The organism is Lysinibacillus sp. 10T31 (assembly GCF_056394365.1).
Genome location: NZ_JBFTHS010000015.1, coordinates 1 through 97,137, shown reverse-complemented (window position 1 = coordinate 97,137; position 97,137 = coordinate 1). Strand labels below are relative to the sequence as shown.

The window sequence follows — 97,137 nt, the reverse complement described above, 5'->3', positions numbered from 1 at the left end:
TGGATTATTCCCTGAACGTACTTCTTCAAAAAATTTTTTAACAATTTGCTCTGGTTTCATTTGAACCCTCCGCTATATACATTTTGGCAAGGAAAACTATATCTCCTTCACTTAATAATAGTCCTATAGGAAACAAATAGGAACAATTTACTGCAAATCCCACTATCAAAACCACACCAAGCTCTGCCCTTTAATCACAAAGTGTTTTGGCTGTTTGATGCAGTTTTCAAAGCAAAATAAAAAGCCTTACCGTGCTAGGTGTAAGGCTCGTCTACTGCAGTAATATAATTAATTACGGATTGCTCTTTTTCCAACAAAATAGAACTATTCCGAACTATTCTTTTGTAAAATACTTTGGATCAATTTGATCAATAAGTGAAGAACTTAAAACAGAATAATTCATCATTTTTATTTTCTCTTTATTTGTTGGTTCCTGACTACTTTTTATAAAACTTACCCAATCATTTTCTATCTCACTAATATTTTTCCCGTATACTTCCTCTATTTTTTTTGCTACATTCTTTTTGTTGTATATCTTTTCAAACTTTTCTAATCCATAAGTGTCAATTAAATATTTAATAAATGAAGCTGATGAGATTCTCTAACTTGCTGTAGCGTCTACAAACGCTACGGCTTTTTTATGATATAATTTACAAAAATTACATAACGAGGTAATTCAATGGACATATTTTCAGGATTATCAATTGGCGGAAGTCTACTATATTTCATTCCACCAATGCTATTACTACCTGTTGTAATGGTGGTTTGTGTAAGAATTTATAAAACCTTATTCGGAAAAATATTACCAACTAAGGTTTATAATTTATTACTTGGCCCGATTGCCCTCCTTGGATTCTTTATTTGGGCTATTCCGATGGACATGGGATTTTATGAGTTATTTAGAGCGATATTATAATCGCTCTATTTTCGTTTAATCTTCAAATTGTTCAGTTAATGATTTCAATTCCGCTTGCATCTACATAAAATGAAACTTTTATAACTCTTTTTCGTAAATACATATATAACCAATTCAATGGAGGTGCCTAAATGAAAGATATTTTTAAAGGGATTCTAGCAGTAATCTTAGCCTTAGCTATATGGGATGGAATTAAATACATATGGAATCTTTTTATTTAAACACTGAGAAAACAGCCAATATAGTCCCTCGAAAGACTACATCAAAGATTTCTACATATGAATTGGGATTACCACACTTATCTTTCTAAATATTTTTAGAAATTGCAGAACGATAAAGTTTTTTATTAGCTTCTATATCTCTCCCCTCTTTTATGAATATCATGAACATAAAGACAATAATTTTATGTATCACTAATTAATAACGTCCCCCTTTTTTTCTTGAATGAAAAAAGAGTCACTCATTTTTTTATTTTTCGAATGAGTGACTTTTTATTATTTCAATATTAAAAATCAATAAAGGTAAAAGAAAATCTTTAATAATCTTTCTTCGATCGGTTTTTGTCGGTTAAGTCGGTCTCTTTTTTAACAAAAAGACCCCCATTTCGGATTGGTCTTCATTGTTATTTAATTAGTTTCTGTATATAAATTTAATTGTCTACTCCTTTTACTTCAGAATGACATAATAGAACCGACTTTTATCATCGGCTGAGCCATTAATCCCTTCACCGTTTACATCTGTTACATTTGCTCTTTTTGTTCCTTTTGTTGTAATCACGTATTCACCTTATTCACATTTTCAAATTCTTTATACTTGTCCTGTAGTGTTGTTTTGACAAAAGATAAAATGATCATTAGGGTTCCAAACGTGTAGATAATCAGCACAGTAACCACGAAGCCATAAATCACCGTTAATTCGTCTAAGGTAGAAGCCTTTCGGAAACTCATCATCTTCAGTTAGTATCTCCGATGCTATTGTGATGGAACCTGCTGGAGCTTGTTGTTGCTGTAAAGGATTGTTTGAATTACCCTCAAGCTGATCAAGGTACTCCAGTCTTATGTGAGGCCCTAACTCAAGCGGGCACAATTCCAAACCAAGTTCCCCAGCTCTTTTATAGATTTGAGTCATATTAGCTCCTTCGGGAAAACCAAGGTCTTCAACAGTTAGTTCAACGGTCTGTATGCTGTACTTCGTATCAGAAGTCATAAATTTATCGTCTGCAAATAGCCTCTCTCCATACTCATTCATTAAGATAGAGTGTTGTTGCAATTTCTGGATAAGCTGCGATTTAGTAAGTCCACCAACTTCCACCGTTCTACTTATAAATGTGCAATTAGGATATATTTCATCATTTTCAAAACGCAATTATAGTCACTCCTATCAAATTTTTGTACATAGAAATATTCTACAATTGCCTATAAATTTCCTTGGTCACTAAAAATGAAGAAGCCTTCCGACTACTTCGTCATCTGTCTCAAAATACTATTTCTTACTCTGAAAATTGTCGTACTAGATAGTTTCATTTGCTTGCCAATCGCTCGCATACTATTTCCATTAAGTAATGAAGCACTTCGATTTCCCTGTCTCCTTGTACTAACGAAATACGTTTTTGCACCTCAATAAATACTGGATCACTTGTCCCACCACTTGCTTTTGGTAGTGTTGCCTCAATGCCGTACATAGCAGTTTTTGCACCTATAAAGCTGTTGTTATCAACTTTTGCTACTGGCTATCTAGCTTCTTCAATTGACTCGATTATCCAGCTATAATCCTCAATTCACTTCAATAAATTTTCTTTCATTACCTTATTCTGCACTTGTTTCAAGGTTTGCCCTCCTACGGTGTGATATAATACTTTTGAAAAACCTCAAAGGGCATAAACCAATTCTTAGCTGTAGCGTCTGCAATCGCTGCGGCTTTTTTATGTTATAATTTGGTTAAAAAGGAGCTGTTTCTAATGTACGAATATAAGTTTGTTAAAATTGAGTTTAAAAAAATATCAGGTAGACCTACCGAAGATTATCGAGAAGTAATTAAAAATCACGCAAAAGAAGGTTGGAGATTTATCCAAATCTTAACTCCTGACTTTACTACTGCACCTGGGATGGGTACTTACTATGAACTAATTTTCGAGAGACCACAAAATACATAAAATCTATTTTTCAGGCTATAAACTATACAAACATAGCTACCACGTCATATAAATAGTAATGTAAAGCTAATTTAGCCTTACACCTCCGAATTTTGTTACTAAGGGTCACTCCTATCCCAAGTGACCCTTTTTTGTCTTATTTCACAAAAATATATTTTTTAATGCCTATAGCTGAATGGTTTAACACCTCACTTCTTCTCTAAAGATTATTTCAAAAAATATACATAAAAAGGACAGAAGAGTGTCAAAAATTCCGATTACTTTAAAGTGGATGATTGCTATCGGAATTATTATTATCCTTACTTCATGTTACTTTTTAAAAGACCACCAATAATATAGATGGATAAAATGGACAGTTTACATTTTGTTTGTTGCAGGGATTACATTAACACCATTTGCTAAAGAATCTACTGAAATAAATGTAAAAAACTGGATAAATTTATTGAACAGGCTATCTATGGACAGTCTGTTTTTATCCTGTTTCCCACTTACTGCACATTTACTTTCTATTAACCTTTACAAAATTTTTCACAAAATCCTCAAGAAGGTCTGACCGGGACTTCCATTCTCGAGGATTTTTATTTTTTCTTACTTCCTCCACCTACACAAACGACTAATATGCTCAAGCTCTTGCCCGATGCTTCTTAACTTCCTATAAGTCGTTCATATTCTGCATTTTTGGGTTGGATCATAAGCTCTTCGTTTCGGACATCCTCGGCACTCAAGAAAAGCTATGTGGTCCTGTTGATTGATCAGCCTTGCTCTACGCTGTTTTTCCTTACGAACCGTTAAGCACCCCATTCAACCGTCACCTCCGCACTTGGCTGCTCTGAGTAGAATTTCCGAACATTCATCTCAACTATCTGATAGTCATCATGCCAAATAATTTTGTTGCAAACATCCTTAATGCCCTTAATCAAGTTATCCAAATCAGTCTTTGTTATTGGACGTATTTCACCATTCGCTATAAGCTTCCTCTTAGGTCCTGTACGTAAATTATCAATATCTTCCAAACATCATAGACTGGTAATAATACCAATCGGAAGGAGATTTACAGTGGATAACAATGTTTTTGTCCCAATTTTTACGGCATTCCTCGGTGCCATGGTCTGCTGGATTTCAGTTTTAATTCAAGTAAGAAAAAAGGTTAATAGTGAGTTGCTTATGATAGCAACTCATTTTGTTTTATTGAACATTTTCTTTTCAAAAGCTCTTTACCTATACTCCAAAGTTCCCTATAAACCTTTCAGCATGATGTAACCATTCCAATTTGCATTATTAGCTGGGCCAATAATTTCCCAAATAACGATGATTGCATCTTTATCCGGCAATGCTTCAATTAGTTTAATTTTGCCGTTATCGAACATGTCAGTTTTGGGCTTTATCCAAGTGATTTCGTCCATTTGCCCTCGCCTTTCGTTGTGTCGAACATTTAAATTTTTAATCACAGGCTTAATTAACAAAAAACATATTGTGAAGCATTATCCACTGCATTATTTTTTATCAGACTCAGGTTAGGAAATAAGAAATAATTTCCCGGGTAAGCGCAAGAAATGACAAGTTTAGTCTTACATTCCAGCACCAAGCGACTGATTTCATCGTTATCCTTCATCTGCTCAAAAATCCAAGCAAGCAATAAAACTTTAGTCTGTACATCATTCATCCAATTGCACCACCTATTCTAGTAGATACTCAATTTCAACTGTACCTTCTAACTTCTTTGTAACCCTGCAATATTCGCACTTATCACATCTATGTGGTTTTTTACGTCCTAATTTCACTTCTGTGATGCTCAGTAGCATAATTTGGAAATATTCCTTTTCAAAGTCAAAACGTCCAGAATCGAAGTGTAAAACTGCTTTATCTGGTGTCGATTCTTTTATAACTGCCAGTAATGCCTTTATTTAGAAAGATGATTTCTCGATACACCCACATCTGCAGAACATAATCGAAGGCTTATACGAATGAAACCCAATTGGTTCGATTTTACCGTCATTCGGAAATTTGGTTGCCCCCAAACTCAATCCCGCTAATAACTAATCCCTGTAAGCTCTTTGAGTATCGTGATCTTCCTAACAATACTTAGCAGCCCTTGAACTAGCCTCCCATTATTCAAATGGCTATTTGATGCAGTTTTCATAGCAAAAGAAAAAGCCTCCATCCTAAGATGAAAGCTTTGAAAATTCATAATACTTAAAATACTAACTATAGATATGGAAAATCAAGATATATATGAAAAGCACTTTATATATTTTCCTGTTGATGGTAAATTTATATTAATTGAAACAACTGAAGATATTAAATCAAGTAAAGAAGCACTACTAATTAATTTGAATAAATTTATTTCATGTAAGCAAATTAAAACTTTTTAGAAAATATTTTTTTTACTATTTTTATAGTTATATTTACGCAAGTCAAATGTACTCATGATTACAAGGGGGGTTACATAAATGGGATTTCGTTTCAGAAAAAGCGTTAAAATTGCTCCAGGAGTTAAACTAAATTTAGGTAAGAGAGGCGCTAGTGTCACCGTTGGCAATAAATATGCTAGAACAACATTTGGAAAAAACAGAACTACCCTTTCCAGTTCAATCCCTGGCACTGGTATTTCCTATTCTAAACAAATTACAAAAAGAAACAAACGACCACAACGGATCGCATATGAAAATACCAATAATGCATTGCCTGACATAACCCCAAATATACAAGAAGTTGAAAAATACAATGCTTACATTAATATGTTAACTTCTGTCCATTTAGAAGCTGAAAATGATGTTAATTGGCGTTTAGTTGCTGAGGAAGACATAAAATATTTGTTAAATGAAGGCCCTAATGTAACATCTATTATGAATGAAATTGCTAACTATAAACCTACTTTTCGTGACAAACTTTTTAATCGAATTACTGCCAAGAAAATGATTATTGAAGAAAAGTTACCAGAAGCTAAGAAGCTAGATTTCGAAATCTATCAAAGAAAACAAAGACTAAAAGATGCAGCTTCAAGAATTATAAATGGTGATAGTGATGCATGGATTGTTGCATTGACGGATTATGCACCATTTGATGATATTGAGGGTTTTGGAAGCGACTTAAACTTTGCTATTAATAACAATGAACTTATAGTGAATTTTACTGTTGGGAATGAGGAGGTCGTTCCAACAGATGTTTTAACTCTAACGACAACGAATAAACTCTCACGAAAAAAAATGGGGAAAACAAATTATTTAGCACTTTATCAAGATTACGTTTGTAGTTGTGTTATTCGAATTGCTAGAGAGGTTTTTGCTATCCTCCCTATCGATACAGTACTTATCCATGTTTACGATTTTGCTCAAGCTGACTTACCTCCAAAGAAAGGCTGCATACTTTCAACACGAATAAATAGAGATAATCTAGAAAACTTAGATTTTGAAAACATAGACTGTTCTGATACCATTGAAACATTTGAACATAATATGAAACACCTCAAAACTAAAGGATTTAGATTGGTGGAGGAATTGTAATGAATGGTTGCTTAACTTTAATTATTGTAATAATTGCACTAGCAATAATAATAAATTTCCCTTTATTTACAATAGGAATTGTTTTAATCTGCTGGGGAATATACGAATACAAAATTAATAAAAATCTTAAAGCTAAATCTAAATTAATACCGACTATTATTACACTCGGATGTATATTATCTTTTTCAGGGTGTGCATTAACTTTGACTACTGACACTAAAACAGAGAATGTGGAAAGTTCAAAAAAAGACAAAGAGGATGTAGGCGAAAACAAGGCAAAGCAAGTAGAGACAGCTTCTGTTGAAAATACAACTGACTCACCTACTGCAACATCAGATACAAAGCAAGAATCGGACCAAGCACCACAAATTAAGAAGGAAGAAGAAAAGCAAGAAGTCAAAGAAGAGCCAGTAGTAAATAATGAACAAAATCAGGAAGTAAATAATTCATCTAACACTACTTCCAATCCAGGGGCATCAGGTACTCAGCCTAGTGGTAATTCTCAAGAAACTGTTAATACAGTTACAACACCTAGTACTCCTCAAAAAGAGTACTTTAAAAATTGTACTGAGCTCAGAAAAGTTTATCCAAGTGGAGTCCCTGCTAACCACCCCGCATATGCATCAAAGCATGATCGTGATAAAGATGGTTGGGCTTGTGAACGATAATTATATCAAATTTCTCAATCTAACAATCCAACTTATTACTAAGAGTAATATATTAATAATTAATTAAGGTTTCTCTATTTTGACATATATTCACTATAATTATATTATTGGTTGGAAACTTTCCACCTTACATCTATTATGTTAACTTCTTTAGGAACTTTAATAATTGCAACTATCACTAAAATTGTTTTAACTGTACTAACAAGAATGTTAGTGGACTATAAAAAAGCCCAGGCTCAAATTAATTGAGTTTCTGGGTTTTTTAGTAGAATAATATTAATTTTGTTCATAATTTGTTTCAACATAATCGATTCCTTTAGCAGTAATCATCGTTACTGCAAAATAATCATTTCCCATGTCTACAATATAAATATATTCAAATGTAACAAGATAATTATAAGCTATTCTTCACCATTTCTTTTCCCGCATAGTTCATTTGTTTTACAGATTAAACTGTTATTCGGACTAGTTGAAAAATAATTACTATATAGTTGTTCTTAGATTTCTTATATTCTTTCGTTGCTTCTATATCTCATATTTCTACTACTGATTTTCTATTTGTATGATTACATACACTAACTGGCTTAGTTGCATGTCCTTGGTCGTCTGTACACCAAGACTGTGATTGGAATGCAAGGAATATACCAACCCATCTATTTTCTTCCTCAAAATGAATGAATACACCACCATCTTGCCATATCCCGTCGTCTTGCCTAAAATCCCTACTATTTCCTTGATTCATATGAATATCATGAATGCCTCTGCCTGGAGAAAAACCAAAATATTTATCTCTTTCGTTTTCATTTTTAAATTTTTCTCCGTAAGCGTAAACTGTAGCTTTTTTAGTCATTGCCTCTTGCATATATTTATTGACTTTCTCATTTAAGTCATTGTCTGGACCATTTTTTGTAGCAGGTAGAGGAATCATTTTTTGTGGATCAAATAAGCCACCACGAATATAATCTAATGCAATTTCGCGATTTTCATTTGTAACTTCTGTGAAACCTTCTTCGTAATTTGGAATAATTGTTATTTGATTCGAGTTAAAATCTTCGCTAACAAAATATAGGACTTCTGAAGGCTTTACCTTTGAGGCAACATTAATTGCAATCCTATAATTCTCCTCGCTTTTATCCTTCTTTGTTGCTCGGATATGCACTTCGTAATGAGGGGTCTTGTCAAATGAATCCACAGGTCTCACGTCAACAACTTTACCTTTTAGCACTCCATATTTGAATAATGGCATAGAACTATAACCTCCAATTTAATAGATTTTCTCCATCCTTATCTCACCTTAACTAGATTAATTTTTGTTTGATAATCGTCAGAATGAAATCATCTTGGTATACTTTGAAGTTAGTCTAAATGAAATGAACTCTAATTATCATTATTACTCAAATAAGCGATACTATCTTCATCTTGCTTGATTAGCCCTAGTTTCCTCAGACTTTTTTACGGTTACCTTACTAAAATACTCACTTGTTTTAACTCACTTTATAATATTTATTCTATCATTCCTAAAAATGGAACTTCAATCATTTATTCACGCCAAATTTCGACGTCCGTAACGACACTTTAATAGTTTAAATTGTTCTTGAGATTGTTGACGCAGTGTGACCTTTTTATTGGTGAGAATATTCAATTCCAGTTAAGCTTTGCAAAACATTTAACAAGAGCAAATAAAAGTTAAAAAATTTGTTGATTTTTCCTGTTTTTTGTTTTATATTTACATTATCCATGTGCTGTTTAACAGGTAACTGTTAGGCAGCTTTTTATTTAATCCAAGGATCTGCCAAGCTATTATTAATTAGGATAAGTAATCTGCTGTTTAATCCCGCTAAAGATTAGGCAACTTTTTTATTGCCAGCATGTAATAATTATTGGTACACCAATGCTATAATGATTAACCTACATATCACTTTATGTTTTTGATCTAGGCAAGGATCTTTCACTAACTATTTCAGCCTCTGCTACACCACTTATACCAAGCGTTCTCAACAATCTATTTTTTTATTTTGAACATTTGGCACCTCTACCTGTTCCAGTCCATTAATGACCCTATCCACTTCCATGTAATCAATTTTCTGATTAACACGCTTCTAAACTACGAATAATGTCATATGCTCGTTAATCGCAACACTACAATCTTCCATGTTCACTTTAACTTTCACTACACCGATAGTTTCTTGATTATTTTCATGAAAACCACCATATTAAGTCTCCATTCCATACATTACGCTAGCAGTGTTTAGCTTAGCTATGCTCCTTTTTCAGTCCAGGGATATAAAGAAATGCATATTTTAGGCTTTCATCATTTTGATGAATGGCTTTGAATTGTTTTTTAACTTTCGCCAGTTAAGTGCATAAAATTTTTACCTCTCAGCTAATTGAGATGATGTTAAAACTTCATGATTTTTATCAGGGTATCTTCTTTTTTGTCGAGTATTTATCAATAAAGGAGTTGTTTTGAATGTCTTCAGAAAAAGTATCTATCGGTCTTACACAATTTACAGACTTTACTTTCAAAGGCGTTACTGGTAAAACCTCAATGGTTAGACAAATAAAATATCAAGATGAATACAATCCTGCTTTTGATTACTGGAAACCTTTACGGGATGGTATCCGAAAATTTCATGAGAAAGAATTTAGTAACGATTACCTACTTTCTCTTGCTAACAAGGCTTCTCAAGCTAAACAAAAGAATTACTTGGAAGCAGTCAAAGCGCATTTAAAATTTATTAAAAATAAAGAAATTGAATGGTTTGAACCAGGCAAATCCAATTGGAATAGCGAATTTTTAACTGTACGTTCATCACCAGAACTTGGATTAAAGATTGATGGTGTTCCACACTTAATCAAGTTATATTTCAAAGGCAAGGACGAACGAATTGATAAAAATAAATGCCGCTCCTGTTTGACACTCTTAAATCAATCTGATTTCACCATTGAGCATTCTCCTGATATAAAACCGGCAATTTTAAACGTCCAAAAAGGTAAATTGATTTCAGATGAAGCCTTAACCGAAGATCATCTAATTGCGCTTGAGTCTGAAGCAGCACAATTTATGGTCATCTGGAACAAAATTTAATGAGGCTTTAATTTACTTTGGTTAATTTCTCGTACAGAACAAAGAGAGTATAAATTCTAATTTATAATTATTTAGTACCGAAAAAGTTACTAGGGATACCACAATAAAAGGCCACTTTTAAACGAGTGGCCTTTTTTGTATCTTCTTTTCGATTCATATTAATTCATAATATAGAAATAACAAGCCTCATACTAGTTAATGAAGGCTTTGTTCCCCCGATATATCTATTTATAAGTTAGCTCACTTTTACACACACAGCACACTTAGCTAGACGTGTACATAAAACTTTGAATTGTCACAAATGCCGAAAATAAAAATACCCCGATTAATAACCAACCATAAACTTTTCTCTCACTCTGAAATTCTTTAATTGCTAAAGTTAACATAAATAATCCTAAGAAAAATATCATTAAAAAATTCAGTTGATAATCGCGTGTGATAAGTCCATACGCTGAGAGAGATATTGTTATGATTGAAAAAACAATTTGTGAAATTTTTAGCAAACTTCCCACTCCCCTTTAAACTGCCTTTTCATTAATAGAATTTTGAAATATTCTTATTTTATCATACAACAAAAACTAGGTTTTAGAAATAAATGACAATAACTTGCGAGTTTATGGATGAAGGTTAGTCGTCTGTCTGTCCTGTGATGAAACTTACCGTGTAGCACTACCACCGTTGTACAATACAAATCACAAACTATCATACATGTTTTACATACTTGCAGTGTTAAAAAGAAAGAGACTCACATATTTCTTGATCTTTTGCATATCATTAAAATGGGTTATAGAGGTAAAAGTGATGACAGAAATTGAAACTCTTGGTGAATCGAATCATAGTATAATTACAGTTACAGTAATTCACATAATGAGGTGATATTATGGAAAAGGATGAATTGATCTGCAAGACTTGTGGTTACAACTCTTTTGCAACTGGTCAACTTGGTCATGGTCGTTTTACGACAGACGGTAATATTAGACCTATAGGATCTTTAATCGCTTCTGGTTCTCCACTCATTTTTTCATTTTGTAAAAATTGTGGTGAGGTGACATCGATTAAAGTAGCTAAACCGGAAAAATTCAATTAATCCCTCGCACCAGGGCCACTTCCAATCGAGTGAGCCTTTATCAAGTTTCTTTCTGCATACTGTTCAATAAATCATCAAACTTCTTTATAAGAATCAAAAAGTTTAATGAACGCCGGAATGGCTCCTTCATTCAAAGAATACATCTCGTTTAAATAAAACCTACCTGTATTTGTGCTAGCGTAAATCCATAAATCAATCTTATCTTTTGAGCCATTCTCGTATATTACTTCAAGCTCATATAATGGACCTTCATCTGTATGACGTCCTGATAAAATAATGGCATTGTGCATTGCATCTTTAATAACGTTGATTTCAACAGCATTTTCAATTTCTCGTCTATTGAACTCAATGTTTGCACCTCGTCCACTGACAATTATTTTTCGAATTTCACCCACAAATTCAAAAGTTTTGACTTCAGTTTTTACTCCTTCACTGCACCCTACGAGAAGCAACAAAACCATTAACATAACCATTCTTTTCACTAAATCTCAAACCTCCTAGACTTGAAATTTAAAGCATATTTACCAACCGCTAGAATTCCCACTATTTATGGTCTTTCTGATACGCTCCTCCTATTGTCAGCAATGGAATATATCCATAGTTTCTATAATATCCTAATTATGTTATCTTATCACTAATCGACATCCAAATATCAGGAGCTGCGATGCCATGAAAACTTCTTCTTCAATCGGGAAATTCATTTTTTGGATAGGCTTCTTTTTATGTATAAGTGGACTTGAAACGTCGCTCGGTACATTTGAATACAATTCATTCATTCCGAATAAATCTGTAGTACTACTATACATTTTTATTGGAATTGCTTTAATGATATCTTCTAACTTTATAAAAAGTAGAATTAATCAATAAGTTTACCCTTAGTGCATATTATCTTTCAGTCATGATCTATGTTTGCATTCAAGAAAAGTAGTAAATGAAAAATTATTTATCGGAGGAATTATCATGTTAATTAGAAGTGCAAAAGTTCAAGATTGTCATCTATTAAGCAATTTAGCCTATAAGTCAAAAGCCTACTGGGGATATACAGAAGATTTTCTACAACAATGTAAAGATGATATAACTGTAACAAAAGAGTACATAGAAGAAAATTCAGTTTACGTATTGGAGCGTGACAACAAGATAATAGCATTTTATAGCTTTACTATATATGAAATGAAATTAGATGCATTATTCATAGACCCTGATTATATCGGTAAAGGATTTGGGAGAATACTATGGGATCATTTATTAAATAAAGCAATTGATTTAGGAATAAGCGAGTTTACTCTTGATAGTGAACCGAACGCAGAAGGTTTTTATTTAAAAATGGGAGCAAAAAATATTGGCTCTACACCATCTACTGTGTTTCCTAACCGTCATCTTCCTTTAATGAAAGTTAATGTTTTTAATTTATTGAATGTTAAGTAAAGACCAAGACAGCAATTAAGCTATCTTGCTTTTTATGCGTACAATAAAAGAAAGCGTATTCGACCTTTCCGAATACGCTTCTATTTTCTAAAATCGCCCCATTATTTAATTTACCTCCACTAATTCAGACTTCCTTTTATGTAAATAATTCGAATAAAATAATATGATTAATACTAGACCTACTATAAATGAGAAATTCCCTATTTTCAGAAAAACGATCTTTGTATAATTGTCTAACGGAGTCAATTGGAAAATAAAATATAACGTCAAAGGTATACCCACTAGAGAAACGAATAATATATTTTTATTTTTCCAGAAACCAAATAAGGTTTTTATGAAATAAGTGAAAAAAATCCAAAGACTAAAAACTATTAAAGCATGAGATATTCTATCAGCTAATTGTCCCTTCAGTACAGTTAAAAAAAGAATAGAAAACACGACTAACGAAATAAATGGAGCAATCACAATTAACATATCCATTCTTTTAATTGGTAAATGTAACTTTGAATCAGCCACCAATGACAATGATGCTCTTTGTAAATATAAAAATAAGCAAGCAATCAAAATCAATCCTACATATAACATGATAATACCTTCCTTCATCCCTTTATCCTAATAAAGGAAACTTGTTTTTGTTAAAAATATAGAATGTTATCCTATATTTATTGCTACAATACACTATCATTTTTCTTATTCGAGTATTGGGTTTTGTTGCATTTAAAGCAAATTCCCACCAAAAAGAGCGAATTCTAAGCTCAATAGTATCTAATGCAAGTTATCCTCCACGAAATTACACCACGCCAATTTTTTAATACTCCTGTAACTCTTACTGTTGTCTACATTTATAGCTCGTTCAACGCATAAAAAAGCCCTCCACTGATATGTGAAATGCTCGATCTTTATAGTTCACTTAATAGTTTTTATAAATATAATCAATTCCGGACTTACATTTTTCAACAGGAGGGGAACCAGCTCCCCCCTTTCTTTTATTAGTGAACAACCTTTTTATTGACTAGCTTGGTACTACCAAAAGCAATTACTAACGCTATTAAAGAAATAACAAGTGGCGGAATAAAGCTTGTATTTCCAAACACTACTTGTGATGATAAAGTCGAAGCCTCTTCCCATCGTATGCTTGGCGTATAGAACATTGTTAATAGCATACCTGATAGCACTTGCAATACTACAAATGCTAACGTGAAACTCCCTGCAAATAATAAGTATTTTTTCAAGTTAATCCTTCCCCACCCGTATGTTACTACATCTTATGTTTAAATAAGTTGCGCAATATTCTATTTATCGTCAAAAAATATGCCCTAATTCTTTGTTTTTTAATCAACTTCTTTTTAATTTTTTCAATGTCACTTAGTCGATTATTCATTTCATCCATACGTTTCTGTAATAGAACGGCATTTTGTTTTCCGATTTCAACATTTCTTCTTTTCGCTTTTCCTTTTAAAAGCGTAATAAATTATTATAATAATGATAAATGGTAATATATAGAACGATATTACTTAGAAGAAACCAACGATATTACTAAAAATATGGCTAATCATTTTCAATCTCCCTAAGGGTAGCACAAAAAAAGAATTATCTATTATCATTCTTTACGACAATACTTAAAATATCTCTTATTATATCAATAACAACTTCTGGCTTATCAAAATGTATCGCATGCCCAGCATCTTCAACGACAATATGTTGCTTATTTATTGACAAGTTTGCAAGCTCTTCCTGAAGTCTCATCCAAGCAGCCATTGATTCCTTTGTGTGAATAGGCTGCAAACCTCCTGTAACGACAATCAATGGAATATTCCCAAAAGATTTAGAAGTACGAACTTGCTCAAAACTTTCTTCAATCTCATTAAGAGATCCTTCTATAGTAAATTGATTATAATACGCATCCTGAACTTCTTTTGTAAATAAGGGAGGCAATATAATATTTTGATCCTCATGAGATGAATCTAAGAGAACTACTCCTGCTACTTCCTCTGGATAGTTACTTGCAAATAATCTTACATTTAATCCTCCTATTGAGTGACCTACTAATATATATGGAGGCTTTACACCTGCTTTTTTAAGTAATATACGCAAGTTATCGACACTTTGTCTACTATGTCGAGGTCTGTCATCCATTTCACTTTTTCCGATTCCTGCTCTGTCATAAATAAACATTCTTGAGAACTTTGATACTTCATCTTTAATCGAATTCCAGTTTTCTAAAGTAACTCCATACCCAGATTCGAAAACTACAGTTGGACCTTCGTTATGCTCCCCTAACAATTCATAGTATAGTTCAATGCCACCTATATCTAATTTTCCCCCTGTTTTATTTTCAATAAATTCACTCATATTTAATCCCCCTTTTTATCAAAATTTTAATTTAAAAACCATAGAGTTTAAAACTTTTTCTAATTAAAAAACGGTGAAAATTAAGCGTTTATTTGTTCTTTTCACAGAAGAAAATGTTTATAAAGGATAGATCGTTCAAGTTTCTCTATAAGATAAAGTTCATGGAAGAGTTACATTCAGCAATTTCAGTACTAGTATCCTTAATCGCTATAATTAGCACTTTTAATTAACTCATCTAAATTAGTCCAATTTTGCCCTTTAATACTGTCAAATATATTTCTTCATTTCATCATTAAATATACCATATTTCCAGAATGATATAACTCTTGCTATTATTCAGATAAAAAATCCACCTTTTCCCTATCACTAAAAATTCCTACCTAAGATAGATTGAGTAGCAATTTACATTTCAAGAGCGATGTTATCATCGCTCTTGAAATCTTCGCTTTTCCGCTAAAGAGGCTCTGAAATTCTCTAGGAATCATATTGACCATAAAAACTTCGATACGACAAACTCAGATTAATCTCAAGGGAAAAAGCCAAGCCCAATACTATCGTTTAACCTTTAAACCAAGTAATTCAGCAAAGCCAATTGCTTGTTCAGTGGAAACTACACAACCACTTAAATTCTTTATTGTTACATTTAAACGTTCAAAAGTGCATGTACTGATATCTACATTATTTAGAGGCGTATCGCTAAAATCAACTTCATCAATATTACAGCGTTCAAATTTCACTTTTTTAAATTGGCAATCGTAATAGCTTGTCCCACGTAATGATGACTGATCAAAACAAATCTGTTTTAATCTTGCTACTCCAAAGTTACACAAATTCATTACACAACCTTCAAAAGAGACGTTTCCTAAATTAGCATCTGAGAAATCAACACCTAACAACTTACAGTTTCTAAATGTAACCCGATGTATAATACCTTCGTTGAATTTTGAGTTAGATAAATCGCAGTTTTCAAAGATTACATCAGTCATATCAATTTTATTGAAGTGCCAGTTAGTCAAAGATACTTTTTGAAACATAACTTTAGATACAATTAAACGTTCTATACTATCATTCTCTCTATTTATATTCGTAATCAGTTGATTCGATAGATAAGGTTCTTCATCGTAAAAAATGTCTTCAAAAGTTCCTTGAGCCAAATCATTTGGAATTAGTGGAAGTTCAATTTTAAATTTTGTAGTCATTCTATTTGTCCTTTCTCACTTTTATTGCGCTACATAATATATTTTACATGAAAATCCTATTATCTTTCATATGTATATAAATAAATTCAAAGTACCACAACCGAAAGATTGTGGCAGGAAATTTTATACGTCTTCCTTTTTATTTATTACGTTTTGAGGAAGTGTTTTCGTTGTGTTGTTTTTCATTATTTGCATTGTTCATTTGTTCTTTAGTTAGATCATTTTCTTCTCGCACATCTAAATCATCTGGACTCAAATCTGCTCCAATTTCTACTTGGTCTTCTTCACTTTTATTGCGCTTTTCTTTTGTCAAAATTATCACCTCCGATATATAAATTATCCATTTTGGCGTAAATTATACTTGTCAGAATGTAACCTTAATGTTACTTTATTTCCTCGATGATAAACTATTCTGGTCTCATTTAGGAAGTACCATTTCAACGAAGTTCATTGTAATATGAGAATTGATTAAATATAAGGAGAAATAACTTATGGCTGAAAAATATGTACACCACATTTGCATACAAACGAATACATATGATGAATCTTTAAATTTTTACATCGAAGTATTAGGATTTGAACTAGCACAGGAGTCACCAAATTTCCACGATAGACATTTTAATACTTGGTTAAAGCTCGGAGCCTTTTATATCGAACTCCAAACTGGGAAGTATAATGAAGACCTTGATACATGCAATTCAAATGCTCAAGGCATTGTACATATCTGTTTATGGGTTGACAATCTTAGTCAAGAAGTAGAACGATTGAAGGATATGGATGTTCATTTTATTCGAAAAAATGATGAAATTATAAGGTTGAAAATGGCCAGCTTTGTAAGTTACTAGCGCCTGAAGGAACTATTATAGAAATTCGCGATAATAAAGGAATTTAACGTGATCAGGGGATTTTCTTCATCCCTCTTCGTTTTTTTCTGAAATACGCCAGGTCTCATTATAAAAATGAGTCCTGGCCTTTTGTTTGGATAGCTAAATGTAGCTACCCTAAGTTCTTCACTGCTTATAATCCTCTCATTTTTTGTCCAAGCTATAAACAAAACCCTTTACTCCGCAAAATTACACAGAATTTCTAAAAGTAGGGATCAAAAAATGAAGAAAAAATTTATGTTAATAGTAAGTTTAACAGCTGTACTATTACTCTCTGGATGTTGGGATGTTACTGAACCACAAAGAATGTACTATATTGACGGAATTGGTATCGATTATAAAGATGGCCAATATGAAATATATATGCAAATCATTAATTTTGCGAATGTAGCTAAATCTGAAGGGCCTACTCCTCAAGCAGCACCATCAGAAATTGGATATGCTAAAGGGAAAACGATGGAAGAAGCCTTTTTTAAATTATATCGCTCCATCGACCAAAAAGTATTCTGGGGACATATGACTTTTATTCTTTTCTCTGAGGATGCCTTGAAAAATAAGAATTCCATTCCTGTTGTTGACAGTTTTTTACGTCATCGGGCAACGAGATATCAAATATTAACTTTTGTTACAAAAGACCCTATTAAAGATGTTCTTTTAGTTACACCGTTATTAAATAAATCATTAACAGCTTCAAAACTAAGCAATCCATTGCATACGAAAGAGCTACAAACATATGTAGAGCCCGTTGATTTAAGAAAACTTATCATCTTCTTAGATGAGCCGAGTCATGAAGTGAATGTTCCACTTGTAACAATTAACAAAAACTGGGAAACGACTGATAAACCAACAACGGAAACTGCATTAACAGGTTTCGGAGTAGTTTCAAAGGATGGATTTAAAGGCTTTTTAAATGATGGGGATGCAAGAGGAATCCAATGGATGTATCATAAAAAAACTCGAGGAGACGTAACCATTAAATTAGACAATAAAGAAAAAGAATACCTAACAGTTGATTTAGAAAAATTAAGTACAAAAATTAAACCAATTGTAAAAAACAATGAAGTAACATTTGAAGCTGAAATAAAATTAAATGCAATCATCAATGGTTTCAAAGGAAAAGTAAACACTGACGAAATAAGAGAAGGTATTATTAAGGCGGTTAAAAAAGATATAAAATCATCATATGAAGAAGGACTAAAACTGGATGTTGATGTTTTCCGCTTATCAGAGCAGCTATATCGAAAAAACGTAAAGGCATGGAAAAAAGTACAGAAGGATGGCAAAATACCATTGACAGCAGACTCACTTAGTAAAATAAGTATTACCGTAAATAAAGTTAATCCTGGTCGAAAAACATTTGCTGAAACAATTAATGAATAGCTATAACAATTAGGCCTAGGCATAATTGTAGCTGTCGCACAGATAAATTGCCACAGGATGACTGAGTTTCTCTATTTCAGTGGATATTTGGACACCCGCTGAAAAAGCGTAAAGCACATTTGTGTCAGCTATCTAACGATATATTTAATTCACTGAAATAAACTCTCATTCGAACTGTGATTTTAGGTTCTATGTGTTATAATTCTGTTGATGGCTAAGCCATTATAAGGGCAAGACCAATTCTGAGCTGTAGCGTTGTCATACGCTACAGCTTTTTATATTGTTATTTTATAAAATATCGGGGTGCTCTTAATCGGACGACGAACCACTATCACCGCAACTAGATGTATCACTATAACTAGACACACTTTCCACGCAATTGTGTGTATTTGAATCTTCAATTGATACAAATGTATTTGTTGAACTATAATCAATATGAGTACTCGAATGATTGGAATGACTTCTTTTTGAACTATCATGATTAGAGAATTCCTTTTTTATTAAGCTAATCACACCTACTAAAATAATGATTCCGATAATTACAGTAGAATCCCATTCTTCTCTCCCCCTTTCAGATAATAATTCAATTTTCATCAAGCGAGTTAATAAACCATTTTTATACATTTCCGCAAATTAAAAGAAGTTACTCACTTTCCTGATGGCGAACGTCCTTAAAATTCGTTCGTTACAACGTTGAACCCTAATGTTTCGGCTTCTAGACGGTCAAAGCCTTCATCTAAATGCATACACCAAAATTTCGAACGTACATCAGAACTCACTAACTCACTCAGTTTTCGTAATGATAAGTGCACATTGCCTTCATAATCAGCTTTACAAGTATCTACATAAACATAATCGAAGACCATTGGATTTCGTAAAGATTCTTTTAGGTTATTTGTATCTCCTGTATAATAAATAAGTTTGTCATCTATAGATAATTCAATTGAATAAGAAGGTATCTCTTTGACATGACTAGTTCTCTCGAATAGTACTTCACAAAAATTAAGTGTGTACTGTGTATCCGATTGAAATTTTTTTGTTAAGCAATGAACTTCTGGAATAATGCCATTAATGGCCAACATTTCTTCAACTTTCACATCATAAGCGGAATAAATAGAAACATTAGGTTTTGCCATTTCACCATGGCTATAATAGCTATAAAAAATAAAATCAGCAAGGCTTCCTACATGATCTGCATGCGTATGAGTAATCAACACATGGATATGCTCGATACCTTCTAATAAATTATTTTGCTTAATGCGGTGAAAAATATTGCTACCACAATCAATAAGCAACATCAGATGTCCTACTTTATAATACGCTGAATTATTACCTAATTTCGTATTGAACGCACTTCCAGAGCCAATGAATTTCAACATAAAGTAGCCTCCCTTCTCCATTTACTTTATTTTACAATCATTATATTAGGTTCTTTAATGCTACTCCCTAATTTCCATCTGTTCAAGAACTATCTACTTAAGGCATTCTCCTAATGATTTCTATGTTAGTTGAGACCTCTCAACTAACATAGAAATCATTTTCCACTATTTATTTAATTTGATCGGATCGGAGGATATTTCATACCTTCTTCGATACTTCTTCCATCATCAAATACAATTAAATCAATCTCTTTAGTTTTTGCGTGATAAAAATATTCGTATACATATGAAGACGGTTCATCTTTAAATGTCACTGTTATATCATATCCTCCATATTTATAATTTTTGTTTACTTCTTTAGTTTTAATATTACTTTTATCAACACCTTGAGCAGCAATATAATTTTCAATTGCATTTTCGGCTTCCTCAACACTTCCCGTCACTTTACTAAAATACGTATATAAAGTTACAACGAAAAAAAGAGTAAAAATCAATAAAATTAATAATATCTTTTTCATCTAATGACCCTTTCTTTTTATCCAAATATTTCATTTGGAAAAATTTTATAAATTTATCCCCTTTCAAATTCTTTATTTGATAATATTGGAATAAGAACAAAAAAATGAAGGGATGGGTGTTATGAAAGCTATTATTTTTGACTTTGATGGAACTTTAGCAAACACATTACCAATTTGTTATTACGCCTTTCAGAATGTCTTCAAAGAATTTGACAATAAAGACCTTTCTTCAGAAGAAATTAAAGCAATGTTCGGTCCATCAGAAACAGGAATTATTAGAGCAAATCTAATAAATTCAAATAAAGAGCAAGCTATTGAATTGTATTATAAAAAGTATTTAGAGAACCATTCAAACTTAGTTAAACATAATGCGGAAATTGATGAAATGATCAAACATTTAAAAGGCAATGGTATTAAATTAGGCATTGTTACTGGAAAAGCAAGAAGAAGTTTAGACATTTCATTAAAAGCACTTCAAATGGACCAACTTTTTGATGCCATAATAACTGGCGATGATGTTATTCATCCAAAACCTCATCCAGAAGGAATAATCCAGGCATTATCATTATTGAATGTGCAAAATATTGAGGCTATGTATGTTGGAGATAGTGATGCCGATATACAAGCAGGAAGTGAAGCAAATGTACATACAGTAGGAGTTCGGTGGTTGCAGGATTATCAAACTTCAGAATTTAAAATAGAACCTAATTCTTTCTTTAACAACGTGAATCATTTTGTTGATTTTCTTAATATAGGTAGTCGTCATGAGTTATAAATGGTTAGAATGGGCGAAGAAGATACAATCAATATCCCAAGCAGGATTAACTTTTTCAAAAGATGTCTATGATATTGAACGATATGAAGAATTAAGAAATTTAAGTGCCCAAATAATGCGAGAATACACAGGATTAGAAATGAAAAAAATCAATGATTTATTTACGAATGAAACGGGTTATCAAACACCAAAAATTGATGTACGAGGAGCAGTTTTTAATGACAATAAAATACTATTGGTAAGAGAAAAAATTGATGATAGATGGTCTTTGCCAGGTGGTTTCTGTGATATTGGTTTGTCGCCTAGCGAAAACATTGTCAAAGAAATTAAAGAAGAAGCAGGCTACGATGTAGTTCCTACAAGATTACTTGCTTTATTGGATATGAATAAGCACCCTCATCCACCTCAACCATATCATTATTATAAATTATTTATTCAATGTGAGATTATTGGTGGGCAAGCAAGAAATGGTTTGGAAACTAAAGGAGTACATTTTTATCATGAAAATAATTTACCATTGCTTTCTAGAGGGAGAAATACAGATTCTCAAATTAAAATGCTTTTCGAGTCCTTAAGAAATCCTCATAAAGATACGATATTTGATTAATAATTATGTAGTTAATGGAACCATTGGCTAAGAAAGATTGGATTTATCAATCGGTAGCTATTCCTGAGAAAAGTCCAATTTCTTAATTTTAATGTTAAGAAATTGGGCTTTTATATTTATAGCGACTTGGATCTAGCTCTTAAATTTCCCCTTAATATTTTTTGGTATGTCATCCACATTAATTACTTTGGAATCACCAGTATATCCTTCTAAGCTTCTAGGAACACAGACAATTGTTCCTTCTTTAAAAGGTTTTTCTGCAAAGAAACTTACAACCTTTTCATTTCCATCTTTATCATAGCCCACTAGTGCATATACGTAATGACCATTGCTATTCGGCGTTTGTAGTTCCTCGTTAATTTGAACATAGTAGTCTTTTTCTATCAAAGCACCCTTGTCACCACAACCAACTAAGAAAGTAGTGAATAACATAGTAAATGCTAAGAATTTCATAATCTTCATTTCTTATGCCCCCTCTTTTATAACGAAAAAAATATCGTTACTTAAGAGTATAGATAAACTCTTAACTACCTTAAATTTCGGAACATGACAGTTAGCTGACAAAATTGTCATCTTCAAAACTTCTATGAACTTGGTTAATATCATTCACTTCGCACTTTCAGTTACCTCCCTCAATGTATCCAAGATTTTTTGACGTTCAGCTTCAAAGTCAATTGAATGTTCAACATTTTCATGGCGCTGATGGAACCAATCAGGGACAACCTCTTTACGCACTTGTAAATTGGATCGATGAGTACGCTGTTGTCGTTGTTGCTTTTGAGCTATAAATCGAAGTTTATCCGCTTCTACCTCTTCAATTGTTTTAAACTTTTTATTAGTCCAAACATGAAGAATCTTTTCAACGTAATTCCAACGAAGCACATTGTTTTCTATCGCTTGCTTCATCGCATGAATAACAAGGTCTTCTGACAGATCATCAATCCAATGTTCGATTTTGTACTTGACATGAGCAACTAGAGAACCAAATCCATTATGCTCATAAAATTGGAATACAGTTTGTAATTTTGAATGATTCTCTCCTGAGGAATGGCTCCTATAATTATAATTATTATTATTTATTAAATTATTATTTAGTGATTTATTATTAATTAGTAGTGACGGTTTTTCCGTTAACGGGTTTTCCGTCAATGGATTAACCGTAAACGGATTTTCACTATACGGGACAGCTTGTAGTGTTTCGAACACTAAGAGTTCCGTTTTTTCAAATCTCCCTAGGTTTGTTCTGCCCTGCATTTTGTGAATATAACCAGCCTTCGTTAGCTCCTTCATAATGTTAGCGGTAGATTCACGACTGCATTTACTACGAGTAGCTAAATCAGAAATACAAAACGACCAATCATCTGGCATTGACAACATATAAGCAAGCAAACCTTTTGCTTTCCAGCTTAGATGAGTGTCATTTAAAAATCCTTTGTCTAAGACAACAAAATTCTCCTTTTTATGAGCCCTAAATATTACCATGATGCCCCTCCTATTGTTTTGTAATTTTTTGGTTATTCCTTATTCATTAACTTATATACAGATTTAGCACAAAATAAGGGACAAATATTTTGATAAAAAGAGGAATTTCCGGCTTTTGAGGGCAAAAAAAATAGGACATGCTATAATTGCAAGTCCTGTTTTTTTCCTTTTTATGGTCCGTCAACACTTTATTTATATAACTCTTTATAAACGATTACTTTTAGTGCCATAATTTCTTCGTCTGTTAATTTACCTTCCATTTCCTGAATGACCTGTTCTTTCGTCATCGAACCATCTTGTACTTTTACTCTTATATTATTAAGTTCCGAGATACCAACTTTTTGAATTAATACTTTTGTAGCCTCTTCTTTTGTTGTAAACGGCAACTTGCTGTTGTCTGCAGTTTTAGCCTCTTCCATAAATGATTTTAATTGAGGGTCACTTTCAATCGTATTTTTAATTTCATCCATTTGGCCACTTTGCTCTAATTCTGTTGAAATAGTATCAACTACCTTATCCGATGCATACTTCATACCAAAATGATAAACCCCATAACCAATAATACCTAGGAAAATTACAATGATCAGAAGGAATTTAATAAATCTCATACTCTCACACTCCTTAATTCTAAACATAATAATACTATATAGTGTGGAAAGATGAGAAATGATAACCTTGCAAACAAGGTCTTTTTTTCAATATCATCCCTACTTTTACAAATACAAGTAACGAATGAAAAAGGATTAAGTCGCAAAGGGACTGAAACACAATCGGCTACATATGACAGACATTCCTACATTCCAATAGAATCAATAAACTACATAATGAAATTTGATCTGGCGTTCAGGGTATTAGAATTAACATTAAATAATAATCTCCCGGTTGAAAATTTTAACCGGGAGATTAGATTTATTTAACATACTTCATATACTTTTTCACAAAATCTACAATGTAAAGTACTTCTTCTTCTGAAATATTGAATAGACTACTAACTTTTCGTAGTTTGGCAGGCGATTTTAATTGTTCACGCACTTGATCAATTCTCATGTATTTACATTTCCGAGGATTTACACAATCTCTAATCTGCTTGTAACGAAGGTAAGCATACCGGGCAAAGGCATTTAACATCTCCCTCTCTTGCTCATCTCGTTGTAATTTTATTGCAGCTTCATCGATCGTTTCCGAATCAAATGTCCATGTACCATCTGTTATTTGCATAGTACCACCTCTTTCGTTGCGTAAAGTTGATGACAAACATGGCTGTACCTTAATTTAATGGCATTAAGGTTTGCCTCCAACAGTTCTATTCATAGCTAGTAGATGCATAAGAAAAAGCCACACCTAGTTAAATGTGACTCTTTTTGTATTTTTGTTCATTTATCCCTAGAACGACAACCCTTCCGCTAATCGTGAATCCCTAAGTAATATTCTTTTTCTATCTTTCCTGCATAATAAGACAGCGTATTTATAGCTACTTTAAAAATCAATATACATATATCTTTTAATTAACTAAAATGGAAATATAATAATTTCTATTATTAGTTAAAAGGGTGGATGCAGATGAACAACCAAACTTATGTGAACTGGAGCGGGCATCATCTTAAACTGACGTGGTTACAAAATCATAGAATTGACGATTTCAGCAAAGTAACAAGTGTTCATGGAGTTTGTTTTTATAAAGGCAACGTTTTATTAGTCCATGTAGACGGGAGAGGTTTTAATTTTCCTGGCGGTCATATAGAAAAAGGAGAAACACCTGAAGAGGCATTTCACAGAGAGGCATTGGAAGAAGGCTATGTAAAGGGACAGATCCACTATATTGGAGCAATTGAAGTCAGTCACGAAGAGAACCCTTTATTCAATGCTGATAGTAAGTACCCTTTAATCGGATATCAAATGTTTTATAGTATGGAAATCCAAGAGTGTCTCCCATTTCTTCGAGAACATGAAACGATTTCGCGTATTTGGGTTGAGCCGGAAGAAATACCTTATGTAATTAATGACCATGAGTTTGCCCACATAGTATTACAAGCAGCTTTAAATAACATACCTTCTAATTTGTAAGTTTCATTTGACTTTAGTTTCATGCATAAGCAATTTTATGTTAGGAGGTTTTTAGTCTACTAGCACTTTATTATACCTGCTATGCTTATTACTTATATTTCCTTAATAAGGCAAGTATGTAGCAAAAGTGATTCAGAATTTTGAAAACTCATCTTTAGATTTATTTTTTTCATTTAAATCAAAGGCATTTCACTATACAAACATAGCTATCAAATCATATTAATAGTAGTGTAAAGCTAACCTAGCTTTGCACCTCCTAGTTTGTGGTTTAGGGTCACTTTGGTTCGAGTGACCCTTATTTATTTGTCTTTCATTGTTATCTGAGTTCCCTCATTTTTTTTCATACCTATACTGATAAAGATATAAGCATTTTTCGATGAGTTATCTCAAATATCGTGTGATGGGATTTTCTCACATTCCTCAGTTCTCATCTCCATAAGTTCCACCAACAATAACTCTTGGCTTTTATATCCATACCTTCCCCCTAAAATCTTTATTAAATTAATGTCACTCTTATATTATTTTAGTAGTTCCATCGTTTAATTTGACTGTAGCTATCTAAAAAATCAATAAGTAATAATTTGGAAAACCTCTTCTTGTTATATTCGTATATATACTAGAACTAACATATGTGAGGTGACGTAAAATGATTGGTGGGTATATTACTTGTATTGTTCTTGCTTTTATCATTATTTTAATGGGTTATCTAATTCATATAAAAAAGAAACTGTGGCTCATTGCTGGTTACCAAGAGGAAGGTTTTATTGGCGATAAAGATAAACTAGCTAAGCTATTTGGAGTTTTCTCATACATAGTAGGTATCGCTACTTTTCTATTACCTTTTGGACTAGAATTTTGGGGTCTCACTAGTGGCATTATATATGCGGTTTGTATATGTCTAGGTACAGTAGCCACTTTGGTCTGGAAACAAATAATTAATAAGCCACTTTAAAAAGAGTCTTTAAATTCCCGATTATAATTTTTAATACGTAAACAGAGATTGAGTCAAAAAAAATTTATAGAAATTTAAATTATCCCCTTGAATTTAGACACGGATCACATTGTCTTCTTCAAGGGGAACATTTTTACGCACATTGTGTCATTTTAGAACTTTTCGTTAGTCATTCCACCACTTTTATCTAAACGATACTTTTTCCTTTATCTTTCCGAACAACGAAAAACATGTAAAGGCTAAATAATAAAATGATGATGACTGTTACTGCTAAAAAATATGTATCTTGAATCTTAAACAAGAAAGTATTCAAAGAATTTAATAATCCAGCTAACATCAACAATAACCAATAGTTATTCTTTCTTTTTGATTGATTACCGTTATTTAGATAATTAGCGGAAAGCCAAATAAAGAAAGGTAAATAACATACAATTGAAAAAGTTAGAATAGCCCATCCAATAAACGACATAGTACAAACACCTCCTAGAACCGTCCTTTTTTTATACGGTTGACATCTATAATAGTTTCAAATTTATTATCCTATAAAAATGTTGCTATCACCTTTTATTTCCTAAGAAACCCGGTGGGAGACTTCGGTAGCTGACGCTTTGCTTTCGCTACCGAAAATAATTGCTGAAAGAAGTTAAAATTGAGTAATTCCTTTATCATTAATTTTGGGGATTTTTATTTCGAACTGAGTAAAACCAAGATGAATACCTCCCCTCCTTTCTACACGTAAACATATTATAGACTGTAGAAGGGAGGGATATTTTATGGGATATTTCGGTGGAAATTATGGTAACTGTTGTTACGGAGGCTATGGCGGTGGCTACGGTGGTGGCTACGGTGGTGGCTACGGCAGTGGCGGCTACGGCGGTGGCTGCGGTGGCGGTTACTATGGCCATGGCGGAGGCCATGGTTCAGCATTCGCATTGATTGTAGTTCTATTCATTCTTTTAATTATTGTTGGTACAACATTCATGTATTAATTTTTCTAATATTTTAGTTTCTATTCAGACCTATAATGAAAAAAGTTAATGCTATTTATCATTGTCACAATTAATCGTTTCCATAACCTCTGTTGCTAAATATCATATGCCTAGTAATAGTAGGATATCTAACCAGCCTAACATATTACAGTAAAATCGAAAAAGGTCACTTTTGTCCAAGTGACCTTTTATTTATCATTTTCTTAAATAATATAATAAAACCGCTACAATAATATTTGGTAAAGCAATGTATATGGAATTTAAAGTAATTTTATTACGTTCGTCCCGATGTTCTGTTGTTTCGGTAGCAAAATTTGCCCTCATCCTATCCCCACTAACCATGGACCCTGAAAAAATTATTGAAATTACAATGAAGATACAGCCTACCGTGCCTGAAACTAAATAAATCTTTTCCATTCCCCACAAAATCATCGAAATTAAAACACCGCAAAGTGATAAGAGAACACCAATTAAAAAGTATTTCACCTCAGATCCCCCTTTCCTTATTTTACGTTTGATTACCATATTTTGTTTCATTTTTTATCGGTGTAAATATTTAATGATGACTCGCTAGCAGCTGGATTCTTCGAGTGATCTTTCTGTAAAAACTAAATATGGAATGCAAAAGCGCATTTGATAGTAATTATCAGCCGATCTTTTCCGGAATCAAACTTTAAATATTCATTTTCTATAGTGCTCATACTTAAAATGTAAATAAGCCTATTCAAGTAAGAATCCTGAATAGACTTATTTTTTGAAGTTGTTATATACTTCCTAAAAATTTTACAGATAACTCATGCTCATTAATATCATTATCCAAGGAGACCTTATAAGCTTTACCATTAGGTTTTGAACTAACGATTTTATGGATTTCTTGATCGATAAAATGAACGGCTACTCCATCATCAGCGGCAATTCCAGATGAGAGTTTGTTTGTTTTAACCAAGTTATGATAAGCTGGTCTTCGAATGATTTCTCCATCATAATGAGGGCAATTACTTCCTGGGAGAAATCCTAAACATGTTATCGGCTCTAATTCTCCTCCAAATGAATCTGTTATTCCTTCCTCGAACCAACAAATTGAGCCAGCACTTATGCCTGTTAAAAGGATTCCCTCATGCCAAGCAATCTTAAAAATGCTATCTAACGACCATTCTTTCCACAATGCTAAAAGGTTTTTAGTATTTCCTCCGCCAACATAAATAATATCTTTCTCCATAATAAAACTTTCTAGATCTCGAGTTGGAGGTGAAAAAAGTGATAAGTGAGACGGAATGCATTGTTGTGAGTTAAAAAAAGAATAAAATTTTGCAATATAATTTTCTGAGTCTCCGCTTGCAGTAGGAATAAAGCAGATCTTAGGATTGACTTTGTTAGACTGCTGTAAAATATATGTATCTAATAATGGATTATGAGGCTCCATAGAAAAGCCTCCCCCTCCTAATGCAATAATTTGTTTCATCTTTTTCCACTTCCATTCTATAGTTTTTTGAATATACTGAATTTAATTATATACAAAGCTAGATATTTATTCCATTTAAAAAAATTCAAAAAGCAAGGCTCAGCTTACTTTAGCAACTGAGCCCAGCATATCATTTTCTATCCTTATTACTTAATTTTTGAATCTCTAGTAACTCAGAAATCGTGACAAATTGATATCCCTGCTCTTCAAGCTCTGGTAAGATTTTTTTCAAGGCCCTTACAGTTTGCTCACGATTTCCACCACCGTCATGAAATAACACGACACTTCCAGGCTTAGCACCCTTTAAGACAGTGTTGACAATTTTCTTTTCTCCAGGACTTTTCCAATCAAATGTATCTAAATGCCATGACCACATGACAACTTTATACCCTTCTTTTGCTATTGCATCAATCATGGAATCCGTGTATTGGCCTTTAACTGGTCTAAATAACACAGGCACATACCCAGTAATACCAAAAATTGTTGCATGTGTTTGTTTTATTTCTTTCATCAAATTGGAAACGTTCGTTCTAAAAGGATGCGTATATGTCTGACTACTCCCACAGCTAAAGCAGTGGGGTTCTTATATACTTAAGAGAAGCGTTACAAAGCTCTCCACAGATGGTGTTGCCATGTCCTGTGTACAACATCTTTGATTTATCTTCTGTTCCATAAGACTTTCTTATTTACACAACCGATGTTGTGTTGGCAATAAGTTTTAACGAAGGCAGGTAGCTCTACCTACGGAGGAATACCCCTCACTTGATTTGTTTGATACCCATGCTAAGAGGGAATGTTTTCTTTACTTGTTTCAAGTCTTCTATATGTTGATTGTGTAACTCTAAAAAGGTAGTAAACGTTTTATTGCATAAGTCTTGATTAGTTTGTTGTAAATTTGGATCACTATTCATCAGTAAAAACGCACTATATAAATCTCGTTGTACGAGATGACTTCCAATTTGACTCCAACGTTGATGCAGTTTTTTCTTTTCATAACGATCCGTCACATGGTTATACTGACTGGCTCTAAAGGTGATCGTATTTACTTTCTGTATCGTTTGCTTTGTGTAACCTAATTTTTGATGGATGATTTCCACTAGCATAGCAGGGGCATGATTCCCAATGCTTTTTCCAAAACGCTTTTTGGATTGGATTTTGCCTTGTATATTTGTTTTGGTTTCTTTTGTACGTTTTGCCAACCCTTTGAAATGCATGGTTTCGATGTACACCTCATCGCCAAGAGACAAAATTTTATTTGCTAACGCACCATGTTTTTCTTTGATGTAGCAAGCTTTCTTTCTATATAATTCTTTTACTTGTTTTTTTGTTTTTTGATAGTTTTTACTATATGTCCAACGGAGTTTGACGCCATGTTTTATAGTACCATCCTTTTTGAAATTGTTAGAATTGGTACTTCTACGACTTCTATCTAACTTGCGTAATAAACGTCTTTTTTGTTTCTCCAATAAAGGTACTTCTGGAGCAAGTTGTTGGATGAAAACTGTTTCTTCTGAAACAATCGCAATGGTAGAAGGACCAATGTCAATACCTACTCGCTTTTGTTTTTGATAGGCATGCCGAAAGGCTCCTGTTGATGGAATTCTCTTTGCAGGAGGAATCCCATCCATCACAAATTGTACGTAAAAAGTGTGTTTTCCACGAATCACTTTTTTGACTAGACGACAATATTTAATGGTATGAAGAGCAAGGGATTCTTTTACAAACAAATCTTGTTTGCGAATACGAACAGGAAGGGTTAATCCATTCCAATAGATAATATTCTCTTTAAATCGAATGCCTGCTTTATTAGATTTCCCTTCTACAGAATGAAGCATTCCGTAACGTTTAAAGTGTGCTTTGCTCCCTTTAAATAGAACATCTTGAACCGCTTTCCAGACAGTAGAGGCGATTTTCTGAGAAGTATTGCTATCTATATGTTTTTTATAGTTATGTTGATGCTTTTTAATATACGCATGCAGTTGATATTCACTTAATCCAAAAGATTGACGAATGGTATCTAATTCTTTTGCGGTCTGCTTCAATTCTTTTGAATCATTCGATTTTTTCGCTTTTTGGTAGCAACGTAATTGTTTTCGATAGTGTTTTGATTCTTGCATTAAAGTATATTGTTTTACTGCATAAGACAAAGTTGTATTATAGAGTGTACGGGCAATTTCAAAACGTTTTAATAGAATATCTTTTTGCCATGTATCTATAAGTAACTTGAGTTCTATAACAAAACAATCTTTCTTCCCTTTCGTCATTACCCGTCACTCCTTTCTTTTTTTGATTATTCACAATATACAACATAAACATATGTTCTATAAAGAAAAAAGCACTTCATTCCTCCCACCTCTGAAGAAGTGGGCTTCCTGAAGCTCAATTCTGTGAATGGCTAGTTCGTGACCTTCTTCATGTATACGTAAAGCAAGCTCGGGGTTTTTTTCTGCATTTTCACCGACAATAAAGAATGTGGCCTTTGCATTGTACTTGTCTAATATATCTAAAATGTCAGGTGTGTACTTTTTATGAGGACCATCATCAAAGGTTAAGGCGATAACTTTTTCATCCGTATTAATATCCCACAAAATTTGCCCTGCTTGTTCGTAATATCTCCTTCCCTTGTCTGCAAAGGATTTCTCATTTACAAAGAAGAAAAATACCCCCAATATGCATATAGCAATCAGCAGATAATATTTCCTCAAGTTTTCACCTCCTGCAAATAATTATTTCTAATCATTAGTATTTGAGGTTTAAACTAAAAAATGCTTTAATTTTTGTTCTTTTAATTGTATATAAAACCAATAACAATCCAAAATGAATATAAATAACGCTGCACATTCTATTTCCAAAATGTTATATTAATGGGAAGGAGTGTGATTGTTCTGATAATAAAGGTAAGAGAAGAAGATTTTGATTTTAATGGATCCAGTTTAAGTCAAAGATGTTTCGAACCACTCATTAAGATTTATAAGGTAAGAATGTCCGAAGAAACTAATGTCGGTGTGAAAGAACGTTTTTATGAGGAACTTACGGAAGGCCAAAAAGCATTATTTATGTTTAATGTTTATTATAACCATATTAGTAAATCTCTTATCGAATTTTATTGGTGGAGTGCGTATTTCATGGCTCAGCCTAAAAATTGGGCAGCTATCAAAGCATGTTTTAAGTATTTTCATGATGAACCTTTTCTTTTACTCCTAGAGAAAATTGAACAGGAACTAACACAACATAATCACCCTACTACATTAGAGAATTTTTCAATCACTCGAGATGAATTAAATCAAAATAAAGAGCTCCATACATCATTTGAATCGCTTTATGTAATATTTGAAAATATTCATCCAATGACTATTGAAAAAATAAATAATTTCATCGCAAAAAATTTACAAGAATTTATACAAATTGAAAATTAAGGGGTATTTTTTATGGCAACTATAGAAGACTTTATAAACCTTGATATTAGAATTGGGACAGTTATCCAAGCTGAGGAACTTCCGAAAGCAAGGGTTCCTGCCATTAAAATGAAAATTGATTTTGGAGAAGATATGGGAATCAAGCAATCCTCTGCTCAAATTACTAAACGCTATATGCCAGAAGAAATAATTAATAAGCAAGTAGTAGCGATTGTTAATTTCCCTCCCCGTCGTGTAGCAGGTTTTAAATCTGAAGTTTTAGTGATTGGCGGAGTTCCTGTAGAAGGAGATGTGATTTTATTATCTCCTGATCAGCCTGTACCAAACGGAACTAAAATTAGTTAAAGTTAGTTATTTTGTGATTGTTGATTTATATTTATTAGAAATTATTTTATTAAATCTATTTCACAGGCACAAAACTAACTTAAATTTCTTCTACATCATATAAATAGTAGTGTAAAGCTAATTTAGCCGCTAATTTAGCCTTACACCTCCTGACTTGATACTAAGGGTCACTAATGTGGCCCTTTTATTATTTTGTTTCATCTAGTTCCATATGTTACATGAAAATTATAAGAACAAATCCCCTAAATCGAGAGGGTCATAGAAAATGAAAATTTATTTTGATTGGTGCTACATCATTAAGATCTTCAAATAAAAAATAGAAAGGAGCGTGATAACGAAGAGAAAAAGGAGAGAACATTTTGAAAAACAGACAAGCAACAACTAATGACTATGAAACTATTATAAATCTTTGGGATAGATCCGTTACCAAAACCCATGATTTTTTAAGTTTAAAAGATAAGGAAGACATTAGACTGGAAATTCCTATGTATTTCCCACATCTTGATGTGAGACTTTGGTTTGTGGAAAATGAATTGATAGGTTTTTCAGGTACCAATAATCAGCACTTAGAAATGCTATTTTTAGAACCCGCTGAAATAGGAAAAGGTTATGGAAAACAAATCATTCAACAACTCATTAAAGATTTTCATATAAGGTCTGTTGATGTTAATAAAGACAATGAAAATGCAAAGATATTTTATTTAAAAAATGGTTTCACAATTGTCAGTGAAGAACCAAAAGATAGTTCAGGTCGCCCTTATCCTATATTACATCTAGGGTTGAAGTAACGAGAAAAATTGCTATCCCCCTCTGCAGGAGCAAAAGAGTATATCAGATAAGTTAAATTGAAATAGTAAAATGTGAAATTAGACTGAAATCAAGCTTATGACCACAAGTTTGACTTCAGTCTTTTTTGTAATTGAGGATGAAACTTATCTTAGCTCCCCTATTTTACACTACTAATAATATCCAAATTATATGATGTACTCTAATCACATTTTCCAATAAAATGGTATATGCATAACCATGAAAAGAGGAATGTATATGAAAAATGAAAAAAGCTGTAAATCCTTACTCATGATGCTGGGTTGGATAAATGCTTTGTTTGCCTTTGTCTTTTTCCAATTGTTTTGTGGTATTATCGCTATTTGTATAGGTATCGTTTTAAGAAGTGATTATCATGCGAAAAAGCATGGACTTGTCTTAATTATTGTAGGAATCATAACTGGAATTACCGGATGGATACTCAATTATTTATACTTGTAGGATAAGAAGTATAAAGCACTAACATGTAGTCCGTCAGTGCCTCTCGTATTTAATATAGTGCTTATTTCTTCACTTTTGAAAGTGTCATACCATCACCAATTGGAATAATAATCGACTCTAATTGAGGGTGGTTCGCTACTGCTTCATTGAATTTCTTCATGATTTCCGTATATCGTTTTGGTTTGGCATTTGGATCTGCCACACTTCCTGCAGCAAGCACATTGTCAGTAACTATGATTGCATCGGGATTTGCTAGCTGTACACAGTAATTTAAATAGCTTTCATAATTATCCTTATCAGCATCGATAAAGAAAAAATCGAAACGTTCATTACTTTGTACTAGCTCTTCAAGACTTTGCAATGCAGGGCCTGTTATATATGAAACTTGTTCACCAAAACCCGCCTTTGATAAATTACCATAAGCTAACTGCGCGTATTTTTCCTCTAATTCAAGAGAAGTTAATTTTCCATCACTGTCGAATCCTCTTGCTAAACAAATTCCACTATATCCACCGAGAGCCCCTACTTCAAGAATGTTTTTAGCTCCTGTCATCGAAACAAGCATTGTTAAAAGTTTTCCAGAGGAAGCAGAAACAGAAATGGCTGGCATTCCGTTTTCTTCAATGGATGTAATGACCCCCTCTAAAATTGAGTCTTCGCTATGAAACACAGTATCAATGTAATGATTAATTATTTTCATTCAGGTTATTCCCTTCCTCATCATGATTTAAAGATTTTTCATCATCTTCTTCACTGTCAGATGTAGCCATCGTTTCACTTTCATGTATTTCAAATAATTGTATGAATTCATTGATGATCATATCAATGGCTTTTAATTCACCCACAAGTATTGGCTGAATAGATTGAAACTCCGGTTGCTCTAATTGTTGCTTAATCGTTGCACGCTTTAGATTCATCATCTCTAAAAAAGCAATGGCTCTTCCACGTCGGAAAGTTTTAGCTCCACGTTGATAAGATCCGTCTCTTCCTCTATGACGCCCCCCACGATGATGTCCCTCTTCTGTAAATTCCTTAAATTTTTCGCTTCTCATTTTTATCCTCCTCACAATGTATACATATGCATACACTTCGTTTCAATTTGAGTGTATACAAATGTATACATCTTGTCAATCATCCTTCTTTATTTATTCCACCTTACATTAGGATCTAGAGAATTTGTAATATGTACCTCATTCAGTTCGTACATGGTAAACGTAAATTTTTAAGATAATAATTATTTCAATTAACCGAAAATACCCAAGAAAATTATAAGATTTCAATCTATAAATGGCTTTAAATCGTTAATGATAAAAAACGTTCTCGTTTAGTTTTCCACTCCAAAGACGAATAGCTCTATTACTTTTATTCCAATTAAGGGATACCTAAACAATTCATACAACTTTTAACACAGCTTCCTATTGTGATTACGAGTATGCACATCATTGGATAAAAGTCAAATTTATGTTTTATCAATTTTTGTTAAATTATCTGAATAAACTGATTTTTAAAATTTAATAGCAAATGGTAAGGTATTAACATATCAAGGTTATTCTTTTGAGGAAAATAGCATTGAAGTAAAAAGGATTTTTCCTAAAGATCAAGAATCTCAAGTAAATGTAGCTTTTATGCTGAGTAAATCTCAAGATAACTATCCAATTGTCCTCTATAACTCTCAAGGATTAACTAATGTAATTGATGTTAATGACGGAGAAGTAAACATGAATTATTCTTTACAAGGAGAACCTACTCCTCGAATTTTATGTATTACATGTTCAACAGTTTGTGTTGGATTAATTGGTAATCCACCTGCATTTCTGTCGTGTCTAGCTTTATGAGTTATAGCCTGTGGTGCCGAAAATAATCTCAATTTGATTTTATAACTGAAAGGAGAAATGATTTAATTGAAAAATAAAAAATTTATTAATATTTTATTATCAACATTTCTTCTTTCATGTTTATTAGCATTTATTTATTTACTTCTGCTTCTGGAGCTAGTTGGTGGATTATTATCATAATACTAATCCTAGTATTTTTTATATTTCATTTGATATAAAGCATGTGGGATTTAGCGAAGGAAAATTAGGATTGGTTATAGCGTTTTATTCCGTTAACAAAAAAAAGCGTTAACCCTTTTCGATTAACGCTTTCTTAAGCTGAACAAAGTTCTACCAAACTTTAAACATGGTTTTTTCAGTTTCCTTTTTGTTCTCTTCTTATATTTAATTACGCAATTGATTGAAATCTAATACGCAATACCTACACGCGATTTCAGAAATTCCTTGCTCTGAATTTGTTGATAAACAAACTCTGCGGTATCGGCTACAGATATTTCTACTCCATCTTCCGGTAAAAAGTCCCGTTCGATACGATAAGTGCCCGTATATTCACCATCAGGTAAGTATGTAGGACAGACGATTGTCCAATCAGTATCAGAGTTCTTCAAGAAATTATAAACTTTATGGTGCTCCTCTGCAGCAAAGGTTGATTTTCTTTTTGATTCGCTCGATTGATAACGTAAAATACTTGGTGTCAGTCGACTTTGTAAAATACCAGCTGTTCCGACAGTTATAATTCTTTTCACATGCTCTTTATCCATTGCATCAAGAATTAGCGGCATACTTTCAGTTAATGTATTTGTGCCATCTGTATTTAATGTACTTATCACAATATCTACATTCGCCATGACATTTCCTATATCTTGTTTTTCAAAGACATTTCCTAGTACAATATGTAAATTTTCATCATTTATTTGTAGCTTATTTGGGTGACGAACTAAAGCTGTAACACTATGTTCATCTCGTAATGCTAGGGAAACAATGTGGCTACCAACGCGGCCAGTCGCACCTAAAACTAAAATTTTCAGAATGATCACCTCTTACTTGATTATAGCATACAAATTTTTTGTAACTATTTAGAGAGTTCTCTTTCCATCCTTAAGCATGGTTAATGAACATCAGTAAGTCTGATATTAACGATAAACTGCTGCAGATCATTAGTATCCGCAATACTGTTGACGATATTTTGGATTTCGCTTTCTGTACTCTTTTCAAGTTTATCTAAATTATGTAATTGTATAGTCATTACTTGATTGTTTGGAGATTCAATTAAATAGCTTATCATACTATCTGGAAAATACCCTGCTGCTCGTAAAGCTACTATAATTTTTTGTGTAAAATTCGTGTTTTGTAATTTTTCACCAATTTCTTCACTATAATTTGTATCGGGATTTTTTTGAATGGGTCTTTCATATGAAGGTTGATTATACTTTAGCAACGCTGCAGTTACTAACATCAAGGAAAATAAAATAAAAAGGCCTTTTATTAATCCTCTCATATATTCTCTCCATTTCATCTTTTTAATAGAATACGCTTATCTTATTAAATAATGAATCCCACTGGCCAAGTATGAACTATTTGTATAATATTCCTTATATTAATTGCCAGGCTAACATTTAAATAGCCTGGCAAAGGGACAACATTCACCTTAATCGTTTACAATGACTTTCACAACAGGTTCTAATTTTCCTACATATGCATCCCCAACATAATCAACATCTATTACTATAGCTCGTGGTACGAAACGTTGAATGCTTTCCAAAAGACGTGCGGTATTACGTCTTTTGACAAGCTGGAAAGGTGGAAGAGTGTCTAGTTTTAAACCAAAATCTCTGTAAAAAGGGCAAGATATTACGAAAGTAGATAATATAAAAGCTACATTTTGTAATATTTCATCAACACCTGTAGCATTAAAATCAATATTGCTTGTGGCGGTCACTTGATGTGTCATCCTATCAACCTTTCTTCTACGATACATGGAAAGATGTCAGCAATCTTTCTTAATATGAGCTTTTCATCGAAAAAAGAGCACTTAGTTATTTATGCTAAATGCTCAAAAGTTATGAACAAAGCACACATTCACTATTGTATGTATACGATGCAATGTATCGCTAAACAATTGCACAGCGTCAGGTTCCACTTCATTCCGCTTGGATTTCACAAGCTAATCATTATTTATCTTATTAGTGCGTAATAAATTACATACAACCAACTTAAACAACCATGTATGATTGCCCATATTATTGAATGATTTACACTCCAAGAAATAGTAATGGCCAATACCGAGCCAAAACTAATACCGCTCTTAATAACTGTTTTGTTTTCCATTTTCTTCACCTTCTTTACTCTTCTAATTTCGGAAGTCTGCCTCCTCATCATTATTCCTCCTAATCATGTCATCAATAGACGTATGACTGTAACATCTATCTTAGGTATGCAATTTTTGCTTCTTTTATTCCATATAGATTTATGATTTCACCGCTAATAAAAATCACAATGCACACGCCACTCATTTAGCTCGGGATTAAAAAAGAAATAGAAATTTCCATTATCGACGATATTGAAATGTGCCTTCTCGTCTGAGGCAATCTGAAATTCAAAGGGAAAGTCCTCACCGTAATCATGACCACTTTGACAGAAAGCTGGATAGCCACCTATTTTATGAATAGCGTATATTTCCTCTACGATATCATCGAAGTATTCAAAATCCTCCTCGTGCTCTAACCTCAAAATTTCATCCTCCACATCAGATGGAATCCCTCCTCCATCCCAAGTCGGATAATCATTTTCAATAAGTTTTGGAATAAGAGGGAAAGCACGAATACGGTCATGCTGCCAATTTTGTTGGATTAAACCTTCTAGTGATGTATATAATCTTATTTCAAAAAAACGGCTCAGATTATCTTCTATGAGGTGATCAAATATTTCTTCATTGATAGATAATGTTAGCAGCTCAATATGCTGCAGAGATGTGGGTACAAAAGGAAGGTCCCTTAAAAATAATGTAGCAAGAGGCTGAAACCCTTGTGGCAACTGTTCTGCTGGTAAGGACCATCCTACATAGCCAATCCAGCTTTCTAGCAGGTCATGTGTAGGTCTAACTCCACCTGTTTTAAAGATAGTTGCCTGTCTAACTAGCTGTGCCTTAATTTCATTAATTTTCATTAACTGAACCCTCAATGCGACAAATACAATCTAAGACATGATCATTAACCATCCCAGTTGCCTGCATAAATGAATAGCAAATCGTACTTCCAACAAATTTAAAGCCGTCTTTTTTTAATTGCTTGCTCATTCGTTCACTAATTTCTGTTGTAGCAGGTACATCTGCTATGGACGGCCATTCATTGATGATCGGCTGATGATTCACAAAGCCCCACATATATTCAGAGAAGGAGCCATACTTCTCCTGTATACGAAGAAAGGCTTGAGCATTCGTCACAACACTAGCAATTTTAAGCTTATTACGAACGATGCGAGAATCCTGACGAAGCTCCTGTAGCTTGTCATCCGTATAGAGTATGATTTTCGAAGCATCAAATTGATCGAAAGCTGCACGGTAACCCTCTCTTTTTTGTAGTATTGTCCACCAGCTAAGTCCAGCTTGTGCCCCTTCTAGACAGAGCATCTCAAATAAATGCTGATCATCATAGACGGGAATACCCCATTCCTTGTCATGATACTCAACATACAAAGGTTCATCTAGCTTGACCCATTCACATCTTTTCATTTATATATCCTCCATTTTATGTATCATTTAATCCCTGTTATACAAAGCCATCTTTTTTGTGTGTTTTCCCGCATGGTAACGGTTTGAAACCCAACACTTTCAAACAACTGCTTGATTTCAGATTTAGTTTTATAGGCTTCCATATGATAATTAATTTTATAGAGCTCCGAAATTATGATAAATTTCCCATCGTCCTTCAATACTCTAAATACTTCCTTCACATCATTTGCTAAATCTGGCCAAAAATAATGCGTTTGGAACGCTGTAATCGTATCGAAAGACTTATCCTTGTATGGAATGCTTGAAACACTTGCTTGCGTCACAATCACTTTGCCATTTGCTACATCCACTTGATTTGTTTTTATGGAATCTTTGACAGATTGCTCAGAAAAGTCTATACCATAGATTTTACCACTTGGATTAATTTTCGATAAGGATTGAAGTGTTTTTCCACCCCCACATCCAATATCTAACACAATATCGCCATCATTTATAGCTTCCTGTTTCATTAGCCAAGTATTCATACCACTATGTGCCTTATTCATAATTCGTAACATCAATGAGCCTACGAATCCTCTTGATTTTTAGCTTGCTCAATTAATCGTTGTAAAAGCGTCATTTCAAATTCCCCCTTTGTCATTTTCACTTATCAATTATGCCTCTGCATAATTGCGTCCGGAGGCTTTAGGCCAACAAATGTTTTCTGTGCGAAAGCGTAGTGCAACGTAGCGACAGCAGCAACATGATGTTGGTCACTCAGTCGTTGCCACAGGACGTGGCGTTCTTAGACTGAGTTCCTCTATTTCAGCGGATGTTTGGACACCCGAAGAAATGTAACCTAAACCCGCATTCATCCACATATATAGGTGGGAGACTTTCTGTAACTGCCGTTTCACTTACGGTACAAAAAATTATTTGCTGAAAGAAGTTAAAATTTGCTCCGAACTAAGGATTAAAATGTCTTGTGAAACTAACTTTATTAAGGCTGCTTCCTTACTTTGGTCAGTAGCACCTGCAACTGCGTCCTCCACAACTGTTACAGTAAAATTTCTAGCCAGAGCCCCTTCCACTGTTGCAGTGACACAGCCTTCTATAAATATTCCTGTTATGATTAAGTCGTTTATACCATTATTATTTAAATACGTTATTAAGCTGGGATTACTAAATGCATCCGCTTTATTTTTTGAAAAATACACCCCCTCAGCTTTTAATAGTCGTTTATCCAATTCCGCACCTTTACTGCCTTTTATCGCAGTGAATTTTCGTAAAAGGTTGGAAAATAATTGCGTTCGCTCAAATTCATTCCTAATATAGAGTATAGGGACATTTGATTTTTCAGCTCTTTTTATCAGGTCATTAATGCCATTTAAAGTTGACTCGATTTGATGCTTGGCGATAGGCATTCGAGCTTGATCACTAAAGTAATCATTTTGAATATCAAGTATCATTAACGCTTGCTTCAAAATAGTAACCTCCCTGTATTTTTATAATCTCATATTTTTACGTTCTAAAAAAACAAAAAGTTTCAATTTTTACCATTTTATCAAAAGGAGACTCGATATGATTAAACAAGCCGTCATGGAAGATGCTCAAACAGCTGCATTATTAGCACTACAACTTTGGCCAAATCATACGTTAGAAGAATTTGGCAAGGAGATGACGCAACTAATTAATGCTGAAAACGCTACGATTTTCCTTGCCTATGAGGGTGAGGAACCAGTTGGTTTTGCACAATGTCAACTCCGAACAGATTATGTTGAAGGTACCCACTCAAGCCCAGTCGGCTATTTAGAAGGACTTTTCGTAAAAGAACAATATCGACAGAAAGGCTTTGCAAAACTTCTTATTGAGAGTTGTGAGCATTGGGCTAAACATAAGGGGTGTATAGAATTCGCGAGTGATTGTGAAATGCAAAATCTCGAAAGTTTAGTAGTCCATCTTAAATTAGGTTTCACAGAGGCAAACCGCATTATTTGTTTTACGAAGGAATTATAAAAATGAGGTCATCCCCCTAAGGAATGACCTTCTGCAGATGTCTATGCTTATCTGTTATAGCTCAGCTTGAGGATGCATTTATAAAATCAAGGTTCTGTAAACTTGCGAGTGTATACGGGTAAGTAAAAAAATATAAATCACAAGTGCTTTACTGTACACACTTGTGATTTATATTTTTTCAACATATGAAGGATCTATAAAATAATAAATATTAGGAATCCAAACTTTATAAAGTCCATTTATTTTGGAAACTAAAAGAATATGTAATGTGTCAAAAAGTTAAACTTCTTATCCTTCGTCATTATTAATTTAAATATGTATTGGCTGAAATGTTTCTTTCACGCTCGTCCATTACTAAGTGGATAATAAATGCAAGTTGCTGCTCAATACGCTCATTGTTAAGATGTAGGATGTTCGCAATTGCATTTTTTTGTTTTTCTTCTAATCCTACCTTCTCAAGCATTGACATAATTTCTTCTTTCGAAAGCCCAAACATACTTTTTTTCACCTCCGATTAAACAATTATTATTTCATAATCATTATTCACTTTTCACAAACAGTGGACTAATACAACATTCTATGTCCTATTTTCACTAATTATAGGATAACACAAGGAACTTAATTAATCCAAAATCTACTTTATTTTGATAAAATTATAATCTTTATAGAAAATCATTATTATTGTTTAATAATAATTTTTAGTGAAGTAGCTGTAACGATAACGATTCTTAACATTCATTAATACTATTATAAAAATAACAATCCCTTTTGTCGAATCTTAACATTCTTCGTAACGGCTTTATAGTAAAAACACGAAAGCGTTTACATTAAAATCCCCTAGAAAATTAAATGAATAAGGACAAAAAACAAAAAAACTCATTTTTTATTATGTATTTATCTTATTTATACATTCTTGGTCAGTAATATAGTGCTTATAACTCATAAAAAAAGTAATTTCAAAATAATTGAAACTACTTCTCCTAATTCTTTATTTGGTTAATTACACTGTTTTGTTAATATTATTCTCCGGAGGATATATGTTAAATTTTTGTAAATTTTCAACTGGTATTTGTAATTTCACATCTAATTTTTGGATATCAACTGTTTCTTTTTGATTTAATATAACCTTTGACTTGTCATTAGTATTGACTGGCAAATTAACTATTCTCGACGTTGTATCAGTCTTCCATATTGTCTTATTAGAATACCCTGCGATGAATAATTGACTCTTCCCCTGTACAATTGCAGGTATTTTTACAGCAGTTAGATCTGTATACACCATCTCAAGTAAAGATTGATTGGACATCGCTAAAAATGGACGATCTGCTTTATCAATCGTACAATGTTCAATACGCCCCATTGACTTATCAGACCAAACTATTGCATATTGGCCTTCATAACAGTTGTTAAATTCACTATTCGCAACTTCAAAAATAGCATCAATACAAGTAATCGCATTCCCGCTTATGTGATCAAACGTACAATTATCAGTAAAAAGTCGAGCATTATTTATATAAATGTGATGACTTTTGAGCTCTCGAATTGTTGTGTTCTGCAGCGTAATTTTAGCGTGATCATTACCATAAATACCACCTGCCTGCCCAAATTGAATCATGCACTGATTGAGCTTTAACCCGCTTGAATCAACAATAAAGTGAAATTGCGGGTGTTCTTGGAGATCACACTCTGTCATTGATACATCGGCTTCGTTGACAATGGTAACTCCGGTTACCTCTCCCTTATATATCTCACATGTACGCAATTCCGCTTTACTATTTTCAATTAATAACTGCGATTTTACATGTCGATGGATCTTACAATCATACAATATCGCCTTAGATTTCTCACCAAGATAAATTCCATTCCCCACACCATCAGACAAGATAGAATCTGTCATCAACAACTCACTTTGATGAACAACCAATTGAGTATCTTGATGTTGCTTAATTTCACAGCCATCTATTGTAAGTTTCGAGCAATCAAAAACTTGCAACCCTACATCTTGCCCTTGGTGAATAAGTGTATTGGTCATTGAAATTGAACTAGAGCCTGCTACAATTTGAGCCTTTTTATGTCCATGAAATTCGCAATCTACAAGCTCCATTTTTACATCACGTATTGCAAAAATACCATTCTTACGCCCTTCCAACAGCATGCAATTCGTCAATGCGATTTCACTATTTTGCACATTAATTTGAGCTTTAACATGATGCTGGATCGTTGAATCCACTAGAATAACGCTTGAGCCATTATCAATATTTAGGCCAATATGATTGATTGGGCTCGCTAAAATATCAACATTTTTCATCATTAGACTACCGAAGCTTACGGTCACTTGTGCCTGCACCATTTGCTGCTCAATGACACAGTTTTCTAGCTGTAAATCTCCCTTTACATAAATACCCTGCCCTTGAGTAAAGCGCAAATTCCGCATGTTCACAAGTGTCTGATATCGGATAAACACGCCACCTTTAATGGTCACAATCCCCACTCCATAAAGTGTCAGCCTTTTGGAAATTTCGAAGCTTTCTTCATATATCCCACCCCGGATTTCAATAAAATCCCCCGGCTCTGCCTCTTGAATCGCCTGCCCAATGCTTTGGTATCGGTGCATAATACTTCTCTTTACAACAAGTGTCGCCATCTCTACACTCCTATTGTCGGTTTTATGTTATTTATATCCCCATTGAACTTCCTATTATTCAATTTTGGACAAATAATTTACAACCGTTTTTTATTTTGAGTTACGACATATCCCTCGAATTCCTCCCCCTTCTAAACCAAATAATAAAAAAACCAGCAATTAAACGATTTTCTCGTCAATTGCTGGTCTAACTAATTTTTAATTTTCGATGTAGCATTTACTATCTACTTATGATTCCACATTAAATGCAAATCCGGAATTCCACTAGATTTAATTACAATTTAAATTTCCTAACGAGGTCGTTTAAATTCTCTGCCATGTCCGCTAGATTGGCTGAACTATTTTTGATTTCATCCATAGAGCTGGCTGCTTGTTCGATCGTTGCAGACGTTTGTTGTATGCCTGCAGCGGATTGTTCTGATACAGCGGCAATTTCGTCCACTGATTTATTAATATTGACAGTGTTTTGTACTACGTCTTCTAGCTTTGTCGTCATGCTATCAATGTTTGTTGACATCGAGTACACTGCCTCTGCAATGTGGCCGAATGTTTCATTTGTAGATGTAATTTGAGTTGTACCTTTTTCAACCTCTTCATAGCCGTTTTCCAGTGAAGATGTCACCATGTTCGATTCTTGTTGGATTTTTTGTACAATATCTGTGATATCGTCTACTGAGACTGCTACTTGTTCAGCGAGTTTACGAACCTCATCCGCAACGACGGCAAATCCTTTACCATGTTCCCCAGCTCGAGCCGCTTCGATCGCTGCATTAAGTGCCAGTAAATTCGTTTGTGCAGCAATACCCTGTATCACTGCAACGATTTTTGAAATGTCCTGAGTTTGTTTACTTAGTTCGTCCACCTTATGAACAGCATCCTTCACAATATGATGAATGGATGTCATTTGCTCAGTAGATGCTTCCATTAAACCTTGGCCCTCTTTCGTTAAAGCCATGACATTTCGGGAATATTGTTGAACATCCGTACTGCTATTATTGACATCTGTCATCTGTATTGTGAAATCTGTCATTGTTGTAGCTACATCTGATGCATTACTTGCCTGAACTTCTGTGCCACTCGCGATTTCAGTGACTGTGTCGACAATTTGTTCCGTACCCGTTTTAACCTCTGTCGCTGATTGCATAAGCTCTTCACTATGTGCCGCAACGTCAGTGGATACTGTTTGAATTTTCTTTAATAAACTGTTCAAAATATCGGACATCGTATTTGTCGCCGCTGTAAGCTGTCCTACCTCATCTTTTGATTTCACCTCAAGTGCGGGCTCACTTAAATCACCTTCAGTAATTCGTTGCATACGATTTGTCACAGCGATGATTGGTCTTGAAATGATTCGAGCACTTAATAATGCAATCACGATAGAAACGATAACAATCACAATACCGACGATTATACCTGTCAGCTGCTTAGTCTCGCCTGCACTGACAATGTCTGCACCAGTCGCATTAATCGATTGCTTACGATGCTCTGCTAGCCCCTCAAAGCCTTCACGTATTTCCGTAGCCTTATCACTCATAGTTGCTAAATTTTTTTTTGCTTGTTCAATTTGGCCTTGGTCATAAACAGTAAATACTTCTTTTTCAACATAACTGCTCCATTCTTTAGCCATTTCCGCAAATTTGTTGAAATCACCTGTCTCTGATATTGCTAAACGTATTTTCTCATTCTCATCAGCATGCTTGACATTATTTTCAAAAATTTCCTTATACTTTTCATCACCAGAAAGTATATATCCTCTAGCTGCCGCAATTCTTAGCCCTATCGTCTGGGCTTCCTCATAATCTGTAATTAGTAATTGTAATTCTTCATCTATAATTCGTTCCGTTGCGCTGTTGCTTTGGTTGACTGCATAAAAATTGTAACCAATGTATAAAACCACTACTGCTACTACAATGCTGAAGGAAAAAACGATTCTTTTACTAATTGACTTAAAATTCATTTCAAATTCTCCTTCCTTTCCAATCCATTAATGTGCATTGTCATAATTTTGCACACCATTAATAATCTACCACTCCTTAGCTAAGTTTGGATTGATTTGGAATTTTCCCTAGATTAAACGAAATAACTAGTTAATTTTTATGTAATTTTCAGCGGATTTTTAAATCTATAATTTCCAGACAGACGGACTATCCCGAAAAAAACAAAGTAGGGCTTTTGATACAAAAAAGAACAGCCTTAAAAGTAAGCTGTTCCTTCTATTTAAATATTAATCCCAATAATTAAAGATAACATCTCCTAATGTTTTACTGTCAAAGTGTGAGATGTATTTCCATTCCACCTCAGATAAGCTATGCAATTCCTTATCTCGAGTCAACAATGTATTTAGTGTATCGGCAGTAAGACATTTACGCATCGGAAAATATTTGTGTAAGTGAGATTTTGTTAAAAAACGGAAGTTCTCTTCATCAAACTTAGCAAACGCAATATAAGGCATCAGCCTGTGATGAAGAATCGTCAAACGTTCATCTTCCAGTTGAATAACCGCTTGCATATAAACAAAATGAGGTTGATCAATAAATTGTAAAGCTTTTGCTCGTTGTTCACTTGTAACTAAATGATACACCATCGACTGAAAAGTACGCATATCCTGTTCGATTAGATGTCCTGCGTCAAAACCTGAGATCCCTTTAGTTAATCGCAACGAATCACCCCTTTATTATTGTGTCTATATGACCTTCTAGTAAAGATGGGTAGATTCCTTCAATGATGATCTATTTTCTTGTTATTTGAAAGTTAATTTCTAAAAAAGGAAGACCGAAAAAGGATTACTTAAAAGCATGTACCAAGCGAATGAAATGATTACTATTTAAATGAAAGCAGACCCTCTTATGTAACAGAGGGTCTGCTTTTCATTTGTCACTCAACTTTTTCAGTTTATCGCCTATCTTATTCGTTTTATCGGACACTTCTTGAGATTTATCGACGTCTTACGCTCCTACAAACAGCACTGCCTGTCCAATCGCAATAAAAAAGGCTTCATGCTGTATCGGGCTGTTGTCTTCAATTTGCAAGGTAATCTCGAAATGAGTCTCTTGATAAATAGCCTGCCAGCGTGCAATCGGTTGATCATCTAAAGAAAATACTGACCAATCTTCCATTTCCTTGTTCAGTTTTATTTTTCGGTCGCCATCTGTAATGATTAAATCAGGGATCATAATTTGCCAGCCATCATAAGCAATCATATACTCTTTGCCTGAAACAAAATCCTTCCCTTTAAAATGCACTCGACCACGACGTGACATTTTCTTACAGGTGAAAAGAGGATGACCATTGACATCGCTGACATCGAAACGTACAAAATAGCGATAGTCCATTGTGCGGTCAAACGCCTTTTTCAATCCATTCGAATAAACGCGTTGAACAGTCGACGATACTTCCCCCGCATCATTTATAATTGCTACTGCCTCTGTTGACTCAATCGCCGGTGGTTGTTTATATGTATAAATCTTCAATCCGTTCGCTCCTTCATTCAGTTGCTTACTTTAAACTAACATAAAATAAGCGTCAAATACAAAGGTTGTATTTGACGCTTGATGTTTTATTTATTTTGCTTAGGTAATTCTACTGTGAATGGTTGGAACTTCACTTCTTTTAGTGACGACTTATCGAATGGTATTTTTGTTTCTGTGCCATCCTTATCCATTTGTACACCGCCTCCGCCTGAAGGAAGCATTAAATATGGAGTAATCGTTAATTTTTGAACATCGTTTGAAATTGGGTCAAAGGACTTGATGCTACTAAAGTTCCATACACCATTATCGAAATGACCTTCTCCTCCGCCAGAATGCGAAGTAATCTCCTTGCCATTCTGATCGGTAATACGAAATTCTATAAACGATGCACCTACTTGTGAATTATCAATTGTCCCCTTTTCAGTAGCTTTATAGTCAAGTGCGATACCTGATGGGCTGAATGAAATTTTGGACACATCCAGTTGAATGCCATCTGCTTGCTACTGACGATTAACCGGAACATCAATAGTATTCGTAATCTTTTTAACAGGAACTGAAAATTCCCATTTTTCCCCTTCTTTACCTTCTAACATTAAGCCCATTTCAAAGGAATCCGGCATTTGGTCCTTTACTTTAAATCTTGCAACAAAAGTATGAACTGGACCTATTACTACTTTACCAAATGTTTCATAATTTGCTTCAGGATTTGCACCATTAATAGTAAGGACCAGTCCTGTCCCGAAGTAACGATTGAAGTAACGATTACTTAATTCCTTTTCAGAATCAATTGTATACCCAACCGAAATATTAGATTCGTCATAAAGGACTTCGTCTATCGTTACAGATATACCGTTGATTGTTTGCTTTTCTCCTATAATGCTTGTTAATCCTTGTTCACTATATTGTTTTAGCCCGAGAAAGTCATAGTCACTGAATACTGAACCGACAATTGGTAGCTGTGATAATGTACTCGCGAAAGTTGGTGAGACATAAGCGGCCGAACCAACCATAATACTAAATGCAGCTACTGCACTTGCAACATACAATAATGGTTTAAGTTTACTTTTCCTTTTAATTTGTACAGGTGTTTGACTCATATTTGTTTGCACCTCAGCTTGTTGTATTCCTTTGGCAATTGCTGCTCGAACCTCATTTCTTGGAAATTCTGGAAGGGTACTGTTTTCATTAAATGGCTTTTTCATTAAACGTTGCACTCCTTTCTAATTCTCGTTTTAATTGTTTTTTCCCACGATGCAAATACGTTTTAATCGTGCTAACTGGCTTTTCCATTACTTCTGAAATTTCTTTAATCGGTAAATCGTGATAATAAAATAAAATGATGGCCATTTGCTGAGAATGATTCAAATGCTGTATAGCATCCGATATATCGATTGGATTTGCCATAACATTTTCTTGCTCCTGTAAACGACTTAATAATTCACTTTCTTCATAAGGAATGATTTTCTGCCCTTTTTTTAGCACCCGATAGCATTCATTTATTAAAATGCGAAACAGCCATGTCGAGAAAAATTCCGGATGCTTTAGCTGATGAACGGTTAGATATGCTTTACATGCCGCTTCTTGAATCGCATCAAGTGCATCCTCTTTTTGGCCAACATAAGAAAGCGCAGTATAAAATAATTTTTCTTCCTCTAATATGAGTAGTTGCTCAAATGCTTCCTTATTCCCTGCAATAGCCTGTTTGACGATAGATAAGTCGTGTTCCATGCTGTTTCCTCCCTCTTTCAATACTTAGAGTCAATAACTCTATCAAAAGGTTTCACTTAGATAAAATTCTTTTTTAAAAATAACGTTAGATTGATCTCCTTACGACTGGTTGCTTTACTGAGGGGGCGATACGGACTTGCTACTGCTGCTTTAGAAAAAGTTATTATTAAATCAGTTTATACAGCTATTCCATCCCTTCTTGTATCTGAATAAAAAATGCGCATGAAGGGAAAAAAATGAAGTCCTAGCAGTAGCAAAAAGAGGACTTGACCAAATAACTTCACTATTACGAATTTTCAATGATAATAAAAATTATGCTTATATTGAATTTAGTGTTAACTATTTGGCATTCAAAAACCTTGCGACAGGGAAAACTTACTTCACTATTATTCAAAGTAATATTATTCCTAAAAAAATTATTACATCAGATGGCGGTTCAATTCCTATGTAAAAAAGCGCCCTTTAGTGGGCGCTTTTTTTTACTATTTCAAGCAATTTTTCAAATGCCTGTTTATTTTGTATCTCATAAGTTTTGTTATTAAAAGCTAATATTCCGTTTTCATTGAGATGAATAACATTTAAAGCGTTGTTGTGATAAATAATCATAGTGAATCCTTCGATGTAAGTAAAATTAGAGCTAGTTCGTTTTATTTCTAGTTTTTCTAGTGAATTTATGAAAGTTGGAAATAAAGTACTTTCTTTTTTGATAGTTTTAACGTTTCTCTCTGTATCTCTATTTATGATACTAATATCATGGGTTTCCTCTGCTAAAGAATCTGTATCGAAAAAATCTTGTACAAGATTTTTTGTTTTGTATTCATTAAAAAAATATATTGTGACCATTGCTATTAAAAAGAAAACTATAATAAAACTTATTTTCTTCTTCATTTGAACAGCCCCTTATTATAAAAATTTTAACCTTTTTAGGGTTGTTAGTCAAAATTAGGTTGATAAAAGTCTACTTTTTTCCCTTTATATAGTAATAAGGAGAAAGGAGAGTGTAGCCATATAAAGAAACTGGGACAAAACTTGTCAATAACTTAAAAAGCGTGAGAAATCAATTTAGAAACGTTGATTTCTCGCGCTTTTAAGTATTAAAAATATACATATATCCAGCCTTTACTTCACTATTATAAAAAATATAATGTTTCTTATCTAATTGTTTTTTTCACTTTGTCGATAGATGAAAACACTGCTTATTATTCCAAGTGCACCAAATAACAAAATCCATTTTTTATTAAAAAAAAGGCCATATACCAGGGTTGCACTACTAATAATTCCACTTGAAAAAGCGCTAAATACCATGGATTTTTTTGTTGGTTTAGGGAATTGAATAGAGGTCCCCAGATTTTTATTTCCCCATTTACAAGCCACATCCATGATATTAAGTAATTTGTCTAACATCTGTTTATCCCTCTTTCCCCTTAATTTTTAAATACGATGTAAGAAAACAAAGCATTGGACGCAGCCCCCAAAAAAGCTAACAATGAAATAGATAAACAAACCATTCCGAAAACCTTTTTCATCTTGGATAATAAAATAAAACCTAAGATTAGCAGGACGGTTGCTATAATGATATTAAACACGATAAAAAAAGGTGTTGTTCCTTTAAGAAAGTCTATAATGCTCCAAAATAAACTCATTGCTCTTCTCCTATTTTATAGTTTTAAATAGAACCTTTACTCAAAGATACTTGCTACCAACTGCTTAGTCATAAATTGAAATGCTGCAAAATGATCACAGTCCTTTGAAATTCCATCTTTACTGGCAATACTAGAAAGAAGTACGCCGAAAGTCGAAAATGCTAATTTTTCAGAAACTTTTAATTTTAGATTTGCTCGTTTGATTGCAGTACGGAAAAGATCACTACTATCAAATGTTAGTTTTTCTTTCATTTCCTCCGATAGTTTACTAAAAAATGATGTGAAATCGGTCGTTTTTACGTCATAAAGAAATGGTTTGCTTTCGTATTCATAGTAAAGTTGGATTATTGCGGTTTCAAATCCGGACTTTTCAGGGCATTGTTCAATTCGCTTAATAAAATCTCCATAAATAGTTTCTTGAATGTCATATAAAACTTCAAAAAAAAGTTCTTCCTTACTTGAATATAAATTATAAAAAGTACCCGTTGATATTTCTGCTTTTTTACAAAATGCACCAATACTCGTTTCTTTATATCCCTGTGAAATCCAAAATGCCATACACTCATCTTTCAATTTACTTTTAATGAGAAATTTATCTTCTTCTGAAAAAACTTTTTTTCCTCTGGCCATAGGTAAATACCTCCTTTACGAATATTTCATATGAATATTCATATAATATATTCACACGATACCATTAATACCATTTCTTAACAATGGATTTGAAAATAAGATCTTCTTCAAATGTTGGATGACGTTCAATCCGTCACTTTTGCTCTGCTATCGTGCATTTTTTTCGTTCTATCCACGATTTTAATTGTTCTATCCACGATTCCGATTGTTCTATCCACTACTTTGGCTCTTCTATCCACGATTCCGATTGTTCTTTCCACTTCTTTGGCTCTTCTATCCACGATTCCGATCGTTCTTTCCACTTCTTTGGCTCTTCTATCCACGATTCCGATCGTTCTTTCCACTTCTTTGGCTCTTCTATCCACGATTCCGATTGTTCTATCCACTACTTTGGCTCTTCTATCCACGATTCCGATCGTTTTATCCACGACTTTTGCCAATCTATCCGTCACCTATGTTTCTACAAAAAAAAGTAGACTACTTCATCAAAAGTAGCCTACTAAACTTTTCTTTATTTATCCAATTTGAAAGTAATGTCGCCAACTCCGATTTCTGAATTGACCTCTATTTTCACATCTGCTTTGTCATACGCTTCATTTACATAAACCCCTTCTCCTTTAGAAATGAGGCCTTCAATATTTGATGTGCCGATGCCTTTTTCCGTCGTAAGCCTTACCCCAACTTTTGATGGTAAAATGACAGTAGTTTCCCCAACACCTGTTTCAATATTCGTTTCGAAGCTTTTTTTCCAATCACCACCTAAATTCACATTGAGATCGCCAACACCCGTGTTAATATCTAATTTTTCCAGCTGCAACCCTTGTAAATCTAACTCTGCATCTGATGCGCCCGTTTCAATTGAGAGATCCATTGGAATATCTTCATTCAGTTCGAGATCCCATATATTTTTTATTTTCCCAAAACGTACGCTAGTTGATCCTTTATGGTCAATCGATATTTTTCCTGTCTTGCCGCGTAAGTCATATTTTACTTTTGGAGCAAGTTTATCAATATTGTATTGAGCAGTACCTTCAACCCAATCTTTGGCACCCTTTTTAACTGTAATCTCCCCAATACCAAGGTGTAACTCAACATCTAATTTCTCTGCTTTATCCTTTTCTACTAGGATCGTTTCATCTTTGGCTTTACCTGGTATGACTGAGTTGCACCCCGATAAAGCAATTAATGAAGCGCCTATAACCAAACCAAGTCCCATAAATTTTTTCAATGTAATTTCCTCCCGCTATATAATATTCCAATAAATTCATTATATAGGAATTTCCATAAACAAAAACGACCCTCCGCTTTAAAATCTTCTAAGACCTAAGACGTAGGAAGCACTCCTTCCATGGATATGTCAAAAATAAACCCCATATGAAAACATCATATTCATACGGGGTAGCTGTTAATAGGTGAAAATACGTGAATCATTATAAAGAATAGAAGTATTTCCTTCATGATCCAATGCATGTATCAGCAATTGAGAAGTATCTATTTCTGATTTTAGAGGCACTGATATTAATTGCGCATCATTCGAATCAACTGCTTTCTCAATACGCTCGGCCCCAGTGTCTATTATTAATTTTTCAATATTATGATTGTTAAGTAATGGAATAACAAGATTGTGAATGTCTTTCAAATAAATAGAAACCATGGTATCTACTTCGCTCTGTATATAGTGATCCAATACATAACCTTTTCCATCATGCTTGAAAATTGCAATACCTTGAAAGCGACTCTCCGAAAAATAACCAATTCTATACTGTTGTATCGTTATTGTACCATTCATTTTAACAGTATCTGGATGAAACGGTCCCAGTTCTACAGTATTTCGAATGTCCGCTTCATTCTGTACGTAAACGCGATAGCCAATTCGTTCAGACATATTCCCTAAAATGGCAATAATAATGACGATACATAGTAGTACGCGCCAAAACCATTTTTTCATAAATGCTAATATCGCAAAAATAAATAAGAACACAGAACTCACTAATCCTACTACCATCCATGGTTGTGTTAAGACGCTATAGTCTTTCACCCTTCCAGACTTTTCTGGATAGAAATTTGAATCGATAACCGTCGACGTCGTTGATTGGATATCTTGTTGGACAAGCATCATCTTTAAGCCAATGATCAGACAAGCTGATACGACTACCGTTAGGATAATTGGCATTAACGCTGTTCGCTTCTTCGTTTTTTGATTGATTTTTTGAAACGTTTTCAAGTGACTTTCATGAGAGAATTTGCCTTCCTTATACATTTCGTTGATGGCATTACGAATCTGAACCATATTCGAACCCCTCCTCCAATAGCGTGATGCCAACCATTTGACGCGCTCTCCTTAATCGTGTTTTGACCGTATTTTCTGACAGCTTTAGCAATTCTCCAACTTCCTTTAAGGAAAACTCTGCAAAGTGAAATAGTAGTAGTACATCTTTGTATTTCGTCGGGAGTTTCTCAATCGATGCCACTAGCAATGCATCCGTCTCTCCCATCAATACTTCTTTTTCAGGATTATTGGAAAGGCTCTTTAATTTGCTCCAATAATCAATGACTTGTATTTTTTTATAACGCCAGCTTGAAAGATAACTATGACAATTGTTAATCGCAATTCGATATAAATATGTTTTGATGGAAGCTTCTTCACGAAATTGCTCCATTTTTTCATAGTATTTAACAAATGTGTCTTGTACCAAGTCCTCTGCCACTGTCCAATCTTGTACATATGTATAGCAAACTCGTAATAAATAATCTCCGTACATTGTCATAGCTCTAGTTAAGTGAGCGTCCTTCTGTTCTTTTAACATTTTACTCGCCCCCTCAAAAGCATTTACAGTTAGACTGATGAACAACGAAAAAGTTTCATGAAAAAAATCAATTACGCCTTGGCGTAATTGCGTCCGGAGGCTTTATCTTCATTCACTGAATGAAGATGAATTTTTTCATGAAACTTACATGTTAAAATGTTTTATTTCCCTCAACTAAAGCTTTTAAGTTAGCGAGAGAAGCCTCGTAGCCGCTCGTATTAAAAGTGACCGTGGTGCCATTTTGTTCTTCCTGTAAAAATATAGCGACCAGTGTTTCTTCTACACCTAAGTAAAATGAAAACTCTCGATTTGGCGTTACATTTTTTATCGTTAACACCATCGGTAATTTTTCCGCAAGCTGATTTTGTTCATTCGGCATTATCGAGAAAATCAGCTCTTTTCCTGCCTCTAATTTAGGAATTTCCCAAGTTGAATCTGGGGCGTACCATTGCGTTAGCAACTGCTCCTCTGTAACAGCCCGCCAAACTGTAGCAATACTTGCATCAATCCAAATCGAACTTTTTTCTTGATCCATCATCACATTCCTCCGTTTGCCGATTTCGTGCCTTTTTCTATCATTTTATCCTATTTTAGGAATCGGTAACAGTTACAACTTTAATTCTTGTTTTTAGGTTTTGCTATGTTTTTACGCACCAATCCAAAATAAAAAGCGTGTTTTGCCAATTGCTTGATCAAAACACACTTAAAGATTTTTTTATGTTCTACGCATATAGGCACGAACTGTCAATGGCGCAAAAATGATTACAACAATTGCAGCTCCAATAAGTGAAGCTGACAAATCCCAACCTATAGCTCCCGAATTTGAAAGTTCTCTGACAGCCGTTACCAGATGTGAAATTGGATTAATTTTCACAAACCACTGCAGGAAATTTGGCAAGGTCTCGGCTGGAACAAAAGCGTTAGAAAGAAATGTAAGTGGAAACAGTACTAGCATGGAAATTCCCTGTACACTCGAAGCTGTACGTGCAATGACACCAAAGAAGGCAAAGATCCAGCTAATAGCCCAGGCACAGACAATAACTAAAAGCCCCGCAAGTACAACGTAACCTACTCCACCTTCTGGTCGATACCCCATGATATATCCCATGGTAAAAGTAAGTACAGTTGCTATAGTGTATCGAATCGTATCCGCCAAGAGTGCCCCAGCCAATGGTGCAATACGTGCGATTGGGAGTGATTTAAATCGATCAAACACTCCTTTATCCATATCTTCCCGCAATTGGACTCCTGTAACGATTGAGGTAGTGATGACAGTTTGCACGAGAATTCCTGGAATGATGACTGGCAAATAATTTTGCACATTGCCCGAAATGGCTCCCCCAAAAATGTAGGTGAACATGAGGGTGAAAATAATCGGCTGAAGTGTTACGTCAAACAATTGCTCTGGTGTACGTCGAATTTTTAATACACCTCGATAGGCCATCGTTAACGAATTTCTTAAAGATTGATTGAAGCTTGGTTTGCTTAGCAATTGACTTTTCATACTCTTTCCCCCTTTACTTGCTCAGAGCCTTTGAGTTGTTGGGGAACATTCTCACCAGTAATGGTCAAAAACACTTCATCTAAAGTCGGTTTTTGTACACTTAACTCGTCAAGCTGAATTCCTTTTTGACGAAGTGCAATAAATAAATCTGTAACTGCGTCAACATTTGACATCGGGGCCGTCACCTTCCCAATGTCCTCTGTAACTGTAGTTTTTACTTTGAGTATTTGTTCTACGGTTTCACGAGCTACTATGATCTCTTGTGGATTTTGAATGCTCAAATGTAAAGATGATGTACCAACAGATGCCTTTAGCTCATCGACTGTCCCCTCCGCAACAACTCGACCATGGTCAATAACGGCAAGTCGATCTGCCAGCTCATCAACCTCTTGCAGATACTGTGTCGTTAACAAGACGGTTGATCCTGTATCTACTAATCGACGGATCGTGTCCCACATTTGATTACGTGTTCGAGGGTCTAACCCTGTAGTCGGCTCATCTAAGAAGATCAATGGTGGCTGTGCGATAAGACTTGCTGCCAAGTCCAAGCGACGGCGCATACCACCAGAGAAATTTTTCAAAGGACGTTTGGCGGCTTCTGATAAACCGAATTCTTCCAGTAATTCAGCTGCTTTATTTCGTGCCTCTGTACGTCCCAATCCTAGCAAGCGAGAGAAGATTATCAAATTCTCCGTTGCACTAAGTGATTCGTCAACTGAAGCATACTGACCAGTGACTCCAATTAATTGACGTACAATGTGAGGCTCTTTTACTATGTCATAACCGAATATCCGTGCCGACCCAGCATCTGCTCGTAGAAGGGTTGCGAGCATTCTGATCGTAGTAGTCTTTCCAGCTCCGTTAGGACCAAGCACACCATAGATAGTGCCAGCACGTACATTTAGATCGACACCATCTACAGCACGATTTTCTCCAAAATGCTTCATGAGACCATGTGCTTCAATGGCCCACTCACTATTCGCAAACGAGCTTTTCATTCTATTCACATTACCCATTATTTCCTCCTTCGTTTATTCCCATCGTTTCATTTTTCATGAACTTACTGATGGAAATCACTTATCTACATTTTTATAGATGTTATTTAACGTCTAATTATGCCTAGGGATAATTGATTTATCTATAAACGAATAATACAACAAATATATGAACTGAATGTGAACCGAATTTGGGTTTATTATTACTACGATACTACAGCGTTTTTGTTTTGGGTCACCCTATATAAATTCATTGCACCGAGAGCGACAAATATGGCTACAATGTCCAGCGCCAATTGATAGCTTGCAAAAAAAGTTACCATGAATCCAAATAACGAAGGTGCGATCACAATAAAAAACTGATTCAGCGTCAAGGCTGCACTCACAGTTAGACCAACATAATGTGGATTTGATTGTTCTGTTACACAAGCAATAAACAATGAATACCAGCCAAGTGCTACGAAGCCTAATAAGAAACAACATAATAACATCAACATTTTCGCATGTAAGATAAATGGCAAGATGACGGTAAGAATAACTGCACTAGCCATTACTATTATTAATAAATTTTCCCGCTTCTGCTCAAAGAATTGATCACTAACCCATGCTATGACTACCCTTCCAATCATTCCACCGATTAATAACAGGCTTAAATACTGCCCCGCCTCTGTTAAGGAATAACCACCTTCTTGATGTAAATAACTCATGAAATGAGCAACGAGTATCATTTGTAAAGTCATCATCACAATTCCAACAATATAGATTGGATATAAATCTTTATTATTTTTAATAGCTTCTAGCTTCTCTTTAAAAGTGACAGAGGTTGCCGCTACTACTACGCGATTTTTAGGCTCCTGATAAATAAGTAAAAAAAGTAGTCCGCCAGCAATAGCCACAAAGCCTTGTACAAGATGCACCGATGTTAGGCTATGGTGATAGTACATATATGTAAGAATGGCTGATGCTAAAGCTCCACCGATTGGAATGCCTGTTTGTCGAATGCCAATCGCCAGCCCGCGATGTTTGTCTGGAAACCATTTCACAATTGCGGTGCTGCCCCCTGTTTGCGCACTTCCGTACCATACGCCAACGATTAATAATAAAAATAGCAATACTGCATAATTGTTTACCAACATGAGAAGTAGCGCTGAAAAACCTAGTAAAATGGATCCCCACCCGATAATTTGTTTTTCCCCTCTTTTATCCATTAAATAGCCGAAAAGCATCATCGAAAAGATTGGTCCAATATTAACAGCAGAAACGATAAAACCCGTTTGAAACGATGATAAATTCCATTCAATTTGATAAAATGTGGCAATTGGCCCCATGCCGTACGTCACAAAAGTTGCCGCAGTTTGGGACAGCGTAGCTACTAATACGATGATCCATTTATAATATGTATTCATAAAAATTCCTCCAATGTCGCTACACTGATTCATTTGTGTAGGATAACTTTATACATCTAAAGTTTACGCCTGCCCAATGAATGCGTAAAATAGAGGAAAGTGATAGTAGCTATCAAAAAATTTAATAGGTGTGTGACATACAACATGAACATAGAAGAAATAGCATTAAAGATCGAGATTTTAGAGAGGCAAAATCTTAGTAAATCCGCTGAAATGACGAATTATACTCAATCTGCCTTAACCTCTAAAGTGAAGAAAATGGAGGGGGAAATTGGTCAGGTGGTGTTTAAGCGTACACCTCAGGGCTTGAAAATTACGAATGTAGGGACACAATATTTAAAATTTCTAAAGCTAATTACAGAAGAGTACGATGAATTTTTACAAGGGATTGGTTCGGCACAAACGAATACGAAAATTAGCCTCGGCACTTCCCATACAACGATTAAAATTTATGGCGCATCCATAATGAATGCCTTACAGACAAATAATATTCCTTTAGATGTCGATTTCACTGTAGAATCTAGCACTTCCTTAAATGCGAAAATACATAATGCTGAAATGGATTGTGCTCTAACGAGTAATCCTATTAAACACTACCCTGATGTAAATTATGACTTGATTGCAACAGAAACATTTGAAGTCATTTCGAACAATTCTTATCTTATTGATTTTGAGAAACGTTCACCTGTTACACTACTAGTGTTAAGTAAAGGCTGTATGTATACAAGGGCAATGGCAGATTGGTTAAAAAAGAATGAAGTTCCATTTACGATGAAAGAGATAAAATCGGTAAGTAGTATCCTTGATTTTTTACAAATAGACAATACGATTGCTGTATTAAATACAAAACTAATTGATCTATACAACTATTCCAACATTCACTATTACGACTTGCAGCAGCTAAACAAAGTAATAGAAACTGTTTTTATTTACAAGAAGAGCGAAAGCCAACAATCTTCTATTTTTCAATTAAAACATGTGATTGAATCGTTATTGCTGGAAGACCCTATCGAATGAAGCTAGTTCGATAGGGTCTTCTAGCAATTTATCGGAGAACTTTAAGTTTTATCGGAACAATTTTTAGATTTATCGGAACAATTTCGTGATTTATCGGAAGAATTTCAAGATTTATCGGAACAATTTTTAGATTTATCGCCTAACTTTAATTTATCACCTAACTTTTTATGTTTATCGCCTAACTTTTTTAATTTATCACCCAACTTTTTTAATTTATCACCCAACTTTTTTAATTTATCGCCTAACTTTTTTAATTTATCACCCAATTTTTTTATTTATCACCCAACTTTTTTAATTTATCGCCTAACTTTTTTAATTTATCACCCAATTTTTTTATTTATCACCCAACTTAAAGTCAAAGAACAGCTAATCCTTGCGAGCCAAAGTAAGGAAGTTGAGTCCAAGCGGCAACCTGCAATCTAACTAGACTTCCACCCTCTTGAATAGCAAATACAGAAACTGTCCCCTGATTTCCGTTCAGTGTATAAAAATGCCGCCCATCTCTGCTCACTCCAACATCCATCGGTAGTCCTGGAGCTGTACCTTGCGGTGTACTAGTAATATGCCCTGCCACTGACAGTTCACCATTGGGATCGATGCGGTAGGTGGAAATAGTGCCGCTTAAAGTGTTGGTTATGAAGGCAAAACGCTCATCTCTTGTTGTGATTACCCAGCATGCAGTTTTATATCCGTTTGGTACGGAGCCACTGATCACGTGGAGAGCCCCATCGTTGTTCATTGAATAGGATGACAGGGCATTTGAACTTGCTTCAGTAACTAAGAGGATTCCAGAGGATAGAAAATAGGCACCCAATGGACCGTCACCATAAGAATCATTAACGATTGGTTTTGAAACTGTACCATTTTGATTTACGTTGAAAACGCTAAGACGGTTTGTAGTAAACTCGGTTACTAGAAGCTTACTGCCATCACGTGTGAAAAGAACCTGAGCGGGCTCGGCATTGAAAGTGCTGAGAGAACGTGAGGAGCCAGCAATAGGAGTAAGGCGCCCGTGTTCATCTATGCGAAAACCCATGATGTTTGATGCAAAATTATTTGCGGCATACCCTACATTAGCTACATAGACAAGATCACCAAACACATCTACACTATTTGGCTGAGCACCTCCAGTTGGCTTCACGTCCACGAGAACGGGCACACCGCTGTCACTAATAATAAAACTGCTAATACTATGGCTGCCTGCGTTCACTGCGAGAAGAAAACGACCATCACGGGATAAGGTTAATGCTCCTTGTGATGTCAGGGGATCGACACCATTGTTTGGCGTTGCCGCAGAGACTTTCCTTATACCAGTACCACTCCCATTAGTCGGGTAGGCTCCCGCGAAAGTGAGCATTCCATTCATGTCCCTGTGAAAGGCAATAACTTGATTCATGACTTCATTATTCGTCATCATGTAAACCATACTTACACTTGCAGGGGAATTTTTGTTCATCTAAACTTTCCTCCTTTTATAGCTTTATATGGTTCTTTTACTAATTCAATTCCCCCTTTTATTTAGGCTGTTTTCTAAAGGATTGCTGCTGTTAAAACATAAAAAAAGAATTAATCTACAAAATGTGTAGAATCAACTCTTTTTTATGTTTGATATTTCGTAAATCTAATATTTTACTAAAGCCCCAGTTAATTGAAGAAGAACTCTAGCTCTTTTACAACAAAAGCACCTGATAATCATTTATTTGGACATCCATTCATATTGAATATCAGCTAAATTTTCTTCATTTTCATGTCCTCTACCTATGATTTCAAATCCGTGTTTTTCATAAAATTGTTGTGCATTTTTATTTACTTCAAATGTGTATAATATTAATCTCCCACTTGATTGTGCTTTTACTTTATCTAGTAATGTATGACCTATACCGATTCCTTGAAAATCTATATGAATATATAGTTGGCTTATTTCCCTTTCATTATAGGCAATCATTCCAACTACTTTTTCATCAATTATCGCTAAATCTATTTGAAACTGTTCAGATAATATATGATCTAAAAAATAAACGTGACTTTCAAAGCTGTGAATTTCTTTCTGACCAATAGCCTGTTCCTTACTATCTCGCCACATTTTCACTGTTTGTTCAGCGTATTTGGGATTATACTGAGTAATTATCATTTTGTGTTGGTTCACTACATTACCTCCTCAAGTTTTGTAACTGCTTTATATATTATTTTACTGATATGAATCCGATGAATACTAGTCGTTGTTTTTAAGTTGAAATAGAAAAACAAAATGAGGTCCCTTCTACGTCTGAATGGAGTGAATAGCTTACTTGAAGAATTCTAGCGATATCATCAATGATCTTCAAACCAAGACCTTCACTAACACAATTTTGTTCAAAGCCATTACCGTTATCCATCATGAAAATCTGATTATCTTTCATTGTTATCTCGAGCTTAGTAGCTTTTGAATGCTTCAATGTATTTTGGAACACATTATCAAACATTCGTTGTAGCCATAATACATTACTCGTCCATATTAATTGTGTTTCCTTTGGATAATAAATTAATTCTATGTTATGCATTCTATATAAATAGCTCCACTTTTTTATCATCGTTTCTAACAATGTCGTGAGGTGCACTTCCTCTGTAACAATATAAGAATTCTCCATTGTGTCAAAGGACTGCAAATTAAATTCATTCGTTAAGCTGGCGATATAATGTATTTGCTCATTTAAGGATTCCACCAATTTAGGTTGCTCCTTATAGTAATCTTCTAAATAAAATAATTGTAAACGGATAGCTGTTAACGGGGTATTAATATCGTGTCTAAGCTTTTGTAGTAGCTCTTTTTGTAGCTCCTGCTGTTGTTTAAGCTCTAATTCCCGATAGGTAGTTCGCTCAATTAGTATATTAACCGATTGAATTAACTGTCCAATTTCATCCTCACTGCCAACCTCTAATGTACTCGGTATACTCTCATGACTTGCTAAGTCACGAATCGTTTTGTTTAGCATATTAATTTTCGTTAATAATGAATTGATCGATTTCGAAAATAAAAATGCTAGCAAACATAATGATAGGAAGAACACAAATAGCATCGTTGGATAGGCGAAAGATTCATGGAATGGAGTGCCTTTATTTCTAGTTTTAAACGCGAATTCATAAATAATAGACATTGACACACTGATCCCTAATAATACGATTGGAACACTAACTATGGCAGTAAATAATAATAATCGATATTTTGTTTTTAATGTCATTTCTTTATGTAGGTATTTAAGCGATACCCTTCTCCGTAAATATTTTGTAAGATGGTGCCTGATGAATCATGAATTTTCGTTCTAATCTTTTTGATGTGGACATTGATGATATTTTGATTTCGATCGTCAAGCGGCCATAAGTAGTCAAAAAAATGATCCTTCGTTAACACTCTATCCTTGTTGTCAAATAAATAAAAGAAGATTTTACGTTCGATTGCTGTTAATGAAATTTCATCATGTATATTATTTTTAAATAATTTACGATGCTCTATATCAATCAATAAATGCTGGATTTGCGTAAATGTCCCATATTGCTGCTCTAGCATTTTCTGCATTCTTAAAAGAAGCTCTCTCGGATCAAATGGTTTTGTCATATAGTCTTCACCAACTGTTAACCCTTGAAGCTTGCTCTCTATATCATTACGAGCTGAAAGAAAAATAATGGGGATATTTAAGCCTAAGCTTTTAATGTTTTTTGTTAGCTGATAGCCATCCTCCCCTGGAAGCATAATGTCCATTATTACTAAATCGATTTGATGGATAAGGTTCATAATTTCTCGTCCATCCGTTTTCCATACAACGTCGTAGCCTTCACGTTGTAGTATTTTTTGCATCAAATCGCCAATCATTTGGTCGTCTTCTACTATTAATATCGTAAATCCTTTCATTACCTCGGCCTTTCTTTGTTGCCAACTTTTGTCTTCATAAATTCTATCGCAAGATTATAAATCTCATCAGGTTTATATAAATAAATACTATGAGTACCACTTAATTCTTTCACATCCGCTATGTTAATTTGCTCGGCAAATTCCGCATATTTTTGGCTATGGTACTTCGTAAATTTCGAATCTTTATTTTGTTCAGCAATAGCATCTATTAATAATATCGGTGTGTCTTTTGGTTTCGGAAGCTCTTCTGATTTTAAACTATTTTCATACACATGTAGTAGCTCATTTTTCATATCATCATTAAAAAATTGTTTATAAGATAGTGCTATATAAATTTCTTTTTCTTCTTTGGTTAAAAACGATTGCTCCATTACTTCTGGATTATACACTTTAGAAGGTGTTAATCGATGTAAGCCCAATTTCGTTAGCAAATTCATTCCCCTAACAGTCCATAAATCGATTTGTCCCATTTTATGCTCCACATATTGACTTGGCAAACCTATATCTAGCGCAATAATACCCTTAATTTCTTCAGGATATTTTTGTGCCCAATAAATCGCCTCAACTCCCGAGATGGAATGTGGTACTAATATATAAGGAGGCTTATTGCCACTTTTCATGAGCGCTTCTCTCGTTTGTGCTAAAATTCTATCAATATCTCGTTCGTCCTTAGAGACATCACTATAGCCATAGCCCGCTCTTTCAATAACAGCAATCTTATGTCCTTGAGAAAATTTACTGTACAGCCCTTTCATTTCATGAATCGGTGCCGCAACTCCTGAGCCTGCCATAAACACATAAGTATCCTGACCATCACCCTCAGTGTAAACATTGATTTTTTGATGATCGACCTCAACAAGTGTTCCTTTAGTATTTAAAAGTTCGGATTCCCTACTAAGCTGATATCGATGATAGCTGAATATCGCCACTAGTCCAATAAACATGAACGCAATAAAGTAGATAACTATTTTCTTAAACATTTTTTTCATAAAAATCTCCTCTCAGTTGATACTGCAAGGATAAACAATAAAAATAAATTTCTTATTAATTTTTTTGTAGAAAATAAAAAAAGCTGTCTAAAAGTGTTTTACTCCACTTAGACAGCACTTGACCTAGAAAATTATTGATCGGGATAAGTCTCTTGTAAAAAAGATACAGATCGTTGGATGAGCGACTTTAATATTTCCACATCAATATCCGCTAGTTTATTTATATAAACACAAGCTTTTCCTGTTGTATGTTTACCAAAATCCTTTAATAAATTGTCTTTCTCACTGTCACCTGGGGCAAAATACAAACTGATTTTAGCTTTTCGAGGTGAAAATCCAACTAAAGGTGCATCGCCTTCATGTCCAGATTTATATTTGTAATGATATTTGCCAAACCCTATAATACTTGGACCCCACATTTTTGCCTCATACCCTGTTACTTCAGCAAACATATCCAATAGTCGGTAAGCATCTTCACGCTTTTTAGGATGATCCACGTTTTCAATAAATTCAATGACACTCTCGTCAGTTTCTTTTGTTTTTAATTCGTACATTTTTATACCTCACTTTCTAAAGTTGAATTTTGTTGCATCATAACATTTCCGATTGCCTTCATACAATAGCTAAAAGCAAAAGCTGTCTATTAAGTTTTTTTGCTTACTTAATAGACAGCCTTCTATCAGTTATTCCACTTGTTCAAGCAAAAGTTTTTGCTGTAGATTACTATAAATACCTTGTTTTTGCATGAGCTGCTCATGATTGCCCTGCTCAACAATTTCACCTTGTTGAATAACAAGAATTTGGTCAGCATTTTCGATTGTTTTTAGACGGTGCGCAATGACAAAGCTTGTGCGTCCCTGCATTAAATGCTGTAAACCTTTTTGAATATCGACCTCTGTTTGCGTATCCACACTGGATGTAGCTTCATCCAAAATTAAAATATCCGAATTTTCTAAAATTTCCCGGGCAATGGCCAATAATTGGCGTTGACCTTGACTTAAGTTTGCCCCACCTGCCTGTACAGGTGTATCATATTGTGCTGGTAAATATTTAATAAAGTTATGGGCATTCGCAATTTTCGCCGCTTCTTCTACCTCTTCATCTGTTGCATCAAGTTTACCGAAACGAATATTTTCACGAATTGTTCCCGAAAATAAATACGTATCCTGCAGTACAACACCCACTCGTTGACGGATCGTCTCCATTTTATAATCCTCGATATTATGACCATCAATCAAAATTTCACCAGCATCGACATCATAAAAACGAGTTAACAAATTGATAATCGTTGTTTTCCCTGATCCGGTTGGACCGACAAGTGCAATCGTTTCACCCGCCTTGGCATGGAAGCTAATATTTTTCAGTACTGGCTTCTCTGTCACATAGCTGAAGGATACTTGTTGAAATGACACATCTCCTTTTAAACTTTGACAATCAATAGCATGCTTATTATCAGCTACTTCCGAAGGTTCATCTAAAATCTCGAAGACTCGTTCTGCCCCAGCAATCGCCGACTGGAAAGTATTCAAAAGGTTAGATAGCTGATTCAGCGGACGGAAAAATTGACGTGTATACGTGACAAATGCGGCGATAACCCCAACTGAAACGATCCCTTTTACCGATAAAAATGCCCCTGTGCCAATAACAACAGCTAAACCTAGGTTATTCATAAAGTTATTAATGGGTCCAAGTAGACCTGAAGTAATTTCTGCTCGCTGTGCCGAGTTACGGAGACTTTCGTTCTGTTTATGGAACGTCTCAATCGTTTGTTGTTCTGTCCCAAAAAGTGTCACAACTTCTGCCCCTGTAATCATCTCCTCAATATAACCGTTCAGCTTCCCTAAATCACGTTGACGTGCCGCATAGTTTTTACTACTACGTTTGACAATTTGCTTCGTCGTAAAAACAATGAGTGGAATAATAATCAGCGTCACGATTGCTAGCTGCCAGCTAAGCGAGAACATAGCAATACTAACACCGATGACCGTTAAGACTGACGATACGATTTGTGTCACACTTTGTGCAAGTGCCGTATTTAAATTATCAATATCATTCGTTACACGGCTCATTAAATCACCAAGTGCTCGGTGATCGAAAAATCTGAGTGTTAACGTTTGTAGCTTTTTAAACAGTTCAAGACGCAATGTTCGAATAGTTTTCATCGCTACATGAATCATGACATATGTTTGTAGCCAAGTAAAAATAGACGCTGCTGTATAGATAACTGCTAGAACAATACCTAGACGAACCGTACCAGCAATGTCCTTTTTCATAATGTATTCATCAACGATATGTCCGATTAAATACGGACCTGCTAAACTTAAAAATGTAGAAGCTACTACAAAAAAGATTGAGAAATAAAGCCCTATTTTTTGTTGTTTCACATATTGCCACACACGAAAGATCGTTGCTTTTTGATTTTTAGCCTTCTCAGTTGGCCCAGCCATCCGTGGTCCACGCCCAAAATTCATTTGCTTCGGTTGACTTTTACTCATTGTTGTACACCAGCCTTTTGCTGTGAAGCATAAATTGCTTGGTAGGGCTTGTTACTCTGCAATAACTGTTGATGCGTACCTTGACCAACAATTTCGCCGTCCTCTACTACTAGAATCAGGTCCGCCTGTTGAATAGAAGCAATTTTTGACGCTACGATAAACGTCGTTGTGCCTTTATATTCATTGCTTATGGCTTGCTGGACATGTTTTTCAGAGGCGCTATCAAGAGCAGATGTTGTATCATCCAGCACTAAAATAGTTGGCTGTCTTACGAGTGCACGCGTTAACGCTAATCGCTGCTTTTGTCCGCCAGAGAGATTGGTTGCCCCCTGTGAAAGTTCATGCGCTAAGCCTTTATCCAGTCGGTCCACAAATTCAGTAGCACATGCTGCATCTAGAGCTTGCTGTAATTCCTCGGACGTTGCATTCTCCTTACCAAGACGTATATTATTGTCAATTGCACCTGAGAACAGTAATGCTTTCTGAGAAGTAAAGCCGATATGTTTACGTAAAGTTGATAATGCATAATCTTTGAGAGGCTTTCCATCCAAGAAGATTTCTCCACTCGTTGGGTCAAATAAACGTGGTAATAGCTTCACTAACGTTGATTTTCCACTACCTGTTTTTCCGATTAGACCTATCGTTTGCCCCGGCTTTACTGAAAATGTAATATTTTTCAGCACATCCTCAGCCGATTCATAATAACGATAGCTCACATTTTGGAAGTCAATCGCCCCTTGAATTGGCGATGTAAGTGGATTTTCTGCTTCCTTGACTGCTACTTCTTTATTTAAGACGTCTACGATACGCTCCCCTGAAGGAATAGCACGTGCAATTTGCATAAGCACCATGCTAGAAGTCATCAAACCATTTAGTATAATCGTTAAATAGTTAATAAACGCGAGGATTACCCCAACTTGTAATGTGCCCGCTTCTACTTTAATAGCACCAAGCCAAAGCGCTGCTACAATTCCTAGATTGACAACGAACATCGTAAACGGCACGAGCACACCAACAATTTGCTCAGCTGTAATAAAGCGTTTCGTCAACGTTTCATTAAGCCCACTAAATTGTTCAATCTGTTGCGTTTCACGACGGAACGCCTTGACAACACGAATCCCCGCTAAATTCTCCTGAAGCTTCGTATTAACACCATCAATTGCCTCCTGCACTCTACGGTATAGCGTACCTGAGTACTTTGTGAAAAAGTACATCGCAATAATCAATATCGGCACGATAATTAGAAGTATGGAAAATAACTCACGTGCTGTTACAAAAACAATAATGACGGCGCCAATAAATAATAGTGGACCACGCACAAAAATACGCAGTGTCATCATAAACGCACGCTGAACGCTTTCCACATCATTCGTTAAAATCGTAATAAGCTTCCCTGTTGTAAAAGCGTCACGTTCCTTGGCCGAATACGTCATCATTTTTTCATAAAGTGACTGACGAACATCCGATGCAAAATGGATAGCTGCCTTCGAACTATAATAGGAGCAGCCTACTCCACCAACAAGTCCAAGTACCGCACTCATCAGCATCAATACGAACATTTTCAGCACATATGGATTGTCGCTATTGGTAATCCCCGTATCAATCATATGCTGCATAATTGTCGGCTGCAGTAAATCCATCGTTACCTCTAGTACCATTAATACTGGCACAATCAAGGTGAAAAATTTATAGGGTCCTAAAAACCCTCCTAACTGTTTAATTGCTTGCATTCTTTCGTCTCCGTTCCATTTAAATCACATTCGATAATAATTATAACTGAAAACCATTCTCAAATGGCAAATAATTTTTCGGGTCTCGTAATATTCGAGGCACGATTGATAATTTATGTAGGTTGTCATAACTATTGAAGTTGTTCAGGCTACCAACTTTCGAAGGGAAATCAGGGGGAACGTTCTTTTACTATTATCACTATGTTAAAATGAAAATCAGGATGATATAAATATTACCAATAATGTAATAGCTTCCAATAAAGCATTAAAAGGGGGATGAGAAATAGTGCTTCCAATCTTTTATTCCATTGGTATGCTAATCGTATTACCTGCGAGCTTTATTATTTCGCTTTGGAAAGCACCTTTTAAAAGTAAACTGGAATGGTTGTTGGACTCATTGGTGACAGCAGCACTAATCGTTTGGTTATTTCAAGCAGGAAACTGGAGTTGGGTCGGATATTATGTTCGCTTTCTTTGGTTGGCTCTCTTGATTGTCACTTTCATTTTTTCTTGGAAAAGGGTAAGGAATTTACCGTTTACAATAAAATATACACTATATCAAAAGTTTTCTATTTGTATTTATATTGTCCTTATTTTGGTTTTTGGTACTTATAATGCTTTGGTCGTAAAAAGCTATACAATATCCGAAAAAGGAATTGAGTTATCTTTCCCACTTAAGAATGGCACCTATTATGTCGGACAGGGTGGCAATCAGGTGTTAATGAACTACCATCAAGACCATCCAGGTCAAAAATATGCTTTAGACATTTTAGAATTAAATACGTTTGGAACCCGGGCAAGTGGACTATATCCAGAAGAATTGGATAAGTATAAAATATTCGAAGAGAATTTATATAGTCCTTGTAATGGAAAAATAGTCGACATGCAAAATGATTTATCTGATCTCCCCCCTCCTAAATCTGATGCAGAAAATCCTAAGGGGAATCATGTCACCCTATCATGTGAGAACTATGATGCTACCGTTGTATTAGCCCATATGCAAAAAGGCAGCATAGTCGTGGCACAAGGTGATAAAGTAACAACGGGTCAAATACTTGGAAAAGTAGGAAACTCCGGAAATACAAGTGAACCACATTTACACATTCATGCTGAAAAGGACGGGAAAGGCGTTCCGATAACATTTAATGATCGATTTTTAGTGCGAAATAGTTTAGTACGATAATATTAACGAAAAATAAAAAATAGTTAAATTCTCAAATGAGGGCGGCTAGCGAATGTCTGAAAAAAATCAAACAAACAATAATTCTGTAATTTCTTTAACGCTTGGAATTCTTTCAATGTTAATACCTTTTATTGGCTTGATCTTAGGCATCAGCGGAATAATATTTTCAAGTAAAGCTGTAAAAGAAATTAATACAACCAATGCAAATGGTAGAGGATTAGCAACTGCAGGTTTAATTTGTAGTATAGTAGGGATTATTTTACAAATTCTTGCGATTTTGGGGTATATAGCTTATTTCTCAATGACGCCGGTTAAATAATAACAGCTAAAAAGAGCACAGATTTCTTTCGCTCTCTTTTTTAAATTCGTGAGATTTAAATACTTTTGTCTCCTAAAGGAAACCCGTTTGTTGATCCGAGAAATTTTCTTCTTTTACTTAAGCGTCCCCCCTATTCTCACAAAAAAATCCACCTCCATGTTTTTTCAACATGGAGGTGGACTTGGTATTACAAATCATCAAAGCCGTTATCTTCTACATTAACCTTTACATATTGGCGAGAACGCTGCTCGAAGAAATCTGTTTTTCCTAAGTCAACATCCTCATACGCTTTAACCCACTTCAATGGATTTTTGCGATAGCCTTCAAATGGACGCTCCACGCCAAGCTGATTACAGCGTACGTTTGCATAGAAATGTACATAATCATGGACATCTTCGACATCGAGGCCTTCAACTTTATCGCCAATTACTTCATTGGCCCAATCGATTTCTAGCTGCACGGCTTCACGGAAGATTTCTTGTACACGAGCTGCTCGTTCAGGTGTATCGTATTCAGGATATTCCTCTAATAGCTCCTGATAAATCTTCACAAATAAATCGACATGTAGCTGCTCATCGCGATTAATATAATTAATCATCGTTGACGTGGCCACCATTTTTTGATTGCGTGCTAAATGATAGAAGAACGCGAAGCCAGAATAGAAGAATAAACCTTCTAAAATCACATCATAGACAATCGCTTCTAGCATATTTTCAACAGTTGGCTCCTCTGAAAATGCTTGGTAGCCCTTAATAACGAAATCATTACGTCGCTCTAGCACTGGCTCTGTACGCCAATAGTCAAACGTACGATCCTGCTCGTCTTTGTTGACAATACTTGATAGCACGTAGGAATAAGAGTGATTATGGATAACCTCTTGTTGCGCTAAAATAATCATTAACGCATTTAAGCTTGAGTCCGTTAAATAATCAGCTACTTTCCCCGCAAAATCTGTTTGCACACTGTCTAATAGTGCAAGCAAGCCAATTATCTTTAAAAAGGATTCCTGTTCATCCGCTGATAGTCCAGGAAACTGCTTCACATCATTGCTCATATTAATCTCAAATGGTGTCCAGAAGTTACCTAGCATTTTTTTATACTTAGGATATGCCCAGCTAAAACGCACATCATCCCAGTTTAAAATGTTAGAAGAACGTCCGTTGACAATCCCTGTTGAACGGTTCGGTGCATCCTTATCCATAATTTGTCGTTTTGTAATAGTTGTCATTGTTACTTCCTCCTAGCTCGCGCAAGACTCACATTCTAGCAATTCTACAGACGTTGAGCGCACATAATAAGTCGTTTTCACACCGCTCGCCCATGCATTCATATGCAATGCTAGTAAATCTTTCGCCTTAATCGTATTTTGAACGTATAAATTAAGTGAAATGCCTTGGTCGATATGACGTGCTCGTGCAGCATTTTGCTTGATTGTCCAATTTTGATCGATGAAATAAGCAGATTTATAATACCAAGTCGTCACAGGTGATAAATCAGGTACTGTTACTGGAATTTTGTAATCCTTCTTCTCTTCTGAATAACTCTTTTGGAAGATTGGATCAATCGTAGCCGTACTGCCCGCTAAAATGGATGTTGATGAGTTCGGTGCAACTGCCATTACATAGCCGTTACGCATACCTTTCTCAGCAACCGCGGCGCGTAACGCATTCCATTTATTGCTGTCGTAGCCACGTTTGTCAAAATACGCACCAGTATGCCAATCTGAGCCTTCAAATAATGGGTATGCTCCTTTTTCACATGCCAAATCGTTAGAAGCACGAATCGTTAAATAAGCAATTTCTTCATAGAGCTTGTCCGCAAATTCTACTGCTTCCTCAGACTCCCATTGAATTTCTTTCAAAGCTAATAAATGGTGCCAGCCAAATGTGCCAAGCCCAATACCACGGTAGCGTAGGTTCGTACGCTCTGCTTGTTTTACTGGAATTGTATTTAGAGCAATAACGTTATCTAGCATACGTACTTGAACTGGGATCAATCGTTCTAGAACACCAGCCGGTACAGCTCTACCTAAATTAATAGATGATAAGTTACATACAACGAAATCTCCAGGTTTGCGACGTGTTACGATGACATCATCCTCTAAGGTAATAGATTCGAACTCAGTAGCTGACATATTTTGGAATATCTCTGTGCACAGGTTCGAGCTGTAAACCATTCCTTCATGCTTATTCGGATTCATGCGATTGACTTCATCTCGATAGAACATAAACGGTACGCCTGTTTCAAGCTGTGAGCGCATAATACGCTTCATAATATCAATAGCTGGTACGACTTCACGACTTAACAATGGATTCGCGATACATTCCGCATATTTAGTACGGAAAGAGCCATCACCCTTTTTCTCATCGTAGAAATCCTCTAGTGAGAATCCCATAACCTCTCGTACTTCATGTGGGTCAAATAAATGCCAATCCCCACGTGCCTCAACAGTTTCCATAAATAAATCTGGTAGGCACAGCCCTGTGAAAATATCATGGGCACGCAGACGCTCATCCCCATTGTTTAAGCGTAAATCTAAAAACGTAAAGATGTCTTTATGCCAAACATCTAGATAGACAGCAATAGCTCCTTGTCGTTGCCCAAGCTGATCGACTGAAACCGCCGTATTGTTAAGCTGTTTAATCCATGGTAAAACGCCACTTGATGCACCTTTAAAACCTTTAATAGATGAGCCTCGGCTACGAATTTTCCCCATATAAACACCAATACCACCGCCGTACTTCGATAAAGTTGCGACATCTGTATTCGTGTCATAAATACTTTGTAAACTATCATCTACTGTATCGATAAAGCAACTTGATAGCTGACCATGTGTTTTACCTGCATTTGATAATGTTGGTGTAGCAACAGTCATATATAAATTACTCATCGCCCAGTAAGATTCACGGACTTTTTCTAAACGATTTTCTGTTTCATCCTGCATCAGGGTCATTGCAATGACCATCCATCGTTCCTGTGGTAGTTCCACTGGTGTTTTCGTGTAATCACGGACTACATAGCGGTCCATCAATGTTTTTAAGCCAATATACGTAAACAACTCATCTCGACTTGGATCTAAATAAGAAGCAAGTTCCTGAAGCTCCTGCTCACTATATTTTGTTGTTAAACTTTCATGATACAAACCAGCTTCTGTATAGTGTGCTAATTGTTCTGGGAAAACCTTATAAACATCCTTTACTGAAACTCCACGGCGCATTGCAAATTGATCATATAGTTTTTCTAAATAAATTTGAGCTGCGACAAATGTCCAGTAAGGCTCCTCCTCATCAATTAAGCTAAGCGTTTGTAAAACCATCGCATCTGCCCATGCTTCAAATGTGGCATTATCGTTTTTTCGTAGCCATCGATCCGATAATCTTACAAAACTTTCGAGTTCATCCTCCGTGTAACTTTTCTTGAGCTTAGCAATTTGCTGTTCGATTTGAATTGTCATGTTCTCATTCTCTCCCTTTCTATCTCCAGACAACACAAAAAGCGATCACGCAACATCTATCGGTTACGTGATCGCAGTAAAATCGGAAATGGAAATGAAGGACATGCACACAAAGAAGTGAACAAATCTCTCGCCTCCACTTCTCAATCCCCGAAGAATGTGTTGCTGTCTTGAACATATCGGCAGGTCTCCTGGCTCATGCTTCCTCCAAATGATAACCTTCCCGTTTTTCACAGTGGCCTACTCATCATTTGTCAGCACTTACAGTTGCGGGGACAGCTTCGGCTTAAGATGACTCTTTTTCCGAATTCCCTTTTAAACCATATTGGTACCGCTCGTCCAAAATACTATATATTGTGTTTAACTCCTAAACAAATCTAACATATTGTGTTTATTGATGCAATAGGCGTTTTGCCCCTTGCACGTTATAAAGTGCTACATTTTCTCGAAGCAAGCCCAATTACAATGCAGTTTTACGTAGTTTTTCAAAATTTCTAGGAAATTTTTTTTGTGCTAGCTGCTCTTTTTCAGGCTGTATTCCTAGCAAAACTACTGCACATGGACCAGCTGATTTCTCAACATCTAACGAACTTTCGACCTGTTGCTCGCCAAAAAGCCGAGTAAATTCGGCTTGTAGACCTTTTGATCCAACTGGCCATACTTGCTGCACGATTCCCTCTTTCCACGCCTGAAAAATAGGTTGCAACTGTGCGACATTATCAGGCTGCGCAAGGACTTCATTGCCTACAAGCGGTAGTCCATAAGTGTACCAGCTAAGCTGTTCATGCTTAGTTGCTGTGCGTTTTTGCTGCTCACCAAGCATCGTAATAGACAATCCTGATTGTAAAGTCGGCATATTGGACTCTGTGCTACCGTCTATTGGCGGACAATTATGGCCAACCTCATCAAAAACCTGCTGAATGCCTGCAACATAACGCGACCACGCTGCATCTCCTGAAAAATTAGCGAGTAAAATATGGCTTGGTAACGCATTTGCAGCAAGCTGCTCTAAAAAAGTAACACGCGCAGTTAAGTATGCCGTTAGCTTGTCTGAAGCAGACACAACATCTTGTGGTTTTTCACCAATTGCTGCGGCATTATCTGTTGTAGCAATGAGCTCACCTATTTTTATAGCATTTCTCAATGTACTCGACCTTCCTTACGCACAAACACCTTCGACAGAATTGGCATCGCAATCGCAACGATTACTAAATTTATAAGTGTTGCCAACGGAAGACTAGTCAGTGACGTCCAGTAAAATGCTGGGCTAATGATAAAGTAAAATGGTATAGGTGCTACAACACCATTTAAAACAAGTGCCACAGGCCATTTCCAGAAATGCATTCCTTTTTTATGCATAACCCCAAAGACCCATACAACAATAAACATTTCAACCGCGATAATAATATGTAGCGGTCCAAGTGGGAAGCCAGTAGTTAAGGCTGAGATAAAATGCCCAATGACTCCCGCAACCCCAGCTAATACTGGAGATAAAAAGACAACGCTCAAAAATGCGGGTGCAGAGTCAAGCGCTGCAGTTGTAATAAATGTTGGAACTTTAATGACTGCACCCACTGCACAAATTGCCGCTACCATGGCCGTGAGCGTCAATTTCATCAATCTTTGTCGATCCATTCCATTTCCTCTTTCCTTTAAATTTTTTTATAATAGCGTGGGGTTGATTTCCGTTCCGGTTGGGCGCTTTCCTGGGGGCGTCCGATGAGCCGCTTTTGTTGCTGCCGCTTCGCTTTCGCACAGAAAACATCCGCTGCGCTGCAGGGTCTCGGGCCAACACGATGTTGGTCACGAAGGCGTTATCACAGGATGTGATGCACTTAGCCTTCGTTCCTCTATCGCTAATCCCCAAGGAGTCGCCCAACCTCCACTCCAATCAACTTATTTACAAAGCATACGTCCTTGGAAATCTTATCCCCAAAATGAAAAGCCTAATAAAATTTTTTTAAAACTATATCATTTTATTTGTTCCCCGATACCGTACCAAATGCGTACGACTTGTTCGGCTTCAGCAAATAATGCTTGATACAAACGCCCACATGTATCACGCAATAATCGTGACTGTTTTTCCAGAGGCACAACTCCACGTCCCATATCGGTCACTATAATATAGACAGCACAATTTTCTTCCAGAGTCTTTAGTCTTGTCAAAATGGTTCTAACAAGGGGTTCATCATCCTCAAGATCTTGTGTTACGAGCCACTTCTCTAAGTTTTTAATAACTAATACATCGCAGGTAGAAGTGCTATCATGTAAATCGCCATCTACTAGCTCAACTTTTTGACCTGCAAGCAATTTCATGACATAGTCGGTTTTTCCACTATAGGCTCCTCCGATAAAGACATGCATCGCGCTCCCTCCTCCCAAGCCTTTCTTGTAAATGTTAAAGAAAACATTTTATCATGCAGTGTTTGATACGACCAAAAAGTTTGCTCCGTTGGTGCAAATGCTACGAGAAGTGCTCGAATCACTCCACCATGTACAACGAGATGATAAACATCTTCATCTTTTGGTAATGCCGTGAACCCTTCAATGACACGCTCACAAAAGTCATCAAAGCCTTCCCCCTTTGGAGGTGGTGACTGTACGGGATCATCTAACCATGCACAATAACGACTATCGGATTTTAAGTCCTCATATGTGCGGCCTTCAAATTCTCCGAAGTTCGACTCTCGAAATCTCCTATCAGACAAGTATGTTGCATTCGGAAAATAATGGGCAGCTGTTTCTCTACAGCGTAGCAAATCGCTACCATACACCTTCGTGACATTTTTATCTACAATAGTCAGTAAAGATGCATCGGCTAATGCAGAATCTGTCCAGCCGATATACCGCTTCTCCAAATTTTCCTTTGTTGGTGCATGTCTCATTAAGCGCACAATAACAACGTCACCCACAGGACAACCTCCATTCCTTCAATTGAAGCACCGAGTAAATCTCCAGAAACGCCCCCAAAGTTGCGGACTGTAAATTGTCGAAAGACTAAAAAGGCAATCGCTAATACAGCCATCAACACTAGTGGAGCAATTGAGAAGTCTATGACAAACAACAAGCTACTATATGCCACAACTAATGTGATAAGCATAAAACAGATAAGTGATCCCGGCTTAATATGTGTTTTAAAAAAGTAGGCTAGCCCCTTTTCCTTTGAACACTTGAGCGACATAAAATAAAAGCTCATGCCTACTCGTGTTAATAACGGAATAAACACAGGCATCCATAGTGCAAACTTATGCTGAACGAATAACTCGTGCAGTATCACAAATTTACCAAGCACTAAAAACAGCACTGAAAGTACACCAAATGCACCAACACGTGGATCATCTAAAATTTCAAGCCGCTTCTCACGATCCCGATACGAAAAATAGGCATCCCCCATGTCAATAAAACCGTCTAGATGTAAACCACCAGTAAATAAAGCAAACAATCCGATAATCACAAAGGAAAGCAAGACTTCGCTGCTAGAAGTCCATTCAGTTAATCCATAGACTACCGCTGCCACTGCGGTACCCATGAGAGCCCCTATCCATGGCAAAAAGGCGAACATCCCTGTAATAGTTGCTTTCGACAAAGGAATTTCTTTATGTACCGGCAAAACTGTAAAAAATTGAAACGCAAGTTGTATGCTATGCCAGAAATTTTTCATCGTCTTGCCACCTTCTTTTTATTTTCAAAGCGTCATTCATTATTTCCATTTCTTTACGACACCATAGTTTATTTCATAGGCCTCATCCGCTATAGATACGAACCATTGATGTAATTGCCCAAGCATTTGTCGGTATAATTCAACTTCTTCACTAGAATATGGAGGCTCATCGAATAATTCGTTCGACACGATAAAAAACGTCACCCTTTTCTCAAGTAACGTCTCTACCGCCATTTTTAAAACATCAAGTTTCTGCTCTAAACAGCCAGGTTGTTCCACACAAGGAGTTCCCGTATCAAAGCCCTCGTAAAAAGCATTTGTCAACCATGTCGTAACACAGTCCCATAACACAACATCTCCATCGGTCAGTTTATGTAATGTATCAGCGATGTCATAAGGTGCTTCTATCGTTAGCCACTCAATCTTTTGTGCTCGTCTATCTGCCTGATGGCGCACTATTCGCTTCTCCATCTCATGGTCCAACGCAACTCCAGAAGCAATATAAATAAGGCGTTGTGCTTGCGTAAACTGTTTTTGATAGTGAGTAACAGCCGCTTTTTCAGCAAAATGAGATTTACCACTGCGTACTCCCCCTGTAATGAAAATCAGTGGCATGGTTACGCCTCCTATTGTAAATGTTGAATGTTCCCGATATCTTTAACGAGCCATTGCGGCCCGACTTGTTCAATAATCGTGACACTTGTACCATTAATAAATGGTTCTGCCCACAGCTGATTGATGCTTCGCCCTAAAATGGCATTAATGACGCATTTAATCGTTACAGCATGGGACACAATTAAAACATTGTCCTCGGGATATTTTTCCGCTATTTTCTTTAACGTAAACATTGCTCGTTCTGTTACCGTACCAAAGCTTTCTGTATGAGTTGCGACGAATTGTCCAGGATAATCGGTATATAATTCATAGTCAAGGCGATGCGTAGTCATAATGTCCTCGACTGTTTGCCCTTGCCATTCCCCTAAAAAAATCTCTCGCAAATTATCCTCATAAAATATTGGAAGCTGACGATTACTTAGAAGAATATGCAACGTTTCCTTAGCACGGCCACTTGAACTGCTATATGCCGCTGTAAAAGAGAATTTTTTCAAATGATCTCGAAGTTTTTCTGCATGTAAAATACCATTCTCGGATAATGATGAATCTAACCATCCCTGCAGTCGATGCTCTTTATTCCACATCGTTTCACCATGTCTTACTAAATAAAAAGTTGTCAACTTTCTCACCCCTAATTTGCAATCAATTATGCCCCGGCATAATTGCCGCTGTCGCTACGCTTTCGCGCAGATAAACAATGCGTCCGGAATCGGCTTTGTGCTTGCACAAAGCACTCCTTTCCGATTCCGTGACATCCGCCGGAGGCTTTAACTTCTTTCAGCGGATGTCTTTTGTACCGAAAGCGTAGCGTCAGGTACAGATGATTGGACACCCGCTGAAAGGAGACTTAAAACCGCATTCATTTCCCCACCTATAGAGGTGGGAGACTTCTGCTGAAAGAAGTTAAACCATGCCTGCAAACAATTCAGTAAATATGTCATGGCTGCAATATCTTTAATTCCAATACGGAACCATTCACCATTTAAGCCCATAAAGTTTTTTGTATGGCGTAGCACGACGCCCTTTGATAAACAATATGTAAAAAATGTATCTGCTTGCTGATTTTTCGGTAATGCAAAACATACATAATTCGTTACACTATTCGTCACCTGACAACCATGTTCTTGTAAATAGCTCTGCAGCGATTCCCGTTGATTTTTAGCATAGGCAATGGCCTGCTCACAATATACATGTTCATCTAAACAGCCTGTACCGATAACAAGGGCAAAGGCATTCAAGTTCCAATGCGGTAGGATATCCTTTAGCTCAGTAACAACTACCGGACTTGCTACTAAATAGCCAAGGCGTAATCCTGGGATCGCATACATTTTTGTCATCGAACGAACGACGATCAAATGTGGGTTTTCTATCACATGCTGGATCAATGAATAAGCTTCATCTACCCAGTCAATAAATGCCTCATCGATGACAAGCTCACAATTGACCTTTGCACCGTGAGAGATTAATTCGAGAAGCTCCTCTTTCTTTGGAAGCACCCCAGTCGGATTGTTCGGTGTACAAATATATAAAGCATCTGCGTTCACCATTTCACGCTTCAGAAGCTCCATCGGCAATGTGTAGTGAACAATATCCTCTACAATAACGGGCACAATTTCAGCGCCCGCTGCTGTTAATGTTCGTTCATATTCTGAAAAAGTTGGATGTACGATAATAACACGCTTATTGGCGTAGCGTCTAACTAGAACACTAAAAAGCTCGGATGCACCGTTACCTAGTAATACAGAATCTTTCTGAACATCGTGAAAAGCTGCCACCTTTGATAAAAACGGCTCACCTTCCGGGTCTGGATAACGTTGAATGAGCGGATAAAATGTCCGCCAACGTGCCTCAACGAATGCAGGTGGCCCTGCCGAATTAACATTTTCGCTAAAATCATATACCTCTTCGGGCATATTAAGTCCTAACTGATGATAAACATTTTGCGGATTTGCTCCGTGATTAGGTAATTGCAAAAATTAACACCTCCATTGTTAACATAACAAGCGTAAAGAGCAAGGTCGCAATGCGCATATGAATCACAGACGTTGCAATATGCTCTTTTGTTAATGGAACTAATTTCTCGCCCATTATTGCTCGATGAGATACGACACCTTGATATGTATTTTTTCCACCAAGCTGTACCCCTAATTGAACAGCTGTTGCTGCTTCTAAATAACCACTATTAGGACTTGGATGCTTTTTCGCATCTTGTGCCCAACGTTTTAAGCGCTTACCAAGAGATACATTCGTTTCATTTTTCGTACCTAGCACCATCAGAAGACCTGTTAATCGACTTGGAATAAAATTTAGTACATCGTCTAGCTTTGCAGCAAACATACCAAAATCTTTATATTTTTCGTTTTTATAGCCAATCATAGAGTCTAACGTATTGACGGCCTTATAGCCCCATAACCCGATTGCGCCAAATAAAAAGGCGTAAAATAATGGAGCAGTTACACCGTCACTCGTATTTTCTGAGACCGTCTCAACAACACCACGAACAATCTCATCCTCGTCAAGTTTCTCCGTATCACGGCCGACAATCCAAGAAAGCTTCACACGAGCTTCAGCAAAATCACCTTTGACGAGCGGTTCATAGACAGCCATCGCCGCTTCCTTTAAGCTACGCTGAGCTAGTCCAATCCCAATTAGTAAGCCCTCCACCAATATGCCAAATAGTAGACTAACCTGATAACTTAGTAGCATAATAGCCGTCACAACAAACATCGTTGTGCCAACTACAGCGAGTGACATCACCATGCCTCGGAATTTTTTCATTCTTCCTTTATTCCATAATTCTGTTTGAGACTGAATGAGCTTCCCAATCCAGCGTACTGGATGAGGTATTTTAGGAGGATCACCCACTATTAAATCAAAAACAAGCCCAATGATACAGGCTATCACCAGTGCCATCATAATGGATTCTCCTCTTTATCTTTTTTATATTTTTGAATGGCCTCACGCATCGTTTCATAAACACCATGGCCAATAACTTTTCCTAGCATCGTAATGGGTCCAGCATATTGATGGTAGTCGCCTTCCTCTGTTGAAGCTATTAACAAACTATCCGTAGAGGTACCTGTAGCTTGTGTACCTGTTGTTGGATCTGTTATACCCTCATCAATAAGCGCCTTGACCTTTGCCTCTGTCGTAGAAATCATTGCCTGAAATAAAGCTTCATCCGACAATCTTCCATTTATCAGTACCCACGTATTAATAGTCCCAGCATGATACTGCTCCTGACGATGAAAGGCACGCGTAATATCGACTGCATTGCCAAGACCAGCTGTAATCATTATGACAAGATGAATTCCTTCATATGTAAACTCACGAATTGTTGCATATCGGGCATAGACGGCCGTCATCATCGCAACTGTATTGTCTACCGGAAAACCCTCAGACTGTAAAAATCGCTGTAATTCTAACTGTGGTTTGCGTTCATCATACGTATAAGGCACTGAACGATTCATCAAATGTGTATAAAAGCCAAAGCCCGGATTATGTACTGCCGAGGATACGACCTTCATCGGCGAATCTGTTTGGACAGCAACATAATGGTCAGAAATATGAATATCGTCCTTGCGAAGTACTGGCATTATCTCGCCTCCTATTCAGAAAATAAAAAAACAAATTCTTACAAAGAAGAATTTGTACTGTTCATTCTTAAATTAATAATCTATCCCAAATATAAACCTTTTGAATTTTCGTACAGCATCACAACTTCATAATACTCAAATTATTTATTTTTTTTGAAATTGTATCACAAATTGATGATTTATCACAATTCAATTTTGAGATAATCCGTTATTGCCTTTGTTTTAAGGTTTTAAAACGAATAATGGATCCCGCAATGATAAACACCCAGCCAATACCGATATAGACAATTTTCATTGTTTTTGTCGAGGACGGTAAAATATCCATGATTGTTAAGCAAACAAATAGTATGCCTATCATTGATAGAAACATACCAATCGATAATTTTTTCAACAGAAAGACCTCCAATCAATGTACGCCCTTGATTTTACCGTATTCCCGTCAAAAAGAAAACACTAATCCAGTTCAAGGATTAGCATTGTACACGAGCAGTCATTTTTCAGTACCGATAGCAAAGCGTCAGATACAGGACTTCCATCCAAACATTTAGCGAAAGCAAAGTAGCTAGGTAGGACAATATCTACACGTTCAGTGGGGATGAAAAATCCCCACTGATTTAAAGATTCACTTTATTTTCTTACACTCTCGCATGAGCAAAAAATTCCTCATAAAGTGCTTGTAAAATTTGGTTTTCATATTCTTGTAGCACACCGAATACTAGACTAACTTCAGATGAACCTTGATTAATCATTTCTATATTTGCACCTGTTTTTGAAATCGCAGTAGCAGCACGTGCCGCTAGACCTGTGTTATTACGCATGCCTTCGCCTACTATAACAATCATAGAGAACCCATGACGCATTTGCACATCATCTGCATTTAACTCATTTTTCACACGAGAAAGAATTCGTTCTTCATTTTCTAGTGTTATTTGATTTGAACGCATAATGACAGAAATATCGTCTAAACCAGACGGTGTGTGTTCATATGAAATATTTTCATCTTCTAAAATTTGTAGAAGCTTACGGCCAAAGCCTACTTCCCTATTCATCAAATATTTTGACACATATAAAGTTGAAAAGCCACTGTCTGCCGAGATACCTGTAACCGGACGTCCTGTTACAGAGCGTCTTGGTACGATACGAGTACCCGGGGCTGATGGATTATTTGTATTTTTTATGTTAACTGGCACCCCAATCTTGTAGACAGGCATTAACGCTTCATCATGGAAAACTGAAAAGCCCGCATAGGATAATTCGCGCATTTCGCGATACGTAATTTCTTTAATTTCCACTGGATCATTCACAACTTTCGGATTTGCGGAGAACACACAGTCCACATCCGTAAAGTTTTCATAAAGCTCTGCTTCAACAGCAGCTGCTAAAATAGAGCCTGTAATATCAGAGCCACCACGGTCAAAAGTACGCAGTATGCCCGCTTTAGTGTAACCGAAGAAACCTGGGAAAACAATGACTTCTTTGGTGTTTTTTAGAGGCGCTAAATTCGCATAAGCCTCTGGTAATGCATATGTGCGTTCAGGTAAATCATTGACAACCAAACCATCTTTTGGACTTACGTAGCGTGCCGGCATACCGATTGAATTAAAATAAGCAGCGATTAGCTTCGCGTTATTGTCTTCCCCTGCCGCTTTGATGCTATCGATAAATAATTCCTCATTCGATTTATCACCTTTTACACGTTCATGTAAATCTTCAGCGATCACGTCACAAATTGTATGATCTAACTCCAAACCATCCGCAATCGCCATAAAGCGATTGACAACGATTTGCAATTCTTCTTCAATTTCTTCATTTTTTAATGCTGCCATTGCTAAGTTAATTAATAAGTCAGTTACCTTTATATCGTCACCAGAGCGCTTCCCAGGTGCAGAAACGGCTACGATTTTACGTGCCGGATTAGATTTTACAATGTTTGCTACTTTTTGAATTTGTTCTGCACTTGCTACAGATGTTCCACCAAATTTACATACGATCATAACCATCAAATCCTAACTTTTTAAATTAAATGTATTCCTCCAAAAAACAATTGAATGTACACAGTGTACAAATTATAGTTCCCCACGTCAATACAATTTAAAAAATTCACGCAATTAATCGATGGAAAATGGACAATTTTCACACTGTTTGATTTATTATACGGATTTCGTATGAAATAGTTAAGGTTTTTGCAAATTTTTTTCGTAGATTTCCAATATTCGTACAAATATTTGTCTGAACTAGCTGAAATCATCTAATTTACAGAATTTTTTAATACTAGATCTGACATGACAATCCAAATCACGTCTTTACGAATATATTTGTGGATATCAATATAAACAATTTTGTTGTATAAAGATAAGATGTATCACTTCAACAGCAGGAAGTGGGTCTTATTACAACAACTTCAGATTGAAACTCTTCGGACATGACTATCTTTGCCCTTCCTCCTAGTGTCGTAATAAAAACCAAGTAATGAAATGTACACCATGCAAGCCCCTTCTGTACTTACTTAAATTAGCAAATATTTTTCAGGATACTTGATTTAATTGTAGTGTCTTTCTTCTATATTAATTGAAGAAAACGCTTTCTCCATTATGATATGCATAAAAACTTGTGATGTTTGTGCTATTTCGAGCAATGTCAAGCTATTCTTTTTTTATTTTTTATCTGTTTTAGATAGGTATTGCTTTGATTTGCGTAGCTTTCCGCTTGTATTCTGTGGAGGGCTGTATTTATAGGGGCCTGAGGGGTATTTTTGGGGACCGGAGCAGTTCTTCGAGGTGGCCAGAGCGATTTTCTCTTGGACCTGAGCAGTTTTTTGAGGAACCCGATCACTTTCCTCTTGGACCTGAGCAGTTCTTTGGGGGACCCGATCACTTTCCTCTTGGACCTGAGCAGTTCTTTGGGGGACCCGATCACTTTCCTCTTGGACCGGAGCAGTTTTTGAGGTGACGGTTAAACCCAAATCTTCTTGTGAAGAAAAAAAGTGAAGTAAACAACATTGTATATTTTGGAGTTACTTTGTTACAGTACGTATTGCAAAACAGATAATTTTATAGCGAAAAGGCCCCAACATAACATTATGCTAGAGCCTTTTGTATTTAAATCAATCCAATTACATTTAAAAATACGATAATAATAGCAATTGGTGCTATATAGCGAAGTATGAATAACCATAATACAAATAATTTATAGCCTTTATTTTTACTTACACCTAGTTCTCTCATTAATACATCTTTCTTCATTTTAAACGGTACGAAGATCGCAACTAATAATACACCGAGTGGCATAAGAACATTACTTACTGTAAAGTCTGCTAAATCAAAGATTGTTTTTCCAAACAATTGCACATCGCTTAATACACCAAATGATAGCGCCGATGGAATCCCTACAACAAAGATTAGTAATCCTACAATCAATGCCATTTTTTCGCGTTTCCCTTTACCTTTTGTCGTTAAAGAGGCCACGCTAATTTCCAACATGGAGATGGCTGATGTTATAGTAGCGAAGAAAAATAGTAACAAGAAAATAATGAAGAACACTTTCCCAAATGCCATTTTACTGAAAATCGCTGGCAAGACAATAAATAATAGACCTGGTCCTTGAGATGGTTCCATTCCAAATGCGAATACTACTGGGAAAATAGCAAGTCCTGCAAGTAATGTAATGACAAGCGTTAAACCGACAATAGAAAATGCAGAACGCGGTAAACTTTCTTCTTTCGGTAAGTATGAGCTATACGTAACCATTACGCCTACACCGACAGATAACGAGAAGAACGATTGCCCCATCGCATATAATATAACTTCAGATGTAACATTTGAGAAATCAGGCTGTAAGAAGAAGCGAACCCCTTCTCCAGCTCCATCTAATGTAAGAGCACGAATAATTAAGACAAAGAATAAAACAAACAGTGCTGGCATGAAATATTTATTTACTTTTTCAACACCATTTTGAACTCCTTTACTAACGATAAAAATAGTAATAAGAATAAATAATAACTGTGATCCAACCGCTAAAAACGGATTGGAAATAATTTCATTAAAAGTGGCTTCGTACGCGCCATTTCCTTCCCATAGTCTACCTGTGATTGCATTCCATAAATATAATAAAATCCATCCTCCTACAACACTGTAGAATGAAAGCAAGATGAAGCATGTTGCAATCCCTAATTTACCAACCCACGGCCATTGCGTATTAGGAGAGATAGTTCTATATGCTTCAACAGCCTCTTTTTGTGTGCTTCTTCCAATTACAAATTCCGCCAATAATAACGGTAAACCAATTAATAAAGTAAAACCGATGAAAATAAGGAAGAACGCTCCGCCACCTCCAATACCGGCCATATACGGGAACTTCCAAATCGCTCCAAGACCTATTGCTGAACCTGCTGCGGCTAAAATGAAACCTAATTTCGATGTCCATTGCTGTGAATTCATCTCTTTATCTCCTCTCTTTTTCTATTTCTTTGTTTATTACAATTCGGTCTTTATTCATATTGGTCTATCATGACTCCTTTCTCATACAACCACTGCTTTTCAAATAAAAATCGTCCCTACGAAAACGTAGGGACGATAAAAATATCGCGGTACCACCCTAGTTATGAAGATATAACAAGTATAAAACCAGAATCAATTATGCCTCGGCATAATTGCGTCCGAAATCGGCTTTGTTCCTGCACAAAGAACTCCTTGCCGATTCCGTGACATCCGCCGGAGGCTTTAACTTCTTTCAGCGGGTGTTTGGACACCCGCTAAAGGAAGTTAAAAAATCGTCCCTACGCAAATACGTAGGGACGATTCAATATCGCGGTACCACCCTAGTTATGAAGTTACAACAAGAGTAAAGCCTCAATAAAAAACGTCCCTACGCAAATACGTAGGGACGATTATACATCGCGGTACCACCCTAGTTATGAAAATACAACAAGAGTAAAACCTTAATAAAAAAAACGTCCCTACGTAAATACGTAGGGACGATATATATCGCGGTACCACCCTAGTTGTGAAAAAATTCTTCACCACTTTATTTGATAACGGTATTCACTACCGTCTTCCACTTCCTCACAACGCGTGATTTATGAAAGATGCTCCAGGTCGAAATTCATGATCATCTATATACTGATTCGCACCAACCATCAGCTCTCTGAAATAGGGAGATTTTCACTACTTAATCCTATCATTGCCCAAATATTAATTTTCCGAATTGATACTATCATTTTTATCACACATTTAATACTAGCGTCAATTAATTTTTTGAAATTTTATGTATTATCCTCTTATTTTCATTCGCGCATGTTTTTATACTTCCGCATATATTCTTATAAAATAACAAAAAAACTAGGCTCACATTCTATGTAAAACCTAGTTTTTAAGCTTAATTGTTCTTTATTAAATAGCTGTCCAACCACCATCAATAACTAATTCTGCACCTGTCATAAAGCGTGATTCGTCAGATGCTAAAAATACAACGCCATAGGCTACATCCTCTGGTTCACCAAAGTACGGAAGCTGTGTATACGTTTTATAGAATGGAAGGGCTCCTCCTTCTTCCATCGTTGGTGCTGTCATTGGAGTTACGACGATACCTGGATGTACTGAATTTACACGAATTTTATCTTTTCCGTATTCAACTGCCGCTGATTTTGATAGTACTCGTAGTGCTCCTTTAGCCGCTGTGTATGGACTTGTACCTGCCATACCAACAATACCACCAATGGATGAAATATTGATAATAGTGCCGCCACCTGCATTCTTCATTTCAGGAATCACATATTTCATACCAATAATGCAGCCATTTAAGTTAATGTCCATTATTTTATTCCATTCGTCCATTTCCATGTTGGCAATTGTTTTTGGTGAAGAAATACCGGCATTGTTAACGAGTACATCGACTTTACCATATGTCTTCACTGCTTCGTCAATGACGGACTTCCAAGCATCTTCAGATGTCACATCATGCTGGATCCCTATAGCATCCCCGCCACTTTCTTTAATTTCCTTTACTAATTGGTTCAATGGCTCGATTTGAACATCTGTTGCGATAACTTTTGCTCCCTCTTGAGCAAATAATTTTGCTTCAGAAGCACCCATCCCCATTGCTGCTCCTGTAATAATGGCTACTTTTCCATTTAAACGACCCATTTTAAAACTTCCTCTCTATATTTGTTAGATATCTATTCCAATTAATAAAATGACTAATTCATGAACATATTAACAACTAGTTGTATTATCGACACGGTGTCGTTAATATAAGTATATCAATACTCTTCAAAAGAGCAAACAACACATTTCATAAATTCGACGCTTTATCAACGAACTTATAGCTAGTGTTGTAAAAATAGAAAAAATAAGACAAGGAGCTCAAAAATGTCGAATAAGAAACAGAAAATGGACCCTCGGGTTATGAGGACGCGCCAACTACTAAGAGACGCACTTGTGGAATTAATTGAGGAAAGAGGCTATGACAAGATTACGGTACAAGATATTACAGAGCGAGCGACCTTAAATCGTGCTACCTTTTATCTACACTATAGCGATAAGCTTGATCTTCTCTATCAAAGTACAAAGGAAATATTAAATGATTTAGTGAGCAGTCTTAACGTTACATTTGAGGGCAAGGTGGAATTTGATTTCTCAAAAGATGCAGATGAGCCACACGATACATTTATGCATTTATTCGAGCAAATTTCTTTAAATAGCAAATTATATAAAGTGTTTTTAACTGAAAAAGACATTCCTTATTTTTCTTCAGGTTTGAAGGAAATCATCAAAGATTTTGTCTCAAATGGCATAAACTCTATGCAGCCCGATGACAAAAAGCTTACAGTTCCACGTGAAATGGCTGTCAGATATTTTGCTGCTGCCTTTCTGGAGGTGATTGTTTGGTGGTTAGAAAACGATATGCCTTATTCACCAAAATTTATGGCTACTCAGCTATTGCGTATTACAGTGAAGGGTCCATATATTGACCATCCTTTTGGACAATAAAACAGTTTTTCAGCCTAACAACTTCTTAAGAAAAACCATCCATTAGTATCACTAAAAAAGAGAGAATTTCAAATAAAATTGAAATTCTCTCTTAAACAAGATTTGATTTATTGTTCGTGATGCGCGGCAATTGTTTAACATCTTACATATTTGCGTTTGAAACCAAGTCTCCCTTTATCTACATCCTTTTGAATATTTTCGTAAGCGTGCAGGACACTACTTTTTTTCTTATCCCGTTTAACTTCAACTGGACCTACTTCCTTTGCAATGTCGACAGCCTTTTCATGGAGCGGTAAATATGAAACCCCTACAGTGTATAGAAAATTATTCATAGCCGATTTCGTTCGTTCTGGCGATTCGTGAATCGTATTTTTCACAATTTCAATCATGTTGGCCATTTTACTCTCGGAAAATTCATCGTCTAAGCGATTCCCTAAAAGCCAACAGTAGCAACTCCAGCCCGCTGACATTCTCAGCTCTTCACCACTTGCGATCCATTTGTCAGCAACTTCTTGTGCAACATCTGCTTCCGCTAAAGTTACTGCTACCACATAATCCGACAGCATATAAAAATATGCCGAGTCCATCCAACGATCAAAATCTGACACAGTCATCGCCTTTGGATCTGCAATAATGCCTGCAAAATACATTGCGTCGTAATTCCCTGTGGCATAAAGTTCTTCAGCTAATGGTTGATTTAGTTTTATTTTCTTAGCGATTGGTTTCATTGCACCTGTTGCCACGCCAAAAAGCGGCTCATGCGCACCATTGGATATATAGATTTTTTTAGTTCGTTCCTTGCCAAGAGCCTCAAGCTCCTGCATTACCATTTCTAGATTCATTTTTCGCACTTCCTTTTTGGAGTATTCCCTCAAATATTTTGCCATTAAATATTTAACCATTATCCTATAGACAATTAAAGATTGAAAACTAAAACGCTTCATTTTTTACAATATGTGTTACTCATTTTTATTTTTGAAATAATTTATTTTGGTATTCCGGATTATGTAAAGCCTATTTTTGTTTATGAGTATCTTCTATTTTTCGGTTTTGCTTATTTATTTGGTATTATTCAAGATTTTTTTAATCCAAGCGAAAAAACAGATATATTATTACGTGTTGTTATCATCATTAGTTCTCTTGTCTTATTGATTACATCTATCTACTATGAAGCCACGTTTTCGCTTATTTTTTCTGCGATAATGTTTATTGCGATTAGTTTCTCATTATATTTAGCAATCAAGAAAAAAAATGAACAAGCAACAGGATTAATACCTTTTGCTTGTTCGGCTTGATGATTGTTATAGTGAAAAATTCAAGGCTGAATACATTTTTCAAAAGCCAATTAACTTTTTACAATTGTTCTTTGAGCCTTTTTAATAATTCTCTCAGTTGCCTTAGTTGGAGATTCTTTTTGCCATTCATCACATAGGTTTATTACCCATTCTGGTTGAGTTTTGCTAGCATCATTTAACCAGTTGCCGACAGAATCTTGAACATACTTTGCCGGATCTGATTTTAGTAAATTTAAAATAGGAAGTGCGATTTGCGGTTCTTCCTTTAAAACTTCAATATGCTTTGTCCATACTCCGCGAGGACGAATTGATTCTAAACTGAACCTACGAATGTTTTCATCTTCACTTTTCGTCCACCCCGTTAACAATTCTACACTATGCTCAATATTTGCTGAAAGGTCCTCCCTAATAGACATCCAAGCAATTTCCCGAACACCAAAATGACGATCTGCTGCGAAGGGTTGGATATACAACAGCTTCTCCTCTAAAGAATAATCGTTGTTTTTATTCATAAATGCCGCCCAACACCGGACACTATCAGATACATGATGAGCGCATATTGTGATTAGCTCCTCTTTTTTTGTTGCACTCTCTTCCATTAAGACGGTATCTAATAAACTTCCAATTAAACGTATGGCCTTCATTCCCGTTTCAACTTTTTGCTTCTCTACCTCAGTTAGTATAAATTCTAACTTATCTTCTAGCCCAATTGATGGTAGAACTTTTTTTAATAAAGTAATATGATGAACAGCCTGCCACTCTGTTAAGTTAACACTCTCTATTTTCCCTTGATTCAACAATGTTAAAACTTCACTAGGGATTTCGCTAGCTTTTCTAGCACCCTTTCTATGTAAAATATCTTCTTTTACAACCATTTAACACCCTCCTGTTATTGTGGGACATAAAATCCGACATGTTGAAATGAATAGATGTCTATTTTTTATATTATTTCTTCTCACAGATTATTTCCACTATTCCCTCTACTCAAGTAAAAATCGGCAATTGTAAATCGATATTGATATCGAGTGGCTTGATAGAGACGCCTATGATACGATTACACAATAAGTAACTTCATTTGTTTTTTATGAGCGTGAGTAAAATCAAGTGAACAACAATATAAAAGGATGGTAATCAATTGAGCAACGAGCAAAATAATCATAAATTTATATACACATATGTACATCATGTTGACGAGTACGATCTATGTAGAATGGAGATGCGTTCATTTTTTAGTCTTGATTCCCAATCAAACTATATAATAAGCAATATTAACATTGATCCAAGCCGTAGCCCTTTTATACAAGACCGACTTGAAGTGCTCTATGAAGAAAACAGCGTAGAGAACATCAAGACATTGGTGAAGGGTATAAACATAAATGAAGCAACTTTTAAAGTGGTTTGTTTAAATAATATGGATATAGGTGAAACGAGGAAAATTCCTCAGTCAGAGCGTCGATTAATAGAACGCGAGATAGGATTATGCATTGAGGGAGAACCAGACCTAAATCATCCTAACATCGTATTTGGTCTTATGTTAGTAGATGGGATATGGCATTTTGGAAAGTATATGAAGAGTGAATCCATTTGGCTTAGACATTTACACAAACCAAACAGTTATTCAACGGCACTTAGTACAAGAGTAGCTCGTGCTGTTGCGAATATCGCAGTTCCACAGCCTCAGAATATACGTGCAATCGACCCTTGTTGTGGTATTGGGACAGTAGTAATTGAAGCCCTTTCCATGGGAATTAATATTGAAGGGCGAGATATATATTACAATGTTTGCAAAGGTTCCCGAGAAAACATCGCTTATTTTGGATTAACAGGCCAAATTACAGTAGGTCCAATCTCAGAAGTAACAGAACATTATGATGTCGCCATAATTGATTTACCATATAACTTATTTACGCATTCATCACCAGAAGATCAATTTGATATTATAAAACATGCTCGCCGGATTGCTGATAAGGTTATTGTCGTTACAATTGAAACAATTGATGACATGATAGAAGATGCAGGTTTGATTATAAAAGATCGATGCGTTGCTAAAAAGCAATCGTTTCTACGTCAAATTCTATTATGTGAATAACATAGTTTTTAGGGTACGACGTAAGAGGCAATTTGCTGAAAATCATTTCTAAAAAAATCTGCTACATAAAACAGAGACCTGGTCAACTATCTAGGTCTCTTTTTGTTAGTTTTATTAAAAATGCCTAAGCTTTTTTGGATCCATTCACAGCCCTATTTAGTAGTCTATGTCCTGTAATCCAAACTGCCACCCCGGTCCCCCACAATATTAGGGCTGAGCTAAAACCAACAGATGTCCACCATACCATAATTTGATAATTTCCCCAGGTAACTTTTATAGGGAAAGTAAATAGCGCGATTGCCGAAAACAGACAAAGAAGTGAACCCGAAATATAATAGATCTTCACCCGGAAAAGGTGCGCTAGAGGAAAGAAATGAGCACCGACAATAAGAGCCATAACGGGGACAAACAAATCCAAATGATTGGTAGATCCACAAATTCCGGCAGCGACGGCTATCAATACGCCTTCTAAACCGAAAATAATACCGAACCACATATTCTTTCGTTTCCACCGCTGGGAATCCCCTTTCCCCATATCGTTTGATAAGCTTTTTGAATTCATTATCAATACGATTCCTCCAATAAGCAATATTACACCAATCAATAGGGATAAGATCAACAGCCAAAGAAATCCCCACCCCTGCAGTCCTCTAATTCCAATTCCCGCCCACAGTGTACCGAAAAACGCCATGAAGATAACTCCAAAAGCCGTCCCGCGCATAGCAGCTCTAGGAATGATGTTTTGCGACATATCATGAACCCTCCTCTTCCAATTTCATTCTAAAAGGCTAAAAGATTCTGTTTCACCATTACGGAGAATTTCGCCAAAGTAAAGATAATAATAATATTCCTTATTTCTGAAATTCATTCACACTGTACAATTCATACGGTTGTAGTTACATGGGATACCTGCTATAAAGTTTGATCAGAAACACCCTCGCAGCCAGCATTTTTTTATAAATAAGCTTTGTTAAATTTCAATGTTGATTAAGCATAAAAAATAGAACTTCCATAAAAGCGGAAGTTCTATTTTTATTATTATTATTCAACTAACGCACTCCGTTATTTTAAGTGAGATGTTTCACAAATCTCCTTTGCCCTACGTTCCATTGATTTAGAATAACCAAAACAATCTCTAAATAACTTCCTGCCAATATATTTTTGAAAATTAGTGTATTTATATCGGTAAAACTCGTTCCAATAGCTAATCATTCTATTATAGCTTTTGCAAAACGGCACAATATTTTCAAGACAAAATCTTTTAATCCGTTCGGTATCCTGCTCTTTTAAAATATCATAAGTCATCTCTAATATTTCTACTACATATTCATCACATATTTTTACGATATAAGGAATAGCCCAGTCTTCATAATCCATCTGAAGCAATGAATAAATATGCTTTTGGCGAACAAATCCGTCACAACTTCTTGAATAAATACAATGCAAAATCATTTTTTGTCGTTGACTTAAATTTTCTTTAACTTCATCCGAAATATCAATGTAGTAGGTACGATAAGGAAATCTAATCACTTTATTATCTTGAAAATATTGAATAGTATCCTCTGACACACCGATAGTGCCATTATTATAAGTTTTATGAGGAATCATTCCAACCACTGTCGTCACATCATCTCTCAAATAGTTTGGAAATCCATCTCGAAACATTCAATCACATCCTTGCTTCGTATAATGCTACAAAAGTGTAGTAAAACTACTTTGTTAGTTGAATTAGAAACAATATTTATATCGTGAACTTAGATAACCTAAGTGTATGATAAAGTTGTATAAATTCTACTCTATGTTTGTTGCTGTTAATACATAAAGTCCAAGTTGATTCTACACATTTAATAGATTAACTTGAACTTTAGTAAATTCTTCTTTAACGAAAGACCCTGTTGGTTCAACAAAGAAAATTTATCTTTCTATTGATTAAAGTATTGCAAAATAATACCTTTACCTTCTTCTACTTCTACTTCTACTTCAGCATAAGCACCATTTATAAAAGTGATTTGTGGTGGAACATGACCGCAATCCACGTCATAAATAATAGGTATCCCAAGCTCATCAGAAAGTTCTTTATAAACATCTTCAACCGTATAGTTATTTACAGGTGTATTCGCATCACTTCGACCAAAAATAATACCTGAACATTGTTCAAACCAACCAGCTAACTTCATTTGTACTAATGACCTTCTTAAATCTGTTGTGTTCAGTTCGCAATTTTCTAAATACCATAATACAGGCTCTCCATTGATATATTGTTTACTAAAGTTTTGTACATCACCATAAGCGGTACCAATCAAATGTCTTATCACGTCTATACATCCACCAAGTAAACGACCTTGTATCTTAACTTTTTGATTTGACACAGTTTTCCAATAGGTTTGTTCTGTTAAATTAAAAACACATGGAGACGGAGAATTGTGTTGCCATTCTTTTTGAAATTTAGCTGATGAATGTTGAAGGACAGATTCTCCAATATTTGTCGATAATACAGACTGCCACATTGCAGTGGTGTCATCTGAATATTCCCCTCTTAAATCTACAAAATTTGTACCATGAGCAGTAGCTATACCTGTTTTTAATGTGATTGCTAATAATAATGCACTTATATCTGAATAACCTAATACCCATTTATTTTTTATATTTTCAAAATCAATTTTTTCAAGTATTTCAATTAATAGTTCTCCACCCCATGGAGGAATAATGATATTAATATTATCATCACGCATCATTTCATTAAACTCATCTGCACGTTTTTCGGCAGGTGCGGATTTGGCTTTTTCTTGAGTCCAAACCGTATCACCACATATGATTTTAAATCCTTTCGATTTCAGACGCTCACATGATTATTTTAATATATCATGTAACTCAACTTGTACCCCAGATGAAGGTGCCGTGACTCCGATGGTTGCATCTCTTTCTAAAAACGGGTATTTAATCATATGTATCCCCCTTAACTTTTACATTATTTTACCAAATTGAATTTAGTCGAACAATAACTATTTTCTACCTAAACTATCCTGCACCGATAGCACAACAAGAAAAAAGATGTTGCAGCTGCAACACCTTTTTTAACTCTTGCCCCCGTTAGTTCAATAAGAGAGAGTTGCTTTTTCAATATTCGCGGCCGATTGTTGAATCACCGAGTACAGAATTGCTGTTACTTTGATTATGCAAACCTAAAATTGTTTAAGCTATTACAATATATTTTCCACGGGTCTTGTAATCCGTTTTTCGTACAACAAGTTTCCTAGTAGATATACTGTTACGACTAATAACAAAATTGGTATCTGAAAGACAGTCCAATTCGAAGGTGCATAGTGTGTTATTTGATGTGCATTTTCAACCGTTTCAAGAAAGGCTTCTTTATATTCAAATTGTACAATCCACCGTTCATTAGCCATTGCTACTGTCCCAATATCATAATCGTTCGGAATGATGGACTCCGTAATCTTACCTTTTTCTCCAATTACAAGTTCTGCTTGTGAATAATCAAGTGGAAATAAATTTTTAGGACCTTCTTGTAAATATATAACATCATCATTATTTATATTTTCAGTAGAAAATACAGCTAAATACTGTAGTTGCTTACTATATTCCTGAAAAACAGCTTGGAGTGCTGGTTCATCTATATTATTTTGTGACAATATTGCTACGAATGCCTTATCCATAATGTCGTACTTTTGCTGTTCAATTACTTGTGCCTGTTCTCGCTCATTGTTAAGGTCAATCAACACGTTCAAAGAATATATAGTAAATCCGACTGTCACAATAAGCGAAATCCAAAATGAAGTTCTTAAAAAAGTAGTGTAATTTTTTTGGGCTTTGAAAAAATTGCCGATTCTTTGAAAAGGCTCCTTTTGTTCTATACGGGCTGGAATTTCTGGTTGCTCTTGGACATCAAACTCTCTACGCATTTGATTATAAATTTGAGCGCATTGTTCACAATTATCGATGTGCTGCTTTACAAATTTTGAGGTTTCTTCACTACATAGATGATCTATATAAGATGGTAATAAGTCACGGACAATGTAACATTCATTCTTCATCTTTCATCCCTCGCTCTCTTAATTTTAACTTGGCTCTGTAAAAGGTGACCCTTGCCCAATTTTCATTTTTTTGGTGTATTTCGCCGATTTCTCTAAAGCTTAATCCACCCAGTATACGTAGCAACACAACTTCTTTATATGGCTCGTCTAATAAATGAATCGTTCGGTAAAGTGCAATTTTATCTTCATTTTCGATGATATTGATTTCGACTGAAGGCAAATGATTCAATGAATGTGATTGATTCGGTTGTTTATTTTGCTTGTCCACGTGCTTATAATATGTATGCTTCGCAATTTGGCAGAGCCATACGGACATTTTGCATTCACCGTTATAATTGTCGATTGAGCGAATAGCCTGATAAAAGGTCTCTTGTGTTAGCTCTTCTGCAATGTCTGAACTGTGGCAAAGGACCATCAAATATTTAAAGACTCCATCGGCATATAGCTCATAGATTTCAGTAAGCTCTCCCAATGTTGCACCTCCTTTCAACCTATATATCTAAAAAGTCATCATTTCGTTACAAACTTTTTAAACTTTTTTTATAATCTCCATTTAGCATTATTAAATGTGTCTATGAGAGCATAGTAAAGGCTTTTTGATCTAACCTAATAAATATTACAAAAACCCAAACTGTTGGTTGAACAACTGTTCAGGTTTCAAGATTTAAATAGATTTTAGTTGTATTTACTCTTACAGACAATCTCATTAAATCCGTCAATTAAATATCAATTCGAGATTAACCCATATCTTTAGCAAAAGAGTGATTACTTGCGCAATCGCACCCCGTTAGCTTAATAAGATTATTTAAGAATTATGAAAAGTTCCGCTACCATTGTTGCTTGTTCGTTTTAATTCCTTTTTATATTTAGTATAGGAAACAAGAACTTCTATCAAAAATAAGCCCCATAGTATTGGATTAGTCTATTCAATACCAACCTGAGAAACACCACCAAGTAAACTTAAAATTATTAGTAAAGAGAAAATGTATATACCCGAAAAAAAGGTAAAAATAAGTTTTTGCTTGCTTGATTTAAATACCGGCTCCCCATTTTGACGGGTAATAAAAGCTAAGACAATAAAGGTAACAACCCCCATTATCCCTATTGAAATATTTATACCTATATCGGGGAAGAAGTCAATTACTACTATTAAAGTGAAAAATCCCGCTACTAAAGTTTGGGATATATAATTTACTCTATTTTTCATGCGTCACCTTCCTCTCCTCAATCCAACCATAAAGTTACCATTATTAATCATAACATCAATTTCCTTTATTTAGGAATAAATCATTAAACTATATACTCCTTGTTAAACAAAACTGCATCGTTAGTTCAATAAAAACATACTAAGATTAGTAGTGCAGACCAAGGCATTGGTTCGTACTACTATTTTTTTATATAGTAGAGGTGAAGAATAGGTCGGGCAGCTCTTTGGATCTTGAATCCGTAAAAAAAACTGACCTACTTCACAACC

General features: G+C 35.4%; 112 protein-coding genes, 3 pseudogenes, 1 riboswitch and 1 other annotated feature. Of the genes and pseudogenes, 26 read left to right on the top strand and 89 right to left on the bottom strand.

From position 1 onward, the window contains the following. Window positions 1-679 precede the first annotated feature (679 nt). Complete coding sequence (locus tag AC1DCY_RS11040; RefSeq protein WP_477350044.1) at window positions 680-916, top strand: hypothetical protein; 237 nt, start codon at window positions 680-682, stop codon at window positions 914-916. Window positions 917-1,723: 807 nt separating this feature from the next. Here the strand turns inward: AC1DCY_RS11040 and AC1DCY_RS11035 are convergent. Both AC1DCY_RS11035 and AC1DCY_RS11030 read right to left on the bottom strand, forming a co-directional pair. Then, the gene (locus AC1DCY_RS11035) at window positions 1,724-2,281 is read right to left on the bottom strand and encodes a helicase (protein ID WP_477350043.1); all 558 of its coding nucleotides are present in this window, start codon (window positions 2,279-2,281) and stop codon (window positions 1,724-1,726) included. 154 nt (window positions 2,282-2,435) lie between these two features. Next, window positions 2,436-2,597, bottom strand: coding sequence for a hypothetical protein (locus AC1DCY_RS11030; RefSeq protein ID WP_477350041.1), 162 nt, complete (start codon window positions 2,595-2,597; stop codon window positions 2,436-2,438). Window positions 2,598-2,873: 276 nt separating this feature from the next. Between AC1DCY_RS11030 and AC1DCY_RS11025 the strand changes: the two genes are divergently transcribed. Further along, a complete protein-coding gene (locus AC1DCY_RS11025; protein WP_054771472.1) occupies window positions 2,874-3,068 on the top strand; it encodes a DUF4177 domain-containing protein in 195 nt (64 codons plus the stop codon). A 788-nt stretch (window positions 3,069-3,856) separates the two neighbouring features. On the opposite strand, the gene AC1DCY_RS11020 is transcribed toward AC1DCY_RS11025, so the two are convergent. The 4 genes from AC1DCY_RS11020 to AC1DCY_RS11005 form a co-directional block, all read right to left on the bottom strand. Next, entirely contained in the window at window positions 3,857-4,081 is a 225-nt protein-coding gene (locus tag AC1DCY_RS11020) for a RusA family crossover junction endodeoxyribonuclease (protein WP_477350039.1), read from the bottom strand. 222 nt (window positions 4,082-4,303) lie between these two features. Continuing rightward, window positions 4,304-4,471: a phage replisome organizer N-terminal domain-containing protein gene (locus AC1DCY_RS11015; protein ID WP_477350037.1), complete on the bottom strand. Its 168-nt coding sequence runs from the start codon at window positions 4,469-4,471 to the stop codon at window positions 4,304-4,306. 53 nt (window positions 4,472-4,524) lie between these two features. Next, window positions 4,525-4,731, bottom strand: a complete 207-nt coding sequence (locus AC1DCY_RS11010) for a hypothetical protein (RefSeq protein ID WP_477350035.1) — start codon at window positions 4,729-4,731, stop codon at window positions 4,525-4,527. A gap of 13 nt (window positions 4,732-4,744) precedes the next feature. After that, window positions 4,745-4,951, bottom strand: coding sequence for a PD-(D/E)XK nuclease-like domain-containing protein (locus AC1DCY_RS11005; protein WP_477350053.1), 207 nt, complete (start codon window positions 4,949-4,951; stop codon window positions 4,745-4,747). Window positions 4,952-5,518: 567 nt separating this feature from the next. Here AC1DCY_RS11005 and AC1DCY_RS11000 point away from each other — a divergent pair. Further along, window positions 5,519-6,571: a DUF4236 domain-containing protein gene (locus AC1DCY_RS11000; RefSeq protein WP_477350033.1), complete on the top strand. Its 1,053-nt coding sequence runs from the start codon at window positions 5,519-5,521 to the stop codon at window positions 6,569-6,571. Then, window positions 6,571-7,239 (top strand): excalibur calcium-binding domain-containing protein, encoded by a 669-nt coding sequence (locus AC1DCY_RS10995; RefSeq protein ID WP_477350031.1) that lies wholly within the window; start codon window positions 6,571-6,573, stop codon window positions 7,237-7,239. Before AC1DCY_RS11000 ends, AC1DCY_RS10995 begins: the two co-directional genes overlap by 1 nt. Before the next feature lie 532 nt (window positions 7,240-7,771). On the opposite strand, the gene AC1DCY_RS10990 is transcribed toward AC1DCY_RS10995, so the two are convergent. Next, window positions 7,772-8,485, bottom strand: coding sequence for a DUF2278 family protein (locus AC1DCY_RS10990; protein ID WP_477350029.1), 714 nt, complete (start codon window positions 8,483-8,485; stop codon window positions 7,772-7,774). Between the two features lie 1,224 nt (window positions 8,486-9,709). On the opposite strand from AC1DCY_RS10990, the gene AC1DCY_RS10985 reads away from it, so the two are divergent. Beyond that, window positions 9,710-10,327, top strand: coding sequence for a hypothetical protein (locus tag AC1DCY_RS10985; RefSeq protein WP_477350027.1), 618 nt, complete (start codon window positions 9,710-9,712; stop codon window positions 10,325-10,327). A 263-nt stretch (window positions 10,328-10,590) separates the two neighbouring features. On the opposite strand, the gene AC1DCY_RS10980 is transcribed toward AC1DCY_RS10985, so the two are convergent. Continuing rightward, the gene (locus AC1DCY_RS10980; protein ID WP_477350051.1) at window positions 10,591-10,737 is read right to left on the bottom strand and encodes a DUF3953 domain-containing protein; all 147 of its coding nucleotides are present in this window, start codon (window positions 10,735-10,737) and stop codon (window positions 10,591-10,593) included. A gap of 470 nt (window positions 10,738-11,207) precedes the next feature. On the opposite strand from AC1DCY_RS10980, the gene AC1DCY_RS10975 reads away from it, so the two are divergent. Beyond that, complete coding sequence (locus AC1DCY_RS10975) at window positions 11,208-11,414, top strand: hypothetical protein (RefSeq protein WP_477350025.1); 207 nt, start codon at window positions 11,208-11,210, stop codon at window positions 11,412-11,414. A gap of 74 nt (window positions 11,415-11,488) precedes the next feature. Here AC1DCY_RS10975 and AC1DCY_RS10970 read toward each other — a convergent pair whose 3' ends face one another. Next, entirely contained in the window at window positions 11,489-11,887 is a 399-nt protein-coding gene (locus AC1DCY_RS10970) for a YhfM domain-containing protein (RefSeq protein WP_477350049.1), read from the bottom strand. 196 nt (window positions 11,888-12,083) lie between these two features. Here AC1DCY_RS10970 and AC1DCY_RS10965 point away from each other — a divergent pair, with 196 nt between their 5' ends. Together AC1DCY_RS10965 and AC1DCY_RS10960 are read left to right on the top strand one after the other, a co-directional pair. Beyond that, window positions 12,084-12,281: a hypothetical protein gene (locus tag AC1DCY_RS10965; RefSeq protein ID WP_477350023.1), complete on the top strand. Its 198-nt coding sequence runs from the start codon at window positions 12,084-12,086 to the stop codon at window positions 12,279-12,281. A gap of 93 nt (window positions 12,282-12,374) precedes the next feature. Further along, entirely contained in the window at window positions 12,375-12,839 is a 465-nt protein-coding gene (locus tag AC1DCY_RS10960) for a GNAT family N-acetyltransferase (protein ID WP_477350021.1), read from the top strand. A 105-nt stretch (window positions 12,840-12,944) separates the two neighbouring features. Here AC1DCY_RS10960 and AC1DCY_RS10955 read toward each other — a convergent pair whose 3' ends face one another. From AC1DCY_RS10955 to AC1DCY_RS10935, 5 genes are all read right to left on the bottom strand, one after another. Continuing rightward, window positions 12,945-13,442 carry a hypothetical protein gene (locus AC1DCY_RS10955; protein WP_477350019.1) on the bottom strand — a complete coding sequence of 166 codons (498 nt, stop codon included), beginning with the start codon at window positions 13,440-13,442 and terminating at the stop codon, window positions 12,945-12,947. 386 nt (window positions 13,443-13,828) lie between these two features. Next, window positions 13,829-14,071 (bottom strand): hypothetical protein, encoded by a 243-nt coding sequence (locus tag AC1DCY_RS10950; protein ID WP_477350017.1) that lies wholly within the window; start codon window positions 14,069-14,071, stop codon window positions 13,829-13,831. Window positions 14,072-14,429: 358 nt separating this feature from the next. After that, window positions 14,430-15,191 (bottom strand): alpha/beta fold hydrolase, encoded by a 762-nt coding sequence (locus AC1DCY_RS10945; RefSeq protein ID WP_477350015.1) that lies wholly within the window; start codon window positions 15,189-15,191, stop codon window positions 14,430-14,432. Between the two features lie 551 nt (window positions 15,192-15,742). Next, complete coding sequence (locus tag AC1DCY_RS10940; RefSeq protein WP_477350013.1) at window positions 15,743-16,390, bottom strand: pentapeptide repeat-containing protein; 648 nt, start codon at window positions 16,388-16,390, stop codon at window positions 15,743-15,745. Window positions 16,391-16,529: 139 nt separating this feature from the next. Next, complete coding sequence (locus tag AC1DCY_RS10935; protein ID WP_477350011.1) at window positions 16,530-16,712, bottom strand: hypothetical protein; 183 nt, start codon at window positions 16,710-16,712, stop codon at window positions 16,530-16,532. A 169-nt stretch (window positions 16,713-16,881) separates the two neighbouring features. Here AC1DCY_RS10935 and AC1DCY_RS10930 point away from each other — a divergent pair, with 169 nt between their 5' ends. Together AC1DCY_RS10930 and AC1DCY_RS10925 are read left to right on the top strand one after the other, a co-directional pair. Further along, entirely contained in the window at window positions 16,882-17,235 is a 354-nt protein-coding gene (locus AC1DCY_RS10930) for a VOC family protein (protein WP_477350009.1), read from the top strand. A gap of 261 nt (window positions 17,236-17,496) precedes the next feature. Next, a complete protein-coding gene (locus AC1DCY_RS10925; RefSeq protein WP_477350007.1) occupies window positions 17,497-18,654 on the top strand; it encodes a Ger(x)C family spore germination protein in 1,158 nt (385 codons plus the stop codon). Between the two features lie 309 nt (window positions 18,655-18,963). Here AC1DCY_RS10925 and AC1DCY_RS10920 read toward each other — a convergent pair whose 3' ends face one another. From AC1DCY_RS10920 to AC1DCY_RS10910, 3 genes are all read right to left on the bottom strand, one after another. Then, on the bottom strand, window positions 18,964-19,251 hold the full coding sequence (locus AC1DCY_RS10920) for a hypothetical protein (protein WP_477350005.1): 288 nt from the start codon (window positions 19,249-19,251) through the stop codon (window positions 18,964-18,966). A 74-nt stretch (window positions 19,252-19,325) separates the two neighbouring features. Further along, window positions 19,326-20,033: an MBL fold metallo-hydrolase gene (locus AC1DCY_RS10915; protein ID WP_477350003.1), complete on the bottom strand. Its 708-nt coding sequence runs from the start codon at window positions 20,031-20,033 to the stop codon at window positions 19,326-19,328. A gap of 173 nt (window positions 20,034-20,206) precedes the next feature. Beyond that, window positions 20,207-20,551 (bottom strand): DUF3139 domain-containing protein, encoded by a 345-nt coding sequence (locus tag AC1DCY_RS10910; protein WP_477350001.1) that lies wholly within the window; start codon window positions 20,549-20,551, stop codon window positions 20,207-20,209. Between the two features lie 121 nt (window positions 20,552-20,672). Here AC1DCY_RS10910 and AC1DCY_RS10905 point away from each other — a divergent pair, with 121 nt between their 5' ends. Together AC1DCY_RS10905 and AC1DCY_RS10900 are read left to right on the top strand one after the other, a co-directional pair. Then, complete coding sequence (locus AC1DCY_RS10905; protein ID WP_477349999.1) at window positions 20,673-21,326, top strand: HAD family hydrolase; 654 nt, start codon at window positions 20,673-20,675, stop codon at window positions 21,324-21,326. Next, complete coding sequence (locus AC1DCY_RS10900) at window positions 21,316-21,933, top strand: NUDIX hydrolase (protein ID WP_477349997.1); 618 nt, start codon at window positions 21,316-21,318, stop codon at window positions 21,931-21,933. The genes AC1DCY_RS10905 and AC1DCY_RS10900 overlap by 11 nt, the downstream gene beginning before the upstream one ends. A gap of 132 nt (window positions 21,934-22,065) precedes the next feature. On the opposite strand, the gene AC1DCY_RS10895 is transcribed toward AC1DCY_RS10900, so the two are convergent. From AC1DCY_RS10895 to AC1DCY_RS10880, 4 genes are all read right to left on the bottom strand, one after another. Then, a complete protein-coding gene (locus AC1DCY_RS10895; RefSeq protein ID WP_477349995.1) occupies window positions 22,066-22,395 on the bottom strand; it encodes a DUF1093 domain-containing protein in 330 nt (109 codons plus the stop codon). A 144-nt stretch (window positions 22,396-22,539) separates the two neighbouring features. Then, entirely contained in the window at window positions 22,540-23,415 is an 876-nt protein-coding gene (locus tag AC1DCY_RS10890; protein ID WP_477349993.1) for a DnaD domain protein, read from the bottom strand. A 188-nt stretch (window positions 23,416-23,603) separates the two neighbouring features. Next, window positions 23,604-24,023 (bottom strand): hypothetical protein, encoded by a 420-nt coding sequence (locus tag AC1DCY_RS10885; protein ID WP_477349991.1) that lies wholly within the window; start codon window positions 24,021-24,023, stop codon window positions 23,604-23,606. Window positions 24,024-24,324: 301 nt separating this feature from the next. Beyond that, a complete protein-coding gene (locus AC1DCY_RS10880; RefSeq protein ID WP_477349989.1) occupies window positions 24,325-24,633 on the bottom strand; it encodes a hypothetical protein in 309 nt (102 codons plus the stop codon). Between the two features lie 342 nt (window positions 24,634-24,975). On the opposite strand from AC1DCY_RS10880, the gene AC1DCY_RS10875 reads away from it, so the two are divergent. Both AC1DCY_RS10875 and AC1DCY_RS10870 read left to right on the top strand, forming a co-directional pair. Next, entirely contained in the window at window positions 24,976-25,479 is a 504-nt protein-coding gene (locus tag AC1DCY_RS10875) for an NUDIX domain-containing protein (RefSeq protein WP_477349987.1), read from the top strand. 646 nt (window positions 25,480-26,125) lie between these two features. Further along, window positions 26,126-26,431 (top strand): DUF3784 domain-containing protein, encoded by a 306-nt coding sequence (locus tag AC1DCY_RS10870; RefSeq protein WP_477349986.1) that lies wholly within the window; start codon window positions 26,126-26,128, stop codon window positions 26,429-26,431. A gap of 187 nt (window positions 26,432-26,618) precedes the next feature. Here AC1DCY_RS10870 and AC1DCY_RS10865 read toward each other — a convergent pair whose 3' ends face one another. Then, complete coding sequence (locus AC1DCY_RS10865) at window positions 26,619-26,900, bottom strand: hypothetical protein (protein ID WP_477349984.1); 282 nt, start codon at window positions 26,898-26,900, stop codon at window positions 26,619-26,621. A 304-nt stretch (window positions 26,901-27,204) separates the two neighbouring features. Between AC1DCY_RS10865 and AC1DCY_RS10860 the strand changes: the two genes are divergently transcribed. Further along, the gene (locus tag AC1DCY_RS10860) at window positions 27,205-27,420 is read left to right on the top strand and encodes a YjcZ family sporulation protein (RefSeq protein ID WP_477349982.1); all 216 of its coding nucleotides are present in this window, start codon (window positions 27,205-27,207) and stop codon (window positions 27,418-27,420) included. Window positions 27,421-27,615: 195 nt separating this feature from the next. On the opposite strand, the gene AC1DCY_RS10855 is transcribed toward AC1DCY_RS10860, so the two are convergent. The 5 genes and pseudogenes from AC1DCY_RS10855 to AC1DCY_RS10835 form a co-directional block, all read right to left on the bottom strand. Next, window positions 27,616-27,906, bottom strand: coding sequence for a DUF5316 domain-containing protein (locus tag AC1DCY_RS10855; RefSeq protein ID WP_477349980.1), 291 nt, complete (start codon window positions 27,904-27,906; stop codon window positions 27,616-27,618). A gap of 277 nt (window positions 27,907-28,183) precedes the next feature. After that, entirely contained in the window at window positions 28,184-28,882 is a 699-nt protein-coding gene (locus AC1DCY_RS10850) for a Type 1 glutamine amidotransferase-like domain-containing protein (protein WP_477349978.1), read from the bottom strand. A gap of 130 nt (window positions 28,883-29,012) precedes the next feature. Then, a pseudogene (locus AC1DCY_RS10845) lies at window positions 29,013-29,441 on the bottom strand (polysaccharide deacetylase family protein); the annotation flags it as partial. Window positions 29,442-29,640: 199 nt separating this feature from the next. After that, on the bottom strand, window positions 29,641-31,146 hold the full coding sequence (locus tag AC1DCY_RS10840; RefSeq protein WP_477349976.1) for a nuclease/transposase family protein: 1,506 nt from the start codon (window positions 31,144-31,146) through the stop codon (window positions 29,641-29,643). Between the two features lie 57 nt (window positions 31,147-31,203). Then, window positions 31,204-31,587, bottom strand: coding sequence for a polysaccharide deacetylase family protein (locus tag AC1DCY_RS10835; protein ID WP_477349974.1), 384 nt, complete (start codon window positions 31,585-31,587; stop codon window positions 31,204-31,206). A 171-nt stretch (window positions 31,588-31,758) separates the two neighbouring features. Between AC1DCY_RS10835 and AC1DCY_RS10830 the strand changes: the two genes are divergently transcribed. The 4 genes from AC1DCY_RS10830 (at window position 31,759) to AC1DCY_RS10815 (ending at window position 33,909) form a co-directional block, all read left to right on the top strand. Then, window positions 31,759-32,298 carry a hypothetical protein gene (locus AC1DCY_RS10830; RefSeq protein WP_477349972.1) on the top strand — a complete coding sequence of 180 codons (540 nt, stop codon included), beginning with the start codon at window positions 31,759-31,761 and terminating at the stop codon, window positions 32,296-32,298. 12 nt (window positions 32,299-32,310) lie between these two features. Further along, window positions 32,311-32,643, top strand: coding sequence for a chaperone CsaA (gene csaA / locus AC1DCY_RS10825; protein ID WP_477349970.1), 333 nt, complete (start codon window positions 32,311-32,313; stop codon window positions 32,641-32,643). Between the two features lie 359 nt (window positions 32,644-33,002). After that, a complete protein-coding gene (locus AC1DCY_RS10820) occupies window positions 33,003-33,431 on the top strand; it encodes a GNAT family N-acetyltransferase (RefSeq protein WP_477349968.1) in 429 nt (142 codons plus the stop codon). A 256-nt stretch (window positions 33,432-33,687) separates the two neighbouring features. Further along, complete coding sequence (locus tag AC1DCY_RS10815) at window positions 33,688-33,909, top strand: hypothetical protein (RefSeq protein WP_477349966.1); 222 nt, start codon at window positions 33,688-33,690, stop codon at window positions 33,907-33,909. A gap of 61 nt (window positions 33,910-33,970) precedes the next feature. Here the strand turns inward: AC1DCY_RS10815 and AC1DCY_RS10810 are convergent, their stop codons facing one another. The 10 genes and pseudogenes from AC1DCY_RS10810 to AC1DCY_RS10765 form a co-directional block, all read right to left on the bottom strand. Then, on the bottom strand, window positions 33,971-34,609 hold the full coding sequence (locus AC1DCY_RS10810) for an O-methyltransferase (protein WP_477349964.1): 639 nt from the start codon (window positions 34,607-34,609) through the stop codon (window positions 33,971-33,973). Continuing rightward, on the bottom strand, window positions 34,596-34,961 hold the full coding sequence (locus tag AC1DCY_RS10805; protein ID WP_477349962.1) for a hypothetical protein: 366 nt from the start codon (window positions 34,959-34,961) through the stop codon (window positions 34,596-34,598). Before AC1DCY_RS10805 ends, AC1DCY_RS10810 begins: the two co-directional genes overlap by 14 nt. 1,190 nt (window positions 34,962-36,151) lie before the next feature. Next, window positions 36,152-36,772 carry an NAD(P)-dependent oxidoreductase gene (locus AC1DCY_RS10800; protein WP_477350047.1) on the bottom strand — a complete coding sequence of 207 codons (621 nt, stop codon included), beginning with the start codon at window positions 36,770-36,772 and terminating at the stop codon, window positions 36,152-36,154. An 80-nt stretch (window positions 36,773-36,852) separates the two neighbouring features. Then, window positions 36,853-37,242, bottom strand: coding sequence for a hypothetical protein (locus AC1DCY_RS10795; protein ID WP_477349961.1), 390 nt, complete (start codon window positions 37,240-37,242; stop codon window positions 36,853-36,855). A 150-nt stretch (window positions 37,243-37,392) separates the two neighbouring features. After that, window positions 37,393-37,695, bottom strand: a complete 303-nt coding sequence (locus tag AC1DCY_RS10790) for a hypothetical protein (RefSeq protein WP_477349959.1) — start codon at window positions 37,693-37,695, stop codon at window positions 37,393-37,395. 224 nt (window positions 37,696-37,919) lie between these two features. After that, on the bottom strand, window positions 37,920-38,120 hold the full coding sequence (locus AC1DCY_RS10785) for a hypothetical protein (protein ID WP_477349958.1): 201 nt from the start codon (window positions 38,118-38,120) through the stop codon (window positions 37,920-37,922). A gap of 105 nt (window positions 38,121-38,225) precedes the next feature. Continuing rightward, on the bottom strand, window positions 38,226-38,909 hold the full coding sequence (locus AC1DCY_RS10780) for a DUF1963 domain-containing protein (protein ID WP_477349957.1): 684 nt from the start codon (window positions 38,907-38,909) through the stop codon (window positions 38,226-38,228). Further along, window positions 38,899-39,474: a DNA-3-methyladenine glycosylase I gene (locus AC1DCY_RS10775; RefSeq protein WP_477349955.1), complete on the bottom strand. Its 576-nt coding sequence runs from the start codon at window positions 39,472-39,474 to the stop codon at window positions 38,899-38,901. The genes AC1DCY_RS10780 and AC1DCY_RS10775 overlap by 11 nt, the downstream gene beginning before the upstream one ends. 23 nt (window positions 39,475-39,497) lie before the next feature. Continuing rightward, window positions 39,498-40,093 (bottom strand): annotated as a pseudogene (locus AC1DCY_RS10770) (class I SAM-dependent methyltransferase). Between the two features lie 292 nt (window positions 40,094-40,385). Further along, window positions 40,386-40,937 carry a cysteine hydrolase family protein gene (locus tag AC1DCY_RS10765; protein WP_477349953.1) on the bottom strand — a complete coding sequence of 184 codons (552 nt, stop codon included), beginning with the start codon at window positions 40,935-40,937 and terminating at the stop codon, window positions 40,386-40,388. A gap of 97 nt (window positions 40,938-41,034) precedes the next feature. On the opposite strand from AC1DCY_RS10765, the gene aac(6') reads away from it, so the two are divergent. After that, window positions 41,035-41,469, top strand: a complete 435-nt coding sequence (gene aac(6') / locus AC1DCY_RS10760) for an aminoglycoside 6'-N-acetyltransferase (RefSeq protein ID WP_477349951.1) — start codon at window positions 41,035-41,037, stop codon at window positions 41,467-41,469. Window positions 41,470-41,773: 304 nt separating this feature from the next. On the opposite strand, the gene AC1DCY_RS10755 is transcribed toward aac(6'), so the two are convergent. The 19 genes from AC1DCY_RS10755 to AC1DCY_RS10665 all read right to left on the bottom strand — a co-directional run bounded on the left by AC1DCY_RS10755 (window position 41,774) and on the right by AC1DCY_RS10665 (window position 58,329). Then, window positions 41,774-41,965: a hypothetical protein gene (locus AC1DCY_RS10755; RefSeq protein WP_477349949.1), complete on the bottom strand. Its 192-nt coding sequence runs from the start codon at window positions 41,963-41,965 to the stop codon at window positions 41,774-41,776. 504 nt (window positions 41,966-42,469) lie between these two features. Beyond that, the gene (locus AC1DCY_RS10750) at window positions 42,470-44,113 is read right to left on the bottom strand and encodes a right-handed parallel beta-helix repeat-containing protein (protein ID WP_477349948.1); all 1,644 of its coding nucleotides are present in this window, start codon (window positions 44,111-44,113) and stop codon (window positions 42,470-42,472) included. Window positions 44,114-44,387: 274 nt separating this feature from the next. Beyond that, window positions 44,388-46,070, bottom strand: a complete 1,683-nt coding sequence (locus tag AC1DCY_RS10745) for a methyl-accepting chemotaxis protein (protein WP_477349946.1) — start codon at window positions 46,068-46,070, stop codon at window positions 44,388-44,390. A 267-nt stretch (window positions 46,071-46,337) separates the two neighbouring features. Beyond that, window positions 46,338-46,772: a hypothetical protein gene (locus tag AC1DCY_RS10740; RefSeq protein WP_477349944.1), complete on the bottom strand. Its 435-nt coding sequence runs from the start codon at window positions 46,770-46,772 to the stop codon at window positions 46,338-46,340. Window positions 46,773-47,058: 286 nt separating this feature from the next. Next, on the bottom strand, window positions 47,059-47,583 hold the full coding sequence (locus AC1DCY_RS10735; protein ID WP_477349942.1) for a tubby C-terminal domain-like protein: 525 nt from the start codon (window positions 47,581-47,583) through the stop codon (window positions 47,059-47,061). An 86-nt stretch (window positions 47,584-47,669) separates the two neighbouring features. Further along, entirely contained in the window at window positions 47,670-48,071 is a 402-nt protein-coding gene (locus AC1DCY_RS10730; protein ID WP_477350046.1) for a DUF5643 domain-containing protein, read from the bottom strand. A gap of 12 nt (window positions 48,072-48,083) precedes the next feature. Next, window positions 48,084-48,785, bottom strand: coding sequence for a DUF4179 domain-containing protein (locus AC1DCY_RS10725; protein WP_477349940.1), 702 nt, complete (start codon window positions 48,783-48,785; stop codon window positions 48,084-48,086). Further along, a complete protein-coding gene (locus AC1DCY_RS10720) occupies window positions 48,769-49,311 on the bottom strand; it encodes a sigma-70 family RNA polymerase sigma factor (protein WP_477349938.1) in 543 nt (180 codons plus the stop codon). The genes AC1DCY_RS10725 and AC1DCY_RS10720 overlap by 17 nt, the downstream gene beginning before the upstream one ends. Before the next feature lie 462 nt (window positions 49,312-49,773). Next, entirely contained in the window at window positions 49,774-50,199 is a 426-nt protein-coding gene (locus AC1DCY_RS10715) for a hypothetical protein (RefSeq protein WP_477349936.1), read from the bottom strand. Between the two features lie 267 nt (window positions 50,200-50,466). Next, a complete protein-coding gene (locus AC1DCY_RS10710; protein ID WP_477349934.1) occupies window positions 50,467-50,715 on the bottom strand; it encodes a hypothetical protein in 249 nt (82 codons plus the stop codon). 275 nt (window positions 50,716-50,990) lie between these two features. Continuing rightward, window positions 50,991-51,584: a TetR/AcrR family transcriptional regulator gene (locus tag AC1DCY_RS10705; protein ID WP_477349932.1), complete on the bottom strand. Its 594-nt coding sequence runs from the start codon at window positions 51,582-51,584 to the stop codon at window positions 50,991-50,993. A 125-nt stretch (window positions 51,585-51,709) separates the two neighbouring features. Beyond that, complete coding sequence (locus AC1DCY_RS10700) at window positions 51,710-52,024, bottom strand: hypothetical protein (RefSeq protein WP_477349930.1); 315 nt, start codon at window positions 52,022-52,024, stop codon at window positions 51,710-51,712. A gap of 71 nt (window positions 52,025-52,095) precedes the next feature. Then, window positions 52,096-52,812 carry a toast rack family protein gene (locus AC1DCY_RS10695; protein ID WP_477349928.1) on the bottom strand — a complete coding sequence of 239 codons (717 nt, stop codon included), beginning with the start codon at window positions 52,810-52,812 and terminating at the stop codon, window positions 52,096-52,098. A gap of 177 nt (window positions 52,813-52,989) precedes the next feature. Continuing rightward, window positions 52,990-53,874 carry a hypothetical protein gene (locus AC1DCY_RS10690; protein WP_477349926.1) on the bottom strand — a complete coding sequence of 295 codons (885 nt, stop codon included), beginning with the start codon at window positions 53,872-53,874 and terminating at the stop codon, window positions 52,990-52,992. Continuing rightward, window positions 53,858-54,391, bottom strand: a complete 534-nt coding sequence (locus tag AC1DCY_RS10685; RefSeq protein ID WP_477349924.1) for a sigma-70 family RNA polymerase sigma factor — start codon at window positions 54,389-54,391, stop codon at window positions 53,858-53,860. Before AC1DCY_RS10685 ends, AC1DCY_RS10690 begins: the two co-directional genes overlap by 17 nt. A 151-nt stretch (window positions 54,392-54,542) precedes the next feature. Next, a complete protein-coding gene (locus tag AC1DCY_RS10680) occupies window positions 54,543-54,926 on the bottom strand; it encodes an SRPBCC family protein (protein ID WP_477349922.1) in 384 nt (127 codons plus the stop codon). Between the two features lie 180 nt (window positions 54,927-55,106). Beyond that, entirely contained in the window at window positions 55,107-55,895 is a 789-nt protein-coding gene (locus tag AC1DCY_RS10675) for an ABC transporter permease (RefSeq protein ID WP_477349921.1), read from the bottom strand. Then, the gene (locus tag AC1DCY_RS10670) at window positions 55,892-56,911 is read right to left on the bottom strand and encodes an ATP-binding cassette domain-containing protein (RefSeq protein WP_477349919.1); all 1,020 of its coding nucleotides are present in this window, start codon (window positions 56,909-56,911) and stop codon (window positions 55,892-55,894) included. The genes AC1DCY_RS10675 and AC1DCY_RS10670 overlap by 4 nt, the downstream gene beginning before the upstream one ends. Before the next feature lie 185 nt (window positions 56,912-57,096). Beyond that, window positions 57,097-58,329, bottom strand: coding sequence for an MFS transporter (locus AC1DCY_RS10665; protein WP_477349917.1), 1,233 nt, complete (start codon window positions 58,327-58,329; stop codon window positions 57,097-57,099). A gap of 111 nt (window positions 58,330-58,440) precedes the next feature. Here AC1DCY_RS10665 and AC1DCY_RS10660 point away from each other — a divergent pair, with 111 nt between their 5' ends. Then, complete coding sequence (locus tag AC1DCY_RS10660; protein ID WP_477349915.1) at window positions 58,441-59,313, top strand: LysR substrate-binding domain-containing protein; 873 nt, start codon at window positions 58,441-58,443, stop codon at window positions 59,311-59,313. A gap of 104 nt (window positions 59,314-59,417) precedes the next feature. Here AC1DCY_RS10660 and AC1DCY_RS10655 read toward each other — a convergent pair whose 3' ends face one another. The 9 genes from AC1DCY_RS10655 to AC1DCY_RS10615 form a co-directional block, all read right to left on the bottom strand. Next, window positions 59,418-59,579, bottom strand: coding sequence for a hypothetical protein (locus tag AC1DCY_RS10655; protein WP_477349913.1), 162 nt, complete (start codon window positions 59,577-59,579; stop codon window positions 59,418-59,420). An 89-nt stretch (window positions 59,580-59,668) separates the two neighbouring features. Then, window positions 59,669-60,769 carry a lactonase family protein gene (locus tag AC1DCY_RS10650; RefSeq protein WP_477349911.1) on the bottom strand — a complete coding sequence of 367 codons (1,101 nt, stop codon included), beginning with the start codon at window positions 60,767-60,769 and terminating at the stop codon, window positions 59,669-59,671. 240 nt (window positions 60,770-61,009) lie between these two features. Then, entirely contained in the window at window positions 61,010-61,459 is a 450-nt protein-coding gene (locus AC1DCY_RS10645) for an N-acetyltransferase family protein (protein WP_477349910.1), read from the bottom strand. 79 nt (window positions 61,460-61,538) lie between these two features. Beyond that, entirely contained in the window at window positions 61,539-62,531 is a 993-nt protein-coding gene (locus tag AC1DCY_RS10640) for a sensor histidine kinase (RefSeq protein ID WP_477349908.1), read from the bottom strand. After that, on the bottom strand, window positions 62,528-63,199 hold the full coding sequence (locus tag AC1DCY_RS10635) for a response regulator transcription factor (RefSeq protein WP_477349907.1): 672 nt from the start codon (window positions 63,197-63,199) through the stop codon (window positions 62,528-62,530). Before AC1DCY_RS10635 ends, AC1DCY_RS10640 begins: the two co-directional genes overlap by 4 nt. Further along, window positions 63,199-64,188: an alpha/beta hydrolase gene (locus AC1DCY_RS10630; protein ID WP_477349905.1), complete on the bottom strand. Its 990-nt coding sequence runs from the start codon at window positions 64,186-64,188 to the stop codon at window positions 63,199-63,201. The genes AC1DCY_RS10635 and AC1DCY_RS10630 overlap by 1 nt, the downstream gene beginning before the upstream one ends. A 131-nt stretch (window positions 64,189-64,319) precedes the next feature. Next, a complete protein-coding gene (locus AC1DCY_RS10625) occupies window positions 64,320-64,742 on the bottom strand; it encodes a DUF1801 domain-containing protein (protein WP_477349903.1) in 423 nt (140 codons plus the stop codon). 129 nt (window positions 64,743-64,871) lie between these two features. Then, entirely contained in the window at window positions 64,872-66,683 is a 1,812-nt protein-coding gene (locus AC1DCY_RS10620) for an ABC transporter ATP-binding protein (protein ID WP_477349902.1), read from the bottom strand. After that, window positions 66,680-68,413, bottom strand: a complete 1,734-nt coding sequence (locus tag AC1DCY_RS10615; RefSeq protein WP_477349900.1) for an ABC transporter ATP-binding protein — start codon at window positions 68,411-68,413, stop codon at window positions 66,680-66,682. The genes AC1DCY_RS10620 and AC1DCY_RS10615 overlap by 4 nt, the downstream gene beginning before the upstream one ends. A gap of 286 nt (window positions 68,414-68,699) precedes the next feature. Here AC1DCY_RS10615 and AC1DCY_RS10610 point away from each other — a divergent pair, with 286 nt between their 5' ends. Both AC1DCY_RS10610 and AC1DCY_RS10605 read left to right on the top strand, forming a co-directional pair. Continuing rightward, a complete protein-coding gene (locus AC1DCY_RS10610) occupies window positions 68,700-69,596 on the top strand; it encodes a M23 family metallopeptidase (protein ID WP_477349899.1) in 897 nt (298 codons plus the stop codon). 52 nt (window positions 69,597-69,648) lie between these two features. Next, window positions 69,649-69,915, top strand: coding sequence for a DUF4190 domain-containing protein (locus tag AC1DCY_RS10605; RefSeq protein WP_477349898.1), 267 nt, complete (start codon window positions 69,649-69,651; stop codon window positions 69,913-69,915). A 187-nt stretch (window positions 69,916-70,102) separates the two neighbouring features. Here the strand turns inward: AC1DCY_RS10605 and AC1DCY_RS10600 are convergent, their stop codons facing one another. The 16 genes from AC1DCY_RS10600 to AC1DCY_RS10525 form a co-directional block, all read right to left on the bottom strand. After that, window positions 70,103-71,143, bottom strand: coding sequence for a ribonucleotide-diphosphate reductase subunit beta (locus AC1DCY_RS10600; RefSeq protein WP_477349896.1), 1,041 nt, complete (start codon window positions 71,141-71,143; stop codon window positions 70,103-70,105). Window positions 71,144-71,155: 12 nt separating this feature from the next. Beyond that, window positions 71,156-73,369: a ribonucleoside-diphosphate reductase subunit alpha gene (locus AC1DCY_RS10595; protein WP_477349894.1), complete on the bottom strand. Its 2,214-nt coding sequence runs from the start codon at window positions 73,367-73,369 to the stop codon at window positions 71,156-71,158. Window positions 73,370-73,532: 163 nt separating this feature from the next. Next, window positions 73,533-73,720: riboswitch (cobalamin riboswitch) on the bottom strand. A 109-nt stretch (window positions 73,721-73,829) separates the two neighbouring features. Beyond that, window positions 73,830-74,513 (bottom strand): hypothetical protein, encoded by a 684-nt coding sequence (locus AC1DCY_RS10590; RefSeq protein ID WP_477349893.1) that lies wholly within the window; start codon window positions 74,511-74,513, stop codon window positions 73,830-73,832. Further along, the gene (locus AC1DCY_RS10585) at window positions 74,510-75,004 is read right to left on the bottom strand and encodes an ECF transporter S component (RefSeq protein WP_477349891.1); all 495 of its coding nucleotides are present in this window, start codon (window positions 75,002-75,004) and stop codon (window positions 74,510-74,512) included. Before AC1DCY_RS10585 ends, AC1DCY_RS10590 begins: the two co-directional genes overlap by 4 nt. A 336-nt stretch (window positions 75,005-75,340) precedes the next feature. Continuing rightward, window positions 75,341-75,733, bottom strand: coding sequence for a bifunctional adenosylcobinamide kinase/adenosylcobinamide-phosphate guanylyltransferase (locus AC1DCY_RS10580; RefSeq protein ID WP_477349889.1), 393 nt, complete (start codon window positions 75,731-75,733; stop codon window positions 75,341-75,343). Continuing rightward, entirely contained in the window at window positions 75,682-76,281 is a 600-nt protein-coding gene (locus tag AC1DCY_RS10575) for a histidine phosphatase family protein (protein WP_477349888.1), read from the bottom strand. Before AC1DCY_RS10575 ends, AC1DCY_RS10580 begins: the two co-directional genes overlap by 52 nt. Then, window positions 76,254-77,030, bottom strand: coding sequence for an adenosylcobinamide-GDP ribazoletransferase (cobS, locus tag AC1DCY_RS10570; protein ID WP_477349886.1), 777 nt, complete (start codon window positions 77,028-77,030; stop codon window positions 76,254-76,256). The genes AC1DCY_RS10575 and cobS overlap by 28 nt, the downstream gene beginning before the upstream one ends. Before the next feature lie 39 nt (window positions 77,031-77,069). Then, on the bottom strand, window positions 77,070-77,645 hold the full coding sequence (locus AC1DCY_RS10565; protein ID WP_477349885.1) for a bifunctional adenosylcobinamide kinase/adenosylcobinamide-phosphate guanylyltransferase: 576 nt from the start codon (window positions 77,643-77,645) through the stop codon (window positions 77,070-77,072). Between the two features lie 11 nt (window positions 77,646-77,656). Beyond that, entirely contained in the window at window positions 77,657-78,274 is a 618-nt protein-coding gene (locus AC1DCY_RS10560) for a histidine phosphatase family protein (protein WP_477349883.1), read from the bottom strand. A gap of 138 nt (window positions 78,275-78,412) precedes the next feature. Further along, the gene (locus AC1DCY_RS10555; protein WP_477349881.1) at window positions 78,413-79,618 is read right to left on the bottom strand and encodes a pyridoxal phosphate-dependent aminotransferase; all 1,206 of its coding nucleotides are present in this window, start codon (window positions 79,616-79,618) and stop codon (window positions 78,413-78,415) included. Next, window positions 79,605-80,561 carry an adenosylcobinamide-phosphate synthase CbiB gene (gene cbiB / locus AC1DCY_RS10550; protein ID WP_477349879.1) on the bottom strand — a complete coding sequence of 319 codons (957 nt, stop codon included), beginning with the start codon at window positions 80,559-80,561 and terminating at the stop codon, window positions 79,605-79,607. Before cbiB ends, AC1DCY_RS10555 begins: the two co-directional genes overlap by 14 nt. After that, window positions 80,558-81,241, bottom strand: coding sequence for an adenosylcobinamide amidohydrolase (locus tag AC1DCY_RS10545; protein ID WP_477349877.1), 684 nt, complete (start codon window positions 81,239-81,241; stop codon window positions 80,558-80,560). The genes cbiB and AC1DCY_RS10545 overlap by 4 nt, the downstream gene beginning before the upstream one ends. A 208-nt stretch (window positions 81,242-81,449) precedes the next feature. Next, a complete protein-coding gene (locus tag AC1DCY_RS10540) occupies window positions 81,450-81,632 on the bottom strand; it encodes a hypothetical protein (protein WP_049665861.1) in 183 nt (60 codons plus the stop codon). A 244-nt stretch (window positions 81,633-81,876) separates the two neighbouring features. Further along, window positions 81,877-83,235, bottom strand: coding sequence for an aspartate kinase (locus tag AC1DCY_RS10535; RefSeq protein WP_477349875.1), 1,359 nt, complete (start codon window positions 83,233-83,235; stop codon window positions 81,877-81,879). 1,104 nt (window positions 83,236-84,339) lie between these two features. Beyond that, the gene (locus AC1DCY_RS10530) at window positions 84,340-85,677 is read right to left on the bottom strand and encodes a sodium-dependent transporter (protein ID WP_477349873.1); all 1,338 of its coding nucleotides are present in this window, start codon (window positions 85,675-85,677) and stop codon (window positions 84,340-84,342) included. 529 nt (window positions 85,678-86,206) lie between these two features. Continuing rightward, window positions 86,207-86,429 (bottom strand) — a binding site (T-box leader). A gap of 199 nt (window positions 86,430-86,628) precedes the next feature. Continuing rightward, window positions 86,629-87,381: a glucose 1-dehydrogenase gene (locus tag AC1DCY_RS10525; protein ID WP_477349871.1), complete on the bottom strand. Its 753-nt coding sequence runs from the start codon at window positions 87,379-87,381 to the stop codon at window positions 86,629-86,631. A 225-nt stretch (window positions 87,382-87,606) separates the two neighbouring features. On the opposite strand from AC1DCY_RS10525, the gene AC1DCY_RS10520 reads away from it, so the two are divergent. Then, window positions 87,607-88,227 (top strand): TetR/AcrR family transcriptional regulator, encoded by a 621-nt coding sequence (locus AC1DCY_RS10520; RefSeq protein ID WP_477349869.1) that lies wholly within the window; start codon window positions 87,607-87,609, stop codon window positions 88,225-88,227. Between the two features lie 134 nt (window positions 88,228-88,361). Here the strand turns inward: AC1DCY_RS10520 and AC1DCY_RS10515 are convergent, their stop codons facing one another. Further along, on the bottom strand, window positions 88,362-89,069 hold the full coding sequence (locus AC1DCY_RS10515; RefSeq protein ID WP_477349868.1) for a DNA alkylation repair protein: 708 nt from the start codon (window positions 89,067-89,069) through the stop codon (window positions 88,362-88,364). Between the two features lie 81 nt (window positions 89,070-89,150). Between AC1DCY_RS10515 and AC1DCY_RS10510 the strand changes: the two genes are divergently transcribed. After that, on the top strand, window positions 89,151-89,522 hold the full coding sequence (locus tag AC1DCY_RS10510) for a hypothetical protein (RefSeq protein ID WP_477349866.1): 372 nt from the start codon (window positions 89,151-89,153) through the stop codon (window positions 89,520-89,522). A 50-nt stretch (window positions 89,523-89,572) separates the two neighbouring features. On the opposite strand, the gene AC1DCY_RS10505 is transcribed toward AC1DCY_RS10510, so the two are convergent. Next, complete coding sequence (locus tag AC1DCY_RS10505) at window positions 89,573-90,397, bottom strand: DNA alkylation repair protein (protein WP_477349864.1); 825 nt, start codon at window positions 90,395-90,397, stop codon at window positions 89,573-89,575. Window positions 90,398-90,657: 260 nt separating this feature from the next. Here AC1DCY_RS10505 and AC1DCY_RS10500 point away from each other — a divergent pair, with 260 nt between their 5' ends. Next, window positions 90,658-91,611, top strand: a complete 954-nt coding sequence (locus tag AC1DCY_RS10500; protein ID WP_477349862.1) for a TRM11 family SAM-dependent methyltransferase — start codon at window positions 90,658-90,660, stop codon at window positions 91,609-91,611. Window positions 91,612-91,735: 124 nt separating this feature from the next. Here the strand turns inward: AC1DCY_RS10500 and AC1DCY_RS10495 are convergent, their stop codons facing one another. The 6 genes and pseudogenes from AC1DCY_RS10495 to AC1DCY_RS10470 form a co-directional block, all read right to left on the bottom strand. Next, complete coding sequence (locus tag AC1DCY_RS10495) at window positions 91,736-92,362, bottom strand: hypothetical protein (protein ID WP_477349860.1); 627 nt, start codon at window positions 92,360-92,362, stop codon at window positions 91,736-91,738. Between the two features lie 311 nt (window positions 92,363-92,673). After that, window positions 92,674-93,276, bottom strand: coding sequence for a hypothetical protein (locus tag AC1DCY_RS10490; protein WP_477349858.1), 603 nt, complete (start codon window positions 93,274-93,276; stop codon window positions 92,674-92,676). 257 nt (window positions 93,277-93,533) lie between these two features. Further along, window positions 93,534-94,556, bottom strand: a pseudogene (locus tag AC1DCY_RS10485) (S66 family peptidase). Window positions 94,557-94,811: 255 nt separating this feature from the next. Next, a complete protein-coding gene (locus AC1DCY_RS10480; RefSeq protein WP_477349856.1) occupies window positions 94,812-95,663 on the bottom strand; it encodes a zf-HC2 domain-containing protein in 852 nt (283 codons plus the stop codon). Beyond that, window positions 95,653-96,135: an RNA polymerase sigma factor gene (locus AC1DCY_RS10475; protein WP_477349854.1), complete on the bottom strand. Its 483-nt coding sequence runs from the start codon at window positions 96,133-96,135 to the stop codon at window positions 95,653-95,655. Before AC1DCY_RS10475 ends, AC1DCY_RS10480 begins: the two co-directional genes overlap by 11 nt. A gap of 450 nt (window positions 96,136-96,585) precedes the next feature. Next, entirely contained in the window at window positions 96,586-96,870 is a 285-nt protein-coding gene (locus AC1DCY_RS10470; RefSeq protein ID WP_477349852.1) for a hypothetical protein, read from the bottom strand. Window positions 96,871-97,137: the final 267 nt, after the last annotated feature.

What these genes read in the sequence shown, in the direction of transcription:
- AC1DCY_RS11040 (WP_477350044.1), top strand. Translation starts at nt 680, where the DNA reads ATGGACATATTTTCAGGATTATCAATTGGCGGAAGTCTACTATATTTC.
- AC1DCY_RS11030 (WP_477350041.1), bottom strand. Translation starts at nt 2,597, where the DNA reads ATGTACGGCATTGAGGCAACACTACCAAAAGCAAGTGGTGGGACAAGT.
- AC1DCY_RS11025 (WP_054771472.1), top strand. Translation starts at nt 2,874, where the DNA reads ATGTACGAATATAAGTTTGTTAAAATTGAGTTTAAAAAAATATCAGGT.
- AC1DCY_RS11015 (WP_477350037.1), bottom strand. Translation starts at nt 4,471, where the DNA reads ATGGACGAAATCACTTGGATAAAGCCCAAAACTGACATGTTCGATAAC.
- AC1DCY_RS11010 (WP_477350035.1), bottom strand. Translation starts at nt 4,731, where the DNA reads ATGAATGATGTACAGACTAAAGTTTTATTGCTTGCTTGGATTTTTGAG.
- AC1DCY_RS11000 (WP_477350033.1), top strand. Translation starts at nt 5,519, where the DNA reads ATGGGATTTCGTTTCAGAAAAAGCGTTAAAATTGCTCCAGGAGTTAAA.
- AC1DCY_RS10995 (WP_477350031.1), top strand. Translation starts at nt 6,571, where the DNA reads ATGAATGGTTGCTTAACTTTAATTATTGTAATAATTGCACTAGCAATA.
- AC1DCY_RS10990 (WP_477350029.1), bottom strand. Translation starts at nt 8,485, where the DNA reads ATGCCATTATTCAAATATGGAGTGCTAAAAGGTAAAGTTGTTGACGTG.
- AC1DCY_RS10985 (WP_477350027.1), top strand. Translation starts at nt 9,710, where the DNA reads ATGTCTTCAGAAAAAGTATCTATCGGTCTTACACAATTTACAGACTTT.
- AC1DCY_RS10980 (WP_477350051.1), bottom strand. Translation starts at nt 10,737, where the DNA reads ATGATATTTTTCTTAGGATTATTTATGTTAACTTTAGCAATTAAAGAA.
- AC1DCY_RS10975 (WP_477350025.1), top strand. Translation starts at nt 11,208, where the DNA reads ATGGAAAAGGATGAATTGATCTGCAAGACTTGTGGTTACAACTCTTTT.
- AC1DCY_RS10970 (WP_477350049.1), bottom strand. Translation starts at nt 11,887, where the DNA reads ATGGTTATGTTAATGGTTTTGTTGCTTCTCGTAGGGTGCAGTGAAGGA.
- AC1DCY_RS10965 (WP_477350023.1), top strand. Translation starts at nt 12,084, where the DNA reads ATGAAAACTTCTTCTTCAATCGGGAAATTCATTTTTTGGATAGGCTTC.
- AC1DCY_RS10960 (WP_477350021.1), top strand. Translation starts at nt 12,375, where the DNA reads ATGTTAATTAGAAGTGCAAAAGTTCAAGATTGTCATCTATTAAGCAAT.
- AC1DCY_RS10955 (WP_477350019.1), bottom strand. Translation starts at nt 13,442, where the DNA reads ATGAAGGAAGGTATTATCATGTTATATGTAGGATTGATTTTGATTGCT.
- AC1DCY_RS10945 (WP_477350015.1), bottom strand. Translation starts at nt 15,191, where the DNA reads ATGAGTGAATTTATTGAAAATAAAACAGGGGGAAAATTAGATATAGGT.
- AC1DCY_RS10940 (WP_477350013.1), bottom strand. Translation starts at nt 16,390, where the DNA reads ATGACTACAAAATTTAAAATTGAACTTCCACTAATTCCAAATGATTTG.
- AC1DCY_RS10930 (WP_477350009.1), top strand. Translation starts at nt 16,882, where the DNA reads ATGGCTGAAAAATATGTACACCACATTTGCATACAAACGAATACATAT.
- AC1DCY_RS10925 (WP_477350007.1), top strand. Translation starts at nt 17,497, where the DNA reads ATGAAGAAAAAATTTATGTTAATAGTAAGTTTAACAGCTGTACTATTA.
- AC1DCY_RS10915 (WP_477350003.1), bottom strand. Translation starts at nt 20,033, where the DNA reads ATGTTGAAATTCATTGGCTCTGGAAGTGCGTTCAATACGAAATTAGGT.
- AC1DCY_RS10910 (WP_477350001.1), bottom strand. Translation starts at nt 20,551, where the DNA reads ATGAAAAAGATATTATTAATTTTATTGATTTTTACTCTTTTTTTCGTT.
- AC1DCY_RS10905 (WP_477349999.1), top strand. Translation starts at nt 20,673, where the DNA reads ATGAAAGCTATTATTTTTGACTTTGATGGAACTTTAGCAAACACATTA.
- AC1DCY_RS10900 (WP_477349997.1), top strand. Translation starts at nt 21,316, where the DNA reads ATGAGTTATAAATGGTTAGAATGGGCGAAGAAGATACAATCAATATCC.
- AC1DCY_RS10895 (WP_477349995.1), bottom strand. Translation starts at nt 22,395, where the DNA reads ATGAAGATTATGAAATTCTTAGCATTTACTATGTTATTCACTACTTTC.
- AC1DCY_RS10890 (WP_477349993.1), bottom strand. Translation starts at nt 23,415, where the DNA reads ATGGTAATATTTAGGGCTCATAAAAAGGAGAATTTTGTTGTCTTAGAC.
- AC1DCY_RS10885 (WP_477349991.1), bottom strand. Translation starts at nt 24,023, where the DNA reads ATGAGATTTATTAAATTCCTTCTGATCATTGTAATTTTCCTAGGTATT.
- AC1DCY_RS10880 (WP_477349989.1), bottom strand. Translation starts at nt 24,633, where the DNA reads ATGCAAATAACAGATGGTACATGGACATTTGATTCGGAAACGATCGAT.
- AC1DCY_RS10875 (WP_477349987.1), top strand. Translation starts at nt 24,976, where the DNA reads ATGAACAACCAAACTTATGTGAACTGGAGCGGGCATCATCTTAAACTG.
- AC1DCY_RS10870 (WP_477349986.1), top strand. Translation starts at nt 26,126, where the DNA reads ATGATTGGTGGGTATATTACTTGTATTGTTCTTGCTTTTATCATTATT.
- AC1DCY_RS10865 (WP_477349984.1), bottom strand. Translation starts at nt 26,900, where the DNA reads ATGTCGTTTATTGGATGGGCTATTCTAACTTTTTCAATTGTATGTTAT.
- AC1DCY_RS10860 (WP_477349982.1), top strand. Translation starts at nt 27,205, where the DNA reads ATGGGATATTTCGGTGGAAATTATGGTAACTGTTGTTACGGAGGCTAT.
- AC1DCY_RS10850 (WP_477349978.1), bottom strand. Translation starts at nt 28,882, where the DNA reads ATGAAACAAATTATTGCATTAGGAGGGGGAGGCTTTTCTATGGAGCCT.
- AC1DCY_RS10840 (WP_477349976.1), bottom strand. Translation starts at nt 31,146, where the DNA reads ATGACGAAAGGGAAGAAAGATTGTTTTGTTATAGAACTCAAGTTACTT.
- csaA (WP_477349970.1), top strand. Translation starts at nt 32,311, where the DNA reads ATGGCAACTATAGAAGACTTTATAAACCTTGATATTAGAATTGGGACA.
- AC1DCY_RS10815 (WP_477349966.1), top strand. Translation starts at nt 33,688, where the DNA reads ATGAAAAATGAAAAAAGCTGTAAATCCTTACTCATGATGCTGGGTTGG.
- AC1DCY_RS10810 (WP_477349964.1), bottom strand. Translation starts at nt 34,609, where the DNA reads ATGAAAATAATTAATCATTACATTGATACTGTGTTTCATAGCGAAGAC.
- AC1DCY_RS10805 (WP_477349962.1), bottom strand. Translation starts at nt 34,961, where the DNA reads ATGAGAAGCGAAAAATTTAAGGAATTTACAGAAGAGGGACATCATCGT.
- AC1DCY_RS10795 (WP_477349961.1), bottom strand. Translation starts at nt 37,242, where the DNA reads ATGAGAGGATTAATAAAAGGCCTTTTTATTTTATTTTCCTTGATGTTA.
- AC1DCY_RS10790 (WP_477349959.1), bottom strand. Translation starts at nt 37,695, where the DNA reads ATGACACATCAAGTGACCGCCACAAGCAATATTGATTTTAATGCTACA.
- AC1DCY_RS10785 (WP_477349958.1), bottom strand. Translation starts at nt 38,120, where the DNA reads ATGAGGAGGCAGACTTCCGAAATTAGAAGAGTAAAGAAGGTGAAGAAA.
- AC1DCY_RS10780 (WP_477349957.1), bottom strand. Translation starts at nt 38,909, where the DNA reads ATGAAAATTAATGAAATTAAGGCACAGCTAGTTAGACAGGCAACTATC.
- AC1DCY_RS10775 (WP_477349955.1), bottom strand. Translation starts at nt 39,474, where the DNA reads ATGAAAAGATGTGAATGGGTCAAGCTAGATGAACCTTTGTATGTTGAG.
- AC1DCY_RS10755 (WP_477349949.1), bottom strand. Translation starts at nt 41,965, where the DNA reads ATGTTTGGGCTTTCGAAAGAAGAAATTATGTCAATGCTTGAGAAGGTA.
- AC1DCY_RS10750 (WP_477349948.1), bottom strand. Translation starts at nt 44,113, where the DNA reads ATGGCGACACTTGTTGTAAAGAGAAGTATTATGCACCGATACCAAAGC.
- AC1DCY_RS10745 (WP_477349946.1), bottom strand. Translation starts at nt 46,070, where the DNA reads ATGAATTTTAAGTCAATTAGTAAAAGAATCGTTTTTTCCTTCAGCATT.
- AC1DCY_RS10725 (WP_477349940.1), bottom strand. Translation starts at nt 48,785, where the DNA reads ATGAAAAAGCCATTTAATGAAAACAGTACCCTTCCAGAATTTCCAAGA.
- AC1DCY_RS10720 (WP_477349938.1), bottom strand. Translation starts at nt 49,311, where the DNA reads ATGGAACACGACTTATCTATCGTCAAACAGGCTATTGCAGGGAATAAG.
- AC1DCY_RS10715 (WP_477349936.1), bottom strand. Translation starts at nt 50,199, where the DNA reads ATGAAGAAGAAAATAAGTTTTATTATAGTTTTCTTTTTAATAGCAATG.
- AC1DCY_RS10710 (WP_477349934.1), bottom strand. Translation starts at nt 50,715, where the DNA reads ATGTTAGACAAATTACTTAATATCATGGATGTGGCTTGTAAATGGGGA.
- AC1DCY_RS10705 (WP_477349932.1), bottom strand. Translation starts at nt 51,584, where the DNA reads ATGGCCAGAGGAAAAAAAGTTTTTTCAGAAGAAGATAAATTTCTCATT.
- AC1DCY_RS10690 (WP_477349926.1), bottom strand. Translation starts at nt 53,874, where the DNA reads ATGGTTCAGATTCGTAATGCCATCAACGAAATGTATAAGGAAGGCAAA.
- AC1DCY_RS10685 (WP_477349924.1), bottom strand. Translation starts at nt 54,391, where the DNA reads ATGTTAAAAGAACAGAAGGACGCTCACTTAACTAGAGCTATGACAATG.
- AC1DCY_RS10680 (WP_477349922.1), bottom strand. Translation starts at nt 54,926, where the DNA reads ATGGATCAAGAAAAAAGTTCGATTTGGATTGATGCAAGTATTGCTACA.
- AC1DCY_RS10675 (WP_477349921.1), bottom strand. Translation starts at nt 55,895, where the DNA reads ATGAAAAGTCAATTGCTAAGCAAACCAAGCTTCAATCAATCTTTAAGA.
- AC1DCY_RS10670 (WP_477349919.1), bottom strand. Translation starts at nt 56,911, where the DNA reads ATGGGTAATGTGAATAGAATGAAAAGCTCGTTTGCGAATAGTGAGTGG.
- AC1DCY_RS10665 (WP_477349917.1), bottom strand. Translation starts at nt 58,329, where the DNA reads ATGAATCAGTGTAGCGACATTGGAGGAATTTTTATGAATACATATTAT.
- AC1DCY_RS10660 (WP_477349915.1), top strand. Translation starts at nt 58,441, where the DNA reads ATGAACATAGAAGAAATAGCATTAAAGATCGAGATTTTAGAGAGGCAA.
- AC1DCY_RS10650 (WP_477349911.1), bottom strand. Translation starts at nt 60,769, where the DNA reads ATGAACAAAAATTCCCCTGCAAGTGTAAGTATGGTTTACATGATGACG.
- AC1DCY_RS10640 (WP_477349908.1), bottom strand. Translation starts at nt 62,531, where the DNA reads ATGACATTAAAAACAAAATATCGATTATTATTATTTACTGCCATAGTT.
- AC1DCY_RS10635 (WP_477349907.1), bottom strand. Translation starts at nt 63,199, where the DNA reads ATGAAAGGATTTACGATATTAATAGTAGAAGACGACCAAATGATTGGC.
- AC1DCY_RS10630 (WP_477349905.1), bottom strand. Translation starts at nt 64,188, where the DNA reads ATGAAAAAAATGTTTAAGAAAATAGTTATCTACTTTATTGCGTTCATG.
- AC1DCY_RS10625 (WP_477349903.1), bottom strand. Translation starts at nt 64,742, where the DNA reads ATGTACGAATTAAAAACAAAAGAAACTGACGAGAGTGTCATTGAATTT.
- AC1DCY_RS10620 (WP_477349902.1), bottom strand. Translation starts at nt 66,683, where the DNA reads ATGAGTAAAAGTCAACCGAAGCAAATGAATTTTGGGCGTGGACCACGG.
- AC1DCY_RS10615 (WP_477349900.1), bottom strand. Translation starts at nt 68,413, where the DNA reads ATGCAAGCAATTAAACAGTTAGGAGGGTTTTTAGGACCCTATAAATTT.
- AC1DCY_RS10605 (WP_477349898.1), top strand. Translation starts at nt 69,649, where the DNA reads ATGTCTGAAAAAAATCAAACAAACAATAATTCTGTAATTTCTTTAACG.
- AC1DCY_RS10600 (WP_477349896.1), bottom strand. Translation starts at nt 71,143, where the DNA reads ATGACAACTATTACAAAACGACAAATTATGGATAAGGATGCACCGAAC.
- AC1DCY_RS10595 (WP_477349894.1), bottom strand. Translation starts at nt 73,369, where the DNA reads ATGACAATTCAAATCGAACAGCAAATTGCTAAGCTCAAGAAAAGTTAC.
- AC1DCY_RS10585 (WP_477349891.1), bottom strand. Translation starts at nt 75,004, where the DNA reads ATGGATCGACAAAGATTGATGAAATTGACGCTCACGGCCATGGTAGCG.
- AC1DCY_RS10580 (WP_477349889.1), bottom strand. Translation starts at nt 75,733, where the DNA reads ATGCATGTCTTTATCGGAGGAGCCTATAGTGGAAAAACCGACTATGTC.
- cobS (WP_477349886.1), bottom strand. Translation starts at nt 77,030, where the DNA reads ATGAAAAATTTCTGGCATAGCATACAACTTGCGTTTCAATTTTTTACA.
- AC1DCY_RS10565 (WP_477349885.1), bottom strand. Translation starts at nt 77,645, where the DNA reads ATGCCACTGATTTTCATTACAGGGGGAGTACGCAGTGGTAAATCTCAT.
- cbiB (WP_477349879.1), bottom strand. Translation starts at nt 80,561, where the DNA reads ATGATGGCACTGGTGATAGCCTGTATCATTGGGCTTGTTTTTGATTTA.
- AC1DCY_RS10545 (WP_477349877.1), bottom strand. Translation starts at nt 81,241, where the DNA reads ATGCCAGTACTTCGCAAGGACGATATTCATATTTCTGACCATTATGTT.
- AC1DCY_RS10535 (WP_477349875.1), bottom strand. Translation starts at nt 83,235, where the DNA reads ATGATCGTATGTAAATTTGGTGGAACATCTGTAGCAAGTGCAGAACAA.
- AC1DCY_RS10530 (WP_477349873.1), bottom strand. Translation starts at nt 85,677, where the DNA reads ATGAATTCACAGCAATGGACATCGAAATTAGGTTTCATTTTAGCCGCA.
- AC1DCY_RS10525 (WP_477349871.1), bottom strand. Translation starts at nt 87,381, where the DNA reads ATGGGTCGTTTAAATGGAAAAGTAGCCATTATTACAGGAGCAGCAATG.
- AC1DCY_RS10520 (WP_477349869.1), top strand. Translation starts at nt 87,607, where the DNA reads ATGTCGAATAAGAAACAGAAAATGGACCCTCGGGTTATGAGGACGCGC.
- AC1DCY_RS10515 (WP_477349868.1), bottom strand. Translation starts at nt 89,069, where the DNA reads ATGAATCTAGAAATGGTAATGCAGGAGCTTGAGGCTCTTGGCAAGGAA.
- AC1DCY_RS10505 (WP_477349864.1), bottom strand. Translation starts at nt 90,397, where the DNA reads ATGGTTGTAAAAGAAGATATTTTACATAGAAAGGGTGCTAGAAAAGCT.
- AC1DCY_RS10495 (WP_477349860.1), bottom strand. Translation starts at nt 92,362, where the DNA reads ATGTCGCAAAACATCATTCCTAGAGCTGCTATGCGCGGGACGGCTTTT.
- AC1DCY_RS10490 (WP_477349858.1), bottom strand. Translation starts at nt 93,276, where the DNA reads ATGTTTCGAGATGGATTTCCAAACTATTTGAGAGATGATGTGACGACA.
- AC1DCY_RS10480 (WP_477349856.1), bottom strand. Translation starts at nt 95,663, where the DNA reads ATGAAGAATGAATGTTACATTGTCCGTGACTTATTACCATCTTATATA.
- AC1DCY_RS10470 (WP_477349852.1), bottom strand. Translation starts at nt 96,870, where the DNA reads ATGAAAAATAGAGTAAATTATATATCCCAAACTTTAGTAGCGGGATTT.